The sequence below is a fragment of the Nonomuraea sp. NPDC051298 genome, assembly GCF_055586305.1.
Window position 1 is genome coordinate 634,749 of record NZ_JBVJIM010000004.1, and the last position, 115,343, is coordinate 750,091.

Annotated in this window: 97 protein-coding genes (2 of these 97 cut by a window edge); 36 read left to right on the forward strand and 61 right to left on the reverse strand. The window is 70.7% G+C overall.

Annotated elements, in window-relative coordinates; genetic code table 11:
- The 6 genes from ACZ6S0_RS16450 to ACZ6S0_RS16475 form a co-directional block, all read right to left on the reverse strand.
- Positions 1–414 carry the 5' end (the start) of an ABC transporter substrate-binding protein gene (locus tag ACZ6S0_RS16450; RefSeq protein ID WP_465917720.1) on the reverse strand. The gene continues 720 nt to the left of window position 1, outside the view, so 414 of the gene's 1,134 nt are visible here — the first part of the coding sequence; its start codon is at positions 412–414; its stop codon lies off the left edge, out of view.
- Complete coding sequence (locus ACZ6S0_RS16455; protein WP_465917721.1) at positions 414–1,640, reverse strand: MFS transporter; 1,227 nt, start codon at positions 1,638–1,640, stop codon at positions 414–416. The genes ACZ6S0_RS16450 and ACZ6S0_RS16455 overlap by 1 nt, the downstream gene beginning before the upstream one ends.
- Positions 1,637–2,833: a SagB/ThcOx family dehydrogenase gene (locus tag ACZ6S0_RS16460; protein WP_465917722.1), complete on the reverse strand. Its 1,197-nt coding sequence runs from the start codon at positions 2,831–2,833 to the stop codon at positions 1,637–1,639. The genes ACZ6S0_RS16455 and ACZ6S0_RS16460 overlap by 4 nt, the downstream gene beginning before the upstream one ends.
- Before the next feature lie 326 nt (positions 2,834–3,159).
- Positions 3,160–3,726, reverse strand: coding sequence for a sigma-70 family RNA polymerase sigma factor (locus ACZ6S0_RS16465; protein ID WP_465917723.1), 567 nt, complete (start codon positions 3,724–3,726; stop codon positions 3,160–3,162).
- Between the two features lie 179 nt (positions 3,727–3,905).
- Complete coding sequence (locus ACZ6S0_RS16470; protein ID WP_465917724.1) at positions 3,906–4,469, reverse strand: MFS transporter; 564 nt, start codon at positions 4,467–4,469, stop codon at positions 3,906–3,908.
- A gap of 57 nt (positions 4,470–4,526) precedes the next feature.
- Positions 4,527–5,768 (reverse strand): MFS transporter, encoded by a 1,242-nt coding sequence (locus ACZ6S0_RS16475; protein WP_465917725.1) that lies wholly within the window; start codon positions 5,766–5,768, stop codon positions 4,527–4,529.
- 207 nt (positions 5,769–5,975) lie between these two features.
- Here ACZ6S0_RS16475 and ACZ6S0_RS16480 point away from each other — a divergent pair, with 207 nt between their 5' ends.
- Entirely contained in the window at positions 5,976–6,578 is a 603-nt protein-coding gene (locus tag ACZ6S0_RS16480) for a superoxide dismutase (protein ID WP_465917726.1), read from the forward strand.
- Between the two features lie 195 nt (positions 6,579–6,773).
- Here the strand turns inward: ACZ6S0_RS16480 and ACZ6S0_RS16485 are convergent, their stop codons facing one another.
- The gene (locus ACZ6S0_RS16485) at positions 6,774–7,334 is read right to left on the reverse strand and encodes a CGNR zinc finger domain-containing protein (RefSeq protein ID WP_465917727.1); all 561 of its coding nucleotides are present in this window, start codon (positions 7,332–7,334) and stop codon (positions 6,774–6,776) included.
- 83 nt (positions 7,335–7,417) lie between these two features.
- Here ACZ6S0_RS16485 and ACZ6S0_RS16490 point away from each other — a divergent pair, with 83 nt between their 5' ends.
- The 6 genes from ACZ6S0_RS16490 (at position 7,418) to ACZ6S0_RS16515 (ending at position 22,276) form a co-directional block, all read left to right on the forward strand.
- The gene (locus ACZ6S0_RS16490; RefSeq protein ID WP_465917728.1) at positions 7,418–8,293 is read left to right on the forward strand and encodes an alpha/beta fold hydrolase; all 876 of its coding nucleotides are present in this window, start codon (positions 7,418–7,420) and stop codon (positions 8,291–8,293) included.
- A gap of 168 nt (positions 8,294–8,461) precedes the next feature.
- Positions 8,462–11,056: a rifamycin-inactivating phosphotransferase gene (gene rph / locus ACZ6S0_RS16495; RefSeq protein ID WP_465917729.1), complete on the forward strand. Its 2,595-nt coding sequence runs from the start codon at positions 8,462–8,464 to the stop codon at positions 11,054–11,056.
- Positions 11,057–11,458: 402 nt separating this feature from the next.
- Positions 11,459–14,365 carry a helix-turn-helix transcriptional regulator gene (locus ACZ6S0_RS16500; RefSeq protein ID WP_465917730.1) on the forward strand — a complete coding sequence of 969 codons (2,907 nt, stop codon included), beginning with the start codon at positions 11,459–11,461 and terminating at the stop codon, positions 14,363–14,365.
- Between the two features lie 331 nt (positions 14,366–14,696).
- Complete coding sequence (locus ACZ6S0_RS16505; RefSeq protein ID WP_465917731.1) at positions 14,697–18,608, forward strand: S8 family peptidase; 3,912 nt, start codon at positions 14,697–14,699, stop codon at positions 18,606–18,608.
- A gap of 324 nt (positions 18,609–18,932) precedes the next feature.
- Positions 18,933–19,814 carry an NAD(P)-dependent oxidoreductase gene (locus tag ACZ6S0_RS16510; protein ID WP_465917732.1) on the forward strand — a complete coding sequence of 294 codons (882 nt, stop codon included), beginning with the start codon at positions 18,933–18,935 and terminating at the stop codon, positions 19,812–19,814.
- Positions 19,815–19,957: 143 nt separating this feature from the next.
- Positions 19,958–22,276 carry an ATP-binding protein gene (locus ACZ6S0_RS16515; protein ID WP_465917734.1) on the forward strand — a complete coding sequence of 773 codons (2,319 nt, stop codon included), beginning with the start codon at positions 19,958–19,960 and terminating at the stop codon, positions 22,274–22,276.
- Between the two features lie 53 nt (positions 22,277–22,329).
- Here the strand turns inward: ACZ6S0_RS16515 and ACZ6S0_RS16520 are convergent, their stop codons facing one another.
- From ACZ6S0_RS16520 to ACZ6S0_RS16530, 3 genes are all read right to left on the reverse strand, one after another.
- The gene (locus ACZ6S0_RS16520) at positions 22,330–24,060 is read right to left on the reverse strand and encodes a tachylectin-related carbohydrate-binding protein (protein ID WP_465917738.1); all 1,731 of its coding nucleotides are present in this window, start codon (positions 24,058–24,060) and stop codon (positions 22,330–22,332) included.
- Between the two features lie 149 nt (positions 24,061–24,209).
- Complete coding sequence (locus ACZ6S0_RS16525) at positions 24,210–25,019, reverse strand: alpha/beta fold hydrolase (RefSeq protein WP_465917742.1); 810 nt, start codon at positions 25,017–25,019, stop codon at positions 24,210–24,212.
- Positions 25,020–25,096: 77 nt separating this feature from the next.
- Positions 25,097–25,804, reverse strand: coding sequence for an alpha/beta fold hydrolase (locus tag ACZ6S0_RS16530; protein ID WP_465917745.1), 708 nt, complete (start codon positions 25,802–25,804; stop codon positions 25,097–25,099).
- A gap of 81 nt (positions 25,805–25,885) precedes the next feature.
- Between ACZ6S0_RS16530 and ACZ6S0_RS16535 the strand changes: the two genes are divergently transcribed.
- A complete protein-coding gene (locus ACZ6S0_RS16535) occupies positions 25,886–26,833 on the forward strand; it encodes a helix-turn-helix transcriptional regulator (RefSeq protein WP_465917748.1) in 948 nt (315 codons plus the stop codon).
- A gap of 42 nt (positions 26,834–26,875) precedes the next feature.
- On the opposite strand, the gene ACZ6S0_RS16540 is transcribed toward ACZ6S0_RS16535, so the two are convergent.
- Entirely contained in the window at positions 26,876–29,314 is a 2,439-nt protein-coding gene (locus ACZ6S0_RS16540) for an ABC transporter permease (protein ID WP_465917752.1), read from the reverse strand.
- A complete protein-coding gene (locus tag ACZ6S0_RS16545) occupies positions 29,314–30,045 on the reverse strand; it encodes an ABC transporter ATP-binding protein (RefSeq protein WP_465917757.1) in 732 nt (243 codons plus the stop codon). The genes ACZ6S0_RS16540 and ACZ6S0_RS16545 overlap by 1 nt, the downstream gene beginning before the upstream one ends.
- 99 nt (positions 30,046–30,144) lie before the next feature.
- Here ACZ6S0_RS16545 and ACZ6S0_RS16550 point away from each other — a divergent pair, with 99 nt between their 5' ends.
- Positions 30,145–30,753 (forward strand): response regulator transcription factor, encoded by a 609-nt coding sequence (locus ACZ6S0_RS16550; RefSeq protein WP_465917762.1) that lies wholly within the window; start codon positions 30,145–30,147, stop codon positions 30,751–30,753.
- On the opposite strand, the gene ACZ6S0_RS16555 is transcribed toward ACZ6S0_RS16550, so the two are convergent.
- From ACZ6S0_RS16555 to ACZ6S0_RS16565, 3 genes are all read right to left on the reverse strand, one after another.
- Positions 30,750–32,729 carry a sensor histidine kinase gene (locus tag ACZ6S0_RS16555; protein WP_465917766.1) on the reverse strand — a complete coding sequence of 660 codons (1,980 nt, stop codon included), beginning with the start codon at positions 32,727–32,729 and terminating at the stop codon, positions 30,750–30,752. The genes ACZ6S0_RS16550 and ACZ6S0_RS16555 overlap by 4 nt on opposite strands.
- A gap of 9 nt (positions 32,730–32,738) precedes the next feature.
- A complete protein-coding gene (locus ACZ6S0_RS16560) occupies positions 32,739–33,650 on the reverse strand; it encodes a hypothetical protein (protein WP_465917770.1) in 912 nt (303 codons plus the stop codon).
- A 167-nt stretch (positions 33,651–33,817) separates the two neighbouring features.
- Positions 33,818–34,627 (reverse strand): NPP1 family protein, encoded by an 810-nt coding sequence (locus tag ACZ6S0_RS16565; RefSeq protein ID WP_465917773.1) that lies wholly within the window; start codon positions 34,625–34,627, stop codon positions 33,818–33,820.
- A 298-nt stretch (positions 34,628–34,925) separates the two neighbouring features.
- Here ACZ6S0_RS16565 and ACZ6S0_RS16570 point away from each other — a divergent pair, with 298 nt between their 5' ends.
- On the forward strand, positions 34,926–35,132 hold the full coding sequence (locus tag ACZ6S0_RS16570) for a hypothetical protein (protein WP_465917776.1): 207 nt from the start codon (positions 34,926–34,928) through the stop codon (positions 35,130–35,132).
- Between the two features lie 25 nt (positions 35,133–35,157).
- Here ACZ6S0_RS16570 and ACZ6S0_RS16575 read toward each other — a convergent pair whose 3' ends face one another.
- A complete protein-coding gene (locus ACZ6S0_RS16575) occupies positions 35,158–35,805 on the reverse strand; it encodes a nitroreductase family protein (protein ID WP_465917777.1) in 648 nt (215 codons plus the stop codon).
- Positions 35,802–35,939: a hypothetical protein gene (locus ACZ6S0_RS16580; protein ID WP_465917778.1), complete on the reverse strand. Its 138-nt coding sequence runs from the start codon at positions 35,937–35,939 to the stop codon at positions 35,802–35,804. Before ACZ6S0_RS16580 ends, ACZ6S0_RS16575 begins: the two co-directional genes overlap by 4 nt.
- A 134-nt stretch (positions 35,940–36,073) precedes the next feature.
- Between ACZ6S0_RS16580 and ACZ6S0_RS16585 the strand changes: the two genes are divergently transcribed.
- On the forward strand, positions 36,074–36,544 hold the full coding sequence (locus ACZ6S0_RS16585; RefSeq protein ID WP_465917779.1) for a MarR family winged helix-turn-helix transcriptional regulator: 471 nt from the start codon (positions 36,074–36,076) through the stop codon (positions 36,542–36,544).
- A gap of 142 nt (positions 36,545–36,686) precedes the next feature.
- Here ACZ6S0_RS16585 and ACZ6S0_RS16590 read toward each other — a convergent pair whose 3' ends face one another.
- A complete protein-coding gene (locus ACZ6S0_RS16590; protein ID WP_465917780.1) occupies positions 36,687–38,285 on the reverse strand; it encodes an MFS transporter in 1,599 nt (532 codons plus the stop codon).
- Positions 38,286–38,543: 258 nt separating this feature from the next.
- Between ACZ6S0_RS16590 and ACZ6S0_RS16595 the strand changes: the two genes are divergently transcribed.
- The 3 genes from ACZ6S0_RS16595 to ACZ6S0_RS16605 all read left to right on the forward strand — a co-directional run bounded on the left by ACZ6S0_RS16595 (position 38,544) and on the right by ACZ6S0_RS16605 (position 41,969).
- The gene (locus ACZ6S0_RS16595; protein ID WP_465917781.1) at positions 38,544–39,425 is read left to right on the forward strand and encodes a TetR/AcrR family transcriptional regulator C-terminal domain-containing protein; all 882 of its coding nucleotides are present in this window, start codon (positions 38,544–38,546) and stop codon (positions 39,423–39,425) included.
- A gap of 423 nt (positions 39,426–39,848) precedes the next feature.
- Complete coding sequence (locus ACZ6S0_RS16600; RefSeq protein WP_465917782.1) at positions 39,849–40,430, forward strand: AAA family ATPase; 582 nt, start codon at positions 39,849–39,851, stop codon at positions 40,428–40,430.
- 408 nt (positions 40,431–40,838) lie between these two features.
- Entirely contained in the window at positions 40,839–41,969 is a 1,131-nt protein-coding gene (locus ACZ6S0_RS16605) for a hypothetical protein (RefSeq protein ID WP_465917783.1), read from the forward strand.
- A gap of 18 nt (positions 41,970–41,987) precedes the next feature.
- Here ACZ6S0_RS16605 and ACZ6S0_RS16610 read toward each other — a convergent pair whose 3' ends face one another.
- Complete coding sequence (locus ACZ6S0_RS16610; protein ID WP_465917784.1) at positions 41,988–42,641, reverse strand: class I SAM-dependent methyltransferase; 654 nt, start codon at positions 42,639–42,641, stop codon at positions 41,988–41,990.
- Between the two features lie 37 nt (positions 42,642–42,678).
- Here ACZ6S0_RS16610 and ACZ6S0_RS16615 point away from each other — a divergent pair, with 37 nt between their 5' ends.
- Positions 42,679–43,116, forward strand: a complete 438-nt coding sequence (locus ACZ6S0_RS16615) for a MerR family transcriptional regulator (RefSeq protein ID WP_465917785.1) — start codon at positions 42,679–42,681, stop codon at positions 43,114–43,116.
- Positions 43,117–43,172: 56 nt separating this feature from the next.
- On the opposite strand, the gene ACZ6S0_RS16620 is transcribed toward ACZ6S0_RS16615, so the two are convergent.
- The 4 genes from ACZ6S0_RS16620 to ACZ6S0_RS16635 all read right to left on the reverse strand — a co-directional run bounded on the left by ACZ6S0_RS16620 (position 43,173) and on the right by ACZ6S0_RS16635 (position 48,056).
- Positions 43,173–45,710 carry an excinuclease ABC subunit UvrA gene (locus tag ACZ6S0_RS16620; RefSeq protein WP_465917786.1) on the reverse strand — a complete coding sequence of 846 codons (2,538 nt, stop codon included), beginning with the start codon at positions 45,708–45,710 and terminating at the stop codon, positions 43,173–43,175.
- A 147-nt stretch (positions 45,711–45,857) separates the two neighbouring features.
- The gene (locus ACZ6S0_RS16625; protein ID WP_465917787.1) at positions 45,858–46,781 is read right to left on the reverse strand and encodes a hypothetical protein; all 924 of its coding nucleotides are present in this window, start codon (positions 46,779–46,781) and stop codon (positions 45,858–45,860) included.
- Entirely contained in the window at positions 46,778–47,395 is a 618-nt protein-coding gene (locus ACZ6S0_RS16630) for a TetR family transcriptional regulator (RefSeq protein WP_465917788.1), read from the reverse strand. The genes ACZ6S0_RS16625 and ACZ6S0_RS16630 overlap by 4 nt, the downstream gene beginning before the upstream one ends.
- Before the next feature lie 67 nt (positions 47,396–47,462).
- Positions 47,463–48,056 (reverse strand): TetR/AcrR family transcriptional regulator, encoded by a 594-nt coding sequence (locus tag ACZ6S0_RS16635; protein WP_465917789.1) that lies wholly within the window; start codon positions 48,054–48,056, stop codon positions 47,463–47,465.
- A gap of 153 nt (positions 48,057–48,209) precedes the next feature.
- Here ACZ6S0_RS16635 and ACZ6S0_RS16640 point away from each other — a divergent pair, with 153 nt between their 5' ends.
- Both ACZ6S0_RS16640 and ACZ6S0_RS16645 read left to right on the forward strand, forming a co-directional pair.
- Positions 48,210–49,229, forward strand: coding sequence for an aldo/keto reductase (locus ACZ6S0_RS16640; RefSeq protein ID WP_465917790.1), 1,020 nt, complete (start codon positions 48,210–48,212; stop codon positions 49,227–49,229).
- A 183-nt stretch (positions 49,230–49,412) separates the two neighbouring features.
- Entirely contained in the window at positions 49,413–50,186 is a 774-nt protein-coding gene (locus ACZ6S0_RS16645; protein WP_465917791.1) for an SDR family NAD(P)-dependent oxidoreductase, read from the forward strand.
- Here ACZ6S0_RS16645 and hpnH read toward each other — a convergent pair.
- The 7 genes from hpnH to ACZ6S0_RS16680 form a co-directional block, all read right to left on the reverse strand.
- The gene (hpnH, locus tag ACZ6S0_RS16650) at positions 50,160–51,164 is read right to left on the reverse strand and encodes an adenosyl-hopene transferase HpnH (RefSeq protein WP_465917792.1); all 1,005 of its coding nucleotides are present in this window, start codon (positions 51,162–51,164) and stop codon (positions 50,160–50,162) included. The genes ACZ6S0_RS16645 and hpnH overlap by 27 nt on opposite strands.
- On the reverse strand, positions 51,161–51,790 hold the full coding sequence (locus tag ACZ6S0_RS16655; RefSeq protein WP_465917793.1) for a phosphorylase family protein: 630 nt from the start codon (positions 51,788–51,790) through the stop codon (positions 51,161–51,163). Before ACZ6S0_RS16655 ends, hpnH begins: the two co-directional genes overlap by 4 nt.
- On the reverse strand, positions 51,787–53,673 hold the full coding sequence (gene shc, locus ACZ6S0_RS16660) for a squalene--hopene cyclase (RefSeq protein WP_465917794.1): 1,887 nt from the start codon (positions 53,671–53,673) through the stop codon (positions 51,787–51,789). Before shc ends, ACZ6S0_RS16655 begins: the two co-directional genes overlap by 4 nt.
- A 1-nt stretch (position 53,674) precedes the next feature.
- Positions 53,675–54,685, reverse strand: coding sequence for a polyprenyl synthetase family protein (locus tag ACZ6S0_RS16665; protein ID WP_465917795.1), 1,011 nt, complete (start codon positions 54,683–54,685; stop codon positions 53,675–53,677).
- Positions 54,682–56,034 (reverse strand): hydroxysqualene dehydroxylase HpnE, encoded by a 1,353-nt coding sequence (gene hpnE, locus ACZ6S0_RS16670; protein ID WP_465917862.1) that lies wholly within the window; start codon positions 56,032–56,034, stop codon positions 54,682–54,684. The genes ACZ6S0_RS16665 and hpnE overlap by 4 nt, the downstream gene beginning before the upstream one ends.
- An 11-nt stretch (positions 56,035–56,045) precedes the next feature.
- Positions 56,046–56,888 carry a squalene synthase HpnC gene (hpnC, locus tag ACZ6S0_RS16675; RefSeq protein ID WP_465917863.1) on the reverse strand — a complete coding sequence of 281 codons (843 nt, stop codon included), beginning with the start codon at positions 56,886–56,888 and terminating at the stop codon, positions 56,046–56,048.
- A 149-nt stretch (positions 56,889–57,037) separates the two neighbouring features.
- Complete coding sequence (locus ACZ6S0_RS16680) at positions 57,038–57,805, reverse strand: polysaccharide deacetylase family protein (RefSeq protein WP_465917796.1); 768 nt, start codon at positions 57,803–57,805, stop codon at positions 57,038–57,040.
- Positions 57,806–57,842: 37 nt separating this feature from the next.
- On the opposite strand from ACZ6S0_RS16680, the gene ACZ6S0_RS16685 reads away from it, so the two are divergent.
- Positions 57,843–58,964, forward strand: a complete 1,122-nt coding sequence (locus ACZ6S0_RS16685) for an MGDG synthase family glycosyltransferase (protein WP_465917797.1) — start codon at positions 57,843–57,845, stop codon at positions 58,962–58,964.
- Here the strand turns inward: ACZ6S0_RS16685 and ACZ6S0_RS16690 are convergent.
- The 5 genes from ACZ6S0_RS16690 to ACZ6S0_RS16710 form a co-directional block, all read right to left on the reverse strand.
- Positions 58,924–59,802, reverse strand: coding sequence for a DMT family transporter (locus ACZ6S0_RS16690; protein WP_465917798.1), 879 nt, complete (start codon positions 59,800–59,802; stop codon positions 58,924–58,926). The genes ACZ6S0_RS16685 and ACZ6S0_RS16690 overlap by 41 nt on opposite strands.
- 86 nt (positions 59,803–59,888) lie before the next feature.
- Positions 59,889–60,848 (reverse strand): phytoene/squalene synthase family protein, encoded by a 960-nt coding sequence (locus ACZ6S0_RS16695; RefSeq protein ID WP_465917799.1) that lies wholly within the window; start codon positions 60,846–60,848, stop codon positions 59,889–59,891.
- Between the two features lie 330 nt (positions 60,849–61,178).
- Positions 61,179–61,412 (reverse strand): hypothetical protein, encoded by a 234-nt coding sequence (locus tag ACZ6S0_RS16700; protein ID WP_465917800.1) that lies wholly within the window; start codon positions 61,410–61,412, stop codon positions 61,179–61,181.
- 109 nt (positions 61,413–61,521) lie between these two features.
- The gene (locus tag ACZ6S0_RS16705; RefSeq protein WP_465917801.1) at positions 61,522–62,064 is read right to left on the reverse strand and encodes a TetR/AcrR family transcriptional regulator; all 543 of its coding nucleotides are present in this window, start codon (positions 62,062–62,064) and stop codon (positions 61,522–61,524) included.
- Between the two features lie 20 nt (positions 62,065–62,084).
- On the reverse strand, positions 62,085–63,581 hold the full coding sequence (locus ACZ6S0_RS16710) for an MFS transporter (protein WP_465917802.1): 1,497 nt from the start codon (positions 63,579–63,581) through the stop codon (positions 62,085–62,087).
- Between the two features lie 462 nt (positions 63,582–64,043).
- Here ACZ6S0_RS16710 and rsgA point away from each other — a divergent pair, with 462 nt between their 5' ends.
- Positions 64,044–65,126 carry a ribosome small subunit-dependent GTPase A gene (gene rsgA, locus ACZ6S0_RS16715; protein ID WP_465917803.1) on the forward strand — a complete coding sequence of 361 codons (1,083 nt, stop codon included), beginning with the start codon at positions 64,044–64,046 and terminating at the stop codon, positions 65,124–65,126.
- Positions 65,127–65,380: 254 nt separating this feature from the next.
- Entirely contained in the window at positions 65,381–65,893 is a 513-nt protein-coding gene (locus tag ACZ6S0_RS16720) for a GNAT family N-acetyltransferase (RefSeq protein ID WP_465917864.1), read from the forward strand.
- A 139-nt stretch (positions 65,894–66,032) separates the two neighbouring features.
- On the opposite strand, the gene ACZ6S0_RS16725 is transcribed toward ACZ6S0_RS16720, so the two are convergent.
- The gene (locus ACZ6S0_RS16725; protein WP_465917804.1) at positions 66,033–66,704 is read right to left on the reverse strand and encodes a cytidylate kinase family protein; all 672 of its coding nucleotides are present in this window, start codon (positions 66,702–66,704) and stop codon (positions 66,033–66,035) included.
- Complete coding sequence (locus ACZ6S0_RS16730) at positions 66,674–67,228, reverse strand: DoxX family protein (protein WP_465917805.1); 555 nt, start codon at positions 67,226–67,228, stop codon at positions 66,674–66,676. The genes ACZ6S0_RS16725 and ACZ6S0_RS16730 overlap by 31 nt, the downstream gene beginning before the upstream one ends.
- A gap of 262 nt (positions 67,229–67,490) precedes the next feature.
- Between ACZ6S0_RS16730 and ACZ6S0_RS16735 the strand changes: the two genes are divergently transcribed.
- Positions 67,491–68,282 (forward strand): class I SAM-dependent methyltransferase, encoded by a 792-nt coding sequence (locus ACZ6S0_RS16735; RefSeq protein WP_465917806.1) that lies wholly within the window; start codon positions 67,491–67,493, stop codon positions 68,280–68,282.
- Here the strand turns inward: ACZ6S0_RS16735 and ACZ6S0_RS16740 are convergent.
- The 7 genes from ACZ6S0_RS16740 to ACZ6S0_RS16770 all read right to left on the reverse strand — a co-directional run bounded on the left by ACZ6S0_RS16740 (position 68,267) and on the right by ACZ6S0_RS16770 (position 85,446).
- Positions 68,267–68,737 carry a GbsR/MarR family transcriptional regulator gene (locus ACZ6S0_RS16740; RefSeq protein WP_465917807.1) on the reverse strand — a complete coding sequence of 157 codons (471 nt, stop codon included), beginning with the start codon at positions 68,735–68,737 and terminating at the stop codon, positions 68,267–68,269. The genes ACZ6S0_RS16735 and ACZ6S0_RS16740 overlap by 16 nt on opposite strands.
- Positions 68,738–68,872: 135 nt before the next feature.
- Complete coding sequence (locus ACZ6S0_RS16745) at positions 68,873–69,616, reverse strand: dienelactone hydrolase family protein (RefSeq protein ID WP_465917808.1); 744 nt, start codon at positions 69,614–69,616, stop codon at positions 68,873–68,875.
- Between the two features lie 224 nt (positions 69,617–69,840).
- Positions 69,841–70,761 carry a serine protein kinase RIO gene (locus tag ACZ6S0_RS16750; protein ID WP_465917809.1) on the reverse strand — a complete coding sequence of 307 codons (921 nt, stop codon included), beginning with the start codon at positions 70,759–70,761 and terminating at the stop codon, positions 69,841–69,843.
- 180 nt (positions 70,762–70,941) lie between these two features.
- Positions 70,942–73,290: a cytochrome P450 gene (locus ACZ6S0_RS16755; RefSeq protein WP_465917810.1), complete on the reverse strand. Its 2,349-nt coding sequence runs from the start codon at positions 73,288–73,290 to the stop codon at positions 70,942–70,944.
- Between the two features lie 162 nt (positions 73,291–73,452).
- On the reverse strand, positions 73,453–79,650 hold the full coding sequence (locus ACZ6S0_RS16760) for an RHS repeat domain-containing protein (RefSeq protein WP_465917811.1): 6,198 nt from the start codon (positions 79,648–79,650) through the stop codon (positions 73,453–73,455).
- A gap of 14 nt (positions 79,651–79,664) precedes the next feature.
- Positions 79,665–82,913 carry a hypothetical protein gene (locus ACZ6S0_RS16765; protein ID WP_465917812.1) on the reverse strand — a complete coding sequence of 1,083 codons (3,249 nt, stop codon included), beginning with the start codon at positions 82,911–82,913 and terminating at the stop codon, positions 79,665–79,667.
- Positions 82,914–83,106: 193 nt separating this feature from the next.
- Positions 83,107–85,446 (reverse strand): helix-turn-helix transcriptional regulator, encoded by a 2,340-nt coding sequence (locus ACZ6S0_RS16770; protein ID WP_465917813.1) that lies wholly within the window; start codon positions 85,444–85,446, stop codon positions 83,107–83,109.
- Positions 85,447–85,549: 103 nt separating this feature from the next.
- On the opposite strand from ACZ6S0_RS16770, the gene ACZ6S0_RS16775 reads away from it, so the two are divergent.
- The 7 genes from ACZ6S0_RS16775 (at position 85,550) to ACZ6S0_RS16805 (ending at position 93,258) form a co-directional block, all read left to right on the forward strand.
- Positions 85,550–87,922 carry a helix-turn-helix transcriptional regulator gene (locus ACZ6S0_RS16775; RefSeq protein WP_465917814.1) on the forward strand — a complete coding sequence of 791 codons (2,373 nt, stop codon included), beginning with the start codon at positions 85,550–85,552 and terminating at the stop codon, positions 87,920–87,922.
- Positions 87,923–88,062: 140 nt separating this feature from the next.
- On the forward strand, positions 88,063–88,491 hold the full coding sequence (locus tag ACZ6S0_RS16780; protein WP_465917815.1) for a VOC family protein: 429 nt from the start codon (positions 88,063–88,065) through the stop codon (positions 88,489–88,491).
- A complete protein-coding gene (locus tag ACZ6S0_RS16785) occupies positions 88,488–88,844 on the forward strand; it encodes a YdeI/OmpD-associated family protein (protein ID WP_465917816.1) in 357 nt (118 codons plus the stop codon). The genes ACZ6S0_RS16780 and ACZ6S0_RS16785 overlap by 4 nt, the downstream gene beginning before the upstream one ends.
- Positions 88,845–89,008: 164 nt before the next feature.
- A complete protein-coding gene (locus ACZ6S0_RS16790; protein ID WP_465917817.1) occupies positions 89,009–89,668 on the forward strand; it encodes a TetR/AcrR family transcriptional regulator in 660 nt (219 codons plus the stop codon).
- Positions 89,661–90,584: an ABC transporter ATP-binding protein gene (locus tag ACZ6S0_RS16795; RefSeq protein ID WP_465917818.1), complete on the forward strand. Its 924-nt coding sequence runs from the start codon at positions 89,661–89,663 to the stop codon at positions 90,582–90,584. Before ACZ6S0_RS16790 ends, ACZ6S0_RS16795 begins: the two co-directional genes overlap by 8 nt.
- Positions 90,581–92,194: an ABC transporter permease gene (locus ACZ6S0_RS16800; protein WP_465917819.1), complete on the forward strand. Its 1,614-nt coding sequence runs from the start codon at positions 90,581–90,583 to the stop codon at positions 92,192–92,194. The genes ACZ6S0_RS16795 and ACZ6S0_RS16800 overlap by 4 nt, the downstream gene beginning before the upstream one ends.
- A gap of 95 nt (positions 92,195–92,289) precedes the next feature.
- Entirely contained in the window at positions 92,290–93,258 is a 969-nt protein-coding gene (locus ACZ6S0_RS16805; RefSeq protein ID WP_465917820.1) for an AraC-like ligand-binding domain-containing protein, read from the forward strand.
- A gap of 130 nt (positions 93,259–93,388) precedes the next feature.
- Here the strand turns inward: ACZ6S0_RS16805 and ACZ6S0_RS16810 are convergent, their stop codons facing one another.
- Both ACZ6S0_RS16810 and ACZ6S0_RS16815 read right to left on the reverse strand, forming a co-directional pair.
- Positions 93,389–93,802, reverse strand: a complete 414-nt coding sequence (locus ACZ6S0_RS16810; RefSeq protein ID WP_465917821.1) for a DUF5360 family protein — start codon at positions 93,800–93,802, stop codon at positions 93,389–93,391.
- A 118-nt stretch (positions 93,803–93,920) separates the two neighbouring features.
- Positions 93,921–94,451 (reverse strand): TetR/AcrR family transcriptional regulator, encoded by a 531-nt coding sequence (locus tag ACZ6S0_RS16815; RefSeq protein ID WP_465917822.1) that lies wholly within the window; start codon positions 94,449–94,451, stop codon positions 93,921–93,923.
- Between the two features lie 191 nt (positions 94,452–94,642).
- Here ACZ6S0_RS16815 and ACZ6S0_RS16820 point away from each other — a divergent pair, with 191 nt between their 5' ends.
- A complete protein-coding gene (locus tag ACZ6S0_RS16820) occupies positions 94,643–95,884 on the forward strand; it encodes an MFS transporter (RefSeq protein WP_465917823.1) in 1,242 nt (413 codons plus the stop codon).
- A gap of 141 nt (positions 95,885–96,025) precedes the next feature.
- Here ACZ6S0_RS16820 and ACZ6S0_RS16825 read toward each other — a convergent pair whose 3' ends face one another.
- The 5 genes from ACZ6S0_RS16825 to ACZ6S0_RS16845 form a co-directional block, all read right to left on the reverse strand.
- Positions 96,026–96,430, reverse strand: a complete 405-nt coding sequence (locus tag ACZ6S0_RS16825; protein ID WP_465917824.1) for a YbaB/EbfC family nucleoid-associated protein — start codon at positions 96,428–96,430, stop codon at positions 96,026–96,028.
- The gene (locus ACZ6S0_RS16830; RefSeq protein ID WP_465917825.1) at positions 96,423–96,821 is read right to left on the reverse strand and encodes a YbaB/EbfC family nucleoid-associated protein; all 399 of its coding nucleotides are present in this window, start codon (positions 96,819–96,821) and stop codon (positions 96,423–96,425) included. The genes ACZ6S0_RS16825 and ACZ6S0_RS16830 overlap by 8 nt, the downstream gene beginning before the upstream one ends.
- On the reverse strand, positions 96,818–97,630 hold the full coding sequence (locus tag ACZ6S0_RS16835) for a hypothetical protein (protein WP_465917826.1): 813 nt from the start codon (positions 97,628–97,630) through the stop codon (positions 96,818–96,820). Before ACZ6S0_RS16835 ends, ACZ6S0_RS16830 begins: the two co-directional genes overlap by 4 nt.
- 11 nt (positions 97,631–97,641) lie before the next feature.
- Positions 97,642–97,917: a hypothetical protein gene (locus tag ACZ6S0_RS16840; RefSeq protein ID WP_465917827.1), complete on the reverse strand. Its 276-nt coding sequence runs from the start codon at positions 97,915–97,917 to the stop codon at positions 97,642–97,644.
- A gap of 498 nt (positions 97,918–98,415) precedes the next feature.
- Positions 98,416–98,859 carry a hypothetical protein gene (locus tag ACZ6S0_RS16845; protein ID WP_465917828.1) on the reverse strand — a complete coding sequence of 148 codons (444 nt, stop codon included), beginning with the start codon at positions 98,857–98,859 and terminating at the stop codon, positions 98,416–98,418.
- Positions 98,860–99,306: 447 nt separating this feature from the next.
- Between ACZ6S0_RS16845 and ACZ6S0_RS16850 the strand changes: the two genes are divergently transcribed.
- Complete coding sequence (locus ACZ6S0_RS16850) at positions 99,307–99,597, forward strand: DUF7507 domain-containing protein (protein WP_465917829.1); 291 nt, start codon at positions 99,307–99,309, stop codon at positions 99,595–99,597.
- 104 nt (positions 99,598–99,701) lie between these two features.
- Here the strand turns inward: ACZ6S0_RS16850 and ACZ6S0_RS16855 are convergent, their stop codons facing one another.
- On the reverse strand, positions 99,702–101,195 hold the full coding sequence (locus ACZ6S0_RS16855) for an MFS transporter (protein ID WP_465917830.1): 1,494 nt from the start codon (positions 101,193–101,195) through the stop codon (positions 99,702–99,704).
- Positions 101,196–101,256: 61 nt separating this feature from the next.
- Here ACZ6S0_RS16855 and ACZ6S0_RS16860 point away from each other — a divergent pair, with 61 nt between their 5' ends.
- Positions 101,257–102,240: a helix-turn-helix transcriptional regulator gene (locus ACZ6S0_RS16860; protein WP_465917831.1), complete on the forward strand. Its 984-nt coding sequence runs from the start codon at positions 101,257–101,259 to the stop codon at positions 102,238–102,240.
- Between the two features lie 15 nt (positions 102,241–102,255).
- Here ACZ6S0_RS16860 and ACZ6S0_RS16865 read toward each other — a convergent pair whose 3' ends face one another.
- Positions 102,256–103,290 carry an alpha/beta hydrolase gene (locus tag ACZ6S0_RS16865; RefSeq protein ID WP_465917832.1) on the reverse strand — a complete coding sequence of 345 codons (1,035 nt, stop codon included), beginning with the start codon at positions 103,288–103,290 and terminating at the stop codon, positions 102,256–102,258.
- Between the two features lie 257 nt (positions 103,291–103,547).
- Here ACZ6S0_RS16865 and ACZ6S0_RS16870 point away from each other — a divergent pair, with 257 nt between their 5' ends.
- A complete protein-coding gene (locus tag ACZ6S0_RS16870) occupies positions 103,548–105,560 on the forward strand; it encodes an SUKH-4 family immunity protein (protein ID WP_465917833.1) in 2,013 nt (670 codons plus the stop codon).
- 4 nt (positions 105,561–105,564) lie between these two features.
- Here ACZ6S0_RS16870 and ACZ6S0_RS16875 read toward each other — a convergent pair whose 3' ends face one another.
- Genes ACZ6S0_RS16875 through ACZ6S0_RS16885 form a run of 3 tightly spaced genes read right to left on the reverse strand, consistent with a single transcriptional unit; the run spans position 105,565 to position 106,450 of the window.
- Positions 105,565–105,822, reverse strand: a complete 258-nt coding sequence (locus ACZ6S0_RS16875) for a hypothetical protein (RefSeq protein WP_465917834.1) — start codon at positions 105,820–105,822, stop codon at positions 105,565–105,567.
- Positions 105,823–105,831: 9 nt separating this feature from the next.
- A complete protein-coding gene (locus ACZ6S0_RS16880; RefSeq protein WP_465917835.1) occupies positions 105,832–106,053 on the reverse strand; it encodes a hypothetical protein in 222 nt (73 codons plus the stop codon).
- A 40-nt stretch (positions 106,054–106,093) separates the two neighbouring features.
- The gene (locus ACZ6S0_RS16885) at positions 106,094–106,450 is read right to left on the reverse strand and encodes a winged helix-turn-helix transcriptional regulator (protein WP_465917836.1); all 357 of its coding nucleotides are present in this window, start codon (positions 106,448–106,450) and stop codon (positions 106,094–106,096) included.
- A 151-nt stretch (positions 106,451–106,601) separates the two neighbouring features.
- Between ACZ6S0_RS16885 and ACZ6S0_RS16890 the strand changes: the two genes are divergently transcribed.
- Positions 106,602–107,006 (forward strand): RidA family protein, encoded by a 405-nt coding sequence (locus tag ACZ6S0_RS16890; protein ID WP_465917837.1) that lies wholly within the window; start codon positions 106,602–106,604, stop codon positions 107,004–107,006.
- A gap of 562 nt (positions 107,007–107,568) precedes the next feature.
- On the opposite strand, the gene ACZ6S0_RS16895 is transcribed toward ACZ6S0_RS16890, so the two are convergent.
- Positions 107,569–108,216 carry an NAD(P)-dependent oxidoreductase gene (locus tag ACZ6S0_RS16895; RefSeq protein WP_465917838.1) on the reverse strand — a complete coding sequence of 216 codons (648 nt, stop codon included), beginning with the start codon at positions 108,214–108,216 and terminating at the stop codon, positions 107,569–107,571.
- Positions 108,217–108,304: 88 nt separating this feature from the next.
- On the opposite strand from ACZ6S0_RS16895, the gene ACZ6S0_RS16900 reads away from it, so the two are divergent.
- Positions 108,305–108,742, forward strand: a complete 438-nt coding sequence (locus ACZ6S0_RS16900) for a winged helix-turn-helix transcriptional regulator (protein ID WP_465917839.1) — start codon at positions 108,305–108,307, stop codon at positions 108,740–108,742.
- Between the two features lie 346 nt (positions 108,743–109,088).
- Here the strand turns inward: ACZ6S0_RS16900 and ACZ6S0_RS16905 are convergent, their stop codons facing one another.
- Positions 109,089–109,898: an SAM-dependent methyltransferase gene (locus tag ACZ6S0_RS16905; RefSeq protein ID WP_465917865.1), complete on the reverse strand. Its 810-nt coding sequence runs from the start codon at positions 109,896–109,898 to the stop codon at positions 109,089–109,091.
- 348 nt (positions 109,899–110,246) lie between these two features.
- On the opposite strand from ACZ6S0_RS16905, the gene ACZ6S0_RS16910 reads away from it, so the two are divergent.
- Positions 110,247–110,954 carry a hypothetical protein gene (locus ACZ6S0_RS16910; RefSeq protein WP_465917840.1) on the forward strand — a complete coding sequence of 236 codons (708 nt, stop codon included), beginning with the start codon at positions 110,247–110,249 and terminating at the stop codon, positions 110,952–110,954.
- Positions 110,955–111,343: 389 nt separating this feature from the next.
- Here ACZ6S0_RS16910 and ACZ6S0_RS16915 read toward each other — a convergent pair whose 3' ends face one another.
- The 3 genes from ACZ6S0_RS16915 to ACZ6S0_RS16925 form a co-directional block, all read right to left on the reverse strand.
- Positions 111,344–112,594 carry an erythromycin esterase family protein gene (locus ACZ6S0_RS16915; protein WP_465917841.1) on the reverse strand — a complete coding sequence of 417 codons (1,251 nt, stop codon included), beginning with the start codon at positions 112,592–112,594 and terminating at the stop codon, positions 111,344–111,346.
- Positions 112,595–112,709: 115 nt separating this feature from the next.
- Complete coding sequence (locus tag ACZ6S0_RS16920) at positions 112,710–113,147, reverse strand: hypothetical protein (protein WP_465917842.1); 438 nt, start codon at positions 113,145–113,147, stop codon at positions 112,710–112,712.
- 330 nt (positions 113,148–113,477) lie between these two features.
- Positions 113,478–114,671, reverse strand: a complete 1,194-nt coding sequence (locus tag ACZ6S0_RS16925) for an aspartate aminotransferase family protein (protein WP_465917843.1) — start codon at positions 114,669–114,671, stop codon at positions 113,478–113,480.
- Between the two features lie 154 nt (positions 114,672–114,825).
- On the opposite strand from ACZ6S0_RS16925, the gene ACZ6S0_RS16930 reads away from it, so the two are divergent.
- Positions 114,826–115,343 carry the 5' portion of a hypothetical protein gene (locus ACZ6S0_RS16930; protein WP_465917844.1) on the forward strand. 367 nt of this gene lie beyond the right edge of the window, so 518 of the gene's 885 nt are visible here — the first part of the coding sequence; its start codon is at positions 114,826–114,828; its stop codon lies off the right edge, out of view.

Genomic DNA, 115,343 nt, shown 5'->3' on the forward strand with positions numbered 1-115,343 from the left:
GCCCGCGGTGTACCTGCCGGACAACGACGGGATGGCGGCGGCCTGCCGGGAGAAGCGTTCCGGCAGGGCGCCCGGGCGGGGCTCCTGGCCCAGCGCCGCGACCCGTTCGCCGAGGTCGAGCCAGAGCAGCAGCTCCAGCACGCTCGGCGTGAGCACCACCGCGCGCCTGGGCGGGGACTTGACGACCGACGTGACCCCGTTGCAGTCCGTGACGGTGACCGGGGTGAAGCCGGGTGTCCCGCTCGCCTGGATCCGGCTCGGAGCGGCTTGCGCACACCCGGCGGCCAGCAGCACAGCCGCCGCAGCAGCGGCGACGCGGACGGCCGGGTCGCGTACGGCCGGGTTGCGTGCGGCGCGGTGGCGGGAGCCGCCTGCGGCCCCGCGTCGCCGGTGATCGGACCGGAACACGTGCATCAGGAGCCTTTCTCGGACGGTTGATCGAGGGCCGTCGGCGCCGGCCGGACGGCGAGGAGCGGCGCGCCGAGGGCGGCCACGACGGCGGCGAGCACGGCGAAACCGGCAGCCGCGGCGAACACGGCGGCCGTCCCCGCGCCCGCGCCGACGAGCGCCGACGCGACGAGGTTGCCCAGCGCCGACCCGGTGAAGGTGGCCGTGATTCCCCAAGCGAATGCCTCGGTCAGGGTGCCCTCGGGAGCGCATCGGCCGACGAGTTCGAAGGTGCAGATGACCAGGGGGGCGAGGCAGAGACCTGCGGGCACCGCGAGCGCCGCCAGCGCCGGCACGTTCGGGGCCAGCGCGAGCGGCGCGACGCCGCAGGCGTACCCGGCGAGGATCACCCGCATCCGCACCGCCGCGTCGGAACGCCACCGCCGCGCGCCGTAGACCAGCCCGCCGACCAGGCTCCCGACGCCAAAGGCAGCCAGCGCCAGACCGCCGGCGGCCGGATCGTACGCCCTGTCGGCGAACTCCACGAAAGCGATCCGCAGGACCCCCAGCAGCGCCCCGGCGAGCACGGAGACGGCCAGCAGCACGACGATGCCCCATGACCGCAGCGGCCCGGCGAGACCGCTCGCGCGACGAGCCGGGGTCCAGGACCGCGACGGCGGCAGCGAGCTGAACCACAGCGTGCCGCCGAGCAGCACCACCGCGCAGCCGCCCACCGCCCAGCCCGGACCCGTCACCGCGCTGACGGCGGCGACCAGCAGCGGCCCGGCGATCAACGCGACGTCGAGCACCATGGCGTCCACCGCCAGCGCGGTACGCCGGATCTCGTCGTCGGCGACCACCCGCGACCACAGCGCCCGCGCCGCGGCGGCCACCGGCGGCAGCGAGAGCCCCACCGCCGCCGACCACCCGGCGAGAGCCCCGGGCGTCGGCCGCAGGTGGGCCGTCAGCAGCAGACCGGCGAAGGCGGCGGCGTTGAGGCCGGTCGCGACCGTCAGCGACCAGGTCTGCCCGAACCGGTCCACGAGCCGGCCGTGCACCGGCACCCCTGCGGCGTAGGCGACCCCGCCCGCGGCGGCCACCACACCCGCCGCCGCGTACGAGCCGGTCCGCTCCACCGCCAGCAGCAGCACGGCGAAGGTGTACGCCTGCAGCGGCACCCGGGCGCACGCCCCCACCAGCAGCAGTGACGGCACCCATCGATGCCGCCACAACCGCCGGTACGCCTCGCTCATCCCCCGGCGCCTTCCGCCCGGACGTCGGCGGGGTGGGCCGCCACGAGCCGACCAGGATCGGTGAGCCCGGCCCGGCTGATTCCCGCGGGCAGGCCGTTCTCCCCCAGCACCGGAAGACCGGCGCCGAACATGTACAGCACCCCCTCGGAGAACCCGTCCAGGCCGAGCGCCTCGTCGAGCTCCCCGTCACGGAACGCCGCGCTCTGCCAGGCGCCCAGCCCGACCGCGGTCGAGGTCAGCACGAAGGTCTGGCCCAGATGCCCGGCCGACAGCAGCGTCACCCGCAGCGCCCGCGAATGCCGGTACTTGTACATGGTCCGCTCGAACACCACGCTCACGAAGCAGACGAACGCCGACGGCGTGCACATCTCCGACTCGTACGTCAGCCGGTGCAGCCGTGCCCGGTCGAAACCCGCGTCGACCAGCTCCAGAGCGTGCGCCTCGGCGTTGTAGTGGTACAGCCCCTGCGGCACGTCCTGGACGTCGAGGACTGCGACGTAACCCTCCAGCTCGTGCCGGGCGCCTCCGCACGGGCTGGTCCGCAGCATCAGCGTGCCCAGGTCTCCCGCGTCGTAGAGCTGCATCGGCGCGAACGTGTAGTACAGCGCCGTGGACAACTGCGCCAGGCTCACCGGTTCGCCGGTGAACACGCGATGCGTCCGTCGCCGGGTGAGCACCTGCCCGAACGAGTCGACCAGCGGCAGGAACGCCCGCGGCAGGTAGACCCGGGGCGCGTCGGGATACGACTTGAAGATGGCCGGGGGCCGCCCGCCGGTCTCCCGCACCCAGCGGGCGTCGGCCCGGCGTTGTTCCAGGCTGTCGCCGGTGTAGATGGTGTCGCGGGTGCCGAAATGGAAGAAGCGCGCCTCCTCGCCCCAGTCGCCCCACGCCTCCAGGAACCGCTCCTCGCGCCTGGCCGTGGCCCGGTCGATCAGCAACCCGGCCTCGGCCAGCGCCAGTACGGCCTCGCGGACCGAGCCGGCGTCGAACTCCCCGAGGCGCGCGGCTGCCTTCTCGGCCGTCGACCAGTCCGTGAAGTGCTCCAGCAGCACCAGCGCCTGCGCGTCCACGGCGACCGCGTTGTCGGTCTCCACCTCGGTGGAACGACTCTCCAGGTAGTTCTCGGCCGTCAGCTCCCCGTCGTGCCAGTAGATCATCAACGTCCGAGCCCGTCGGAACTCCGTCTGCGTCACGCACGCTCCTTCGGCTTGCGCCGTACAACGGCAACCTGACCGGACCGGCCGCCGCCGGGCGCTCCCCGGCGGCGGCCGTCACCTGACGGGAACCTGTCAGCCGTGGTTGTTCAGCAGGCGGCTACGGGTCTTCTTGCGCCGCACCACGATCTTGAGCGACTTACTCATGAACGATCCTCCTCTCCCGGAAGCGGCTCGGCCGGCTCCCGGTTGCCGGGTTGCGGACAGTCCAGTAGTCGGACGCGGGCCCCGGACGGTTCCCGGCGATCGCCGGAAATTCGGCTCCCCGACGTCCGAGCGCGTCTTTCCGTGAACGGCACGGACGGTCAGGCGGCGGCGAGCCAGGACGCGGACAACTGGTGCCGGGCCCGCGCCACCCTGGAGCGCACCGTGCCCACCGGGCAGCCGAGCAGTTCGGCGGCCTCGGCGTACGGCAGGCCGAGGACCTGGGTGAGCACGAAGGCGTGCCGCCGTTCGCGCGGCACCTCGGCCAGGAGCGCGGCCAGTTCCACCCCGTCATGTGCGCCGGGCAGGTCGTGAGGCTGGCGGCGTTCCACGGCGGCCTGCCAGTTGGCCAGGTCCGCCACCACGGGCCGCGCCCGCGCGGCGCGTAAGCGGTCGACGACCACCCGCCGGGCGATCGACAACAACCAGGACCTGGCCGACGACCTTCCTGCGAAGCGGGGCAGGCCGCGCAGGACCCGGAGGAACGTCTCCTGGGTGAGGTCGTCGGCCGACTGCGCGTCGGTGAGGTAGGTCAGGAAGCGGCGCACGTCGGCGTACACCGCCTCGGTGAAGGCCGCCACGTCGGCGGGGTCGCCCTCGCGGGCGGCCAGGGCGAGGAAGGTCAGGCGGCGGTCGTCGGCGTCGTGTTCGTCGGTGACGGCGTTCATCACGGTCACTCCCTGCGGCTGATAGCAGGACGAAGTGCGGTCTTCCGCGCCGGCGAAGCGCTCCGGCGTACGGCGGCAGCCGGGCGGAGCGAGCCGTGCAGGCGGCAGGGGCTGGCGTGCCACGTCAGGGCACGCCTGTTACGGGAGCGCCCGACTCGGCGGACCGGCGAGTGCGGGCGTCAGCGAACGGTCAGCGGCTCCGGCGGCCCGCGCCGGAGCATCGTCCGCACGAGTTCAGGGCTGCGGTACGCCTCCGCCTCGGCCAGCAGCACGACCCGGACGGGCGTCTCCACCGGCTCGACCGACCCGACGAGCAGCCTGCGCAGCTTCGGCCGCGGAGCCATCCCCCACAGCCGCACCATCAGCCAGAACGTGCTCTCCCCGCGGTACAGCCACCACCCGCTCACCGCCGCGACCACCAGGTGCGCCACGGTCATGCCCGCGCCGGGCGGGCCGGCGTGCGGGTGCTCGGCGTACCACGCGGGAACCGGAGCGCTCCTGGCGAACAACTCGTGCAGCAGGAGCTGCGCGGCGGCCGTCACCCCGATGATCACCTCGGGCCCGCGCTCGCGTCCGCAGAGCACGAAGGCCAGGACGAACGCCGCCACGGAGCCGGCGAACAACGTGGGCACCGCGACCGGAGCACCACCGGCGAGGACATGGCCGCCCGCGGACATGAAGACGCACACAGCCGCGAAAACAGCGGCTCGTGCGTGGCGCGAGACCCGTTCCAGGGCGGACACGGCACTCATCCTTCCAGCCGGGCGTCGCGGTGAGAAGGCCGCGCCGCCCTCGCCGCCTCAGACGCGCTCGCGGCGGGAGAAACCGCGGCTGCTGGGCACCAGGGCCGCCGCGGCGGGGGCCAGGAAGCACACCACCGCGCACCCGGCCAGGACCGGCTGCCAGCCGAAGACGTCGATGGCGGGCGCGAGGAAGGCCAGGCCAACGGGGGCCAGGCCGTAGGAGACCAGGAAGTCCAGCGAGGAGACGCGGGCCAGCAGGCGCGGCTCGACCTCGCGCTGGGTGGCGGTGAACCAGGGCACGTTGAACAGCTCGATGCCCAGCCCGGTCAGCGCGTAGGCGGCGAACACCACCACCGGGTGCACCGGCAGCAGCAGACTCAGCGGCGCGAAGCCGTAGAAGGCCAGACCGGCCAGCGCCACCCATCCCTGAGCGCGCGGCTTCCACCTGGCCACGAGCACCGCTCCGGCCAGGGCGCCGACCGTGTACGCCGTCAGCGCCGCCGCCAGCACCGCCTCCGTGCCGTAGCGGTCGCGGCTGACCAGCGGAAGCGCCACCCCCGTGACGGAGTAGCCGGTGAAGACGACGGCGGCCAGCGCGCCCAGACCGGCGAAGAACCAGGGATGCCGGCGCGCCTCGCGTACGCCCTCGCCGAACTCCTTCAGCAGCCGCGGCCGCTCCCCCGTGGGCGCCGGCGCGGGCAGCCCGCGAGGCGGCAGGAACGCGGCGAGCAGCCAGAGCAGCCCGGTGCCCACGACCAGCAGCCCGGTGTCCAGGACGACCGCCAGCAGCGCGGTGCCCGCCGGCGCGACCAGGGTGGTGACGCGTACGGCCAGCGTGATGGCGGCGTTGGCCTGCTGCCGCCGCTCCGCTTCGACCACTTCGGCGGTGAGCGCCTGGAACGCGGGCCGGCACGCGCCCTGACCGGCCCCGACGACGGCCGCCGCGACCGCCATGACCAGAACGGAACCGCCCAGCCCGAGCGCGATCACCGGAGTGGCCACGGCGGCGGCCAGCCCGGCCCACAGCACCACCGCCCGGCGCGGGTACCGATCGGCCAGAACGCCGCTGACCGGCACCGCGAGGAGAAAGCCCACCGTACGGGTGGCCAGGACGATCCCGAGACCGGCCGCCGTGAGCGTTCGGTCCAGCACGGCGAGCCCGAGCACGAAGGGCAGCGCCCAGGTCGCCAGGCCCGAGGCGGTGGTGCCGCACCACAGCCGGATGAAGCGCCCGTCGCGGACGACGGACCGTGCGGGAGGCCGGAACGTGTCCGAGTCGGAGGGCGTCGGCACGGTCACAGGGGGCACTCCTCCGGAGCCGTTCAGTTGCAGATCATGCGCAGAAACACAATCTTCGCAGATATGCCGCCACGAGAGGGACCTCGACGGCCAGGTGCCGCGCGAAGGTCGCCACCGTTGTCGGCACGCCGCCCGGGACGTCGGCAAGTTGCACAGCTATTGTTGTTGCGAGTTATATGCAAGTAGGAGCTTTGGAGGATAGACGTCATGGGTCAGTACACCCTTCCTGACATGCCCTACGACTACGCCGCGCTGGAGCCCGCGATCACCGGCGAGATCCTGGAGCTGCACCACGCCAAGCACCACGCCGCCTACGTCAAGGGCGCCAACGACACCCTCGACCGGCTGGCCGAGTCCCGTGACAAGGGCGAGTTCGGCGGGCTGGTCGGGCTGGAGAAGACGTTCGCGTTCAACCTGTCCGGCCACGTCCTGCACACGATCTTCTGGCAGAACCTCTCCCCCGACGGCGGCGACCGCCCCGACGGCGAGCTGGGCGACGCCATCGACGAGCACTTCGGCTCGTTCGACGCCTTCAAGAAGCAGCTCACCACCGCCACCGCCACCGTCCAGGGCTCCGGCTGGGGCGTGCTCGCCTGGGAGCCGCTGGGCCGCCGCCTGGTCGTCGAGCAGGTCTACGACCACCACGGCAACGTCGGCATGAACACCACCCCGCTGCTCGTCTTCGACGCCTGGGAGCACGCCTACTACCTGCAGTACCGCAACGTGCGCCCCGACTACGTCGAGAAGCTGTGGGACCTGATCAACTGGAACGACGTCATCGCCCGCCACGACGCCGCCCGCGGCGCCTGAAACACCCCATGCCGGCGACGCCCGCCCGGCCCGAGCTTGGTCCGCGGGGCCGGGCGGGCGCCGCCACCTTCGAGATCCGGCTCGTCCCTGCCGACGACGTGCACCGAGTCCTGACCGCCGCCGCCCTCTGGTGGCTCGCCGCCCGCCCCGAGCCGCCGCCGCTCGGGTCGCCTGACCGGGATCGGGTGGTGTCGGTCAGCCGGTCTTGTGGCGTTGGTAGTGGCGGGCGACGCGGACCCGGTTGCCGCAGCGGGCGGCCGAGCACCAGCGGCGGCGCGGATGGGCGGGCAGGAACAGCAGGACGCAGTCGTCGGCCGCGCATTGCCGGATCCTGGTGACCGCCGGGTCGGAGAGGAGGTCGGCGGCCGCCTCGGCGAGCCAGGCGGCCAGCGGCGCGCCGATCGGGCCGGTGCGGCGACGCTCGGCGGTGATCGCCGAGCCGTTCCAGGTCAGCTCGCTGATGGCGGGCGCGGCGCGCTGGATGTCGTTGAGCGCCGCGAGGTCGGCCTCGGCAGGAGGTTCACCTCGTAGGAGGCGGTGCAGGGCGTCGGCCGTGTGCTCGCGCACGGCACGCACCGCGGCGAGGTCGTCGGGGCAGGGATCGGCCGCCGCCTGCCCGTCCGGCAGCCGTCCCACCTGGAGTTCCAGCCAGGCACGCAGGTCATCGGCGGTGGCGAGAAGATCACCGACGGCCGTACGGGTGTTGACCAGATCCAGGGCCAGGGGCTCTCCGGTCAGTGGGACGATGACACTCACATATCTAATACTACTTCCCCGGATTGACACGTTAGTCAGAGGATCGCAAGATGTAACGTATCTTCCCGACGGAAAGGCATTAGATGCTGCTCCCTCCGATTGCCCGGACCGTCCACCGGCAGGTGGACGTCGACGGTGTCCGCGTCTTCTACCGCGAATCGCTCCCCGACCGCGCCGACGCGCCCGTGCTGCTGCTCCTGCACGGATTTCCCTCCGCGTCGCACCAGTTCCGCCGTCTCATCGACGTGCTCGGCGGCCACTACCGGCTCGTCGCCCCCGACTACCCCGGCTTCGGGCACACCCAGGCCCCCGACGACTTCACCTACTCCTTCGACCGGCTCGCCGACATCACCGAAGGCTTCGTCCAGCGGCTCGGCCTGACCCACTTCGTGATGTACGTCTTCGACTTCGGCGCACCGGTCGGCTTCCGGCTCGCCGAGCGTCATCCCGAGTGGATCGCCGGCCTGGTCGTCCAGAACGGCAACGCCTACGCCGACGGCCTGTCGGACGGCGCACGCGACTTCATCGCGCTGCGCCCCGGCCGGCCAGGTGCCGAGGAGACGATCCGCGGCCTGCTCACACCCGAGGGAACGCGCGGCCAGTACGAGACCGGCGTCACCGACCCCGAGCTGATCGCCCCGGACGGCTGGACGCTCGACCAGCACTTCCTCGACCTGCCCGGACGCAAGCAGGCCCAGGTCACGCTGGCGTTCGACTACCACTCCAACGTCGAACGCTACGACGCCTGGCAAACCTGGCTGCGCGAGCACCGGCCGCCCACGCTCATCACCTGGGGCGCCGGCGACCCGTTCTTCCCGGAGCCCGGCGCGCACGCCTATCTACGCGATGTCCCCGATGCCGAACTCCACGTCTTCGACACCGGCCATTTCGCCCTCGAAGACCACCTGCCGCGGATCGCGCCACTCATCGCCGACTTCCTCGACCGCACCTGGAAATGAGCGGGACGCACGATCGGCCGGGGCACGTCGGGGAGGCTGCGCCCACCACTCCCCTCCACTTTCACCTTATATCAGACTCGCGCGCCTCATGAGGCCTCGAAAAGTGCTCCATACTGCCCGTTGCGAACCGACCCGACGAACGATGGGGCATCGGAATTGGGCTACGTGATGGGTTTCCAGCAAATCGACTCGACGAACCTCGCGGACGTCGGCGGAAAGGGAGCGCACCTGGGCGAGCTGTCGCACCTCGATGGCATCCGCGTGCCGGACGGCTTCTGCGTCACGACGGACGCCTTCCAGCGGGTCGTGGCCGCGGCGCCGTCGATCGACGCCCAGCTCGACCTGCTGGCGCGCGTGGGACCGGACGACCGCGCGGCGATCAGCACGGTGAGCGCCGAGATCCGCCGCGTCGTCGAGGGCGTGGAGATTCCCGACGATCTCGTGGCGGCGATCGGCGAAGCGCTCGCCCGGCTCGGGGAGCAGGCTTCCTACGCGGTACGTTCCAGCGCGACGGCCGAGGACCTGCCGACCGCGTCCTTCGCGGGCCAGCAGGACTCGTACCTGAACGTCGTGGGCCTGGCGGCGATCCTTCGGCACGTCCGGCGGTGCTGGGCCTCGCTGTTCACCGAGCGGGCGGTGACCTACCGGTGCCGCAACGGCTTCGACCAACGGAAGGCGCGGATGGCCGTGGTCGTCCAGCGGATGGTGTTCCCGGACGCGGCCGGGATCCTCTTCACCGCGGACCCCGTGACCTCGAACCGGAAGGTCGCCACCGTGGAAGCCGGTTGGGGGCTCGGCGAGGCGCTCGTCTCCGGCCTGGTCGCCGGGGACGTCTACACGGTGCGCGACGACCAGGTCGTCACCACAGCGGTCGCCACCAAGCCGCGGCTCGTACGGGCGTCGCCGGAAGGCGGCACCCAGGACGCGCCGGTCGAGCCGCGGCGGCAGACGCAACCGGCTCTGACGGAGACGCAGGTCGTACGCCTGGTGCGGCTGGGCCGGCGCATCGAAGCGCACTTCGGCCGGCCCCAGGACATCGAATGGTGCCTGACCGGCGACGACTTCCACATCGTCCAGAGCCGGCCGATCACCACCCTGTTCCCCGTCCCCGCGACCGACGACCAGGAGAACCACGTCTACGTCTCCGTCGGTCACCAGCAGATGATGACCGACGCGATGAAGCCTCTGGGGCTCTCCCTGTGGCAGTTGACGACCCCGCGGCCGATGCACGAGGCGGGCGGGCGGTTGTTCGTCGACGTGGCCCCCGTCCTGGCGACGCCCGCGGGCCGCGCGACCCTCATCGGGACCATGGGGAGGGCCGACCCGCTCGTCCGGGACGCGCTGCAGACCGTCCTCGACCGCGGCGACTTCGTCCGCTCGCTTCCGGGGGAAGACTCCGGCACCGCGCCCGCCGCCGACCCGCCCGCCCCGATCGAGACCGATCCGGCCGTCGTCACCCAACTGATCCGGGACGTTCAGGCGTCCGTCGCCACCCTGCGGGACAAGATCCAGAGCCTGTCCGGGCCCGCGCTGCTCGACTTCATCCTGGCCGACCTCGCGGAGCTGAAGCGCCTCCTGTTCGCTCCGCGGAGCAGCCAGGTGATCATGGCGGCGATGGAGGCGACCTGGTGGCTCAACGACCACATCGAGGCGTGGCTGGGCGAGAAGAACGCGGCCGACGCGCTCACGCAGTCCGTCCCGCACAATGTCACGTCGGAGATGGGGCTGGCGCTCCTCGACGTCGCGGACACGATCCGGCCGCACGCGGACGTCGTGACGTTCCTGCACCGGGTCGTGGACGAAGGCCGGGAGGACGACGGCTTCCTGGACGAGCTGGCCGGGCTGCCCGGCGGCCGGGAAGCGCGTGACGCCATCCGGGGCTACCTCGACGAGTACGGCATGCGCTGCGCGGGCGAGATCGACATCACCAGGACGCGCTGGAGCGAGCGTCCCGCCACGCTCGTGCCCGCCATCCTCGGCAACGTCCAGAACTTCGAGCCGGGCGCCGGCAAGCGACACTTCGAACAGGGACTCCAGGAGTCCCGGCGGAAGGAACAGGAACTGCTGACGCGACTGCGCGCCCTGCCCGACGGCGAGCAGAAGGCCGAGGAGACCAAGCGGATGATCGACCGCGTCCGCACCTTCGCCGGATACCGGGAGTACCCCAAGTACGGCATGATCAGCCGCTACTTCAGCTACAAGCAGGCGTTGCTGCGGGAGGCCGATCGCCTGGTCCGTTCGGGCACCCTGCGCGAGCGGGATGACATCTTCTTCCTCCGGTTCCAGGAACTGCAGGACGTCGTACGCACCGGCGACGCGGACGCCGAACTCGTTCGCGACAGGCGGGAGGCGTTCCGGTCGTACGAGGGGCTCACACCGCCCCGGGTCCTCACCTCGGACGGCGAGGCCATCAGCGGCCGGTACCTGCGTGACGACCTCCCGCCCGGCGCGCTGGCCGGGCTCCCGGTCTCGGCCGGGGCCGTCGAGGGCCGGGCCCGGGTCGTCATGGACATGGCGCGGGCCCAGCTCGAGGCGGGCGACATCCTGGTCACCGCCTACACCGACCCGAGCTGGACCCCTCTGTTCGTCACCGTCGCCGGACTGGTGACGGAGGTGGGCGGCCTCATGACGCACGGGGCGGTGATCGCGCGTGAGTACGGCTTGCCGGCCGTCGTGGGTGTGGCGCAGGCCACCCGGCTGATCAGGGACGGGCAGCGGATCCGCGTTCACGGCACCGACGGATACGTCGAGCTCCTCGACTGAACCACCGTACCGACCCCGCTCAGGAGCGCGGAGACGGTCGGGGCGCTCTCATCCCACGCTTGAGCATGGCCGCCCCCGACTGCCGCCCGGATCTGGTCAAGTGGGACGGCACGGAGTTCCGCAGGACGGCGGAGAGGGCGACCCGCGTCTCCTGACCGACCCGCGACGGCGGTTCGCAGCCAACCGGTGAACGACTCACGGTGAACGATGTCCTGCGGTGGAACAGTTCGGCGTCGCCGACGCCTGGCCCGGCCCCACACCGACCCCGGTTGACCTGGTATTTGTGCCGCGGACCCGTGCTCAGGGCCGGGTGTGTCCCCGGGCGTGGGGAGCGGCCGATTCTTGACGGTCCGCCGCCGCTGCGCTGATGCTTGAAGGCCGGTCCGATCATGTCGAGGACTCATGGTCAACGAGCTGGATGCTGGAGCTACTGGTGCCGCCCCGCGGCTGCTGACGTCACCGGTTCTGGTGGGGAGGGAAGCCGAGCTCGACACCGTGGTGGCGGCGATGCTGGCGCCGCCGGTGGTGGTGGCGGTGGAGGGCGAGGCGGGGGTGGGCAAGACCCGCCTGGTGACCGAGCTGCTGGGCCGTCCCGACGTCGCGGAGTCGCGTCGGCTGGTGGGCCGGTGTCACCCGATCCGTGAGCTGTTCCCGCTGGGTCCGCTGGTCGAGGCGGTGCGCGGGCTGCGGGACGAGCTTGACGGCGCGCGGCTGGGTGCGGTGGCGGGGGCGTTGCGTCCGCTGCTGCCGGAGTTGGCCGACGTACTGCCGCCGATGCCGGAGCCGCTGGACGATCGCGACGCGGAGCGGCATCGGGTGTTTCGCGGCCTGGTCGAGGTGCTCGCCTGCCTTGGCCCGACGGTGCTGGTGGTGGAGGACCTGCACTGGGCCGACGAGCAGACCTGCGACTTCGTCGCCTACCTGGTGTCGCAGTTGCCGCCGCGGTTGGCCCTGGTGGTGACGCATCGGGTCGAGGAGCCGACGGTGCCCGCGGTTCGCGCGCTGACGGCCAGGGTCCCGGCCGGCGTCCGCCGCGAGCGGGTCCGCCTGGGGCTGCTGGACAGGGAGCGCACGGGCGACATGGTGGCGGCGATCCTGGACGGCCAGACGGTGTCGGCGGACTTCGCCGGCTATCTGTGGGAGCGGACCTCGGGGCTGCCGCTGGCCGTGGAGGAGGTGCTGGCGCTCATCCGTGCCCGCGGCATGCTGGTCCGCCACGGCGGGCGGTGGGAGCGCAAGGCGCTGGACACGCTGGAGGTGCCGACCGGGATCCGTGACCCCACCCTGGAACGGGTCGCCAGGCTGCCGAACGCGGCGCAGCGGCTGGTCCAGGCGGCCGCGGTGGTCCAGGTGCCGGTCGTGCCGGACGTGCTGGCGGATGGGGCGGCGGTCGACGAGCGCGCCACCGAGGACGCCCTCGGCTCGGGGCTGCTCGTCGAGCACGACGGCCTGATCGGGTTTCGGCACCAGTTGGCCGCCCAGGCCGTCTATGACGACATGTCGGGGCCGCGCCGCCGCGAACTCCATGGGCGGGTCGCTCATGCCCTGCGTGCGCTGGTCCCGGTTCCGCTCGGCCAGGTCGCCCATCACCTGAAGCAGGCCGGCCGGTTCGACGACTGGGCACACGCCGCGGAACTGGCCGCTGATCACGCCGTCGGACTGGCGAATGAGGTGGAGGCCGTTCGCCTGCTCGAGGACGTCCTGCGTACGGCGGCGCTCGAACCCGTACGGCGCGGCCGGCTCGCGGTGAAGCTGGGCCGCGCCGTCGAGGAGACCCTCAGGGCCGGCGACGTCGTCGATCTGCTGACCGCGGCGCTCGACGAGGAACTGCCCCGTCAGCTCCGCGGCGAGCTGCGGCTGTGGCTGGCGATCGCCCTGAACCAGTGCGGTGACGACCCGCCGCGCCAGCTCCGCCTGCTCGCCGGCGCGGTCGACGACCTGGTCGACCGCTCCGACCTGCGCGCCAGGGCCATGCTCGGGCTCGGCGTGATGTCCCCGCTGACGGTCCCGCTGGCCGAGGACCTGAAGTGGTTCGGCAGGGCCGTCCGGCTGGTCACCGAGTTCGACGATCCCCAGCTCGAGACCTTCGTGCTGGGGAAGGTCGGCATGTCCCTGGTCGTGTACGGAGATCCGGCCTGGCGCGGCCTGGCGGACCGGGTCATGGAGCGCGTCGGCGGGGCCGCTCGGCAGCGCCGGGAGGTGGCCGCCCTGTGGTCCATCGGCGCCTCCGCGTGCTGGGCAGGGCACCTGGACCTCGCGGAACGACTGCTCGGCAAGGGCCTCGACGCCCCGATGGCGCAGGAGAACAGGCGGCTCGAACTCGCGCTGCAGGCCAGCTCGGTGCTGCTGGCCTACTGCCGCGGGCAGTGGGAAGGGCTGGCGGCCGAGATCGCGACGCTGGTCGGCGAGCTGTCCGACTCCCTCACCTCGGAGGTCGGGGTGGACGTGCAGTTGGTGGCCGGTTGCCTGGCTCTGGCGCACGGCGAGGTCGACGACGCGCGGCGGCGGCTGTCCGAGGTGCTCGGCGCGGCGGAGAGGCCGGTCGATTTCCTGCTGCTGCCGATCGCGGTGGCGGCGTTCAGCCGGGTCGCCCTGTTCCGCGGCGACGTCGAGGAGGCCGTGGACCAGGTGAACCGGTGTCTGGAGGTGCTCGCGGCCAAGGGGGTCTGGGCTCCCGCCGGTCGTCTGCTCCCGTCCGCCGTGGAGGTGCTGGTGGCGGCCGGCGAACCTGGCCGGGCCGCCGACCTGGTCGACCGCGTGGAGCGGCAGGTTCGCGGTCTGGACGCGCCGCTGGCGCCGGCCGCCGTTCGTCATGCGCGCGGGGTTCTCACCTCTTCCGCCGACGAGTTCCTCGCGGCCGCGACGCTGTACGAGGCCGCGCGGGCCCCGTACGAGGCCGCCCAGGCGGCGGAGCGGGCCGCCCGCTGCCTGGCCGAGGCGGGCCGCGCCGCGGAGGCCGGTGACCCGTTGCGCGTCGCGGTGACGGTCTATGAGCGGCTGGGCGCGACCTGGGACCGGGGACGGGCGGCGAACCTGGCTCGCCGGTACGGCATCTCCCTGCCGTCCCGCCAGCGCGGCGGGCGGCGTCCGGCGTACGGAACCGAGCTGTCGCCACGTGAGCGAGACGTGGCGGAGCTGGCGAGCAGGGGCCGGACCAACAAGGAGATCGCGGCGGAGCTGTTCGTGTCGCCCAACACCGTTCGCAAGCAGCTCGCGGCGGCGATGTCCAAGCTCGGGGTGCACTCCCGCATGGCCCTCGCGGTTCGCCTCGCGGCCTCGAACCGCGCGAATGGTACAGACGGACCATAGGTCTGCGATCGTCCCGCTGTGCATGGTGTCGGCATGAGCACGACCGATCCAGCTACGCCACGGACCCCCACCGGGCCCGTGTCTCCTGATCCCTGCACGCAGGACGTGACCGGCCACGCCGGCGACGCTCCTGAATCCCGGCGAACCGACGACCCGGCCGTGCCATCGCCCGGCGACCCGTCCCCGGACACGCCGGGGACGGGTGAGACGCACGACGGTGACGGATGGGTGCCGGCGTGACCTCTGTCCGAGTGCTGTGAGTGGTGGAACGCGACGCCGGTCGTCGGGTGCCGCCGCGAAGTTCTCCGTGTTCTCGACTGAAGGAATTTTCATGCGATCGATGCGAATCGGCAGGCGGGGCGGGCTGTTGCTCGCCTGCGGCCTGTCAGGCGTTCTGGCGCTGTCCGTACTGGCACCGCCTGGGGTCTCCGCTCAGGTACAGGCCGGTCCGCCGCTCGGCGGCGCCGCGCAGCCGGGTCCTGACGGCCCCACGGCGGGTGACTCGCACCTGGTCACGCTGGTGACCGGTGACGTGGTGCGGGTGAGCGGGAAAGGGAAGGACAGCACGGCCCAGGTGGTGACCGATGTGGGGCCACAGGGCGATGTGCGGATCATCACCCAGGGCGACGAGCTGTTCGCCTTACCGGGGGTGGCGGCTCCGCTGCTCGCGGCGGGGCAGCTCGACGTGCGGTTGTTCAACCTGTCGCTGCTGGTCCGCGACGGGTACACCGATGACAAGATCAAGCAGTTGCCGTTGATCGTGGACTACGAGGTCCCCGACGGCGCCCAGCCTCCCACAGACCCGGTGGACGGTGCGCAGGTCAGGCGCCGGCTGCCGATCGCGGGCGCGGTCGCGATGGGCGTGGACAGGAAGCAGGGCACGAAGTTCTGGTCCGCGGTCACCGAACCGGTGAAGGGAGCCAGGTCCGGGGCCGCCGCGCCGTTGACGATGGCCCCCCAGATCAAGAAGGTCTGGCTGGACGGCAAGGTCAAGGCGTCCGACGACGTGTCCCGGGCGGCGATCGGCGCGGACAAGGCGTGGACGGCCGGGCTCGACGGTGCCGGGGTGCCGGTGGCGGTGCTGGACACCGGGGTCGACGCCGGCCACGCGGACCTCGCGGGCAAGGTGATCGAGGCACAGAACTTCGTACCGGCCGACCAGCCGGGCGGGGACAGCCCGACCGACCGGTACGGGCACGGCACGCACGTGGCATCGATCATCGCCGGGACGGGTGCCAGGTCCGACGGGAAGAACGCGGGCACCGCGCCGAAGGCGGGCCTGTTCAACGGCAAGGTGCTCAACGACGACGGCGGCGGGTACGACTCCTGGATCATCGCCGGCATGGAGTGGGCGGCCGGCAAGGCCAAGATCGTCAACATGAGCCTCGGCGGCTGCTGCACCGACGGCACGGACCCGATGTCCCAGGCCCTGAACGAGATCAGCCGGCGCACCGGCGCCCTGTTCGTCACCTCCGCCGGCAACACCGGGCCCGTCGTCCACGCGGTCGGCACCCCGGCGGTGGCCGACGAGGCGCTGGCGGTGGCGGCCAAGTCCCGCGACGGCGCCTCGTGGGCCGCCTACTCCTCGTGGGGCCCGCGCGCCGGAGACTTCGCGATCAAGCCCGAGATCTCCGCGCCCGGCACCGACATCCTGGCGGCCAGCGCGAACAACGACGACAACGTCATCTGCTCGACCGACCCGGTCTGCGACGGCAACGGCTACATGCGGATCAGTGGTACGTCGATGGCGGCGCCGCACGTGGCGGCGGCAGCGGCCATCGTACGGCAGCGGCACCCCGACTGGACCGCGCAGCAGATCCGCGACGCGTTGACCAGCACCGCCACCCCCAACGAGGAGTTCGCCTGGGTGCAGGGCGCCGGGCTGGTCGACGTCGGCCGCGCGGTGACCCAGAACCTGCACGCCACCGGGATACTCAACCTGGGGGTCGACCAGTTCCCGTCCGAGACCCAGACCGGCACGATCACCTACACCAACAGCGGCGACGCGCCGGTGACCCTGGACCTGACCAGCCAGTTCTGGCAGCCGAACACCGGCACGACGGTCGAGTACTTCAGAGGCCAGACCGACTGGACGCCGCCGGAGGGGGCGGTCGAGGTCGAGCCCGCCCAGGTGAGCGTGCCGGCCGGCGGCACCGCCACGGCGACGGTCAAGATCGACAACACCCGCACCCCGACCGGCACCTTCTACGGCAGGCTGACCGCCGACGGACCCGGTGGCGTCAAGGTGGCGACCACGCTGAGCTTCACCCACGACCCGGAACGCCACAAGCTGGTCGTGAACGCCACCGACATGGCGGGCAACGCCCCTGACCCGCTTCGCTCCCTCGCCATCGCCAAGGGCGGCGACGTCTCGAGCCTGTGGGTGCAGTACTTCGACGAGGGCGAGTGGTGGCGCGACAAGTGGGTCAACATGCAGAGCGGGGTCGTCGCCGACCTGCCCGCGGACACCTATCGCATCTCCGGCAGCGTCGGGCAGTTCCTCGACCGGATCGCGATATTCGCCGGTTGGACGGTGCGGCACGACCAGGACCGCGAGCTGCCCATCGACACCCGGCAGGCCAGAGAATTCCAGATCCGCACCGATCGTCCCTCGATCAACGAGGCGACCACGGTCACGTACGCCGACGGGGACGTCGAGTACTCGGAATTCGTCGGTCAAGGTTACGGGCTCTACCAGGCCCTCGGGCCGCAGCCGGCCGGGGTGACCGTCAAATACGCATCGATCCGTGTCCCCCAGCCCCTGGAGCTGCGCAGCGGCGACAGCCGGCAGCGAATCCCGGCGTTTCTTCCCCGGGACGAGCAGGCCGTCTACACGGACAACTGGACCTGCATCGGCTGCCGGAAGAAGCTCCCCACCGATGGGGACATCGTGCTGGTCGACGCCGGTGACGGCAGCCCGCGGTCGCCGGCCGGGGCGGATCTGCGCGGCAAGGTCGCGCTGATCAGGGAGAAGCCTCGCACGGACGGCGAGGACGACGCGCTCCTCGCCCTGATCGATGACGAGGTCCGGGCCGCGACCGAGGCGGGGGCGGTGGGAGTGGTCCTCGCGGTCGATGCCGGCTCGCCGGTCAGATACGCCGCCTGGGACCACAAGATCTGGGTGACCGTGGTCTCGACCGCGGACGGTGCGGCCCTGGCGAAGCTGGCCGCCAAGCGGCCGGCGAAGCTGAGGGCCGACTCGAACACTCCGGCGGCATATGACTACCAGGTCCAGTCCAGCCCGGCACAGGCGGTCGCCGATCCGGTCTACACGATCGCCCAGGACAGCCTGGCCACGGTGACGACCCGCTTCCATGCCGCCTACCCGGGAGAGCCGGGAGAAGACAACGTGCGGTTCGGCGTCGGGCCCCGGATCACGGCGGGAACGCTGCCGCTCGTCCGGACGGAGTACGTGATGCCCGGCGCGGAGAAGCTGACGGACAGCCACTGCTCCGTCACCCGCGAGCTGCCGGCTCCGGCGCAGTGCAGGTGGACCGCGGCCGGGTTCAGACCGGCGGTGGCCGCGGGCCAGCAGGTCACCCGTAACCTGATGAAGGCGCCGATGGTGCCGCAACGGACACTCGACCTGCCGTTCGCCACGCACGGCTGGGCCGGACTCTACTGGCGGCACGGCGTGGGCGACTACACCGACCCCGTTCTCGGCGCCGGCGAGGGCTCCGGCGGGCTGTGGTTCTGGGGCAAGAATGTCACCAACCGAACCCGGATCTACCGCGGTGACCGGCAGCTCTGCGACACGCCGAGCTTCCCCAAGGCTTTCGGGCCCGCCGAGTGCCACATCAAGGAGCCTGGCTCGTACCGCGTCGTGGTGGACACCACGCTGGACCCGTATCCGCTGTCGACCCGTACGAGCACGGAGTGGTCGCTGAACCACAACCCCGACCCGGACACCCGGATCCCGCTGGTCATGACCGAATACCGGCTGCCGGTGGATCTGAACAACGCCGTACCGGCCAGGCGGCACCAGGCGCCGATCCAGATCGGCTACCAGCGCGGCGGCCCGGCGGCGCCGGCGAAGTGGGCGGTCAAGGTGTGGGCGACCTTCGATGACGGGGCGACCTGGCAGCCCGTCTTCGACGGCAAGGCCGGGTCCAAGGGCCTGGTCGAACCAACGATCAATCCGCCGAGGAAGCACAACGGGTTCGTCGGGCTGCGGGTCAAGGCCGACGACGGTCAGGGCAACGGCATCGATCAGACCGTGATCCGCGCCTACTACCTCCGGTAACAGGGAACGACGACCGCCGGAACCCGGAGGGCGGTCGCGAGAACGTGGTCCCACCGGCCTTGCCAAGGCCGGTGGGACCACGGCTGTGGAGCGACTTCATGGGGAACACGGGGAACACGGGGAAGTCGGGGATTTCTCCCCTGACGCCGCGACGCCAGGTCGCCCAGACTGTTCGGCGAACGCGTGAGCCGACGTCGGCCGTGGCGCGTCCCCGCGAGGCGCTCGCGGGGAGATGCCGCGTCGGCCCGGTTCGTGTGTCCGAGAGGAAGCGAGATGGACAGGCATGCCATCTCTGTCGCTTGAAGCTAGGGGGAGGGCACTGTGATGGCCCACAACGATCGCTCACCGGTCACCGTCATCGGTCTCGGCCTGATGGGCTCGGCGCTGGCTCGGGTCCTGGTGAAGAACGGGCACCCGACCACCGTATGGAACCGCACCGCCGGGAAGGCCGACGAGCTGGTGTCCTTGGGGGCGACCCGAGCCGCGACCGTTCGCGACGCCGTCGCGGCGAGCCCGACGGTGATCGTTTGCGTGACGGACTACCCGGCCGCGTACGAGGTGCTGGAGTCAGTCGGTGATGCCCTCTCGGGGAGACATCTCGTACACCTGAGCACGGGCACTCCCGAACAGGCCCGCGAGGCGGCCACGTGGGCGGCCGAGCGCGGCGTCCACTATCTCGACGGGGCTGTGATGGCCACGCCGAGCGGTGTCGGGGGGTCTGAGGCCGTTCTCTTCTACAGTGGCTCAGAGGCGGTGTTCGCGGCCGAGCGGGAGATGCTGAACCTCCTGGGCGGCGCCACGTCCTACCTCGGAGCCGATCACGGTATGGCCTCGCTGTACGACTCGAGCCTGCTCGGCGTGGAATGGGGGGTCCTGAGCGGCTATTTCCACGCCTTCTCCCTGGTCGGCACCGAGGGGAGCAAGGCGTCGACGTTCCTCCCCGTCGCCATTCAGTTCCTCAGGTCCATCGAAGCGGTCTTCCACGAGGTCGCCAGGCAGGTCGACGAGGGCAGGTATCCGAGCGACGAAGAGACCCTCGAAATCCACCTGAACGCGATGAACCGCCTGATCGAGACCAGCCGTGCCCGTGGCATAGGTGTTGACGTGCCGGAGTTCTTCAAGTCCGTCATCACCCGTGCGGTCGCCCTCGGCCACGGCGCCGACGGCCTGCCGAGCGCGTTCGAGGCGGTCAAGCGACCGGCCTGACCCGGGCGGGAAGCACCGCACGACGGGAAGCCCGACCTGCACCGGATCCGCCGCCCGCGACCCCGAACTACAATCGCCGGATTGGACAAAGGGTCCCGGACAGGAGGACACGAGCTGGTGGCGGCATCTCACGGTCGAGTCGCGTGCTCCCCGCCGAACTGACCCCCTTCATCGGCCGCCGCAAGGAGGCCACCGAGGTCCGTCGCCTGCTCGAGTCGAGCAGGCTGCTGACCCTGACAGGTCCCGGCGGCATCGGCAAGACGCGGCTCGCGCTGCACACGGCGCGTAAACGGCACCGGGCGTTCCCCGGGGGCGTCTGGTACGTCGACCTCAGCGCGCTGACGGACCCGAGTCTCCTCCCGCAGACGGTGTCCGCGGCGATGGGCCTTCCCGACGTGTCCACCACGTCGCGGACGGGAACGGCACGGACAGAACCGGCGACCGGCCATCCTGCCGGACGGCAAGGGCTGCTGGTCCTGGACAACTGCGAGCATCTGGTCGACGGCTGCGCCCAGCTCGCCCGCACGCTGCTCCGGGCGTCCGAGGGTCTTCGGATCCTCGCGACCAGCCGTCAGCCGCTCGGCCTGGAGGGTGAGCAGATCTTCCAGGTCCCGCCGCTCACGGTGCCGCTGGAGCCCTCGGCAGGAGAGCCCGCCGAGGTCCTGGCGCGCTACGAGTCCGTCAGCCTGTTCGTCAGCCGGGCACAGGCGGTCTTCCCGGAGTTCCGGCTGGAGGCCGACACGTGCCCGGCGGTGGCACGTCTGTGCCGCGATCTCGAGGGGATCCCCCTCGCCATCGAACTGGCCGCGGTTCGGATGCGCTCACTGTCCGTGGAGCAGATCGCCGCCCGGCTTGACGATCGGTTCAAGCTGCTGACGATCGGGCACCGGGCCCACGACACCCGGCAGACCTCGCTCACGGCGATGGTCGAGTGGAGCTACGACCTGCTGGAGCCGCTCGACCGTACGCTGTGGGCGAGGCTGACCGTCTTCGCCGGCGGCTTCGACCTGGCGGCGGCGGAAGCGGTGTGCTGTGACGACGACCTGCCCGCGGAGGAGTTGCTGGATCGGCTGCACAGCCTCGTCGAAAAGTCGATCGTGATCCGGGATGACGACAGCACGGGTGTGCGTTACTGCATGCTCGACACCTTGCGGCAGTTCGGCCGCGCCCGCCTGGACGAGTCGGGCGAGCTGGAAATGACCAGAGCCCGGCACCGCGACTGGTGCGGCGCGCTCGCCTCACGGGCGACCACCGGATGGGCGGAGTCGGAACAGCGTCACTGGAGCCGGCGGCTCAGGTCCGAGCGGCACAACCTCCGGGCCGCGATCGAGTACTGCCTGACGACTCCGGACGAGGCCGTCGGCGGCCTGCATCTCGCCGCGGACCTCTGGCCCTTCTGGCTGGCGCACGCGGTGGGCGAGGGCAGACGCCACGTGGAGCGCCTGCTGGCCGCCCTGCCGAGGGGCGCCGAGGCGGACGCGGCCAGGGTCCGGGGGCTGTGGCTGGCCGGTTGGCTGGGGTTCTACCAGGGTGACGTCGAAGCCGCCCGCCGCCATGGCCAGGAGAGCCGTGCCCTGGCCGAGCGGCTCGGCGACGACCGCAGCCGGGCGTACGCGACCTATGTCCTGGGGCTGAGCGCGGCCTGCGACCACGACTACCCGGGGGCCAGGAGCCTCTTGAGCGCGGCGCGTGATCATCACGAGGTGACGGGCGACCTGCCGGGACATTGGCTCGCCACCGCGGACCTGGCGAGCGTGCTGGGCGCGCTGGGCGAGATCGACGCGGGCGTGGAACTCTGCGGTTCGGTGATCGAGCAGTGCGCCCGCCGGGGCGCCCGCTGGAATCAGTCGTATCTCCTGTGGGTCCTCGCCGACCTCAGGCGCCGGCAAGGCGATCTCGACGAGGCCACGCGCCTGCTCAAGGAGATCCTCGACATCAATCGCGACTTCGAGGACCCGACCGTCATCGGTGCGTGCCTGGAGTCGCTGTCCTGGGTGGCGACCCGGCGAACGGAGGCGGCGTCGGTGGCCTGGCTCCTCGGCGCGGCGCATGCGACCTGGGGCAAAGCGGGGATCTCTCTCCTGCGGTACGCCACGTGGGGAGAGGAACACGCGAACGCCCGTGAGTACGCGCGTGAATCGCTGGGCGAGGCGGCGTTCGAGGAGGCGTACCAGCGGGGCGCGCGGATGACGCCCACGGCCACGATCGACCGCGTTCTCGCGAAACCGGCGAAGGCGTCGCCCCGCGAACCGCGCGTCACGGCGGACGTCGAGCAGCTCACACCGCGAGAGCTCGAGATCGCCGAGCTGATCACCGAGGGGCTGACGAACAAGAAGATCGCCCAACGACTGATCATCGCCCAGCGCACGGCCGAGGGCCACGTCGAGCGGATTCTGCGCAAGCTCGGATGCACCTCCAGGGCGCAGGTGGCGGCCTGGTGGACGTCGCGCACCGCGTCATAGGGCGCGAGCCGGTGGACAGGCCGCCGCCCGCGCCCTGTCACAAGGGCTTCGGGTCAGGCGCGTTTGGCCTTGCGCCACGAGCGGTCGTAGAGCGTGGCGCTGTCGAGGGTCGAGGAGCCGCCCTCGTCGCCCAGCGTCGGCCCGTCGACCGTCTTACGGCTGGAGACGAACCGGTGCTTGCCGGTGGAGTCGATTCCCAGATAGATGCCGACGTGGTCGATGGCCGGGCCGTCGTCCGTGCTGGCGTCCCAGAACAGCAGGTCGCCCGTCTGGAGATCAGCGTAGGACGTGGGTTTGGCCGTTCCGCCGTCGATCACGGTGATCCCCGGGGCGTTGTCGTCGGCCATCTGCACGGCTCGGCGGGGAATCGCGGACTTGCTCAGCGTGTCGCCGATGCCCAGGGGGTAGCCGCCGCGGTAGCCCAGGACCATTCTCACGAAACCGGAACAGTCCAGCGATTCCTTCTGCCGGGCTTCTGGGGGGTCGACCCTGTCGTCGTAGGTCCATGAGAGACCCAGGTAGTCGTTGAAGTCCGAGCCCTCTTCCCGCGTGCCGTCCGGGAGCAGGGGACCGTAGTGGGCGTCGCCCGCGTAGCGCAGGCCGTCGCGGACCTGGGCGGGGGCGTCCGCGAGATACTGCGTGGCGATCTCCAGCAGATCCTCGTCGGTCCTGGCGATGTTGGCCGCCGGCCACGCGGCCGCCCAGGGCGCGGAGGGTGTCCATGGGCCGGGTAGCAGGCGGACCCAGGCTCGGGTCGAGACGGTCGCCTCGGTCGTCGGCTCGGCGAACTTGCGCTGCTGGCCGTAGGTGACGGCGGTTCTGGCGCCTTCCGTCAGGACGGCGCCGACCCGGCCCTGGCTGTAGTAGAGGTTCTGGCCGGACTTGCCGGGGGTGTAACCGGTGAAGGACTGCCCCTGCGCGCAGGCGGTGGCGTCGGCGAACAGGGTGGTGAAGGAGGCGAATCCTTCGTTCAGGGGGCGGCGGTCGTGCCAGACCGGCGCTCCTGCCAGGGGGTCGGCATGGTGGTTCCACCACATCCGGCCGGACGCGTCGAGCGCGTAGACGACTCCCGCTCCGGCGCCGGACGGGCTGCGGTAGTCGTTCCAGCCCTCGCCGGTCACCAGCCCCGTGCCCAGGCCGAAGGTGGTGCCGCCGGCGACCGGATCGGCGTGGTCGTACCAGCGGACCTGTCCCTTGGTGTTCACGCCGTACAGGGTGCCGTCGCGGCCGGTCATCAGGGTGGTGATCGCCGTCCAGCCCGAACGGATGACCTTGCCGCTCCCCGCCGCCCACCGGGCCTCGCCGGTCGTCGGTGCGAGATGGCGGTACCAGTGCAGGTCTCCGGCCTGGTCGAGGGCGTAGATGACCCCGGAGCCGGCCGACACGACGGCCACGAAGTCGCCCCAGCCGTTGCCGATGACCGTGCGCTCGCCGGGAGCCCAGCCGCGCTCGCCGGTCGCCGGATCCAGGTGGCGGTACCACTTCAGGTTTCCGTCGGCGTCGACCGCGTAGATCACGCCGTTGCCGCCGGAGAACACCTTGGCCAGCGTGTTCCAGCCGTAGCCGATCTCCTTGCCGCTGTCGGCGACCCAGGAGCCTCCGCCGGAGGCGCCGGCGCGGTGGCCGTACCAGCGCAGTTTTCCCGCACCGTCGATCCCGTACACCGGCACGACCGCCGAGCAGGTCAGGACGGACGCGGCCACGGCCGGTCGCGGATCGGCCAGGGACAGCAGGGAGGCTCCGACGATGCCTGCGGTCAGGACGGCCAGAGGGGTACGGAGCATGTCCAGAACCTTTCGATCGCACGCCGAGACGGACTTCACACGCCTCGAAGCCGCCAGACTGATCGCGGGAAATAGTCTCACGAATGTGGCCAAGCCGGGCCACCGCCGACCAGTGTTCATGCGTTGGCCTGCTCGGTCTCGGACAGCCGTCACTCCGGGCGCGGGGCGATCGTGCCGAGGAACTCGCGGACGAGTCGCAGCCAGGTCGCGCGGTCGGACTCCGCCAGAATGTGCGCGGCGCCGGGGAGTTCGACGAGCTTGGCCTCGCGGATGCCGGCGGCCAGGCGGTAGGAGCTGTCGGGAAGGACCAGCCGGTCACCGGTCGGGGCCACGACGAGGGTGGGCACGGCCACGTGCGCGAGGTCTTCGCGCACGTCCACCCGCGACACCAGGTCGAAGTGGTCCACCGTTCCCGGCGGCATCCCCTCCTGGGCCTGCGCCACCATGGCGTCCAGGTCGGCCGGGGAGATCTCCGCCAGGCGCGCCGGTGACAGGCACGACACGCAGGCCAGGCGGGCCAGGGCGGCCCACTCACCGGCACGGGCCAGCGTCTTGATGAGCTGGGCGGCCAACGCCAGGACCGGGTCGGCGACGGGGAACCCCGCGGTGAGCACGAGTGCCGTGACCCGCTGGGGGTGCCGCCTGGCGGCCCGGACCGCCACGGCGCTGCCCAGCGACTCGCCCAGGACCGCGAACGAGTCGTGTCCCCGCGTGACGGCGGACGCCACCAACTGGTCGGCCAGCTCGTCGAGGTGCAGCGGTTCCGTGGCGACCGGGGTGGCGCCGGAGCCCGGGTAGTGCGGGCCGATGACGGTGTGGTCACGGGAGAGGTCGTCGAGGACCAGGCCGAAGTTGCCGTGGATGCTGCCGGCGGCGCCGTGGGCGAGCAGGAGCGCGGGGCCGTGGCCTCGTACCAGAACGTCGAGGCGAGGCCGAGGAAGCGCGTGTTCGTTCGTCATGCCGCCGACGCTAAACTCCGACATCGATGTCAGAGTCAAGCCCGGCCGGCGCCGTGCCGGACACGAGCTGGCGGCCGTCAGAGCAGGGCGGCCAGCTCCGCCGGTCGTGAGAACATCGGCCAGTGGCCGGTCGGCAGCTCCACAAAGGTCCATTCGGGTGTGCCGAGCGGGGCGAACGCCGGGTTCCCCGAAGCGATCAGCTCGCGGATCAGCGCCACCGGCATGGTCGAGGCGACCATGGTCTTCGGCGTCGCCGGGATCTCCTCCGGCCGCTGAACCGACTGGGTGGCCGCGCCCCACGGCTGCGGCGTCGCCTTCGCGAGGATCCGCGCCCAATCCTCCTCGGTCAGTCCCGCGAACCGCCCCTCCCCCTGCTCGAAGGAGGGCGCGTCGAGCGCGTAGCCGTCCCCGACCTGGGCGCGCCAGTCCTTCTGGGTGTCCTCGTCATTGAAGTCGATCACCGCCACCCCGGACGGCAGTGGCGCGGTGTCGACGTAGACGACCCGGCTGAGCCGCTCGGGATGCCGGTCGGCGACCGCGGTCACCGGGACGTTCGCCCCGCTGTGCCCGACCAGCACGACCTCCTCCCAGCCGTCCATCGCCGCGAGGATGTCGGCGACATGGGTCTCCACGCCGACCTTCGGCGACAGCTCCCCGGCCCGCTCCGCCAGCCCCGTCAGGGTGACCGCCCGCACCCGGTGTCCGGCGGCGCGTAGGTCCCGCGCCACCTGGTCCCAGGCCCAGGCGCCGAGCCAGAAGCCGGGAACCAGCACGTAGTTCGCCATCTCATCGTCCTTCCAGTGAGCCGATGTCGCTACGCTAATGCCGATAGCGGACAGAATCCGCCCGGATTAAGTGGGTGACCTGTGTCATATCCGGCGACCCGGATGCTGGCGATGCTCGAACTGCTCCAGGCGCACCACGGGCTGGGCGGCCGCGACCTGGCGCGGCGACTCGCTGTGGACGAGCGGACCGTACGGCGCTACGCCGCCCGGCTCGCCGAGCTGGGCATCCCGGTCGCCGCCGAACGCGGCCGCTACGGCGGCTACCGGTTGACGCCCGGCTACAAGCTGCCACCGCTGATGCTCACCGACGACGAGGCCACCGCCGTGGTCCTCGGCCTGCTCGCCGGACGCCGCCTGGGCCTCGCCGCCGAGGCCACCGAGGCCGCCCTGGCCAAGATCCGGCGGGTGCTGCCGAGCACGCTGCGCGAACAGGTCGGCGCACTGGAGGAGACCCTCGACTTCACCCTCGCCGAACGTGCGGCGCCCACGCCCGCGAGCCGGGCCGTGCTGACCCTGGCCGCCGCGATCCGCGACCGCCGCCGGGTCACACTGCGCCACCGCTCCTGGAAGGACGCCCAGACCGAACGCGAGCTGGACGGCCACGGCCTGGTCTTCCACTCCGGCCGCTGGTACGTGACCGGCCATGACCACCGGTCAGGCGAGATCCGCACCTTCCGCGTCGACCGGATCTCCGCTGTCGTCCCTGGGACGGCCTCCTATGAGATCCCCGAGGAGGCCGACCCGGTGCGGCAGGTCACCGCGTCGCTGGCCCAGGTGCCGTACGCGCACGTCGTCGAGGTCGTCCTGCACGTTCCCCTCGCCGAGGCGTCCCGCCGCATCCCGCCGTCGGTGGCCACACTCACCGAGACACCGGACGGGGTCCTCCTGCGTACGCGCGCCGAGTCCCTGGACGGCATGGCCGCCATGCTCGCCGGGCTCGGCTTCCGGTTCACGATCTCGTCGCCGCGGGAACTGCGCGCCGCCGTCCGACGCCTGGCCGAGCGCCTGCTGGAACAGACGTCGGACTGAGCACCCCGCGACCGGTCGACGCCCGACCAGCGCGCCACCCGCCTACTCGCGGGCCCCGAGAGCTTGGGCCGGGTGCGGGCGGAGGGTGAGGCGGGCCGGGATGGCCGTCGCGGCCACGGCCAGCGCGGCGATGACGGCGATGATCGCGACGTAGGTGAGGGGCGGGACGTGGGGAAGGGGCGTACGGGTCATGCCGTTGCTGAAGGCGGTCAGGACGGCCAGGGAGATCAGCGTGCCGAGGGCCACGGCCACCGCGGTGGCGGTGAGGGTTTCGGCGCGGAGCATGCGCAGGAGCTGCCGGCGCGTGGTGCCGACCAGGCGGAGCAGGGCGAGTTCGCGGGAACGGGCCGAGATGGACATGGCCAGCGTGTTGACCACGGCGATGGCGCAGAAGGCGATGATCAGCCCCATCGCGACGTAGTTGACCTCGGCGCCGCCGGTGCCCGCCGCTCCGGCCTCGGCGTGGTCGAGCACGGCCACGCCGGGGAAGGCCCGCTCCAGCGCGGCGCGGTCGCCGCCGGCGACGAGCACGGTGGGCCGGGGGTCGTCGACGTGGCCGGCGACCAGGGCGCGGGGGAGCGTCAGGTCGCCGAAGCCGAGGCCGCGCTCGTAGATGGCGGCCACGGTCACGGTAGCGGGCGAGCCGTCGCCGAGCACCAGGTCGATCCGGTCGCCGACGGTGACGTCGAGCCGCCCGGCGGCGGTGCTGCTGACCGCGGCCGAGGTGGCGGCGCCGCTGGTTGCGGCCGAGGCGTCGGCGCCGCTGGTTGCGGCCGAGGCGTCGGCGCCGCTGGTTGCGGCCGAGGCGTCGGCGCCGCTGGTTGCGGCCGAGGCGTCGGCGAAGCCCTTCAAGGTCCCGGACACCACGCCCAGATCGGCAAGGCCGTCCAGCGTGGTGACGGCCTGCGCGCCGTACTTGGTCAGGTCGATGCGGACCGAGGTGCGCACGATCTCGGCGGCGGCCGTCACGCCGGGCACCCGGCGCGCGGCGGCGGCGGACGCGCCGGGCGCGAGCACGTGATCGGCCGTGATCCCGGCGTCCAGCTCGCGTTGGGCGGCGTGCCCGGTCGTGGTCTGGGAGAACAGGATCGTGCACGTCAGCGCCGTCAGCAGGGTGAGCGGCGTGATCACCGACGCCATCCGGCCGGCGGAGGCGCGCAGGTTCCTGCTCGCCAGGTAGCCGGCGGCGCCGGGCAGCCGTACAGGGAGCGCGGTCACCGCCCGTGCGATCAGCGGGCCGAGCAGGGCCACGGACGTCGTCCAGAGCAGGGCCGTGAGCATGGTCACCGGGCTCGCGGCCGCCTCGGTGGTCAGGCCGGACAGCACGACCGTCAGCACCACGCCGCCCGCCGCGGCGAGCACCCCCGCACCGAGGCGCGCCCACGGCAGCCGCGTGCCGGGCAGCGCGGCCTCGCCCAGCGCCTCGACGGGCCTGACCCGCGCGGCACGGCGAGCCGACAGCCGCGCCGCGGCCCAGGCGGCCGCCACCGTGGCCGGCAGCGCCGCCAGCGCGGGGAACGGGCTGACGACCAGCCCCAGGTTCGGCGGCATGGCGCCCAGGGCGACGAACCTGGACCGCAGCCAGAGACCCAGCAGGATGCCCGCTCCGGAACCGATCACTCCCGCGAGCACGCTGACCAGGAGCGCCTCGCCGCCGACGAGCTTCCTGATCTGCCGGGGGGTCGCGGCGACGGCGCGCAGCAGGGCCAGCTCACGCCGGCGCTGCTGGATGGACAGCGCGAACGTGCCCACCACGACCAGGATCGCCACCAGGAGTGACGTGCCCGCCAGCGCGCCGCCGAGGCTGATCAGCCGGATCCTGGCGCTCTCCGCGTCCTGGAACTCGACCGCGCCGCGGGCGTCACCGGTGTACGCCATGGCGCCCTCGACCTGGACGTCCACCGCGGGAAAGACGCCGATCGCCGAGACCATCCCTGGACGGCCCGCCAGCCGCCGGGCCTCGCCGGTGCTGAAGAAGACCGTGCGCTGGCTGGGCAGGGCCTGGGCGGTGACGCCGACGACGCGGTAGCCGGGGATCTTCGCGGTGGCGTTCGCGGCGTCGACGACCACCTCGCCGTCGGAGCGCGGCGCGCGCCCGCGGGCGAGCGTGAACGGGGTCAGCGCGGCCGACTCCCAGCCGTGCGCGGTGAATCCGGCGAAGGGGAAGGTGACCTCGGTGACGACGTCGGTGACGCCCGGCCGGCGTCCCAGCTCGGCGGCGAGGGAGGCGGGGATCCAGCGGCGTTCCGCGAGTTCCTTGGCCTTGATCTTGCCGTTCTCCTTGGGCTGCCGGACGAACCGGTCACCGGCGACGATCATCGGGGCGCCGGCATAGCGCTCGGGGGCGACGGTGCCGCGCAGGCCCGTCTCCAGGAGCATCCCGCAGGCCGTGACCAGCGTGGCCGCGCACAGCAGGGCCACGAACGAGCCCGCGAAGGCGGCCCGGCGGTGGCGCAGGGTCTTCCATGCGAAGGAGAACATCACTTCCACGCCCCCAGCCGGGTCATGCGCTCGGCGATCTTGTCGGCGGTCGGCGCGGCCATGGAGTCCACGATCTGGCCGTCGGCGAGGTAGAGAACGGTGTCGGCGTAGGAGGCGGCGACGGGGTCGTGGGTGACCATCACCACCGTCTGGCCGAGCCCGGAGACGATCTCGCGGAGCAGGACGAGCACGTCGCGGGCGGTCATCGTGTCGAGCGCGCCGGTGGGCTCGTCGCCGAACACCACCTGCGGCCGGGTCACCAGCGCCCGGGCGAGCGCCACGCGCTGCTGCTGGCCGCCGGACAGTTGGGCGGGACGGTGGCCGGTACGACCCTCCAGACCCACCCGGCGCACGATCTCGGCCAGCCAGTCTCGGTCCACCCGAGCGCCGGCCAGGAGGAGCGGCAGCGTGATGTTCTCCAGCACGGTCAGCGAGGAGACCAGGTTGAAGGCCTGGAACACGAAGCCGACCTGCCGCCTGCGCAGCTCCGTCAGCGCGGTCTCGTCCATGCCCGACAGCTCGGTGCCGCCCAGCCGCACCGAGCCCGACGTCGGCACGTCCAGACCGGCCGCGCAGTGCAGGAACGTGCTCTTGCCCGAGCCCGAGGGCCCCATCACCGCGGCGAACGTCCCCTGGGGGATGCCCACCGACACCTCGCGCAGGGCGGCCACCGCGCCGCCGCCCTTGCCGTACACCTTGCTCACGGCGTCCATCCGCACCACTTCCGTCATGGCGTCAAGCCTGGTCAGCGGCGCCTCCCGGGACCAGAGAGCCGATCACGGCCCGCGCATGACGTCATCATGATTCGGACAAACTGGTAGACATATCCCGTGATCCGCATACTCCTGGCCGAGGACCAGCACATCATCCGGAGCGCGCTGGTGGCCCTGCTGAACCTCGAACCCGATCTGGAGGTCGTCGCGGCGGTCCGGTCCGGGGACGAGGCCGTGGCCGCCGCGCCGGCCCACCGGCCGGACGTCGCCGTGCTGGACATCGACATGCCGGGCGCGATCGACGGCCTCGACGCCGCCGCCGAGATCCACGCCAGGCTGCCGGGGTGCCGCACGCTCATGCTCACCGGGTACGGCAGGCCCGGGGACCTGCGCCGGGCGCTGGCCGCCCAGGTGGACGGGTTCGTGCTGAAGACGGCGCCGCCGGAGGAGGTCACCGCCGCGATCAGGAAGGTCGTCCAGGGCGAGCGCGTCCTGGACCCCTCGCTCGCGGTCACCGCGTGGAACCTGGCCGACAACCCGCTCACCCCGCGCGAGGCCGACATCCTGCGCCTGGCCGCCGCCGGGGCCGAGGCGACCGAGATCGCCGCCCAACTGTTCCTGAGCGCGGGCACCGTACGCAACTACCTGACCGCGATCGTCGCCAAGCTCAACGCGCGCAACCGCACCGACGCCGCCCGCATCGCCACCGAGGCGGGCTGGATCTAGGCCGGCACCCAGGAGCGCGTCGGGACCGTCGCGGCCAGCTCGAACCACTCGCCCTCCCGCGCCAGGTCCAGCCGCCCGTCCAGCTCGGCCAGCCGGGTGGTCAGGTTGCCCATGCCCGCGGATCCGCGCCGGATCGGCTTGGCCTGCGCGCCGTCGTTGCGTACGGCCAGTCGTACCTCGCCGTCCCGCTCGGTGGTGCCGATCGCGCAGTGGCGTGCGGAGCTGTGCCGCAGCACGTTGGTGACCGCCTCGCGCAGCACGGCGCCGAGCGCGGTCTCCACGTCGGCGCCGAGCGTGCCGTGGCCGAGCACCACCGAGACCTCGATGCCCGCCGCGGCCAGCACCGAGCGCGCCGAGTCCGCCTCGCCCGTCAGCGACAGCCTGCCCCGTTCGCCGGAGATGGTCCGCAGGTCGCTCATGGCCTGTCCGGTCATGGCCAGCACGTCGTCCAGCTCCGCCCGCGCCGCCTCCGGTTCGAGCCGCCGGGCCAGTTCGCTCTTGAGCAGGATCGCCGCCAGCGTGTGCCCGAGCAGGTCGTGCAGGTCACGCGCGGCGCGCAACCGCTCCTCCACCACCACCGACCGGGCCAGCCCGTCCCTGGCCGCGCTCAGCTCCCGGTCCAGCCGCGCGAGCGTGAACAGGCCGTAGAGGACCAGCCCCGTCACGAGCGTGCTGAGGGTGTGGTTCACCACCAGCGGGTACGGCAGGCCGATGAGGACTCCGGCGACCGCCACCACCGCCATGATCGCGGCCACCAGCGGCACCGCCACCCTGAGTCGGAAGGCGAGCAGGACCGGCCCGGCGAGGAACCCGGTCGTCCCCAGCCATGCCTGCCCGAACAGCGGGATCGGCGCGAGCGTCAGCACGGCCATGACCGCCAGCGCGGTCATGTGACGGCCCTCGACCGAGCGCAGGTGCATGACGATGATGACGAGCAGCAGGGGCGCCGGCCACCACGATCCGGCCAGCAGCAGGCCCTTGGCCGAGAACCCGACCAGGACCACCGCCAGCAGCGCCGTCGACAGCCGGGTGGAGGGGGCGGGGGTGTCCGGCAGCCTGGTGGCGGGCAGCGTGACCTCGACGACGACCTGGGCGGCGGCGTCGATGCCCGTGGTGAGCGTGCCGCCGGCCGCCGCCACCTGGGCGGGGAGGTCGGCCAGGGACTCGTCGGCGGCGCTGCGGGTGCCGTCGTGGGCGATGCTCAGCCGTACCGTGTCGTCGTCCGTGACGGTCTCGATCACGCAGCGGGTGGCGGCGCGACGCCGGACGATCTCGGTCACGACCTCGCGGAGCACAACGGCCAGCAGCGCGCCGGCCGGGCCGAGCGGCTCCGCGTGCCGCATCCGCACCTCTGTGGAGACCCCGGCGGAGACCAGCATGGCCTTGGCGGTGGTGAGTTCGGGACCCAGCGACATCGCGCGGTAGCCGACCGCCGCGGACCTGGCCGCGCTCAGCGACCGCCGGGCCGTCTCCACGTCGGGCGAACCCGCGCGGGCGCCGGCCGCGATCGTGTCGAGCGCGCTGCCCAGGCTCTGGTTGAGTTCGGCGGCGATGCGCAGCCGCTCCTCGGCCGCCGCGGTCATGGCCAGCGACAGCCGGGCCGCGGTCACCTCGTCGATCCTGTCCACCATCGTGGCCAGGCCGTAGACGACCAGGCCGACCAGGACCATGGTGATCGCCGGGTCGGGCGGCCCCAGCAGCGCCGCGCTGCCCGCCACCACCAGCGCGAGCGGCCACAGCCGGGTCAGCAGCAGCGACCCGGCGACGAAGCCGAGGATGCCGACCGAGGAGCCGAACGCGAACACCGAACCGTAGGCCGCGACGCCCTGCACCGCGATGAGCCACCAGGAGCGGCGTCGCGCGAACAGCACCTGTGTGGCGAGCACCACGAGGGCCAGGGGCGACCCGGCGATCACGTAGACACTGGCGAACGAGGCCAGCACCAAAAAGAAGATCCCCTTTGCCCACGTTTGCACCCATGCAGCCTACGATCGCCGCCGAGCCACCACTGCTCCTACCCCCGCCACCGCCACCGCCGCGACGAGCACCGCCGCGACGAGCCCACCGGCAAGAAGCAGGGTCGTCCCGTCGGGATGGACGAGCGCCTGGCCGCGCTGCGCCTGCCACAGCAGCAGCCCGGTGAGACCGGCGTAGCCGAACGCCGCCACGATCACCAGCGGGACGCGGCGGACCCAGAGCGCGACCAGCGGCAGCACCTGCAACGCGTGCAGCCCGACGAAGTGCGCCACCCGCAGGTCACCCGCGCCGGTCGACCAGCCGGTCAGCGGCATCCCGGCGCCGCCGTCGAGGGCGCCGACGGTGTGCGCGCCGATCGTGGCCAACTCCAGGCCGCCGGCCAGCGCGTGCGCCTGCTCCGGGGTCGGCGCGGTCATCAGGTAGCCGACCGACATCCCGGCCAGCGAGATGGCCACTCCCAGCGGGATCGCCCAGGCCATCGCCCGGTCCACCCGCCGCTGGACCACCAGGAAGATCCCCAGCGCGAGCGTCAGCGCCCAGCCCAGATAGGCGGCCCCGCCCATCACCATGAACACGGACTCGTCCAGCGTGGTGGCGACGTTGAAGTGGCTGCGCACGCCGCGCACCGCCTGGAAGGTGATGGCCGAGATCTCCGGCAGGACGAACCCGGCCACCGCGACCGTGCCCAGCCACCACAGCGTCCGCCGCCACCGGTCCACCATGCTGATCATCCAGGCGAACGTGATCGCGTAAAGGCCGAAGGAGGCGGCGAACTTGAACGGCTTGAGCCACACCCCTTCACCCAGCACCATCCGCTCGTCGACCACCAGGCCGATCCCGCTCACCACGGCGAGGGCCGCCATGGCGATCGCGCATGCGGTGAGCGGGCCGTGCCATGTCCTCTGACGCGGGGCGACCATGATGTCTCCTTCAACTCGACTGGAGACAACCCTGCTGGCCTGGCCTGTCACGAACCAGAGACGTGATCACCGGCTCGGCGTGACCTCGTCACGAATCGGGCAGGTCGGCCCGCTCGGCGTCCCGGCGGCCGGGCCGGATCGCCGTCGGCAGAGGACGCCGTGCCCGGTCAGGCGTAGGGGTCGAACGGGATTCCGGCCGGCTTGGCCTTCGCCAGCTCCCCGCCGAACGAGGAGTCCTTGAGCCCGAAGCTGGCCGAGCCGAAATCGTGCGCCACCAGGCGGTCGCGGAACCCGGCGGGGTAGTTGTCCCAGCCGACCAGCGGCGGGAACTGCCAGGTGCCCTTGTGGTTCTCCGGCTGCTCGTCGAAGTTCGCGAAGCGGAACGCGTGGGTGGACAGCCCGTCCTTGTGGTAGATGATCTTCGGGTGCGTCCCGTCCCACGGGAGCTGCGAGCGCGCGCGTACGTTGTAGGCGCCGTGCTCCGACGCCGCCACGTACTCCGCCGTGCCGTTCTGGACCCAGACCACGACGTGCTCCCAGTCGTGCCGGTGCCCGCAGCAGCCGGGCAGCGTCTGGTCCTTCTCGAAGTAGAGCCCGTAGATGTAGGCGCACCAGCCGTTGTTGCACTTCGAGCGCGAGTAGGAGTTGGTGTTGTCGAGGTCGGACAGGTCGCGGCACTGCCCGTTCACCGCCCCGCCGAGCGCGAGGCCCGGGGCGATGGCGCCGTCACGGCCGATGGCGGGCGTCGGGTAGCAGCCGTCGCCGTCGTAGTCGAACGCCGGCTGGTAGGTACGGTCGTCCGACGGCGCGGCCCCGTCGAGTGCCGTCGGCGGGGCCGCGTACGCGATGCCCGGGACGGCCAGGACGATCACGATGGCGCCCACCAGCGCCCGCAGGGCGAAGGATAAGCGCCGCGATTTCCGGCGACGGGAGTGCGGAATGTGGTTCGTCGGCGTTGGGAGGTGCGTGACGGGCATGACCTGGACTCCTGACAGAGTGAGTGAATACCGGTTATGTCCGTTGTCTTCGTCTCACGAAACCGCCGCACTGACCAGAAACCGCGGAGGGCGTTACCGGAAATGTGGCGAGAACGACCGGTGAAACCCGTCCAGGATTGTCATGGCGAGTCCATGTCGTACGCGACCCCGCCTGGCGATGTTTCCCGGCCGGGCGTCGCCGAAGGACTGTCAAGCGACTCTCAAGATCCATGCAACTCGCCGGATCTATCTTGAGCAGGTCACCCCCGCCCACCACCAGCATCGGAGGCCCAGGGGCATGGCCTACTTCTGGGGCGCTGTGGCCGCCCTCATCATCGGAGCCATCGGCTACGGCATCGCCCGGGTCGTCGGGCAGGAGCCAGGGCCGGCGGCGTTTCTTGGTGGCAGCGCGGCGGTTGCCATGTTCCTCGTCGTGGGATGCGGGATGTCCGAGACGGAGGCCCTGTGCAACACGCTCCTCCCCAGCAATTCGTCGTCGTGCTGACAGCAGGCCGTGCCCGGGACGAGGCTCACCAGCGATCCCAGTGCAGCACCTCCTCCCGCGGGACACGGGGAGCGGGCTTGAAGTCGGTGCCGAGAGTGAAGGCCAGCGGAATGAAGGCCGCCAGCATGACCTCCTCGTAAGGCACGCCGAGCACCTTGGCCAACTCGCGTTCGAGCGGAGCCTGCGCGGTGGTCCACACGGTGCCGAGGCCGCGCGCCCTGGCGGCCAGCATGAAGCTCCACACGGCGGGCAGGATCGACCCCCACGTGCCCGCCTGCTCGGCCACCGGCGCCCGGTCGGTGCGGCCCTCCACGCCGGGGATGACGAACGCGGGCACCCGGTGGATGTTGGCGGCCAGGTACCGCAGGCTGTCGAAAACCCGCTCGGTGGAGCCGGAATGGTAGCTCATGCGCCACAGGTCACGCTCGGTCAGCGGCTGCCCCGTGGCCTGCGTCAGCGCGCGCAGGAAGATGTCGGCCACGGCCCGGCGCTGCTCGGCCTCGGTCACGACCATGAAGTGCCAGCGCTGCCGGTTGCGCCCGGTGGGCGCCTGCACGGCCAGGTCCACGCACTGCTCGATCAGCTCGCGGGGCACCGGCCGGGTGAGGTCCAGGCGTTTGCGCACGGCGCGGGTGGTGCTCAGCAGTTCGTCGGGGGTGAGGTCCAGCGTCACGACGGGTCTCCTGTCAGGTCCCTTGCGATGGCGGGCAAGGCCACGCCCATCAGCGACAGGTCCATCGAGTCCAGGAACACCGCCGCGCACGGCAACACCAGGGCCGCCTGTTCGCGGCCGTCGGCACGTGGCACGATCACTCTCCATCTGAGCACAAACAATTTTCCTACAGACGATTAAAGACCGTACGCCCGCAAATCATCTGCTGTCAAACGATCGGTGACAAGACGAATCCGGTGTAGGCTGAGGCGGAGCGAAGAGGAGACCGATGGCCACCACGACCAAGACAGCCGACCGGGCACGACCGACGTACTTCCCGCGACTGGCGGCCGAGCGGCTGGACATCGCGCTCTGCCGGGCCTCGGCCGCCGTGGCCCGCGCCGCGGACACCCACGCCGGCGAGGAAGGGCTCGGAGTCGGCCAGCACCTCGTGCTCCAGATGCTCGACGCCGTCGGCCCCTGCTCCCAGCAGACGCTCAGCGAAGAACTGCGCATCGACCGCAGCGTCATGGTCAGCGTCTGCGACGACCTCGAACGGGAGGGCCTCGCACGCAGGGAGCGCAACCCCCGCGACCGCCGCTCCTACGCCGTCACCATCACCGACGCGGGCCGACGGCGACTGGACGAGGCGCAGACGTCGATCCCGGCCTTCATCGAGGACACCTTCCAACCCCTGACACCCGACGAGCGCGACCAACTGAGCACGCTTCTCGGCAAGCTCCTGGGAATCGCCACCTGACGCGACGGCGTCGCCTCGGGTGTTTCGGGTGCGCCGCCTCGGCTCCCACAACGCTCCAGAGGAGGCCGACGTCGAGCGGTAGTCGTCCAGGGCCCGCTCCCGCAGCTCCCGGATGTGCCGCCAGGGGGCGTCGGCAGCAGGTTCAGGCGGTAAGGTCCCCCCTCCCGGCGCGGTCGCTCGACAAGAGATCGCCGGAGGGCTCGCGCCCGGGGTCCGCCGCGGGGCCGTCCGGGTCGATCCGCGCCGTACGGAGGTAGCCGAAGGCCAGGACCGCCATGATCAGCATGATGCCGGCGCCCGCGTACGCCGCGATCCGCATCCCGTCGACGTACGCACCGGACGCCGCGGCCGCCAGCGCCCGGCCGACGGCGTCAGGAAGCTCGCCCGCGGCCGCCAGGGCGCCGCCCAGGGTCTCGTCAGCCACCTCCGCGACCTCCCTGGGCACGCCGATGGGCATCTCGCCGGCGAGCGTGGCCCGGTAGACGGCCACCCCGATGCTGCCGAGGATGGCCGCCCCGAACGCCTGCCCGAACTCGGTGGCGGACTCGAACAGCCCCGAGGCCGACCCGGCCTTCGCGGGCGGCGCCGTCGCGACCACCATGGCGGACGCCAGCGCCTGCACCGAGCCGATGCCCCAGCCGAGCAGGAACAGCCCGCCGAACAGCAACGGCAGGTTGACGTCCGTGCCGAGCTGCGAGATCAGCAGAAAGCCCGCCGTGCCGGAGAGCATGCCGTAACCCATGACGTGCCCCGGCCTGACCCATCGCGTGAGCGCCGCCCCGAGCAGCGAGCCCGCCGTCGCGCTGACGGCCGTCGGCAGGGTCATCAACCCGGCCACGATCGGGCTCATCCCGAGCACCGACATCAGATATTGAGTGATGAAATAGAACGTTCCGACCAGAGCGAACACCGCCATCGTGGCGACGACCAGCGAGACGCCGAAGGCGCTGCTGCGGAACAGGGCCAGGTCCAGCATGGGGTCGGGCAGCCTCCGCTGTCTGCGCAGGAACAGCACGACGAACACCAACCCGGCCGCCGCCGCGATCCACACGGGCACGGAGTAGTCCTGCTCCGCGACCTGCTTCACGGCGTAGACGAGGGGCAGGGCGGCGAGGAGGACGAGGGCAGCGCTGAGGAGGTCGAACCGCCCGGGGTCGGGGTCGCGGTATTCAGGCAGGAGCGGGGCGAGCACCAGCAGCAACACCATGATGGGCACGCTGATCAGGAAGACCGCGCCCCACCAGAAGCTCTCCAGCAGCCAGCCGCCGACGATCGGCCCGGCCACGCTGCCGAGCGTGAAGACCGCGGCCCACAGGGCGATCGCCATCTGGAGCTGGCGGGAGTCGGCGAACATGGCCCTGATGAGGGCCAGCGTGGACGGCATCAGCGTCGCCGCCGCGGCCCCCTGCAGGCCGCGGGCGGCGATGAGCAGCTCGGCGCTGGGCGCGTACGCCGCGATCGCCGACGTCACGGCGAACGCCGCCGCTCCCAGCAGGAGCAGCCTGCGCCGGCCGATCCGGTCGCCCAGCGAGCCCATCGGGATGAGCAGGCCGGCCAGCAGGAAGGCGTAGATGTCCACGATCCACAACTGCTGTGCCCCGGTCGGCTCCAACTGGGCGCTGAGCGAGGGCAGCGCGAAGAACAGCACCGTCACCGTGATGGAGATGAGCAGCACGGGCAGCATGAGGACCGCCAGGCCGGTCCCCTCCCTCCAGCCCGCCCTGTCCGCATCGGCGTCCATCGAACACACTCCTCTCGTACTATGTACGCGCGATTGATGTACAGCATACGTGAATAGCGGCAATCAACCAGTGGCGCAAACCAGATTTCCTCTATCCACTCCCAATCTCCTAGATAACCTCTATCGATGCGAACAACCTCGCCCCAGAAACGGTCCAATGAGGTCATTTCGTCACACCTGACCACCGGCTTTTCATCACATAATGGCGGTGATAACATTTCCTCACAGCCCAAGGTGATGTGACGAAATGAGGTCGGCATGCTGACGTGCGCGCAGTGCGGGACAGAGCTCACGGCGGCTCCCCGCGGGCGCAGGCCCCGCTACTGCTCGCGGTCCTGCCAGGCACGCGCCTACCGGGCCCGCCTCGGCGCACGGCCCGACCAGGACACTGACCGGGCGATCGGCGAACGGGGCGCGCCCCCGCCCGCCCCTCCCGCCGAACCCCGCTCCGCCTCCGACGCCGGGCTCTCCCGGGAACGCATCGTCCGCACCGCCATCGGCATCGCCAACGCCGACGGCCTGGAGAGCATGTCCATGCGGCACGTGGCGCACGAGCTCGGCGTCAAGGTGATGTCGCTCTACAACTACATCGACGGGAAAGACGAGCTGATCGACCTCATGGTCGAGGTCGTGTTCAGCGAGGACGACGAGCGCCGGCCCGGCGGCGGATGGCGGGCCGAGCTCGAAGCCGCGGCCCGATGGGAGTGGGCGCTGTACTCGACCTACCCCTGGGTCCTCGAAGTGATCGCCACGGTCCAGCCGCCCCTCGTTCCCAGCCTGCTGGCAGGGTTCGAGCGGGGTCTCAGCGCACTGGACGGCCTGGGCCTCGACCCGGTGACGACCCACCACATCTACCTCGGCGTGAGCGGCATCGTGCAGGGCCTGGCCCTGCTCAGAGTGAGCGAGATCGCGTCCGAACGGCGGGGCGGCCACATCTCGCTCAGCCAGTGGCGAGCCGTGAAGGTGCCCGCGGTGCTGGAGGAGCTGGGCACCGACAGATACCCGAGGCAGGCCGCCCTGCACGACAACCCCGGGGTCCTCACCGACCTGGAGGAGATCTTCGAGTTCAGCCTCCGCCGGCTCCTGGACGGCATCTCCCTCTTCCTGGAGGGGCAACCCAGGCCCTCCTCGGAGGGGTAGGCCGGGCCGCATCCGGCTTTCCTCCGCGCTCTCGTGCTTTTCTGTGCTTTTCTGTGCTTTTCGTGCGACCGCTCAGCCGTCCGCAACGCTTGGGCCTGCCGAGCCCGGCCTTTGCGCACTGAGCACACCGATCCGCACTGGGCCAATCCGACCAGCCCACGGCTATGGATCTTGGACTGGGAATACCGGGTATGGTGCGGCTTTGCTCTACTGTCACAGTCTCCCTGCGTGGGCTCACGCTCACCGGCTTCTGGATGACGCGGAAAGGAGGTAGCGGTGCTCTTGACGCGGCTTGCGGCTCCGCACTTGCCGAGCGGCTGGTCTGGCGGCCTGCCCCCGGTACGCCACCTTGTCGAGCATGGGCTGACCTTCACCCGTCCGGTCACCTTCCTGGTGGGCGAGAACGGGTAAGGGAAGTCGACGTTGGTCGAAGCCATTGCTGATGTGTGCGGCATCAACTCCGAAGGCGGCAAGGCGGGGACCAAATACTCTTCGACCGGCGACCCCACCCCGTTGGGGTCGGTCCTTGACGCCGAACTCACCGCCATGGGGGTGCGACTGCTGCATGGTCCTCGTCTGAAGCGGCGAGGATTCTTCTTCCGCGCCGAGACGCTGTTCAACCTCGGGCAGAACGTGTCAGGCATGCATGGATTCTGGGAAGGCGACCTTGCGGAGCAGTCCCATGGCGAGGGGTTCTTCACTGTGCTCGAACGCATGGTGTCGGGGCCGGGGCTGTATCTGATGGACGAACCCGAAGCGGCCCTGTCGTTTCAGTCATGCCTGCGCCTGGTCGCCCTCATGAACCGCGTCGCAGGCGAGGGCGGGCAGATCGTCTGCGCCACTCACTCGCCGATCCTCGCCAGCCTGCCGGGTGCGCAGATCATCGAACTGGGCGAGGACGGCATTCACCCGGCGGAGTGGGAAAACCTCCAACTGGTTGACCACTGGCGGCGTTTCCTCGCCAAGCCGGATTTCTACCTGCGGTACGCCCTGGACGTGGACTGAGACAGAAGCGGACGGCCTTCAGGCGGTGGTGAGCGGAATGGCCGGAGGCCACCTGTAGGGCGAGCGTGCGCGAGTTCCGCCGGGGTCTTCGCGCAGCGTGCGGCAAGCAGGGGATGTCAGCGACGGCGTGGCGGTTGTCGGTGTGCTGCGGGTCGTGGAAGTGGATCCTTGTAGCGCTGGATCGGGCGGCGTCACAGGCTTGTCAAGACGCAGAGAGTGTTACCGGTTCGCCCCTTCATCGCCCCCTGTGAGATGTTGTCGCGCTCCAATGAGGGCGATTGGATCAAGGGAGTGATCTTCTGCGGTGCTTCGCCAACGGGGGATTCGGGCCGCACCGCCACGCTTCACGGTCACGCACCTCCCCTTTGGACGTCTGGGTAAGACTCGCGCTCAAGGAGGCCACGTCCCATGTCCGATGCCCCTCTGCTGCACTACAGCACCAGCACCGCGCCTCTTCAGGCGGGCAGCCCCGACAAGCCCGCCGCCAACACCATCGACATCACCGTCTCCAGCCCGGCCGGTCAGAAGATCTACTGCAGGAAGATCGACATCGCCGTCCCGATCAACGCACCCGACGACGGAGGCGCGTACTTCACCGAGGACCCGCAGTCCTCGATCAGCGGCAAGTGGAGCACCGCGTCCGCCCGGGTGGAGAGCGGGCGGAAACTCGGCCTCGCCCCGGCCACGAACTATTACCACGTCATTTTCCAGGCCCCGCCCGTGCCGGGGCTCGACCTCATCGACAAACCGCTGAAGATCAGCATCACCGGCAACCTCGCCGCTGCCCCTGGCAGTGAACTCACCTGCCAGATCACCGAAACCTCCGGCACCACCAGCGGCAAATACGCACCCAAGACACCCCAGGCCCTGACCTGGGACACCGCGAAACCCGCCTTCTACCTGCGTAACTTCCTGGCCGGCGGCTCGGACAGGCCGACCGTTCCCAGAACGAAGTTCAACGCCGGTGACGAGGTCTACCTCTCCTGGGAGAGCAACGGCAGCTTCTTCCAGGTGTACGACGGGGACGGTACGACCCTCTACGAGGGAATCGCCAGTTCCTGGACCGTCCCGCAGGGCAAGGTCCTCAGTGACACCACCTTCACCCTGCAGGCATCCGAAACGCAGGAATCCACCGCAGGTTTCCGGCCGGGCTCCCTGTACGCCACCATCACAGTCACCGTCAACAACCCGACTCTCAGCGGATTGACCAGCACCGGAGATATCGCGGCCAAGGCCGGGCTCGAAGTGAGCGGGCTGCTGGACGTCGATAGTCAAATGACCATCGGCGACTTCCCGGTCAGGTCACTCGGCAACTACCTGGGCCTCGAATGCGACGTGATAATCGGCGGGAATCTCCTGGTCAGGGACAGGGAAGATGGCAGAACATTCCTGACTCTCGGCAAGGATCATATGGAATTCAACGGGTTTCTTCGCTTGTACGACCTGTTGGTTCGAGGCGAAAACGGTGTCGGCAAACTGACAACCAAAGACAGCGCCGGACTGAAAGTCGTAAAGCTGGAGTACGAACAGGACATCTGACCACGATCCCGTATACGGTCATGTCGGGTTGCCGGTCGGATTGGCGGCAAGCACACAGGCGGCGGGCGGGTGGAGTTCGAGGGTCTCGACCCGGAGCTGGGTGAAGCCGGCCTGGGTGAGCAGGTCCTGGAGCTCTTGGGCGGCTCGGACCGTGGTGTCCCGGGTGGCTCCCGGGCAGCGGGGCTGGCTGACGAGCGCGATGCGTCCTGCGGGGCGGAGCAGGCGGCGTAGCTCCAGAAGCCGCGCCACCGGGTCGGGCCAGAAGCCTGCGGAGTTGACGGCGAGGATGGCGTCGAGCGGATCGCCGACGCTCGGCAACTGCTCCACGGAGGCGTGCGTGAGGTGCACGCGGCGGGCGCGGACGGCGGCGGCGTTGCGACGGGCGGCCTGCCGGACCATGGCCCGCGAGTGGTCGATGCCGAAGACGTGGCCCCGGGTGGCGCGGCGGGCGAACTCGGCGATGGCGAGGCCGGGGCCGAAACCGACCTCGAGCACCCGGTCGGTGGGCTGCACGTCCAGCAACGACACCGCCCAGATGTTGCGCTGCCGGTTGGAGGGGCGAAGAGCGAACATCCAGCCGTTCGCCCACCCGACGGCCCCCCGGGGGTGATGGGCCTGGCCCACCAGGTATCTGATCACGCGTCGCTTGAGAGAGGTGCCTGTTGTCTGCATGATCGCCAGTCAACGGCTTCAAGTATGCTTGAAGTCAATGGGTGAGCAGTTGACGATCGGCGAGCTGGCGAGCCGCACGGGTGTCGCCACCTCCGCCCTGCGCTACTGGGAGCAACTCGGCCTCCTGCCGGCGCCCGCCCGGGTCTCGGGGCAACGGCGTTATCCGCCGTCGGCGGTCGGGCTGGTCGGTATGGTCGTGATGCTGCGCGCTGTCGGCTTCACGTTGCGGGAGATCAAAGCCTTCGTCGCGGCCCGTTCGCCGGCCGGCGACGGGTGGCGCGAGCTGTACCAGCGCAAGCTCGCCGAGCTGGACCAACGGATCGCCCAGGCGCAGGTGGCACGCACCGCCATCGCCCACGGCCTGGCCTGCCCGCATGACGACGTCCTCGAGTGCGCCAACTTCACCGGCGGGGTCGCGGCGTTCCTGGCGGGATCTTCTCTCGAAGAGGCTCACGAGGAGATCCATTCACGCTGACCTGCATCGCCTCTGACCTCTGCTCGCGGGCGGCCGACCCCGTTCCCGGACCCGTCTCAGCGGCGTGCGCTCCCCCGCGCCTCCAGGAGCGGCAGACCCGCCGCATACCGCCGGAAGAAGCCGGCGGTGGGGGTGTCCGCCGCCGCGACGGCGGCCGGGGTGCCCTCCGCGACCACCGCGCCCCCGTCCGGACCGGCTCCCGGCCCCAGGTCGATCACCCAGTCCGCGGACGCGGCGACGGGAATGTCATGTTCGGCCACGACGACGGTGTTGCCCGAGTCGAGCAGCACATCGAGCGCGTCCACCACCCGCTGGACGTCGGACGGGTGCAGGCCCGAGACCGGCTCGTCGAGCACGACGAGGCCGGCCTTGCGGCTCCCGGCGCCGCGCCGGATCGCGGCCGCCAGCTTCAGCCGCTGTGCCTCGCCGCCGGACAACTCCGTGGCGCTCTGGCCGAGTTGGAGGTAGCCGAGCCCGACCTGGTCCAGGGCTCCCAGAGTCTCCGCGAGCTGCGGGTCGTCGGAGAATCGTTCGACGGCCTCGGCGACGGTCAGCCCCAGCACCTGATCGATGGCCAACCCCTGATACCTGATCTCCAGAGCCTCCGGCCGGTAACGCCGGCCCTCGCACGCGTCGCAGACCACCCACACATCCGGCAGGAAGTGCATGTCCACCAGCTTGCGGCCATAACCGGTACAGGTCTCGCAACGGCCGCCGTCCGCGGTGTTGAAGCTGAACCAGGAGGCAGTGAGCCCGCGCCCGCGCGCCGCCTCGGTCTCGGCGAACAGCTTGCGGACGATGTCGAACGCTTTGCTGTACGTAGCCGGGTTGGATCGCGGCGTCCGCCCGAGCGGTTCCTGATCGACGACGGCGACCCAACTGAACCCTTCGAGACCGGTCACCTTACGCACGGTGTCGGTCGCCGTCCCGTTCAGGGTGGCCTCCGCGCTCGCCCCGAGCGCGCCCAGCAGGCTGCTCTTGCCGCTGCCGCTCACCCCGGTCAGGCAGGTGAGGCGGCCGACGGGGAAACGTACCAGGTCCGCGGTCACGTTGTGCGCGCGCAGGCCGTGCAGTTCCACCCAGCCGGTGTCGTCCCCGGCCGGGCGGCGGGTTCTGCGGAGCCGCGGCCCTCCACCGGTCAAATAGCGCCCGGTCAGCGACTTCGGGTGGGCGGCCGCGTCGGCGGGGAGCCCCGACACGAGGACCTCACCGCCGAGGCGGCCCGCGCCCGGCCCCATGTCGATCACCCAGTCGGCCCGCGCGATCAGCTCGGGGTCGTGCTCGACGAGGAGCACCGTGTTGCCGGCCTCGCGCAGTTCCAGGGCGATGTCGAGCAGTTGCGCCTTGTCCGCCGGATGCAGCCCGGTCCCGGGCTCGTCCAGGACGAAGATGATCCCGCTCAGCTCGGTGCTGAGCTGAGCGGCGAGCCGGGTCCGCTGCAGCTCGCCCCCGGACAGCGTCACCGCGCTCCTGGAGAGCTGGAGATGGGCCAGGCCCAGCCGGTCGAGGATGCCGAACCTGCGGCCCAGGTCCTGCAGCAGCGGCTCGCCCACCTCGCGCTGCCGGGCGCCCAGGTCGTCCAGCACGCGCCTCGCCCAGCCGCGCACCTCGCGTACTTCCACCTCGATCAGTTCCGGGTACGTCAGCCCGCCGAGCCGCACGGACCTGGCCGCCTGGGAGTACCCGCTGCCGCCGCAGGTGCCGCAGGGCCGCTTGCGCATGTACGGCAGGTAGCGCTGCTTGGCGCTGGACGTCCGGGCGTTCACGAACACCCGCTCCACCTCGGCGAGCGCGCCCCGCAGCGGCTGGCTCGAGGTGTAGCTCACCAGGGCCGTCTCGTTCTTGTTCGTCATGTCGACGGTCGCCTCGATCTTCTCGTCACCCGTGCCGTACAGCACGCAGTGACGGAACTCCTCAGGCAGCGACTGCCACGGCCGGCCGAGGTCGACCCCCCGCTTCTCGGCGAGCGCCGGTACGAACGCGTGCTCCCCCGACCGCCACTTGGCGTACCAGGGCGAGGCCCCCGCGAAGAGCGGCAGCTCCGGGTGGGTGATGACCAGGTCCTCCTGCGCCTGCCAGCGCCCGCCCACCCCGTGGCAGTCCGCGCAGCTCCCTTCCGGCGTGTCGCGGTCGAAGTGAGCGGTCGTCAGATGCCCCTCCCCGCTGTCCGCCGCCGGCTCCGCGTCGATCCCGGGAAGGCGCGAGTACAGCAGCCCCAGGTGCCCGTCGATGCCGGTGATCGTCGCGACCGTGGAGCGGGGGTTGCGGTTGAGGCGGCGCTGGTCGACCGCGAGCGTCGGGCCGAGCCCCAGGATGCGGTCCACCTTCGGCCGGTTGCGCTGGGTGATGTACTGCCGGACGAACGGCGAGAGCCCCTCCAGATACCGTAGCTGGGCCTCGCTGTGCAGGGTGTCGATGGCCAGCGAGGTCTTGCCGCTGCCGCTCACTCCGGTGAAGGCGACGACCTGCCCCTTGGGGATGCGCACGGACACGTCCCGCAAGTTGTTGGTACGCGCTCCCACCACGTCAATGGTCTCGCGACCCGGGTCGGCGGCGGCCCAGGGCTCTCGGAGCCGTCCTGGTGTTTCGTGCATCGAGGTCCTTGTCGGTTCGCAGGGGTCCACGTCGGCCGTCGGGGCCGACCGGTGGAGCCATGCTCGCCGCAAAACCCGACACCGTTTGTCATATTTCTACGCCGTCTTGCCCAGCCCGCCGCGCGGCGTCCCTGGCATCCGGGATCTTCACCTGTAGCGTCCGGCCATGGCGTGGAAGACCGCCTTGGGCTCCCAGCGGGTCTCGTCGAGCATCCTGACCACACCGTACGAGCCCAGGTCGGCGGCGCCGAGCCGGGTGTATCCGGCGAAGGTGAACCACAACGCGGTGTCGACGCCCTCCGCCTCGAAGACGTCCACCAGCTCGGTGAGGTAGCGCACCTGCTCCCGCTCGTCGGGCACGGCGCCTTCCGGCGGCTGCCACGCCATGCCGCCCAGCAGGCCGGCGCCCTGGTAGGCGCAGGTGCCGAACTCGGTGACCACGACGGGCTTGCCGTGCTCGTGGTGCGCGCGGATCTCCTCGCGGAAGGTCTCCGCGTTGTACGCGGCGCGGTAGGCGTCCACGCCGACCAGGTCGAACGGGCTCCAGTCGATGGACTCCCACGGGGCCGAGGCATAGGTGACCCGGCCGCGGAACCTGGACCTGACGGTGTCGGCCGCTTGCGCGAGGAAGCCGTTGAGCCGCTGCAGGATCGGGCCGAGCGACTGCCACCAGGTCAGGTCCGCGGTGGCCATGGCCTGCAGGCGGTCGCCGTAGGTGAGGCCCGGTATGAAGCCCTGGCAGAAGGCGCTGGTCTCGCAGCCGGTGACCAGCACGACCTCGCCGTCGACGGCCTGGGCCCGGTCGGCGCAGTCCGCGTAGAGGTCAAGGGCGGCCTCGGGCGTCAGGTCCACGGGGAAGGGCGCGAAGTACACCTCCATCCCGGCCGCCGCGGCCTGCTCGGCGGCGACGCTCAGCCGTCCGGGGTCGCCGCCGGAGACGCGCACCGCCGCGCAGTGCAGTTCGTCGGCGATGACCCGCATCTCCCGCCGGACGGTCTCGGGGTCGAACGCCCTGCGCGAGGTTCCGGGCTCCGGCAGGAATCCGGTGTCATAGTTGATGCCCTTCTTCACGATCCATGTCCCCTTTCCAGGAGGTCGAAGGCGCGCTCGACGTCGGGCCTCAGCCGCTCCCCCGCCTCGCGCAGGCTCATGCCCGCCGCCAGCCGCTCGAAGAACGTCTCCTGCAGGAGCTGGATCGTGGCGATGATCTGCGCCGCCATGAGGTCCGCCATGAGGTCGTAGGTGAGGTCGTCGGGCGCGGGGCAGGACTCGCGGCCGTCCAGTGCCCTGGCCAGGGCCGCGCGCTGGCCGTACTGCAGCCGCTGGACGCCCGCGACCAGCGTGGGGCTCTCGACGATCACCCGCATCCTGACCATGAGCTGCTCGACGTCCACCTCCGCCGCCCGCTCGCCGAGGGCCAGGTAGTGGGCGCGCAGCGCCGCGAGCGGCGTCTGACCGGGGGCGCGGGCCGCCACGACGGCGGCGGTGTCCTCTTCGACGACGTCGAGGACCAGCGCCTCCTTGCTCGGGAAATAGTTGAACAGGGTGACCTTGGCGACCCCCGCCACCTCGGCGATCTCGTTGACGGTCACCGCGTCGAAACCGCGCTCGGCGAACAGCCGCAGCGCCGTCTCGGCGATGTGCCTGCGCCGCTGCGCCTTCTTCTCCTTGCTGACGCCGACCATGGTCAGGACGATAATGCATACCGGGTTCAAAAGTAAACCCGGTTCGCATTATTGTTGCGGGCCGAGGTCAGCGGTGCGGCCCGCGCAGCCCCGCGATGAGGAGTTCGACCAGGTGGCGTGCGTCGTAGCGGGGGTCGCTGTCCGCGCCGATGCAGAGGTTGCCGACGCCGCGCATGAGCGCGTACGCATCGACGCCAGGCCGGATCTCACCGGCGGCGCGTGCGGCTTCGAGCAACTCGGCACAGACGGGCACGAGACGGTCGAGGAAGTAGGCGTGCAGCACCTCGAAGTCGGAGTTGTCGGACCGCAGTACGGCGGCGAGCCCGTGCTTGGTGACCAGGAAGTCGACGAAGAGGTCGATCCACCGCCCCAGTGCGGCGTAAGGCGAAAGGCCGGTGGCCAGCAGGGCCGGTCCGGCCTCGGCGCAGGCGTCGACCTGGTGCCGGTAGACGGCGATGACGAGGTCCGCGCGGGTCGGGAAATGGCGGTAGATCGTGCCGACCCCGACGCCCGCCTCGGCCGCGATGTCACGTACGGGGGCGTTCACGCCTGACGTGACGAAGACCCTGGCGGCCGCGCCGAGGAGGGCTTCCTGGTTGCGCCGGGCGTCCTTCCGCCTGGGCGCGGCCGCCTGCCCCACGGCCTCGCCTCTGTCGTTCATCGCGTCACTCCCCACGCCGCCACTTGCGAAAGCGGAACCGTGTTCCGTATCGTTTCGGAACGAGGTTCCGCTTTGGTGATGATGCCAGAGCACGGGCCTGGTGGCCAAGCCACCCGACACACCGCGCTTCCCCCGCAATGAGGAGACACAGTCATGCAGTACCGCACCTTGGGCCGCACAGGTGTGCAGGTCAGCACCCTCGCGCTCGGCGCGATGAACTTCGGGAAGATCGGGCGCACCACCCAGGACGAGGCCACCGCGCTCGTCGACGCCGCCCTCGAGGCCGGGATCAACCTCATCGACACCGCCGACGTCTACAGCGGCGGCCAGTCGGAAGAGATGGTCGGCAAAGCCATCGCGGGCCGCCGCGACGACATCGTGCTGGCCACGAAGGCGGCCCTGCCGATGAGCGGCGAGCGCAACCATCAGGGCGGCTCGCGCCGCTGGCTGGTCACCGCGCTGGAGGACAGCCTGCGCCGCCTCGGCGTCGACCACGTCGACCTCTACCAGATCCACCGATGGGACCCGAACACCGGCGACGAGGAGACGCTGTCGGCCCTGACCGACCTGCGGCGCGCGGGAAAGATCCGCTACTTCGGCTCCTCGACCTTCCCCGCCCACCGCATCGTGCAGGCCCAGTGGGCCGCCCGCGAGCACCACCTGAGCCGCTACGTCACCGAACAGCCCAGCTACTCGATCCTGCAGCGCGGCGTCGAGGCCCACGTCCTGCCCGTGACCGAGCAGTACGGGCTCGGCGTGCTGGCATGGAGCCCGCTGGCCTCGGGCTGGCTGTCGGGCGCGATCCGCGCGGGCCGGGCCATCACCACCAACCGCTCGACGTTCATGCCGCAACGCTTCGACACCGCCGTCCCCGCCAACCAGGCCAGGCTCGCCGCCGTCGAGCGACTGGCCGAGGTCGCCGACGCCGCCGGCCTGACGATGATCCAGCTCGCGCTCGGCTTCGTGACCGCACACCCCGCCGTGACCGGCGCGCTCATCGGCCCCCGTACGCTGGACCACCTGCACGCGCAGCTCGCCGCCGCGGACACCGTGCTCTCCGCCGACGTGCTCGACGCGATCGACGCCGTCGTCGCCCCCGGCACCGACCTCGCCGCGCACGAGAAGAACGACACCCCGCCCGCGCTGCTCGACCCGTCACTGCGCCGCCGCTGATCGCCCCCGCGACAGCCTGATGGGGAATCAGTCGCGCTCGAGTACTTGCGTCCAGCGGTCAAGACAGCACGTCAGCCGGTGTGACCCGGCACGGGAGTGGAAAGCACACCTGTACGGGAGTGACACGCGCGGAAACAGGTGACCGATGCTCGCGGACCGACCGACGCCTCGGGGCGGGCAGCCGTGAGGCTCGCCGACGCCCACGTCCTCGTCACCGGGGCCTCCTCCGGCATCGGGGCGGCCACCGCGCGGGCGCTGGCCGGCGCCGGCGCCCGGCTGACGCTGGCCGGACGCGATCACGAGCGGCTGGCGGCCGTCGCCGCGGCCACCGGCGGGCGCGCGCTGGCGTACGACGTCGCCACCCAGACCGACGAACTGGTCGCACGGGCCGGGCACGTCGACGTCCTGGTGAACAACGCGGGCGTGGGGTGGGCGGGGCCGTTCGTACGGATGCCGGCCGACACCGCCGAGCGGCTGCTGGCGGTCAACCTCGGCGCGCCGATCGCGCTCACCCGGCTGCTGCTGCCGGGGATGGTGGCGGCGGGCCGCGGGCACCTCGTGTTCGTGGCCTCCATCGCCGGGGCGGTGGGCGTGCCGCAGGAGTCCGTCTATTCGGCCACGAAGGCGGGGCTGATGACCTTCGCGGAGGGCCTGCGGCACGAGCTGCACCACGTGCCGGGCGTCGGCGTGTCCGTGCTGCTGCCGGGGGTGGTGGACACGCCCTTCTTCGTACGGCGCGGCGCCCCGTACACGCGGGCCTGGCCTGTGCCGATCGCGCCGGAGCGGGTGGCGCGGGCCATCGTGGCGGCGATCACGGACGGCCGGCCGGAGTCGTTCGTGCCGGGATGGCTGCGGGCGCCGGCCAGGCTGCGCGGGGCGGCACCGGGCGCGTTCCGGCTGCTCGCGCGGCGCTTCGGGCGCATCCAGGGGTCAGCCGGACCTGATGGCGCGCAGTGACTCCTTCAGCGACCCGATCGTGGCCAGGACGGCGGTGGGCTCGTACCCGCAGTGCGCCATGCAGTTCGCGCACCGGGGGTCACGGCCCCGGCCGTAGGCCGACCAGTCGGTGTCCTCGATCAGCTCGCGGTAGGTCTGGGCGTACCCGTCCGCCATCAGGTAGCACGGCCGCTGCCAGCCGAACAGCGAGTACGACGGGATGGCCCAGGCGGTGCAGGACAGCTCGATCCGGCCCTCCAGGAAGTCCAGGAACAGCGGCGAGTGGTTGAACCGCCAGCGCCGCCGCCTCCCCTCGGCGAACGCCTCGCGGAACAGCGCGCGCGTTTCCCGCACGCCCATGAACTGGTCCTGGACGGGCGCCTTCTCGTAGGCGTACGCGGGGGAGATCATCATCTGGTCCACCCCGAGTTCGTCGTTGAGGTAGTCGAGCACCTCGATGACGGTCTGCGGGCTGTCCGTGGAGAAGAACGTCGTGTTGGTGGTGACCCGGAAGCCGCGCCGCCGGCACTCGCGTACGGCGGCGACCGCCTCGTCGAAGACGCCCTCCTTGCACACCGAGGCGTCGTGGCGCTCGCGCACGCCGTCGATGTGCACGGTCCAGGTGAAGTACCGCGAGGGCTCGAACTCGTCGATCTTCTTGGGGATCAGCAGCGCGTTCGTGCACAGGAACACGTACTTCTTCATGCCGACGAGACGGCGGACCAGCTCGCCGATCTGCGGGTGCATGAGCGGCTCCCCGCCGGCGATGGACACCATGGGCGCGCCGCACTCCTGGATGGCGGCGACGGCCTGTTCCACCGGCATGCGCCGCTTCAGCACGTCGGCGGGGTGCTGAATCTTGCCGCAGCCGGCGCACTTGAGATTGCACGCGAACAGCGGCTCCAACTCCACCAGCAGCGGGTACTTGGTCCGTCCCCGTATCCGCTGGCCGAGGATGTAGGAGCCGACGCGCAGGCTTTGCCGCAGCGGGATCGTCATGGGAAGGCTCCCTTGGGTAGCGAGAACTGGACAGTTCGGTGCCCGGTGGCCGCCGCCCACCGCGCCAGGACGGGGCCGAGGTCGCGGAGCGTGCGGCGGGCGGCGATGCCACGAGGGAGTGTCGCCGGGCTCAGCAGCGGCGCGCCGGGCGTGTCGACGATGACCCGTACGGCGGCCGGCGGCCGTCCCGCGACGGCAGCGGCGTGGGCGGCCAGCGGGCCCGTCTCCATGTCCACGGCGTACGCGCCTTCCGCGGCCAGCCGGCGCCGCTCCGCGCCGCCGACCACGTGATCGGTGGTGACCAGCGGCCCGACCCTGGCCCGCAGGCCCGCGCGGGCCACCTCCTCGGCGAGGAGGCGGGCGGACGGGCAGGGATGGACCCGTCCCGCGAACCGGACCTCGCTCGCCACCAGGACGTCGCCGGGCCGCAGGCTCCTGTCGACCGCGCCGCCGAAACCGGCCACGGCCACCGCCTCCGTGCCCTCCAGTCCGGCGGCCACCCGGGCCGCGCGCCGCGGGCCGACGCCGGTGACGATCACCCGGACGCCGGCGAGGTGCGGCGGCAGGCCGCGCCTGATGGCGCGGGCCTCGATCCCGAGCGCGGCGCAGATCAGCAGCTCCGTCATGAGGGGCCCTGATCTGCCGGTTCGCGGCGCAGGTAACGTCCGAGCGCGCTGATCGGGAAGACGAGCCGGTAGAGGTGGTAGTTGATGTAGAAGTCACCGGGGAAGCCGGTGCCGGTGAAGTACGGTTCGTCCCAGGTGCCGTCCTGCCGCTGCCGCTCGACCAGCCAGCGCACTCCCCTGTCCACCGACGGCGAGCGCTCACCGGCGGCCAGCAGGGCCAGCAGCGCCCAGGCGGTCTGCGAGGCGGTCGAGGCGCCGCGGCCGACCCAGACCGGTTCGCGATAGGAGCGCAGGTCCTCGCCCCAGCCGCCGTCGTCGTTCTGGTGCCGTTCCAGCCAGCCGACGGCGCGGCGCAGCGAAGGATGTCCTGGACGGACTCCCGCGGCGACGAGGGCGGGCACGACTGCCCCGGTGCCGTAGACATGGTTCGCGCCCCAGCGCCCGAACCACGATCCGTCCGCCTCCTGCGCCTTGAGCAGCCAGACCACGGCCCTGCGCAGGGCGGGTGCGTGGGGCGACTCCTTGGCCAGGGCCTCGACGACGTGCGCGGTGACGTCGGCGGACGGGGGGTCGATCACCGCGCCGAAGTCGCAGAAGGGCAGTCTGGTGCAGAGCGTACGGTCGTTGTCGGCGTCGAACGCCGCGAAGCCCCCGTCGGCGCTCGCCATCCCGGTCAGCCAGCGGACCCCGCGCTCGATCGCCGGCCGCGCGTCGGGGCGGGCCAGCCGGCGCAGCGCGAGCACGACCTCCGCGGTGTCGTCGGTGTCGGGGTAACCGTCGTTGTCGAACTCGAACGCCCAGCCGCCCGGCGCCAGGCCGGGTCTCCGCACGGCCCAGTCACCCGCCGTCGTGACCTCCTCGCGCAGCAGCCAGTCGGCGGCTCCGGCGACGGCCGGGTGGTCGGCGGGGGTGCCCGCGTCGAGCAGCGCGTTGACCGCCAGCGCCGTGTCCCAGACGGGTGACTGGCACGCCTCCACCCGGCGTCCCCGCTCGTCGCGGATGGTGAACCGGTCGAGCCCGCCGATCGCCCCGCGCATCACCGGGTGGTCGAGGCGGTAGCCGGACAGGTGGAGGGCGATGATCGAGTACACCCATGGAGGCTGGATGCCGCCCCAGGAGCCGTCTGCCTCCTGGCGTGCGACGATCCAGTCGACGGCCCGCCGCAGCGCGGCCCGGCGCAGGCTCGGCGACGGGCGCCGCTCGTACCGGTGCAGCCCCTTGTCCAGCGCGCCGAACACCGCGGCCCAGCCCCCGCGTGCGGCCCGGCGCGGCGTCCTGCCGCTACGCAGCTCGGGCAGCCCGAACGGCAGCTCGCGCACCGGCCGGTACGCGGTCACGACGGTCAGGGGCACGATCGTCTGCCTGGCCCAGCAGGCCCAGTCGTAGATGTTGAGCGGGAACCACGAGGGCAGGAACATGATCTCGGGAGGCATGACGGGCAGGTCCCGCCACGACCATTCCCCGAACAGGGCCAGCCAGATGCGGGTGAACACCCGGCTCGCCTCGATCCCGCCCATGGTCAGCACCTGCTTGGCCGCGGCACGCATGTGCTCCGCGTCGGGTGGGTCGCCCGCGAGCCGCAGCGCGGTGTACGCCTCGATCGTGGTGGACAGATCCGCCGGCCCGCCGTGGAAGTTGGCCCACGTGCCGTCGGCCCGCTGCTCGGAGCGGATCCACCGGGCCGCCTCCGCCGTCTCCTGCTCGGTGCGGATGCCGAGGAACTCCCGCAGCAGCAGATCCTCCGCGTCCATGGTCACGTTGGTCTGCAGCTCGCCTTTCCACCAGCCCTCCGGCGAGCGCAGGCCGATCAGGTGGTCGCGGGCGGCTTGGAGGGCGTGCTCGGCGTCGGTGAGCGGGCTCTGGGGCGTGTCGAGGGTGGTCATGTCAGTGGTCCCTGGAGGTGATGAATCGGGCGATGCGCAGGAATTCATCGCGCACGTCCGCGGGCATGTCCGCGTCCGAGAGGCACCGGGCCGCGGCGTCGAGGCGCCGCCCGGCCTCCTGCTCCGCCCACGTCCGGCCACCTGCCTCCTCGACCAGGCGGGCGGCGTCGCGCAGGTCGTCCTCCGTGAGCTGTCCCGGCCTGGCCAGCAGTTCGGCGAGGCGGTGTCCGGCCTCCGTGCCGCCGGTGAGCGCGGCCACCACGGGGAGGCTCTTCTTGCGGGCCCGCAGGTCCGACAGCACCGGCTTGCCGGTCACCTCCGTGCTCCCCCAGATGCCGAGCAGGTCGTCGGCCAGTTGGAAGGCCAGACCGGCCTCCGCGCCGAACGCGGCCAGAGCGCCGGCCAGCGGGGCGGGGCCCGCCACCGCCGTCACCCCGATCGAGCAGGCGCAGGCCAGCAGCGAGGCGGTCTTGTGACGCGACATCCGCAGGCACTCTTCCCTCGTCACGTCGTCGCGGTCCTGGAACTCCAGATCGAGGGCCTGGCCGGCGAGGAGCGAGAGCGTGGCGTGATTGACCGCGCGGGCGGCCGCCACGGAGCCGGGGGTGTCCTGCTCCAGCAGCAGCTCCCCGGCCAGGACGAGCAGCGCGTTGCCGCCGAGGATCGCCTCGGAGCGGCCGAAGACCGTCCAGGCGGACGGGCGGTGGCGGCGCACCGGGTCGTCGTCCATGACGTCGTCGTGCAGGAGGGAGAACGCGTGCACCAACTCCACCGCCGCGGCGGCGGGCAGGCACCGTTCGACGTCGGCCTCCGCCGCCCGGCCCGACAGCACGACGAGCGCGGGCCGCAGCGCCTTGCCGCCCGCGACGTGCGGCCGCCCCGAGGCGTCGGTCCAGCCGAAGTGGTAGCGGGCGACGCGAGCGGTGTGCGGGTCGAGGCGGTCGACGGCCTCGCGCAGCACCGGGTCGACGAGTTCGCGGGCGGCCTGCGCCGGTGGCAGGGTGAGGGTCATGAGGCGCTCTCCTGAGGTCGCACATGGTGTCTGACCAGGCGAGCCGCGTGGAGTCCGCTGCGCACGGCGCCCTCCATCGTGTCGGGCCAGCCGGTGTCGGTCCAGGCGCCGGCGAGATAGAGGCCGGGCCAGCGGGTGGCGCCGTGCGGGCGGAGCGCTCCGCTGCCCGGGGCCTGACGGAACGTCGCGCGCCGTTCCCTGGTGACGAAGAAGTCGGTCAACCTGGCCTCGCGCGCGGCCGGGAACACCGAACGCAGCTCGGGGACGAAGGCCGCGCGGATGTCCGCGGTCGGGCGGTCGATCCACGTGTCCGCGACCGACACCGAGACGGCCAGGTACTGGCCCTGGCCGAGCCCGGCCACGCTGGTCTTGTCGAACACCCACTGCACGGGCGAGCCGGCGACCGCGACGAACGGCATCCGCATGACGGGCCGGTCGTAGAGCGCGTGGACGTTGATGATGGGACTGGCGTCCAGGGCGCTCCACGCGTCCCTGCCGGGCGCCGCTCCCGCGGGGACCAGCTTCGCGGCCTGCTCGTGACGTGTGGCCACGACGACCGCCGACGCCTTCGTCCTGACGCCGTCCACGACGACGGCGTCCGGCTCGACGGCCGTGACCTTCGCCGACAGGCGCACCGCCCCGCCGCGCCGCGCGATGGCCTCCTGGGCCGCGGTGTCGTGCAGCCGCCCGAGCGGGACCAGGGGGATGCCGAGGTCGGCGGCGTCGGGCCGGCCGAGCAGTGCGGTCTTGAACACCTTCACCGCCGGGCCGAGCGCGACCTCCTCGACGCCCGTGTTCAGGGCCGCGACCGCGAGCAGGTCCCAGAGCGCCTGCCGGACCGGCGCGCCCTGGCCGTGCGCCGCCAGCCAGCTCCCGAACGTCATCGTGTCGAGCACCGGATCCGCGGGGTCGAGCCTGCTCAGCGCGAGCGAGCCGCGCAGGGCCTGGATCCGGTCGCCCGGCCCGAGCAGGCGGTATCCGGCGAGCGCGGGCACGAAGTGGAGCGGGCCGGGCAGCCAGGCGCGGCGCAGCCGCCCCGACCGGCCGGCCCCGCCGAGCACCCGCACGTCGAACCGGCTCTGCAGGCCGACCAGGGCGGTGCCGCCGAGCCGGTCGAGCAGCCCCCGGTACGCCGTGCAGCAGCGAAGGAAGACGTGCTGGCCGTTGTCCACCGTCAGCCCGCCGCGCTGGAAGGAGTGCGCCGCCCCGCCCAGCCTCGGACGGGCCTCGTACAGCGTCACGGGGCAGCCGGCCTCCGCGAGCGCGAGGGCGGCGGTGATGCCGGCCAGTCCGCCGCCGACCACGGCCACCGGCGCGATCGTCGTCGCGGAGCTGCCGGAGAGCGTCATCGGCACGCCTCTCACGGTGACGACAGCCGTCGCGCCGGCGCCGGCCGCCTCATGGTCACGAGGAGACGGGCCCACCCACCGAGCAGGCGTACGCGGCGCGGCCGGACGGCCCGGCCCAGAACGTCGTAACGGGCGTCTCTCAGCGCGGCCAGGGTCGCATGGCCGCCCGCGACATAGCCCGCGACCGCCGTACGGGCGAAGCCGGACAGCGTCCCGACGATCGCCTCCCCCTCGGCCAGCATCGCCCCGGCCCGTTCGGCCTGTGCGGCCACCACCTCGCGCAATCGCGGTGACGTGGCCGTCGCCGCGAGATGCCCGATCGGGCACCCCGCCCTGCGCAGATCCTCCCCCGGCAGGTAGACGCGACCGCGCCGGTAGTCCTCCCCCACGTCCTGGCAGTGCTCGATGATCTGCAACGCCGAACACACCTTGTCGGACAGGGCCAGCCGGGCGTCGCTGACCTCGCCGAACACCCACAGCACGAGATGGCCGACCGGATTGGCCGACAGCTCGCAGTAGCCGAGGAGCCCGTCGAACGTCTCGTAGCGGACGACCTGCTGGTCGCGCCGGTTGGCCTCCACGAGGCGGTGGAACGGGTCGGCGGGCACCGAGCACTCCCTGACGGTGCGGGCCAGCCCGCGGACCGGCCCGAGCAGGGGCGGGCGGCCGTCGTACAGGCGGGCCAGGTCGGCCTCCACCTCGTCCAGCAGTCGCAGGCGGTCGTCGGGGTGCGCGTCGTCGCCGAGGTCGTCCACCGAGCGGGCGAAGCCGTACACGGCCATGAGATGGTCGCGCTGCCGGCGGGGAAGCAGTCGGGAGGCCACCGGGAAGTTCTCCCGGCGCGCCTTTTCCATCGGCACCCGCCAATGGTTTCTCCCTGACCGCACGACAGGGAACTATCCGCTGCCGGGCGGCGCAAAACATGGGTAATCGGGACTATATTCGGTTGCCCGCTGATTGGCGCTGAATTTACTCGTCGGTGGTTCGGAAAAGGGTGTGGGAATTACCGGGAAAGGGGAGTGGTCCCGTTATACGAACGCGCCCTCGGACGAACAGGGGTGGGTGCGCCTACGCCGTGGTCGCGCAGCGGGCCCACGTTCAGGCCCATGAGCCTGCAGCGGTCCACGAGCGCGGGGAGGGCGCTGAGCGCCGATCGCCAGGAACCAGGGACGGAGGCGTGGTCGGAGTCATGCAGCACGACGGTCGCCCCGCCGCGCAACCCGGCCGACACGGTGGCCAGCACCGAACCGGGCGTGGCCGCCGCCTCCCAGTCCCGCCCCCAGGCGGTCCACAGCACAGGGCGCAGTCCCCTCATGCGGGCGGAGACGAGCGCCTCCAGGCTGAGCGCCCCGTACGGCGGGCGATACCACGCCGCGCACCCGCCCACCGCCCTCACCAGCTCGACGGTTCTGCCGATGTCGGCCGCCGACCGGCCCGGCCGGGCGAGCAGGGGGTTGCCGTGCCGCCAGCCGTGCACGGCCAGCTCGTGACCCTCGGCCACGATGCGGCGGCCCAGCCACTGGTGGCGTTCGAGCAGCTCGCCGAGGACGAAGAAGGTCGCGTGACAGTTGAGCCGCTCCAGCTCGTCCAGGAAGCGCGGGGTCGAGCCGGGGTGGGGTCCGTCGTCGAACGTGAGCGCCACATGACCGGGGTCGCCGACGCCGGCGATGGCGGGCAGCCGTCGCCGTACCGAGGGCAGCCAGGTGGCGGCGGGACCGGCGTGCAGCAGCGCCAGGCCGGCGAGCCCGAGCGGCAGCGCGACACGGCGCATCCTCGCGGACCCGTCGCGGGAGGAGGCGTGGCCGGTCGTGAAAAGTGAGCCGCCCGAGCGGGCGCGGACCGGGCGCGGGAGGCGTCGCCGGGTGCTCATCCTCAGCGCGTCGATGGGCAACGGCCATGACGGGGTCGCCGCCGAACTGGCGGCCCGGCTCGCCGCCGAGAATGCCGATGCCGAGATCATCGATGTCCTCCACCTGTTCCCGTTCCGGCTGGGATCGGCGCTACGTCGCGGGTACCGCTGGATGATCCTGCGCGCCCCCTGGCTCTACGAGGTCATCTACCAGGTCTTCTTCGTCGGCAAACGGTCCGGCGGCACGTCGCCGCTCACGGTGCTCGCCGCCCCGCGCCTGCGCCGTCTCGTCGCCGCGGGGGCGCCCGACGAGATCGTCTCGACCTTTCACCTGGCGGCCCAGATCACCGGACGGCTGCGTGAGCGCGGCCGGCTGCGCTGCCCGAGCACCGTGCTGGTCACGGACTTCGCGGTGCATCACCTGTGGCTGCACCGCGGCAACGACCGCTGCCTGAGCCCGAACGGAGACGTCGTCGGGGAGATCGCCGCCCGCACCCGCCGGTCGGCGCTGCGCTGTGCGCCGGTCGTGCGCCCGGAGTTCGCGCGGACGTTGGCCGGCCGGTCGGGCGTGGACTCCGGCGTACGGTTCGTGCTGGTGTCGGGAGGGGCGTGGGGGGTCGGGGACATCGTCGCGACCGCGCGCACCCTGGTCGGTTCCGGGCGGTACACGCCGCTCGTCCTGTGCGGGAACAACGCGGGGCTGCGCCGCCGCCTGGAAGACGACGGTCTGGGCCGGGCGCTCGGGTGGCGTGACGACGTGCCGGAGCTGATGGCGGACGCCTACGCGCTGGTCGACAACGGCTCAGGAGTGACCTGCTGGGAGGCTTTCTCGGCCGGGCTGCCGGTCGTCATCCACCGGCCCATCCCCGGCCACGGCGTGGCCAGCGCGCGGGCGATGGCCGAGGCCGGCGTGGTCAGCCACACCGGCACCGCGTCCGGGCTGCTGGACGCGCTGGACCTGCTGGAGGACGAGGCAGCGCGCAAGAGCCGGACGGACCGGGCTTTCGCGCTGTTCTCCGCGCCGCCGGTCCAGGCGGGTCTCATCTCCGCGCCGGGGCAGTCGCGCCACGGGTCTGGATGAGCTGTGACCTGGCCAGCACGACGACGCCGTACGCCAGCAGCCCGGCACCTGCCGCCTCGAACACCACCCACGACCCGGTACGGATCGGCTCCCCGAACATCAGCGCGCCGTACAGGATGCCCGCCAGCGGGTCACTGATGGTCAACGCCGGCTGGGCGACCACCAAGGGGCCGCTGTGCAGGGTGTTCTGCAGGAGGAACAGGCTGCACAGGCCCGCGGCCACCATCGCGTACGGCGGCCAGGACACCGGCAGCGCACCCGGATCCTCCTCCAGCATGGTCATGCACTTCTTGATGAGCGTGGCCGTGAAGGCGAAGCCGATGCCCGCGGCCACGCCCAGCAGGGCGGGGCGGACGGGCCCGCCGGCCCTGGCCCCCGCCGCCACCAGCGCGGCGGCCACCGCCGTGGTCACGAGGGCGGCGGCGATCCACGCGGCGGTGTCCGGCACCCACTGCCCCGGGCCCGGATCCGCCGCGGCGAGGAACAGCGCGAGACCGGCCGACAACGCGCCGATCGCCAGCCACTCCCGCCGGTCGGGAACCGTGCCGAACGCCCAGGCCAGAATGATCACGGTGAACGCGAGTTCGACCACCAGAACCGGCTGGACCAGGGAGATGCCCCCCACCGCCAGCGCGGCCGCCTGGAAGACGAAGCCCCCGATCATCGCCACGATCGCCCATCGCCACAGCGTGTTCCCGAGGAGCGCCCAGATCAGGCCGAGCCGCAGTCCCAACTCCGCCGGCACCGTCTGCGCCGCCTGTCGCTGGAGCACCGTCGAAGTGGCGTTGCACAACGCGGCGACCACCGCCAGCAGCGCGGCCGTCACTGACTGGGTCACGCCGGCCACCTCGACCACACACGGCACCGGGGCCCGCCGGAACACCCGGCACTCCGTCGGCGGCGCCGGGTCGCCCTGACCATGCCCTATCCGCCTCTCCCGCGCCTGGCGCGGGCGAGGGCACGCACCGCGACCAGCGACTTCTCCCCCGTCGTCAGCGACATCCTGGCGGCCAGCGCCCGGCCGGGGTCGGCGGCGATGCGGTCGAGCAGGCACCGGTAGATGCCGGCCATGGTGGCCGTGCAGGCGGCGCTGCGGGCGTCCAGCATGGGCAGCAGGCGCATCCCGGCCGCGAACCAGTCGCGCGCCCGGTCCGCCTCGAACCTGATGAGTTCGGCCAGGTGCTCCGGTGGATCGCTGAACCGGCCGTGCGCGTCGACGCCCAGCGTGCAGCCGAACCGTTCCAGGTCGTGGGCGGGCAGGTAGATCCGCTGGGACATCCGGTCCTCGAGCAGGTCGCGGAGGATGTTGGTGATCTGCAGGGCCACGCCGAGCGCGTCGGCGAGCGGTCTGGCCGCCTCGGCGTCGTCCGTGCCGAACACCCCCAGCGAGAGCCGCCCGATCGAGCCGGCGACGCATCGGCAGTAACCGACCAGGTCGTCGAACGTCTCGTACGTCGTCCCGCGTACGTCGGCCGCGCACCCGTCGACGAGATCCTCGAACGCCGCGAGCGGTATCGGATAGCGTCCGGCCGCCTCCAGCAGCGCCACCAGCACGAGGTCGTGTTGCCCGGGAGCGGTCCCGTCGAGCATCCCGCGCACCGCGGACAGGTGCGCCAGCCGCGTCTCGGCGGGACCGTCGCCGTCGGCGATGTCGTCGATCCTGCGGGCCAGCGCGTAGACGGCGCTCAGCGCGCGGCGTTTGCGCGCGGGCAGCAGTCGCAGACCGTACGAGAAGTTGCGGGCCTGACTGCGCATGATCTGCTCGCAGTGGCGGTAGGCGTCATCGACGCTGTGGTACGCGTCGCCGCCCGTCGCACCGGCCGGGTCCCGCGAAGATGCGGAACCCTGCCGTCGCCAGAGATTTGTGGTTCTGGCGAACTTCATGGTTGCGACGGCCGTATGTGTAGATTCCTCCCGGACATGGGTGATGGCTGTCCGAGATCTCACGGCGATAAACTCGAACATCGGCCAGGCGGCGGCTTGCCGGACAATTACCAGGTGAACAATTTAGCTGCGGATGAATGATTCCGCCGGGGCCATAAACACGACAGAGAATCACCCGGTGCCACCGTCACCGTCGGCCGCCTGTGCCGCAGACTCGGCCCGCCAGTGCGGCCGCCGGGTGACGACCTTCCCCCGGAGCGCAACGAGCACCGACATTTCCGGCGTCACCTCGTTGCGGGCGACCGCACCGACGATCAGGGCATCACCGGCCTAGAGCGTGAGGCAGCCCACGAGCGGGACCTCGGGCGGAACGGCGACGGCGCCGACGGGATCGGCGGCGCCACCGGTCGCGCAATTGGCCATCATGATGGGGTCGACCTTCTGGAGCGACTCCAGCGCCTGGTTCTTACTGGGATCGACGACGGCGTGAGCGGCTGAGACCGGGCCCAGAACGAGCGTGGCGGCGGCCAGGGAGACGAAGAGAGCGGGCGGGATGCGACGCATATCGCGGTACCTCCGGTGTCGGGACAGATCAACGAGGGTGATTGCCAGCCACCGCTTTAGCGGAACGTGACTGACGGCTACACACTGTTGTCGCTCGCGATACGTAGCGTCACCGGCGGATGAGTGCCTGCTCCAGGACGGCGTGCACGTAGTCGACCTCGGCGGGCGCGTTGTCGATGAGCAGCGCGGTGCACAGCCCGTCGGACACCGCGACGAGCGCGGCGACGGCCGTGGGATCGTCCGTGCACTGCGAGCCGAGCTTCGCGACGTTCTCGCGCCAGCGCCGCGCGACCGTCCGCAGGGCGGGCCGCCGACCGGCGAGGGTGGACAACTCCCGCTCGGCAAGTGCGCGCTCCCGCCCCGGCCCGGCCGACTCCACGATCAGCTCGGCGAGCCCGCGCAACTTGTCGTCGCGGTGGTCGATGATGTCGCGGATGCGCGCGGTGTACGTGTCCGCGACGCTGGTCAGCGCGGCGATGAGCAGGTCGTCGAGGGTGTCGAAGTAGTACGTGCTCAGGCTGACCGGGATGCCCGCTTCCTTGGCCACCGTACGGTGGGTCACCCCGGCGGCCCCGTCTCGCTGGACGACCGCCAGAGTCGCGTCGATGATCTCGGCCCGGCGCTTCTGGCCTCTGGCCCTGCGTCCGTCCATGATCCCAGGTTAGACGACCTTCACCGCTGAGCTTCCCCGATGGGACGGATGTGCCTGAGCATGAACAGTCCCAGCACGGTCACGGCCAGGATCGCCGCTCCGACGGCGAGGGAGGCGACGTTCAGCCCGGCGACGAACGCTTCCCGCGCCTGCTGGACGGTGTCCGCCCGGCCGGCCGCGAGCGCGCCTTCCAGGCTGGCGGTGATCCGCTCGGCGACCTCGGGCGTGACCTCGGGCGGGGCCTGCGCGAGCGATCGGTAGACGGCCGCGGAGAGGCTGCCGAGCAGCGCGACCCCGGCGGCGATGCCGAACTCCTGTACGGTCTCCGACAACGCCGCCGCCGATCCGGACTTCTCCGCCGGGGCCGCCCCGACGACGATGTCGGTGCCCAGTGCCGCGATGGCCCCGAGTCCCAGGTAGACGAACCCGAACCCGAGCACGACGTTCGTCGCGTCGCCGACCTCGGCCGTGGCGAGCAGGCCGTACCCGATCAGTGAGACTCCGAGCGTCGCCCCCATGACCGTCCCCGGCCGGATGCGCCTGGCCACGATCGGGGCGCCGATGGCGGCGGCGAACATCGCCAGCGCGGGCAGCCCCATCCACAGCCCGGCGACGGCGGGCGACAGCCCCTCCACGAGTTGGAGAAACTGGGTGACCAGGTACATCGTGCCGCCCACGCCGACCAGACCGACCAGCAGCACGGTCAGGGCGGCGGAGAAGGCCCGGTCCCTGAACAACGTCATGTCCAGCAGCGGTGCGGCCAGCCTGAGCTGCCTGCGCACGAACACCGTCCCCGCGGCCGCGCTCACCACCACGAGCACGGGCGTCAGCGCGTCGGCCCCGTGCGTGGCGCCGCTCTTGATCGCATAGACCAGCGGCAGTACGGCGACCAGCGACAACACGACGCTGACCGGATCCAGCCGTCCTTGCCCGGGGGCGGCGTACTCGGGCAGCAGGACCGGCGCCAGGGCCAGCACGACCACCGCCACCGGCGCCGCGATCAGGAAGGCCGCCCCCCACCAGAACCGGTCGACGAGCGCACCGCCCACCACCGGACCGGCCGCCATGCCCAGGGCGAACATGGTCGCCCACACGCCGATGGCGACCGCCCGCTGGCGTACGTCCGCGAACATGTTGCTGATCAGCGACAACGTGGACGGCATGAGCGTCGCGCCCGCGATGCCGAGCAGGGCGCGGGCGGCGATGAGGAGCCCCGCGTCAGCGGCGAACGCCGCGACCACCGACGCGGCGGCGAACGCCGCGACCCCGATCATGAGCAGGCGCCGCCTGCCGATCCGGTCGCCCAGAGTCCCCATGGTGATGAGGAACCCGGCGATGAAGAAGCCGTAAGCGTCCATGATCCACAGCGTTTGCGTGGCCGTGGGTTCGAGTTCGGCGGCCATGCTCGGCATGACCAGGTACAACACGGTGACGTCGAGGCCCAGCAGCACGGTCGGCAGCGCCAGCAACCCCAGCCCCAGCCACTCCCGGACACCGGCCCGCTTGTGCGATTCCATATTTGAACGATAGTACAAGTTGTACCATCGTTCAAATATCTGCCTATGGTCGACCCCCCGCCCTCCCGCCCGGCGGCGATCAGAGCGGCCGTCCACCGCCGGGTGGCCCCCGGCCTGCTCGCCGACGCCCACCAGATCGGCCTCCGCTCCCGATAGAACTTCACCGTGTGCGACAAGCCCTCCGCCCGCGACACGTGGTTCGTGGCCCTCCGGTGCGGGAACCCCGTGACAGAGCACGCTGCTGGAGTGTTAGGCTGCAGGTCGTTGGTGTTGGGTACCGGATGAGAGGGAGGTGAGGTTTGATGACCGCGGTGAAGACCGCTGCCGTGTGCAGCGCCCGGACATTCCTCACGTCCCGGGCTCCGGTCTGACCCACTTCTTGCCTTGCCGTGAGCCATCCGGCTTACGAGGCGGGGTGATTTCTGCGTCTCGTCGGGGCCCCTTCCCGCAAGGTGTCTCACGTTGCCAAACCTCTTCACAGATCCATCCGACGTCGGCCTGTCCCGGTACGGATGGACGGAAACACTCGACAACTCCTTCACAGAACACCGCGAGGCCGGCCTGGTTCCGGCCCGGATCGCACGGGTGGACCGCGGCCTGTGTGACGCGGTCACCGAGTCCGGCCCGGTGCGGGCCGACCTCACGGCGCTGTACTCTCCCGATCCGATCCTGGCGCCGTGCACCGGCGACTGGGCCGCGCTGCGCACAGGCCGCGCACCGGCGCTGGTGGCCCTGCTACCGCGTCACAGCGCGATCGTGCGCTCGTCGGCGTCACGCACCTCCCACGGGCAGGTGCTGGCCGCCAACGTCGACACCGTTGTCGTCGCCGTCTCACTGACCGTTCCGCTGGACGCGGCCCGGCTGGAGCGACTGCTGGCCCTGGCGTGGGACAGCGGCGCCAGGCCGCTGATCGTCCTGACCAAGGCGGATCTGGCCGCCGACGCCGCCGCCGTGCACGCGGAGACGAGCACGCTGGCACCGGACGTGGACATCCTGATCACCAGCGCCGCCACCGGTCAGAACATCGATGTGCTGACCGCGCTGCTGAGCGGCACAACGGTCCTGCTCGGAGCCTCCGGCGCGGGCAAGTCCAGACTCGGCAACGCGCTGCTCGGCGACGAGCTGCTGGCCACCGGCCAGGTACGGGCGCAGGACGGCAAGGGCCGCCACACCACCGTCCGCCGCGAGTTGGTCCCCCTTCCCGGCGGCGGTGTCCTCATCGACACGCCCGGCCTGCGCGGGATCAGCCTCCATGACGCCGCCGCCGGCCTGGAACAGGTCTTCGCCGAGATCGAACACCTCGCCCAGGACTGCCGGTTCGGAGACTGCTCCCACGACACCGAACCGGGTTGCGCCGTCCAGGCCGCCATCGAGGCGGGCGAGCTGACCGAGCGCCGCCTGGCCAGCTACCGCAAGCTACAACGCGAGAACGCGTGGGCGGCCTCACGCACCGATGCCCGGCTGCGCGGCGAGCGTACCAACCGGCAGAAGGCCATCACCAGCCATCTGCGCGCCACCTACAAGTTCAGGGACCAGCAGTCATGACCGACCGCACCCCACCGACGCCGCAGGCGTTCTTCGCCCCGCACCAGCCGTCCCCCGACGAGTTGACGCGAGCCATCCACACGACCCGGACCTCGATGGCGAATCCGCCCTTCCCCAGTGAAGGCTTCGACCTGACCTGCGGCGAAGGATCCGCCCACCACATCACCCTGCGCCACGAGCACGGCACTGACCACCAGCACACCGGCTATGTCCTGCGCCCGCAGGCGAGCACAGAAACGGACTCGAACACTCCCATGAGCACTTCCTGGATCACCCGCACCGAGACCGCCGCCGACCTCGCCCAGATCCGCGAGGTCAACCTCGCGGCCTTCCCCACCTCCGTGGAGGCCGACCTGGTCGAGGCGCTGCGCGCCGACCGACAGGCGTGGATCCCCGGCCTGTCCTGGGTCGCGGAGGCGCCCGACGGCTCCATCGCCGGGTTCGCGCTGCTCACCCGCTGCCACGTGGACGGCTCTCCGGCCCTCGCTCTGGGCCCGTGTGCCGTGCGGCCCGAACACCAGCGGACCGGCGCCGGTTCGGCCGCCATCCGCGCAGCCCTCGACGCCGCCCGTGAGCAGGGCGAGAACCTCGTGCTCGTGCTCGGCCACGCCGAGTACTATCCCCGCTTCGGCTTCGTCCCGGCCTCCGGTCTCTCCATCCGGCCGCCCTTCGACGTCGAGGACAAGTACATGATGGCGCTCGTCTTCGACCCCACCCGGCCTGCGCCGACCGGCACCATCCGCTATCCGGCGGCGTTCGGAGTCTGACCCGGCCATCCAGAGGTTCGGCGCTCTCGGCCTCGGTCCTTGTGACGTGCGTACCCGGATGGCCCTATGAGTCGGGCGGCCTGCCGTCGATGGAACGGCAGGCCGCCCGCCACCCTGCCTCGAGGGTGGCGGGCGATTGTCAGATCCCGTGTATCGATGAGTGTGGTCGGACTTCCCAGGTCGGCCGTTGGAGCTGATCGTTGTACACGATGACGTCGGCGTGGTCGGTTGGGCGGGCTGTGGCGAAGTAGAGCTGTTGGGAGGGGATGTAACGGTTGCGCCAGGACCGTTCGATTTCGACGGTGTCTGCGGTGGATCCGGCCAGCGCTGTGCCTCGGTCCCGGGCGCGATCTACTGTCCGCTCGAACGGGACGGACACGAAGATGCGCAGGTCCCACCGGTCGAGGAGTTCTGGGCGCAGGAGGAAGACGCCGTCGAAGAGCAGTACGGCGTCCGCAGGAGCGGTCGTCGCCGGCGGGGACGATGGGGTGTCGGTGTCTCTGTCGTAGACCCCGTGCTGGAACCTTCGGTCTCCGGCCGGGCCCAGCGGATCGAGCAGGACCCGGCACAGCGCGGCATGGTCGTGGGCGTCGAAGTAGCAGCCTTCGGCCGAGTACTGGCCGCGTCGGTAGCGCTGTGCGCGGGGGACGAGGAAGTCGTCGATGGTCGCGCGGATGACGTCGCGGTCCTGCGCGCGCAGGACGGCGGCGAGTTCATCGGCCAGCGTGGTCTTGCCGGCGGCACTCGCCCGTCTGCGGCTCCGGCGGCTGACCGCGCGGATCAGAATTGAGCGTGGGTCATCGTGTACCACGTCGGGGCGAACACCAGCAGGGCCATCAGGGCGAGGACCGCAAGCGACTTGAGGAGGTGCGGGGTGGTCAGGGTCGACGCCGAGGTGGGCCTGAGGTTCCATCGTCCGACCGCGATGAACGCCGAGACGCCGCCCAGGGCGAGATTCGCGGGTATCAGGGCGTACTCGCCGCGCATGAGATGGAACCCCGTCGCGAGGACCATCGTCAGGGTCAGACCGGCCGCGGCGAGCGGCGTGAGCTTCGGCTTGACGCCCGTCATCGCAGGCAGGACGAGGCCGATACCGCCGAGCACCTCAACGACTCCGATGAAGACGATCAAGGGCTGCGGCGTTGCCGCATACCAGGCCACGGCCCGAGGCGCGGCCTCGTAGAGGGCACCGTCGTACAGGAGAACCTTGCCGAAGCCGTTGCCGGCGAAGAAGAAGCCCCACAGGATTTGAAGGAACCACAGTACGCCGTTCAGCGTCGGTATCGCGGTCCTGGCCTTGCTGGGCAGGCTGTAGAAGGTCTTGGAGGCGGTCATCGCTGTGCTCCTTCGGAGTGCCGCTGTGCTGACAGTCCCAAGGGTCCCCGGCGGGGTTGATACCTCCGCGATGCGCGGACCATGCGTCGCCGATCCATAGGCAGGCCGGTCCTGATCGGCGTACGCACCGACGGCAGCAAGAAGCTCTCCAGGCTTGCTAAGCCTAGCTATTTCAGTCAATATTGAAATGTCTGGCACCAACCAGCAGAGAGGACGGGCGTGCCCCCCGAACACGTGACCTTCGCCGACCCGAGATGACCCGATGACCCCGATCCAGGAAACGCTCTTCCTCACCCTCTACGCCCGGGCGCTGGACAGCCGGGAGCCGAAGTCGATCCTGCACGACGCCTACTCCGACGACGTGGTCCGGCAGGTCGACTACGACTTCGGCAAGATGAGGGCCTCCCCGAGCGTCGTGTTCGGCACGGCACTACGCGGCAGGAAGCTCGACGACGCGGTCCGTGCCTTCTGCCTCAGGCATCCGGACGCGGTGGTGCTCGACCTGGGCTGCGGCCTGGACACCAGGATGCTCCGCTGCGCCCCGCCCACCGGGGTGGACTGGTACGACGTCGACTACCCCGAGGTCATCCAGCTCCGCAAGGGACTGCTGCCCGGCGGGCACCCCGTCGCCGCCGATCTCACCACCACGAGCTGGCTCGACGCGTTCCCGGGTGATCGCCCAGCCATGATCGTGGCGGACGGCGTGCTGCCCTTCATGCCGGGGCAGACCTTCCAGACGCTGGCCCGAAGCCTCACCACGCACTTTCCCGCGGGGGAATTGGCGCTGAACGGCTACACCCGGTTCGCCGCCTGGTCCCTGCGCTACCACCCCGCCATGAAGGCCCTCGGTGTCCGCGGCGCGGCCGGCTTCGACGACGCCCGCGAGCCCGAGCGCTGGGGCGCCGGACTCACCCTCGCCGAGGAGCAACTGCTCACCAGGGCTCCCGAGGTGGCGTCCTTTCCCCAGCCGCTGCGCGCGCTCACACGCCTGATGGCGCGCAGTGACGGCATGTCCCGGCAGGGCGTGCGGATCCTGCGCTACCACTTCGGCTGATCGTCGCCGGTGGCCTGGTCGAGGACCTTGGCCAGGGCGGCGATGGACGTGCGAGCCGAGCGGATGCGGGCGGTCTGCTCCTCGCCGGTCCACCCGAGCTTCAGACCGTCCTCGGCCAGCCGCTCGAAGGCCGTGAACGCGGCCAGCTTCTGCCGGATGACCTTGGACCAGGCGTCGTCCTCGATCCGGTAGTAGACGTTGCGCTCACCGGGCTTGCGGAACCGGCGTACCAGCCGGATGGACGTCAGCAACTGCATGTTCGACGTCAGCGACGCGCGGCTCGCGCCGATGGCCTCCGCGATCGCACCGGCGGTCTGCTCCGGAGGGTCGCAGGCCATGAGCCAGCCCAGGATGCGGCCGGTGATCGGAGCCAGACCCCACTCCTCGGAGACGAAGGTGGCCACCCGCTCGACCCATTCGAGCACCTCCTCGCGCTCAGGGCCTGCCTCCGTCATACGATCCCTCCTCTGTGCCAGTCATTTCAGACCAGACTAAACGGAGCTTGGTACCCGAGGGCCGAGACCGGGCTGGGCACCTCACGGCGACAACCCCTGCCGTCGGGCTGCCGACCTGACGGCAGGGGTCGGCAGCTAGCTCAGATGCCGGGTGAAGAACCGGGCCGCGGCGTCACCCGCGAACTGCGGGACACCGGTGTGCCCGCCCATATTGGCGTGCAGCGTCTTCTCCTTGGAACCGAAGGCGTCGAACAGGTCCAGGGCAGCCTGCCGGTCGTTCCATTCGTCGTCCCACTGCAGCAGGACGTGCAGCGGAATGGTGACCTGCCGGGCCTCCTCGAACATGGTGCGGGGCACGAAACTCCCGGCGAACAGAACGGCGGCCGAGACGCGCGGCTCGACCACCGCCAGCCGGATCCCGACGGAGATCACTCCTCCCGAGTATCCGACCGGGCCGCCGATCTCGGGCAGCGAGAGGAGGGCGTCCAGGGTGGCCTGCCATTCCGGGACCGCCTTTTCCACCACCGGGAGGACGAGCCGGTCGACGATCTCGTCGGAGACCGGCTCGCCGGCCTCCAGTGCCCGCCGCAGGTCGGCGCGGGCCTGCTCGGCGGTGGCCTCGGCGGTGGCGGAACGCGGCCGGTCACCGCCCCCGGGCAGCTCGATGGTGGCCGCGGCGAAGCCGTCCGCCGCGGAGTGCCGGGCCCGGGCCACCAGCCGGGGGTACATCTGGCGCATTCCGCCGGGGTGGCCGAGCAGGATCAGCGGCGCCGGTGCGGACGCGGATCCGGGGGTCCACAGGATGCCGGGGATCTCGCCGAGGGTGAATTCGCGTTCGAGGACGCCGTCGTCGAGGCGCTGCTCGGAGGTGAATCGCATGGTCGTGCCTTTCGGGAGTGCTCTTGAACGGCGCTCCCGGACGACCTATCGCCCGACCGTGACCCCTGAGGGAAGCACCCATGTCGATACTGCGTTCACGGGTACCACCTCCTCGGTCTCTCGCACGGCCACCGAAAAAGTAGCAGTGGTCGCCGTGGCCCGCCAACGGGTTTTTGCGCAGGCTCCGTGGCCGGATGCCACGGAGCCGCTCGCGCGGCAGGCGATCAGAACACCATCGTGAGCAGGTCGGCGAACAGCTCCTGTTCGTCGACCTCGAGCCCGTGGTTCGTGAACCACGTGGCCATGTTGTGGCAGTCGCGCATCAGGAAGTCCATGCCCTTCGGGTTGCCGACGATGTCGACGACCTGAGGCAGGTCGATCATCACGATCCGCTCGGCCTGCGCGAGGACGTTGTACGCCGAAAGGTCGCCGTGCGCGAGCCCCGCGCGGGCCAGTTCGCGCATGCCGTCGCGTAGCTGCTCGAAGTACACACCGAGCAGCTCCTTCGACGGCCGGACCTGGGCGAGCCGGGGCGCGGCGCCGCCCTCGCCGTCGTCGATGAACTCCATCAGCAGCTCGGTGCCGTCCACCTGCACGGGATACGGCACCGGGACGCCGGCCTTCCACAGCCGGTTGAGTGCGTCCCATTCGGCGTAGGCCCACTGACCGGCCGCGACACTGCGGCCGTGCGAGGTCTTCTTCGCCATCGCCCGGCCGTCGCGGCTGTTGCGGGTACGGCGGCCCTCGACGTACGACGCATTGCGGTGGAAGGAGCGGTGCTCCTCGGTGCGGTACCGTTTCGCGGCCAGCAGCGAGGACTTCGCCGGGTTGTCGCCGATGGCTTCGACGGCCCGTTCGAGCAGGAAGACGTCGGCTTCCTTGCCGGTTTTGAGTACGCCGAGCTCGGTGTCGATCGCAGCCTGTTCCGTCACGACCCACGAGGGGCGTGGTTCCGGGCCGCGAGAACCGCGCTCGACCTCCAGCCAGGTGGACCACCGCTGATCCGGGCCCAGCTCCTCGTCGACCGAATGGAACTGGAAGGCGAAGGCCGCGGCTGGATCCGGCCGGGACTCGTCACCGGCGACTTCGGACCTGCGGGAGTGTGGGTCGGAGTGGGTATCAGAGAGTTCGTACTCGGAAGACAACGGGTGTGCTCCTGAACAAAGTGGTGGGACTGATGCGGACATGCCGCAGCACAGTGATGGCCATCCGTCAGCCCTCCTTAGTCCAGGCAGCGCTCTCCGCCGCTCGATCGACCCAGCATGCCCCAGCCGTTTCGGACCCCGCAACGTATTTACCTCGGACATCGGAACCGGCTCGCGGCGCTAGCGTTCCTGCACGCGCATCAGGAGTTCGCCGGGGCTGTTGGTCGAGGTCATGACGCCGCGTACCTGGGCTCCTGGCAGGGGTTCCAGCCGCCATCGGTTCGCGATGGCCGCGACCACCGTCGTCATCTCCGTGCGCGCGTAGGAGTCCCCGATGCACATGTGGCTGCCCGCGCCGAAGGGGATGAACGCTCCGCGGGGAACCGGCGGCCGGTCGGGAAGCCAGCGGTCAGGGTCGAACCGGACAGGGTCGGGGAAGTACCGCGGATTGCGGTGCAGCACCCAGGCGCTGAAGATGAACTCGGTTCCGCCGGGGAAGTGGTGACCGCCGAGTTCGACCTCGGCCATCGCCCGCCTGGTCGTCATGCCTCCGGGGTTGCGCATCCGCAGTGCCTCGTCGACCACCCGTCGGGTGTACGTGAGCCCGCGCAGCGCGTCGGGGGTGAGGGCATCGGTGAGCGTGTCCCGCAGTTCGCGCTGGAGTGCCCGGTCAACGGCCGGGTTCTGCCCCAGTTCGTGGAAGAGCCAGGCCAGGCCACCGGCGGCGGTCTCCGTTCCGGCCACCAGCAGGGTGATCAGCTCGTCGTGGACCTGCTGGTCGGTCATGGTCCCGCCGTCGCCGTCCTGGGCCTGTAGCAGCATTGACAGGAGGTCCTGCTGCTCTGCGTGCGGTTCCTCGCGCCGGGTGCGGATGAGGCGGTCGATGGCGGTGTGCAGCCGCCGGTTCGCCTCCGCCAGGCGTCGGTTGCCGGGAGTGGGGATCTTGTGCCACAGGTTGGTGGGGTCGAGCACCCGGGTGTACGCCCCGCGCAGGACGACAGGCATGGCGCGGCGGATGTCGGCGACGAGGCCCTCGTCGAGGGCATCGGTGATGCCGTTCTGGTTGATGTCGCCGGGCGTCATCAACGTGCTCTCGAACGGTTCCCAGCCCGGCCCGATTTCCTGGCCGGGGGTGAAGTTGTCGGCGCCCTTGCCGTTCCAGACGAAGAGAGTGTGATCGGCCTTCCTGACCGCCGCCAGGTCACCGATCCCGTCGCCGTTGAAGTCGCCGCCGATCGGCCGGGTGTAGGCGCCCCAGTTCGGGCCGATGGCGGTCTTCGGTCCGAACGCGTTCCCGCCCTTGCCGTTCCAGACGTACAGCGTGCCGTTGTGGACGGCCGCGAGGTCGTCGTTGCCGTCCCGGTTGATGTCGCCGAGCGAGGTCAACGTGTCCTCGTACGGCGCCCAGCCCGCCCCGAGCCGCTGGGCGGAGGTGAAGTTGTTGGCGCCCTTGCCGTGCCAGATGTGCAGAGTGTGGTCCTCCTTCCTCGACGCGGCCAGATCGGTGAGGCCGTCTCCGTTGAAGTCGCCCGCGACCGGTCGGCTGTAGGCGTTCCAGCCGGGCCCGACGGGCGTGGCGGAGGTGAAACCGTTGGCGCCCGTACCGTTCCAGATGGTCAGCGTCCCGGTGGCGGCCGAGAAGAGGTCGCCGGTCCCGTCGCGGTTGAAGTCCTGGTTCGCCCCGGTCATCACCGCGTGGTGCGAGCGGAGTTCGGCCGCCGTGAGCGCGCGGTTGTACATCGCGAACTTCCCGATCGCCCCCTTGAAGTAGGAGGCGAAGTTGCGGGTGCCCACCCGAACGGGCGCCGAGCCGGGCCTGGGCTTGACGATGACCTCGTCCTCCTGGCCCGGACGGTAGACCAGGTTGTCGGAGCCGGAGAGCACGCCGTTCTTGTAGATGCGCACCTTCCCGTACGTGCCCTCAGAGGTGTCGAACGTGATCGCGACGTGGATCCACTGGTTGACCGTCAGCGGGTGCTGGAAGGCGGCGCCGGCCCCGAATCCGCCCTCGGGGTTCCACGCGTAGCCGGAGACGCGGTTGGGGCGTTCCGGGTGAGACTTGTTGTACATGCGGCCGGCCCACTCCTGGTCGCCGCCCGCGTTCGACTTCGTGCCCTTCCCCATGAAGTAGACGTAGCCGTCCTGTTCCCCGTCGGGGAAGTTCAGGGCGTGCGGCCTGATCCACGCCTCCACGGTGAACTTCCCGGTGGTGGATATGTGGAAGGCGTTGGCGTCGGGCACCTCGAAGTAGCCCGACGTGCCGTTGAAGACGGCGGCGCCGTCCCTGTTGGGGAGCTGTACGGAGCTCGTGACGCCGCGGAAGGTGCCCTTGTACCCGTTGCCGGCCCGGTCGAGTTCCGTGCCGGCCGACGGGTGGGACAGCCGCCAGTACGCCGCGGGTTTGTGCGAGAGGACCAGTTGGTCATACGGGCTCAGCCCGCTTGCCTGAGCCGCGGCGGGCTCGGAGACGGCCACCACCGTCGACATCGCTATCAGACCGGCGCACACGCCGGATCTCACCCATCTCATGGGCGGCACGGTAGGGAACGCCGGTATACGGATGGTATGTCCACAGGGCGGGACGCCTCGATCCCGCGCCGCGGCCGCCGGGGCGGCCGTGCTCGGTGTGCGTGGACGGGCGGGTGACGACCAGGACGGCGGCCCCGAGAGTTCGGGGCCGCCGACCCGTCGTCACCGGTACGGCGGTTTGAGCATCTCGGGGCTGTACCTGGTCGGCTTCAGCTTCCACTGCAACTGGTACTTGTTCATGAACTTCGCGCCCCAGACGGCCTCGCTCTTGGACGTCACGGCGGGGAGGGTGGCGGCGCCCCGCTTCAGTCGGACCGCGGCGACCCCTCTGGCCGCCTTGTAGGCGTCCCGCCCGCCCTGGTAGACGCGGCCGACACCGCCGCTGGCGGCGCCCAGGGCGCCCGCCAGGGCGAAGTCGCGCCAACTCCAGGTGTCCTCACCCGCGTGCATCAAGGTGTATCCGGTCATGCTCACGGCGGCACCGAGCGCGATCCCGCACACGATGGAGACCCCGCAGGCGACGGTGGCGGCCACCGCGCCCATCACCCAAAGGCCGTTCCCGATGGTCCGCACCGCCTTCCGCCACCAGGGCTTCTTCTTCTTGGCCTTCTGCTTCTGCTCGTCCACCTGCTGCTTGAGCTTTTCGAGCTGACGCTCCAGCCTGAGCTTGTCCATGTTCGCCTTGTTGACCGCCTCCAGGGTCTTGCGCATCTGCTCGCCGTAGTCGGCGTCGGTGACCGAGCGGTAGCACTGGTAGGTCGGGCAGTTCTGCGGCCGGATCTGCGGGCTGCTCAGCGACGGGCGGACGGCGTACTTCCGGGAGATCTTCGCCTTGGGCTTCTTCGGCTTCTTCTTGATCGGCTGGCCGTCCGGGCGGGTGCCCTCCGCCTGGCACTGCGCCCCGTCGCACACCCGCTCACCGGAGGCGTCCTCCCAGGTGACCGGGTTGTTGCTGGCGTAGGCGTAGCCGTTGATCTGCTGGGGATCGGTGAGATCCATGATCGGGTCGACCGAGATGAACCGGCCCGTGTCGACGTCGTACTCGCGGGCGCCGAGCTGGGTCAGGCCCGTCGACTCGTCGATCGTGCCACCGACGAATCCCCGTTCCGTCGGCCAGGAGGCGGGGGCCGTGCCGCGCACGGCGCCGTACGGCGTGGTCGAGCGGCGGGTGTAGGCGAGGCTGGTGGCGTCGACCGACAGCGAACCGGTGTCGTGGTGGTCGGACAGCACGTAGCTGAGCCCGCCGTCGGAGGTGCGGACGACGGTCGACTCCGGGCCGTCGTAGAAACGGGTGCCGCTGACCTTGCCCGTCGCCCGGGTGAGCTTGAGCTCCTGGTCGTCGGCCAGGTACAGGGTGACGGCGTCGGGTTCACGGCGCAGCAGTCGTTCCCCGTCGGCGTCGTAGACGAACGAGGTCTCCTTGCCCCCGACCGTGGAGGTGTCCAGGCGGCCCTCGGGGTCCCAGGTCAGCCTCTGGTCGCCCATGGCGGTGACCCGCCGGGTGGTGTTGCCGGTCGCGTCGTACTCGTAGTCGTCGGTCCGCGCGCCCGGCCCCGTGGCGGTGACCTGCTTCAGCGTGTGCGGCTGGGGCTGGCGCGCGGGCGGGTAGGCGTAGGTCCTGACGGTGTCGCCGGTGTCGCCGGTCGTCGCGTGGCGGGTCTCGGAGACCCGGTTGCCCACCGCGTCGAACGCGAACGACTGCCAGTACGGCTCGGGACCCCCGACCGTGGCGGCGGACGGCTGCTCGTCCGCGGCGCAGTCGCCGAGATCCGTCCACGCCTCGGTCAGCCGCCGCAGGTGGTCGTAGCGGTAGCACTGGGTGTCGGTCAGGGTGTTGCCGTCACGGGCGTTGCGCATCTTCAGCACGTTGCCCGCGGCGTCGTAGCTGTAGACCAGGTCGTCCATGGTCTGCGGCCCGGTACGCTCCCGGTCGTTCACCACCTGGGCCAGGCGGCGGGTGGTGTCCTCGTACACCAGCGTGTGCACGACCCGGGAGCCCACGTCGCCCAGCACGGTCTGCAGCACCTCGCCGAAGGGCGAGTACTGCGTGCCGTTCACGTAGAGCTTGCTGCCGTTGTCGAGCGAGGCGGGCGCGCCGAAGGCGGTGTAGCCGCGGTTGACGGTCTCCGCCGGCAGACCACCCCCTGCCGGGTACGACGTGGTCGCGACCAGCCCCGTGACCGGCTGGTACGTGGTGCTCGTGGTGTACGTGCCCGCCAACGCGCCCTCGGCCGCCGGGATCGTCACCGTGGTGCCGGTCCCCCGGCCCGCGACGTCGTACCCCCTGACCGAGGTCGTGTAGGCGTTGCCGTTGTGCCACCGGGTGTCGGTGACCGGCAGGCCCTTGCCGCCGGGCAGGGTGTCGTAGCTCCACTCGGCGCGCTTCACCGAACCCTCGGTGAGGGTGGTCTTGCGGTCGAGTTCGTCGTAGGTGTAGGTGAGCGTGACCTTGCGCGCGTCGGTGGTGGAGGTGACGTTCCCCTTCGCGTCGTAGGTCGTTCTGGTCTCGCCCTTGTCCGGGTCGGTCGCGCGGACCTGGTTGCCGCGCAGGTCGTAGTCGTAGGTCCAGGTGTTGCCCACGGGATCGACGACGGTGTCGAGCCGGCCCGCCGCGTCATAGGTGTAGCTGGTGGCGTCGTAGGCGGAGGCAGGGGCGTCGAAGTCCGGATCGCGCCCCTTGTACTGGCGCAGTTCGGTGGTCCGGCCCTCGGCGTCGCTGATGGTGAGGGTGGCCGTGTCGCCGTCGGGCGGAACCATGGCGGTGTAGTTGCCGCCCTGGACGGTGGTGGTCCGCCACTTCTCGACGTTCAGCGACTTGTAGACCTCCGCGACCGTGCGGCCCTGGCCGTCGAAGAGCGTCTCGGTCTGGGTGGGCACGAGGTTGTCGGCCACGCCGAGCAGCGTCGTGGAGGGGGCCGCGGAGTTCCAGTAGAGGTCGTTGGTCTTCCACACCCGGCCGTGGGAGTCGTAGAAGCTGTCCTCGACCACCCGGCCGCCGGTGGGCGCCGCACTCTGCGCCTGCCGGCGGCGCAGCAGGCCGTCGTACAGGGTGACCGAGGTCTTGTACGTCCCGTTCTCCAGCAGGTCCTTCCTGGTCACGGTGGTCGGGACGGTGGTGGAGACCGCGTAGGCGAAGGTCATGGTGGCCGAGGCCGTCTTGGCCCGCCCCGGCAGCCAGACCGCGGTGAGCCGGCCGAGCGCGTCGTAGTCGGAGTAGGACATGCGGCCGTTGGCGTCCTTCTCCGACAGGGTCAGGCCGCGCCTGCCGTCCAGCGTGACGGTGGTGACGTGCTCCTTGGCGTTGGTCACGGTCTTCACGGTGGGCAACGCGCCGGTGGCCGGGACGTAGGCCGTGGTGGTGGGGTTGTTCCGCGCGTCGATCGAGGTGGTGACCCGGCCGTACAGGTCGTAGCCCGCGGTGCCGGCCACGTAGACCGGCCTGCCGTCGGCGTACTCCGACAGCGTCTCGGTCCTGGTGACGTTCGCCTTGCCCGCGACCGGCGCGGCGCCGAACGACTGCCCGTCGTAGTGCAGTCGCTCCTCACCGACCGTGTTGGCGGCCGAGGCCGGGGTGGCGCAGGTCGCCGACGTGGTGAGCACGGAGGCGGCGTAGCCGACGAGCCAGTTCCCGGTGTCGCGCGCGGTGTAGGTGGTGCGCTTGCACTCCTCGTCGCCGGTGACGGCCAGGTCTCCCTGGTCGCTCACCTGCGTGATCAGGCCGTCGCCGTTGTAGGACGAGTCGACCTGGGTACGCCGCCACGCGGTCCCGCCCGCCGTCGTGACGAGCGTGCGCGAGCGGACCCTGGCGACGTCCTCCATGCGGGCGGTCAGGGCGGGCAGCCCGGTACGCGCCCGCGAGGCGGTGACGGCCGACAGCCACGGGTCGGAGACCGAGGCCGTGGCGACCTGCCCGTTCTCACCGGTGTAGGTGACGACCTCGCGTACGGCTCCGGCCAGGACGTCGGCGTCGTCCACCTTGCCGCCCTCGGAGTCCTCGACCGTGGCGCTCCTGGTGGAGCCGTCAGCCAGCCGGTCGCCGTCCATCCCCCGGTAGTAGATCGTGTCGCTCTGCGTGCGGTTCCTCGTGCCCTCCTTGACCCGGACCCGCCCGTAGCCGCGGAACATGTTCCACGTCCGGTGCTTGTCCAGGGTGAACTCGGAGTCGTCACGCCGCCAGGCCGCGCCGCCGAGGTACTCGTAGGAGGTGACCTTGGACTCCGAGCCGGTGCCCGCCACCTTGTCGTCCTCGATCACCTGGGTCACGACGTACTTGTGGAACCAGTCCTTGATCGGGTCGATGTACCCCTCGGGCGACCAGAAGGCGGGGAAGCAGCGCTTGGTGTTGGTGTCGGGCTGCGGGGTCGCCCCGTACGTGCAGTCCTTGGCGGAGTAGGTGATCAGGGTGTCGGCGCCGGACTCGGTGCTGATCCTGGTCAGGCGGTACTTGTTCAGCGGCGGCCGGCCCTCGGCCGCGTCCACCCTGTTCTCCATCAGCGTGCCGCCGAACGTGACGGCCGGCAGCGCGATCGCGGTCCCGGACGCCTTGCCCGTGCGGGTGATGGACGACAGCCAGAGCGCGGCGGTCGAGGCGTCACCCGTGCCGGGGAACTGCTGGCCCAGGGCCCAGGAGTCCACGTCCGCGTACGCGGTGCCGCTGAGCACCTGGGTGGTGATGGAGGTGAGCCGCTTGCGGGACCAGAAGGTGGGGGCGATCGACTTGCACGCCTTGCTCAGCGTGCAGTTCTGGTCCACGGGGGTGTCCGGCCAGTTGGCCGCGTGGGCGACGTCGAACGTGCCGCAGTCGGTCAGACAGCGCTCGGACACCCCGAAGACGACCCTGGCCAGGGCGTTGGCCGCGTAGACCTGGCCGGCGCGCAGGCCGTACTCGATCCTGGTCGGGTAGCCGCCGCGCACGTAGGAGGCGGTGGCGGTGGTCGCCTTGTTGGCGGCGTAGGCGCCGCTCTCCTTGGCGTAGTAGTACGCCATCGCGTTGCCGTGCGGGTCGACCACGTAGTCGAGCTGCCAGCGCCACATCTGGTCGCAGGAGGAACCGGCGTACGCGGTGGCGTGGCAGGGCTCGCCCGCGTGGTTGCCGTAGACCGGGACCGAGCGGCCCGAGCCGGTCTCCGGCTTGCCGGTGGTCCAGCCGGGCAGCCGGTTCTTACCGAACCAGTACTGGGTGCCGTCGGCCTTGGTGATCCGCCAGTACTCGTTGTCGTTGTCGCCGTTGGCGGTGTCGGCGGCGGTGCCCTTCAGGCGCTCGGCCTTGGAGCCGTCGTCGTTCGCGAGCCGCCACGTTCCCGTGTCGTCGTCGCGTACCAGCGCGGTGGAGGCGCCGTCCAGGGTGAGGGTGGCGTTGTCGGACTTCCAGCACAGGTCGCCGACCTTGTCCGGGTTGTTGGCGCCCGCGGTCTTGTCATCCTTGCAGGCCACGTAGCTGCGCTCGATGAAGCCGGGGTCGTACTCCCAGCCCTCGCCCAGCCACGACGGCTGGTTGTTGGTCGCCGCGGTCCTGCCGTCGACCGTGGAGGACGAATACTCCAGCGACACCTCGGGGTCCAGTTCGCCGGGGCTCGGCGGCACGTCGATGTCGTAGGAGTAGCCGAAGGCGCCGGAGTTGCCGCCGCCCGTCCACGAGCCGGACGGCGCGAGGGAGGTGGCGGTGTAGGTGCCCGCGGCCCCGGCGGGCGTCGCGGCGGCGGCCAGCACGGTCGCCTCCGCCACGTCGACGTCGGCGGTGAGGGTGCCCGCGGCGGTGTCGTTCCTGGTGGGAAGCGGCTCCCCGGTCCTGCACTCCTCCTTGTCCGGCGTGGTCAGCGCGCAGGCGGGCAGCCGGACGAGGGAGAGCCTGGAGGCCCAGTCCGCGCCGAACGCGCCCTTCAGCGAACCGTAGCCGACCTCGACGGCGGACCGCTCGGAGCCGGTGCCGCCGTCGGCCCGGCGCAGCGTCATGAGCAGGCCGTCCACTCCGGCCCGCTGGGCGGCGGCCCGGTCCGCCACCTCCACTCTGACCTTGGCCGGGCCGCGCGCCAGCCGTACCGGCAGGTCACCGGCGGCGCGCCCGCGGCCTGCCTCGGCGGCGCCGCGCGGCCAGGCGACCGGCGCCTGTGCCTTCCAGGGGCGCTGGTCGGTCTGGCTCGGCGGCGTGGCGGCGTCCTTGGCCACCCGGCCACCGGCGACGGACGTCTCCCGCTGCACGGGCCTGATCGTGAACTCGGGCACCTGCGCGGTCGCGGGCGCGGGGTTGAGGTAGGTGATCATCATCGCGCCGGTGAGGGCGGTGGCGATGAGCCGGGCGGTACGGGTTCTCCCCGCCCGGAGCAGCCGGCGCGTACGGCCGGCCACGGGCGTGTGCGTCATCCGATGAGGTCCCATCAGTAGATGCCGGCCATGTTGCTGGTCCAGTAGGAGTCGCCGACCTGGGTGACAGGTCCGCGGTCCACGGGCGTGGCGGCGTAGAAGTAGAGCAGCCCCGTGTTGTCGACGCCGCCGGACGCGGTCGACCAGATGTCGGGCGTCTCCTGGCCGGCCAGCGGCTGGAAGCGCCTGACCCCGTCCACGGTGACGACGCTGCCCTGCGCGTTGCCGTTGGAGGTGAAGGCGGGACGGCTCGCGAGGGTCCAGCCGCCGGTGCCGTAGGCGCGGCGGGCGGCGAGGGTGTAGGCGCCGCTCTCGTCGCGGGTGCCAGGGTAGAGCCACACCTCGCCGGTGACGCGGTTCCTGGCGAGGAGGTCGGTGACGCCCGTTTCCTCGGGCGCGCCGTCGCCGTTCACGTCGGGGGTGATCTCGCCGGGCATGACCACGTCGTAGTCCGCCCAGCCCGGCGTTCCGAGCACCGCGGGCGCGGCGAGTTCGCCGTTGGCGGCGGTGGCCAGGGGTCCGGCCTGGGTGCCGGAGAAGAGCAGCAGCCTGCCGCCCTCGTTGACCACGAGGTCCACGCCGAGCTTGCCGTCGATGTTGCCAGGGGAGATCACCTGGGTCGCGGCCGACCAGTTGCCGCCGCCCGGGTGCTTCAGCTCGCGGCGGCCCGACGCCAGCGGCTCGCCGAGCCCGTCGCCGGGGTAGAGCCACAGCCGGTCGTCCTTGAGCACGAACACGTCCTCGTAGCCGTCCTTGCCCATGCCGTCCTCGGGGCCGATCAGGTCGCCGCGGTGGGCGAGCTTGGCGTCGTCCCAACCGCTGGGGAAGGTCCGGTTCCAGGCGATCGTGCCGTCGCCCTTTCCCGCGTAGAAGAGCAGGCGGCCGTCCTTGGCGACCGACAGGAGGTCGAGATGGCCGTCGCCGTTCAGGTCGCCGTCCCGGTCACCCTGCACGACACCGTCGGGGTCGGCGACGAACTCGGGCGCCGCGGTGACGATCAGCGTGGTGTTGGTCTCCACCGCGGAGGCCGCGCCACTGTACGGCGAGACGTTGCCGGCCGTGTCGTACGCGACGACGTGCAGGCGGTTGTTGGGCCACCGGGGCGGGGCCACGGTCACGGTCGCGGTGCCGTCGGCGCCCGCCTTCACCCACGTGCCGTTGGAGCACTTGGCGCCGCCGATGGACAGCGGGTGGTTGAGCGTGTAGCAGAAGCCGTCGAGGTGCAGGTCTCTGGAGGCGAGCTTGATCGTCCGGGTCTTGCGGGCCGCCACCTCGGCGACGTCGAGCGGATGGCCGTCGACCGCGGTCACCGTGGGCTTGACCGGGGCCAGTTTGTCGATCTGGAAGCCGCAGTCGCCCGAGCCGCCGGTCATGTCGATGCCGTCGGTGGCCTGGACGGTCCACCGGTAGCCGAACCCGTCCTTGAACGTCGCGGCGGCCACGCTCACATTCGCGATCCCGCCGCTGGCCACGGTGTCCGAGGGCGTCGCCACGGTGTTCCCGCCCACCTGCCAGACCAGGAACTTCCCGGTGACGTTGCCGCCGTTGGGGTCGCTCACCCTGGCGATCATGCTGATCGCCGAGTTGCCGACCACCGGCCAGGTCGCGGGGTTGTTGTCGCAGCGGATCCCCACGTCACTGGAGTTGTTTTGCCAGGCCCCGATGTACGCGCCCTTGGCACCGACGTCGGGCATGTGGTTGTAGGTGACCTCCAGCACCGGGTTGGTGGCGTTGACCCGGAACCGCTTCCAGCTCCGCGGGTCGTCCTCGGTGCCCGGCTCCGCGCGCAGGCCCAGGGTGATCTGGGTGCCGCGCAGGTCGGCGTTCTCCTGCAGGGCCGCGCGCAGCGCGGCGGCGGCGTAGTCCTCGCCGCCGCCGGCACAGGTGGTGGACCAGCCGTGCGCGAACGACTTGGTCTGCAGCGTCTGCTTCCAGGTCGGCTGGTTGTTCCAGGTGGTGGAGGCGCCGATGCCGCCGGTCCAGCCGAGCTGCACCGGCATCTTGGTGCAACTGTAGGAGTAGGTGTTGAAGACGTTGAACGTCGCGGAGACGATGCGGGAGCCCCGGAGGTCGTCGGTGTTCATCTGGAAGTAGGTCCTGCCCGTGCCGCCGGTCCAGTCCTCGTAGCCGACCCGCCCCTCGACCGGGCTCTCACTGCCGATCTTCTTGGCGCCGTCGTAGAACGCGGTGTCGGCCAGCGACGGCGACCCGGCCTGCTTGTACGCGATCGCCCAGTGGTTCTTGTAACCGTCGTTGAAGATCGGGTCGATGGTCACCGGGTAGACGGTGGCGGGGTCGTCGAGCATCGCCCGGTCGGGGACGATCCGGAGCGAGTCGCCGTTCACCTCCGCCGCCATGGGGGCGCTCCTGACCGAGCCGCTCCCCGCCGCGGCCGTCCCGGCCGCCTTTCGCGCGGTCGTCGCCTTGTCGGAGGAGTCCCACATCAAGGGGCGCGGCGCGAAGAGAACCTGCCTGCCCGCGTCGTCCAACGCGGTGAGGCCGCCCCGCGCGTCGGGGGTGAGGCGCAGGCCCCGCCCGCCAAGGCCGAACGTGAGGTTCCGCAGCTTGGGGTTCGCGGCGGCTCGGGCGTCCTCGACGATCAGGTGGCTGACGAAGTTGTCCGGCTCCACCAGGATCTTCAGGTCGACGCCGGGCAGCACCTCGGGATAGGTCAGCTCGCTGCCGGACACCACCGGCGCGGGCAGCCGGGCCGGCCAGGTCAGGGTCAGGCTCTTGCCGCCCTTCACCATGGTCGCCAGGGGTCCCTTGCCGCCGCCGGAGAAGGCCATCCCGAAGGTCGTGGACACCGGGGCGACGGTCCCGTCAGCCTGCTTCCGCAGAGTCGGGTCGATCCGCCGCCACTTCCCGGTAGCCCGGCTCCACACCGGGCGCAGGTGCTGACGGAGGGTGAGGCTGCCGTCGGGGTTCGCGCTCACTTCGCTGGTCTCGGTGCGCCGCTCGACGACCTCCACCTGCCGGCCCGTCTCGGCGGCCCGGATCAGCGCCTTGGCGTCCTCCGGGGTCGGCTCCGCGTCCGGGACGGCCGTCGCGCCGGGCGGCTCCTCGATCGGGGCAGGCCCCTTCTCCTGCGCCGGCGCGGTCGCCTGCGGGGCGGGCTCGGCGTCACCGGTCTGGCTCGGCGGGGCGGGCTCGGCGTCCCCAGTCTGGCTCGGTGGGGCGGACTCCGTGGTAGCCGTACCGGGCACGGGGTCCGCCGCGGCGGACGGCGCGAGGGCGACTCCCGTCATCACGGCGATCGTCATGATCACCGCTCCCGTGCTCCACCGCGGACGCGATGGCCTCATGTTCCTGCTCCGATCTCGCTCATGGCTTGGGTTGTGGCTCACAAGAGCGGCCAGCGGCACTTTAGATCGGGAAGAACGTCAGCAAATCTGTCATTTCGCCCGATATTTCAGGGTGTGTGGTGGGATGACTGAGTCATCGAACCGCAGCGTCTCAGTGGTGGTCCGCCTCACGCAGACGGCGGGCCAGCTCACCCCGGGAGGACACGCCGAGTTTCTGGTACGCGCGATAGAGGTGGGACTCCACGGTACGCAGGCTGAGATGGAGCCGCTCGGCGATCTTCCGGTTCGGCACTCCTTCGGCCGCCAGCCCTGCCACCCGGGACTCCTGCCCGGTCAGCCCCGCGATCGGGCCGGACCCCGTGCCGCCCGTGGCGTCCCGCTCCGCACGGGCCCGGCACGCCCAGGGAGCCGCCGCCAGCCTCTCGAAGATCTCCAGCGCCGTGTCGAGCCGGGCCCGCGCCTCCACCCTGCGTCCCGCCCTGCGCAGCCACTCCCCGTAGACCAGAGCGGTCCTGGCCAGCTCGTATGGCCGCCCCAGCAGCTCGTGCCCCCGCAACGCCACCGTGTACGCCGCGTCCGCGTCCGCGCCCCGCGCCAGCAGGCCACGGCACCGGGCCAGCTCCGCCTCCCCGGCCCGCCCAGTGGCCTCCATCCGCCGCAACGCCTGCCCCGCCGCCTCCGTCCGCCCGCACCGCACGGCCGCCTCGACGAGATCGGCCCCACTCCCCTCGTCCGCCCCCAGGAACCAGTCACCCCATCCGTCCAGTTCGTCCCATTTGCAGAACCAGGGCACGATGTGCGCTTCGGCGGCGGGTTCGAGGTGGTCGGCGGCGTCGCCGTATCGGCCTTGGCCGAGGTCGAGCAGGCCGAGGGCGTGGCCGGCGAGGGCGTCGATCTCCGGGGTGCGGGTCCCGGAGCACTCCGCGGCGAACGTACGACAGCCCGCCTCGTCGCCCCGCGCCGCGGCCAGCCAGGCGAGCCGGGCGCCGAACCGGGCGGCCTGGTGCGACCATCCGATCTCCAGGGCGAGGTCCCGCCCCTCGGCCAGCGCCTGCCCGGCCTCGTCCCACCGTCCCCGGCGGGTCAGGTCGACCCCGGCCATCTCCAGGGCCCCGGCCAGCCGGCCGTACTCCTGCCTGGCGCGCAGCCGTACCAGCATCGCCGTCACGGCCCGCGAGGCCGTCACGTCGTCCCCTGCGACGGGGGTCCGCCGTGCCGGCCGCCCGTCAGCGGCCCCCGGCGCCCACGCGAGCGGGGGCGCCGCCTCCTGCCGTACGTCGGAGGAGCCGCCCCAGGCAGCGGGCGGAGCCAGGTGCGGCGCGAGGGCGTCGGCGCGGGCGATCTGGCCCGCCGCGCAGGCGGAGTCGGCGGCGGCGGTGAGCCTGGCGGTACGTGTCACCGGGGCAGGGGTGAGGTCGGCGGCGGCGACGAGGGCGTCGGCGCGGGCGTCGGCGGTGGGGGCCCGGTCGGCCAGCTCGTGGAGGGCGGCGGCGACGGCCTCGTCCGGGCCGAGCGCGGCGCCGGCGCGGTGCCAGGCGGCGTCCTCGCGGCCGAGCGCGGCCAGCGCGCGGTGGATGTCGGCACGCAGCGAGTACGACGCCCGGCTGTACGCCAGGGCGGGCACGAGGGACTGTTCGACGATCACGTGGCCGTCCGCCACCTGCAGGGTTCCGGCCCGTTCCGCGGGGGCGAGGTCGGCGAGCGAGACGCCCAACGACTCGGCGGCGGGCACGACGGAACGCAGCCCGCCGGTGCTCTCGACGGCGATCAGGGCGAGCAGCGCGACCGTACGCTCCGGGAGGCCGGCGAGGATCGAGGCGGGCCCGTTCGGACCGCCGTGGGAGGCGGCGCGGAGTCCCTCCAGGTGCGCCCACGGGGAGGTCAGGTGGCCCTGGCGCTGCTCGGAGGTGAGGGCGTCGGCGCAGGCCAGGAGCGTTCCAGGGTTGCCGCGGGCGAAGGCGGTGAGGCGGTCGCGAACCTGCCGGACCATGTCGGGGTGCCGCCCGGCCAGGAACGCGGCGGACGTCTCCGCGTCGAGCCCGCCCAGCGTGTGCCCGGGCAGCGGGGCGAGCCGCGACTCGGTCCCCTCACGCTCGGCGGCGACGACCGCGAGGCCGTCGCCGTCCCGCCACCGGCGCAGGGCGAGGACCAGCGCGTCCGCCGACGCCCCGTCGATCCACTGGGCGTCGTCGATGAGGAGCACCAGCCCGCGTCCTCCCCCCTCCGCCACGAGCCGATCACGTACGGCGCGCGCGACCGCCTCCCGGTCCGTACCCGGGGGCATCAGATGGGACAGCGCGGCGGACTCCCCCGGGCGGCAGGCGGCGCGCGACACCGGCGTGCCGTCGGCGACCTCGGCGGCGTATTCCAGCAGGGCCGTCTTGCCGATGCCCGGTCCGCCCCGCAGGACGACGGCGCCGCTCCCGCCGTGCCGCGCCGCCGTCACGAGTCCATCGATCAGATCGCGTTCGAACGCTCGTCCGTACAGCACGGTGACCAGGGAATCAGCAGGCGAGTCTGGCCGTCATCGAGATCGGCCGACTATTCACACATCGTTCATTCCGCCGATCTGACCGCGGAGTACAGTCCCGAGCGTGCTCTACGGGCGGTCTGCTGAACTGGATCACATCGACCGGCTGCTGACGGGGGTCAGAGAGGGCAGGCCGGCGTCACTGGTCCTCCGCGGCGAACGCGGGGCGGGCCGTACCGCGCTGCTCGACCAGGTGGCCGCCACCGCACGTGGCCTGCGGGTGTTCCGCACCCGGGGCATCGCCGCCGAGTCCGACCTCCCGTACGCGGGCGCCGCCCACCTCCTCCACCTGAACGAACGCCGCCACGACCTCCTGGACCCGGACCGTGCGGCGGTCGCGGACCGGCTGGCCGAGCTGGCGGCGGCGGGACCGGTGCTCTGCCTGGTGGACGACGCGCACCTGCTGGACGGGGAGTCCGCCGAGGCGCTGGTCCTCGCGGTACGGCGACTCACCGGGCCGTGCGCGCTGCTCCTGGCGCTGCCCGGCGAGGCGAGCCTCCCCTTCGAACTGCCGGAGCTGCCGCTGTCCCGGCTGGACCTCGCGGACTCCCTCGCGCTGCTCTCTGCGCTGCCCGACCGGCTCGCGCCGTTCACCCGGCGCAAGGTCGCCGCCGCGGCGGAGGGCAACCCGCTGGCGCTGACGGAGTTCGCCGCCGGGCTGGCCGCGGCGCCGGAACGCTCTCCCCTGCGGCTCAGGCCCGAGACGATGCCATTACGCCCACCCCTGCGGCAGACGATCGCCGCCGGGGTCGCCGAACTGCCGCCCGCCACCCGTTCGGCAATGCTCGTCTGCGCCGCGTCGGGACCGTCCGATCTGGCGCCGATCGCGGCCGCCGTGGAACGGCTCGGCGGAGACCTGCGCGACCTCGAACCGGCCGAGCGGTCCGGCCTGATCTCCATCTCCGGCCGCCGCCTCCTCTTCACCCATCCCCTGTTACGCCCCGCCGTCTACCAGGACGCCCCCGCCTGCGAACGCGTCCGCGCACACGCCGCCCTGGCCCACGGCGACGAGCCGGACGCCGCGCACCACGCCGCCGAGGCGACCATGTCCCCCGACGACAAGCTGGCCGACCGCCTCGAACTCCGCGCGTCGCTCAACCTCGACCGCGGCCACGAGGCCGCCGCCCTCGAGAACGCGGCCCAGCTCACCACCGCCCCCGCACCCCGGGCCCGCCGCCTGGCCGCGGCCGCGGAAGCCGCCATCGACCTGGGTGAATACCCCTATGCGGCGGCCCTCATCGCCGAGGCCGCTCCCCTCGCGGACCCGCCGATGGGCCTGCGCCTGTCCCGCCTGACGACCAAGCTCCCCCCTGAACGGCGCCCGCCGAACGTCCTCCCCGCACTGTCACCGCGCGACGTGTGGAAGGAGGCATGGGGGTTGTCGCCGGGAGACGACCTGGAATCGTGCCGAAGGGCGGAGGCGCTGGTGTCCCGGTCCCGTACCCGCGGGATGCCGGGCCTGGAGACGCAGGCGCTGCTACTTCTGGCCATCGTGCAGACCACCGCGGGCCTGCACGGGCTCGCCGCCGGCACCGCGACCCGCGCTCTGGCGCTGGCCGAGGACCTCGGACGCCCCGACCTGGCCGTCCAGGTGACCGGCGTGCTGGCCTGGCTGGCCGCGGTCCGCGGCGCGGAACACGACTGCCACCGCCTCGCCACGGCCGCCGGCGACAACGGGATGGGCCCGTGGGCGCGGGCGCTGCTGGCCCTCGGGTACGGTCGGGCCGCCCCGGCCCTACGCCGGTTCGCCGAGGGGACGCCGCCCCCGATGGTCGCGATCCGGGCCACCCCCGACCTGGTCGAGGCCGCCGTGCAGGCGGGCAGGGGCAATGAGGTCGCGGACCGGATGGAACGTTTCGAGAGATGGGCCGCCGGAACCGGGCGCGCCGGGCCCACGGCGCTCGCCCTGCGCGCGCGGGCGCTGCTCAGCCCGGGGCGGGAGGCCGACACTCTGTACCTGCGGGCGCTGGACCTGCACGCCGCCGCGGGCCAGCCGTTCGAGCTGGCCAGAACCCGGCTGCTGTACGGGGAGTGGCTGCGCCGCAGGGGCCGCCGTAGTCGCGCGTTACGCGAGCTGGGGGCGGCGTTGACGGGGTTCGAGGAACTCGACGCCCGGCCGTGGGCGGAACGCGCCCGCGCCGAGATCCAGGCCGGCGAACGCCACATCCCACCCGCCCTGAACGGCGCCTCTCCGTCTCGCACCCCGTCCGGCGGCGACCTTCCGTCCCGCGCCGCGCTCGGCGGCTTGACCCCGCAGGAACTCCGCGTGGTACGCCTGGCCGCCCGCGGCGCCACCAACCGGGACATCGCCACCCAACTCATCCTGAGCCGCCGCACCGTCGGCAACCACCTCTACAAGGCGTTCCCCAAACTCGGCATCACCTCCAGAGCCCAACTGCGCCAACTGGCCCCCGCCCTCTTCCCCCAGGACACCTGACACCCCGGCCCCTGGAGCAGCAGCAGAGCAGCCCCGAGGCGATCAGCGCGCACATCGTCAAGATCGCCAGGCAAAGTGCTCAGAAGATGAGCACTTCAAGGTCGATGATGAAGGAGTAGACCAACGAGAAAGGCACCACCATGCTGCGAGGACTGACCACGACCTCCTTCTACTCGTCCGATCTGGATGCGGCCAAGCGCTGGTACACCGAACTGTTCGGGATCACGCCGTACATGGACACTCCGGCCTACCTGGAATGGCGTATCGGGGACTACCAGCACGAATTCGGCGTCATCAACGCCGCCTACGCCGACAGCGAGCTGGCCAGGACGCCGTCCCCGGACGCGGTCGGCCGGCCGGCCGGCGCGGTCGTCTTCTGGCACGTCGACAACGTGCCCGCGACCTTGGACAAGCTGGTCGCGATGGGCGCCAAGGAGCACGATGCGCCGCGCGACCGCGGCACCGGCTTCATCACCGCCACGGTGATCGACCCGTGGGGCAACATCCTGGGCCTCATGTACAACCCGCACTACCTGGAGATCCTCGCGTCCGTGAAGGGCGGGTCATGAAGGTCTTCGCGGACGCCGCCGCCTGGCGCGACTGGCTGACCACCCATCACACCTCCGACGGCGAGGTATGGGTCGTGCTGGCCAAGAAGGGCGTCACCGAACCGACCAGCCTCACCTACGAGCAGGCGCTGGAAGAAGCCCTGTGCCACGGGTGGATCGACGGGCTCACCCGCAGCCGCGACGAGTCGACCTACGCCCAGCGCTATACCCCGCGCCGCCCACGCAGCAACTGGTCGCAGCGGAACATCGCCCGCGTGGCCCGGCTGCGGCAGGAGGGCCGGATGCGGCCGAACGGGCTCGCCGAGGTCGAACGCGCCGTAGCCGACGGCCGCTGGCTGGAGCCGGGCGCCTGAGCCTGCTCGCCTCGGGTCGAGGTGGACCGTCAGATCGACCGGGGCCTGACGGTTCACCTCATCTGCGAAACCGATCGTCATTCGCCGAGGAGTTGACTATCCATGTGCATAGGGTGCTACCCTCCCGGGTAATAAACTATGCGCTTGGATAGGAATGTGCAGCAGTGACGACGCCACCACCCGACCCTGAAGACCTGACCACACGCGCACGGATCAGAGACGCGGCCCTTCAGCATTTCGGGGAGCACGGCTTCCAGGGAGCGACCACCCGGGCGATCGCCGAGACGGCCGGGGTCTCCCCGGGACTGCTGCGTCACCACTTCGGCTCCAAGCAGGCGTTGCGCGAGGCCTGCGACGACTACCTGGTCAAGCAGATCAGGTGGCTCAACGAGCAGGTCGGCACCGATCCGACCGCCGGCGCTGTGAACCATGTCGCCACCGCCGTGGCCGCACTCGGACCCAACCGGCAATACCTGGCCCGTGCCCTGGCCGAGGGATGGGCGGAACCGGTGTTCGACGCGATCGTCGAGATGAGCGAACAGTGGCTCGCCAAACTCGACGAACGCCGCACCGATCCTCCGTTCGCCGACCGCAAGGCCAGAGCGACCGTGGGCAGCGCGATGGCCCTGGCCATCACCACCCTCCACAGACACGTGTCCCGATCGCTGGGCGTGGACATCTCCGACCAGGAAGGCGCCCGCCTGCTCGCCCTGAGCCTGCTCGACATCTACTCCCACCCCTGGCTCACCCAGGAAGAGGCCGCCGCCTACCGCGAGGCCCTGGACAAGACCGGCCCACACACCAAGGAAAACTCCGATGACTGACGCGATTTCGGTGACCGGCCTGGTCAAGACGTTCGGCGCCACCCGCGCGCTGGACGGCCTCGACCTCCTCGTGGGCACAGGGGAGGTGCACGGCTTCCTCGGGCCCAACGGCGCGGGCAAAAGCACCACGATCCGCACCCTGCTCGGCCTGTTGCGCGCGGACGCGGGCACCGCCCGGCTCCTCGGCGGTGACCCGTGGACCGACGCGGCCGCGCTGCACCACAGGCTGGCCTACGTACCCGGCGACGTCACGCTGTGGCCCCACCTGACCGGCGGCGAGGTGATCGACCTGCTCGGACAACTACGCGGCGGGCTCAACGAGCAACGCCGCGCCGAACTGCTGGAGCTCTTCGACCTCGACCCCCGCAAGAAATGCCGCACCTACTCCAAGGGCAACCGGCAAAAGGTGGCCCTGATCGCCGCGCTGGCCTCCGACGTCGAACTGCTCATCTTCGACGAGCCCACCTCCGGCCTGGACCCCCTGATGGAGGCGGTCTTCACCGAGACGGTGCGCGAGGAGCGGCGCCGCGGGAACCGTACCGTGCTCCTGTCCAGCCACATCCTGGCCGAGGTCGAGGAACTGTGCGACCGGGTCACCATCGTCAAGGACGGACGCACGGTGGAGAGCGGCACCCTGGCGGGCCTGCGCCACCTCACCCGCACCTCCATCCAGGCCGAGCTGGCGACGCCGCCACGAGGGCTCGCCGACCTGCCCGGCGTCCACGACCTGCGCACAGACGGCGACCGGGTGCGGTTCGACGTCGACACCTCCGCTCTGGACACCGTGCTGCGGCACCTCACCGACGCCGGCGTACGCGGCCTCGTCAGCCGGCCCCCCACGCTGGAGGAACTGTTCCTGCGGCACTACGACCGCAGCGGCGCGGGCAACGGGCGGCACGCGGGATCGGCCCGATGAACGCCCACACCGGCACCGCCCGCCTGGTCCGCCTGGCGCTGCGCCGCGAAAGGGCCATCGCCCCCTGGTGGATCCTGCTGATCGTGACCCTGGCCCTGGCGATGGTCTCCTACATCAACACCAACATGGGCACCGACGCGCTGAAAGTCACGTACGTCAACGACATCATCCGCCCCAGCGCCTTCCTCCAGGGGGTCGGCGGCGGGATCCCGGAACCACGGCTGGAAGTGCTCGCCACCTGGCGCAGCGGCGGGTTCCTCTATCTGGCGAGCGCGTTCGCGGCCCTCCTGTCCGTCGTCCGGCACACTCGCAGGGAGGAGGACGCCGGCCGGAGCGAGCTGGTCCGCTCGTCCGTGGTGGGCCGCCACGCCCAACTGACCGCCGCCGTGCTGGTGGCAGCGGGGATCAGCCTGGTCGGCGGGCTGGTGACGGCCGTCGTGCTGATCGGGATCGGGTTCGAACCGATCGGGTCGCTCGCCTACGGAGCCGCCATCGCGCTGGCGGGCTGGGTGTTCGCGGGCATCGCCGCCGTCGCCGCCCAACTGGCCCGCAACGCCCGTACGGCCACCGCGATCAGCCTGTCGGTGCTGGGCGCCTCGTATCTGCTGCGCTGGACCAGTGACGCGACCACGCAGCCCTGGCTGAAGTACCTGTCCCCGATCGGCTGGAGCCATCTGGTGCGGGCCTACCAGGACGAGCGGTGGTGGATGCTCGGGGTGTCGATCCTGGCGGGCGCCGTTCTGCTCACTGGTGCCTATGCCCTGCTCGGCCGCCGCGACCTCGGCGCGGGGCTGCTCCCAGAACGTCTCGGACGCGCGAGAGCGCCGAAGCTGCGCGGCCCGATCAGCCTGGCCTGGCGGCTGCACCGCGCCCTGCTGGTGAAGTGGACGGTCGCGGTCGCGCTCTTCTCGGCCATGGCCGCCGCGCTGAGCCCACTGGCCAAGGACCTGCTCTCGCGGCCCAGCATCGTGGTCGACAACATCAGGAACACCCTCGGCATGCCCACCGGCACGTCCGGAGAGGAGATGATCGGCGCCTACTCCTGGTACATGATCCTGATCCTCGCGTACGTCGTCGCCCTCTACCCGGCGCTCATGACGCTGCGGCTGCGCTCGGAGGAGACCTCGGGCCGCGGCGAGGCCGTCCAGGCCACGCCGCTGACCCGGCTCCGGTGGGTGGCCGGGCACCTGGCCGTGACCGGGCTCGGCACAGCGGCGCTGATGGCCGTCGCCGGGTTGGTGTTCGGCACGTTGTACTCGGTGCTCGTGGGCGACCTCGCCACCGACCTCCCCCGTTTCCTGGCCGGAGCGCTGGGGGCCGTGCCGGCCGCATGGTGTGTCGGAGCGGTGTGCATGCTGGGTTACGGGCTGCTGCCGAGGGCGAGCGTGGCGATCTCCTGGGTCGCCTGGATGCTGACCGCCGCGCTCGGGCAGGTCGTCGGCCCCTTGTACGGGATGTGGGACGGCAGCCCGCTGGAGCCGTTCCACTACATCCCCAACCCGTTCGTCGCGGGACCTGTGGAAGTCGCACCGCCCGTGGCCCTGCTCGCCGTCACGGCGCTCCTGCTCGGCGGCGCGCTCCTCGCCCTCCGCCGCCGCGACTTCGGGTAGGGCCGCGGATCTGCCCGCGGGCTTCAGGCGAGGCCGATGCCGACGAGGTCACAAGAACTCGGTGAATCACGATGGTGGCAAGGAGGACAACAGCGGTGTGGTCCTGGACGTCGACGGACGGCATGGCGGCACATGAGCGGGTGGACTGGTATCAGGACCTCATGTCCAGGACGTTGGCCCCGTGCAGCCTGAAGGTCGCGGAGCCCACGGCGTTCTGGGCGCGGACCGGTACCCTCAATCTTGGGCAGGTGGTCCTGTCCCGCCACGTCCACTCCCGCATCCAGACCCGCCGCACCGCACAGATGATTCGCCGTAGTGACCCGGAGTGCTACCTGCTGGGGCTGGTCACCTTCGGCTCGAAGGTGGTCTCCCACGGCCGCGTCAACACACAGGCGGAGGTGAACGACGCCGTGTTGGGCGACACGTCCCACCCCTTCACCTCCACCGCCGGACCCGGCGACGGATGCATGACGTCGGTCCTGCACATCCCCCGTACGATCATCGGCATTCCACCGGACCGGCTGGATGCGGCGCTGGCCCGTTCGCTGAGCACCCGCCACGGCATCGGCGCCATCCTCCGTCAGTTCCTCACCTCACTGAACAGCCACGCCTCCACCTGCTCGCCTCGGGCGCTCGGACAGATGGAGCGGACGGTGCTCGACCTGACCGCGGGACTGCTCGCCCAGCAGCTCGACGCCTGGGACACGCTGCCCGTGGAGACCCGCAAACAGGTGCTGCTGCGGCGTATCGACGCCTTCATCGAGCACCATCTCGGCGACCCCCGACTGACCCCCGGAACCGTCGCCGCCCACCACCACATCTCCCTGCGCACCCTGCACGCTCTCTTCCGAGACCGCGAGGAGACCGTGGCCGCCACCATCCGGCGTCGCCGGCTCGAACGCAGCCGCGACGATCTCGGCCTCCTTCAGCACCCCATCCAGGACATCGCCGCCCGCTGGGGGTTCGCCAGCCCGTCTTCCTTCACCCATGCCTTTCGCCGTCACTTCGGCGCCAGCCCCCGCTCCTACCGCCACGCTCTCCGGATGAGAAGGGCGCGGTCATGACCTTGCCGCCTGTGAGGCGGCCGTCAGACTGCCACGCCCGTCCGGGACGGGGGCCAGGCGGTGGAGGGTGGGATCGGGAACAACTCCCGCACGCTCCTTCAAACGGCTCGAATCCCCAGGGCCAGTTCGGCTATCGGTCGGCGTGATCGGCTGCCGGGCGCGCGGTCGCACGAATCAGGACGACGAGAGCCGGTAGGGGGAACAACAGCAGGAACAGGTTGGGCAGCCACCAGGTGAGGGTGAAGTCGCCCCGCAGCGCCCAGAAGGCGACTGCCTGGAGACCGGCGGTGCTGGTCAGGGTGAGGGACACCGTCATGAGAGCACGCCACATGGACGTGGCGCACAGGGTCGCCAGCCCGGTCAGGCTCGCGGCCAGGTCGAGGAGGACGAACGAGGCGTTCCAGTCGGTCAGGATCGGGTTCGTGTAGTCCTGGTAGGCCAGCTCGGGCGGGATCAGGCCGGCGAACACCACCGCCCAGTACAGCAGAAGCGCGACGTCGGTGATCAGCATCGTGGTTTTCGTCGCGCTCAGGATGCGGTTCACGGGTCGATCACCCCGCCGCCGAGGCTTCCGCCGAGCCAGGTACGGCCGGTCGAGGAGCGCGGCGGTGGCGTGGAAGAGACCCGCGACACGATCGCGAGGCCGGATGACCCGTTGGGCATCAGACGCCGTCCTGGATCATCGCGACCAGCCGCGCGCGCACCTGGAGATGCTGGTCATCGCGGGGTGGAGCCAGGTCCAGCAGCCGCGCCATCCACCAGCCGTCGACGGCCAGCCGGACGAGGTAGGCCGTGCTCGGGTCGAGCCCATCGTCGGCGAGTCTGTCCTGCCAGACCTGGTAGCGACGCCGGAACGCATCGAGCACCTGTGGGCCGCCGGAGAGCGCGGCGAGCAAGGCGACCGCTACCTGGTCGGTGTGGGCCCGTGCGGGGTCGTCGGTGTCCGGGATGGTGGCCTCCAGCCAGGCGCGAGTGAAGGCGCCGGGTTGCGTCCCCGGTGGCGGCAGCTCCGCCTCGAACCGTTCCACCTGCCGGTCGAGCACCCCCTCGAGCAGCGCCTGCTTGGACCTGAAGTGGTGAAGCAGGCCGCCCTTGCTGACTCCGGCCTGCACCGCGACCGCATCCAGCCGGATCGCGTCCGCCCCTCCGGAGATCAGTATTCGCTCAACGCTGTCCAGAATCCGATCTCGCATCGCCCCTCCGCCCGCCAAAATCCCGACCGTCCAGACGGTCGGTACATTAGTGGAGCAGCTCCCCCATGTCCACGCAAAAATGGACGCTCGGCTGTGTACCGTCCGACCGGCTCATTTGCAGAAGACTTTGCCGATGACCTCCAGGATGAATTCGGTTGCGGAGGGGCTGGTGGGCTTGGTGGGGTATCTGCATGGACGGTGCGGCTGAGCGGGTGCAGTGGGCGAGAACGGGAAGAGACCGTACGATCACGCGACAACCGGCCCGATGGCAGAGGCTGGCGCTGCTCGGGGCACTGATGCTGGCCGCCCTCACGTTCAACACTGCGGAGAACCTGCCGATCGGCCTCCTGGAGCTCATCTCCGAAGACCTCAGGGTGTCCCTGTCGGCGGTCGGTCTCCTGGTCACCGGTTACGGCGTGACGGTGGCCATCGCATCCGTGCCGATCGCCCACGTCGTGCGGGCCGTACCTCGTCGCCATGTGCTCACGGGGCTGCTGGCCGCGCTCGTGGTGTCCAGCCTCGTCGCGGCGCTGGCCCCCTCCTACTGGCTGCTCCTCGTGGCGCGGCTGCTGACCGCGCTCGCCCAGGCTCTGTTCTGGGCCGTGATGGGGCCGGTCGCGGTGGGCCTGTTCGCGCCCGAGGTCCGGGGGCGGGTGGTCGGGGCGCTGTCCGTGGCCGGTTCGCTCGCTCTCGTACTCGGCGTTCCCGCTGGGACGTGGCTGGGGCAGCAGAGTACCTGGCAGGTGCCCGTCGCCGTGCTGGCGGCTCTGGGGTTCGTCTCTCTGGTGACGATCGCCGTTCTGCTGCCGACTTCGCGCCCGGAGGAGGAGCCCGCCGCCTACGCGACCAGTCCCGACGTGCGGCGGTTCGGGACGGTGCTGGCGGCCGGAGCGTTGTCCGCAGCCGGGGCGTTCACGGGATACACCTACATCATGACGTTCCTGGGAGACGTGAGCGGGTTCTCCCCGGGCACGGTCAGCGTCCTGTTCGTGGGGTTCGGTGTCGCGTGTCTGGCCGGGGTGGGCGTCACCGGGGTGTTTCTGGACCGCTTTCCGCTGTCCGCGCTGGCTGTCGCCGTGGCGACGCAGGCGGTGGGCATGCTCGGCCTGTACGCACTCGGCGCTCATCCGGTGGCGGCGGTGGTGTTCCTGATGCTGATGGGCAGTGCGCTCGGGCCGGTGTTCATGACCACGCAGAACGCCATGCTGCAGTGCGCGCCGGGCCGCACGGACATCGCCCTGGCGGCGAACTCCGGCGCCTACAACGCGGGCATCGCGGCGGGCGCCGCACTCGGGGCGCTGGTCCTGCCGCTCGCCGGGGCACGGGGCACCTTCCTCGCCGGCGGGCTCCTGACCGTCGGGGCCTGCGCGGCCCTCCTCGCCGGCCGGCTACTACGTGGACGCCGTCACGCAGACCGCTCGACACGCCGATGAGAAACGCCGACAGCTCACGACCGCCAACCACAACCGGATGTGTCCAGTCATGACCTACGCAAGTCTCCCGGTGCTTCACGCATCCGCACGAAAGTCCCGGTAGCGTCGGCCGAGCCGCCCGATGACGCACGCAGTCGAAGGTCAGCGGTTCGAGCGGTCTTTGGCGTCGGACACGGTTCTGGCAGAGTCGAGGAGGCGCCGGGCGTCACCGAACAGGTCGCCCAGGCCGAGGCCCGCGCCCAGGTCGCCCATCAGCGCGGTCTTCGCCTCGGCCGCGGCCTGCTCGGCCGCGTGGATCGCCTCGAGTATCGCGTCGCCGAGGGTCACGCCGTCGTGCCGCCGCTTGCTCAGCCGGCTGATGTCGATGGAGAGCAGGTTTCCCGCGCCGTCGACGGTGGCCACGATCCGACCCCTGTCAGCCTTACCGATGAACTCCCGTACCGCCAGATGCTCTGCCGCCGCCTCGGTCTCAGCCTGAGTCGCCGACAGGCGCTCCAACTGCTCCAGCTTCTCGGTGACCATCCGTAGCCTGTCCGCCTCATCCACGTTCGGCGTCCCGCAGCATCGCGTCGAGGTGACGCGTGAACGGATCTTCCTCTGGGTCAGGCTGCGGCCGACCGCCGTTCATCCCGTCAAGGATCGCGTTCAGTTCCCCTACCGCGGCAGCGCGGGCCGCCACGACCGCGTCCAGTACGGCGTGACTCAGCTCCACGTGGTCGAGGTCGCGCATCGCCCGGGGATCGATACACAGGCGTAGGAGCCGCGCCGAACTCGACGCCGTGGCCACCACCCGGCCGGTGCTGTCTGCACCGGTCACGGTTCGCTCCTCCGCCTCGCCCAGCTCGCCCGCGAACGCGTCAGCCAGACGTTCGACCTCGTCGAGCAGCTCTGGGAGTTGCTTCCCGTCGTCTGCGCCGAAGGCGGCAACATGCCTCACGATGTTTCCTTTGTGATGGGCTCCCAGAGGTTGGGATCAAAGCCAGGCGATTGGAGATGCAGTTTGTCGTTTCCTGTGGAGAAAAGCCCTCGAAGTTCAAAGATCCTGTGGCCGAGAGTTTCCAGCTTGAGGTCGAGTGCCTTGATCTTGCCGACGAACTCCTGCATCAGATTCGAGAGCAGAGTGAGGAACGTGACGGCAGTCGCGCCGAGGGCGAGCTTGCCTGCCGGAACCGCACTGAACGGCAGAAGGGCCGCGAAGATTCCACCAGCCGTCACCGCGAGCGAAACGAACTTCACATCGTATTCCACGATGTCCCAGGCCAGACTGGTCAGGGTGTTGCTCACTTCCGTGGCGACGCGGCCGAGTTCGTCGAACATGCCGATCAACTTGAACCGGAGATGCTGCTGGACCGTCTCGGACGCGGGCCCCGTCCAGTAGGGCGAGATCAGGCTGAAGTGGCTGACCCACACGTCCCAGGCGCTGAGCTTGAGATCGCTCAGCATCTCATTCCACCTGCTCCGGTCTTCGAAGAGCTTGCGGGGATCGGCCAGGTTCCCAAGGGCGGGAATGACGATCGCAGTGCCCGCTACGAGCAGGCCGGCCCCGGCCAGCCCGGTCCAGATCGGCCGATTCTGAGCCTTGACCTGTTGTATCACTCTCTGGAAGAAGTTCGGATCGACCTTGACCTGGTCAAGGTCGGCCCGCTGAGCCGTAAGACGCTCCAGATGCTCCATACGCGCGGCACGGCCCTGTGCGGCCCTGACGGTATGGCTGGGCTTGGGCGTTCTGCTCGGAGGGGTTGGCATCCAGGGCTCCTTCACCGGTCGATCTGGCCGACGGCCGCACCGGCGTCCGCTTCGGCGTCCGCTTCGGCATCGCGATACCTCCTTGCCATGCCGATGAGCTTTGGCGCGTCGTCCTTGAGCACCTGCTCCAGGGTTCCCGCGGCGGTGACCCATTCCCCGATATAGCCGTTGAGCCTGTCGAGAAAAGGTCTGACAATGCGGGGGGTGTCGGCGAGCACCCCCCGGTCTTCGGCCATGGGCGCACCTTCTTTGACCTTGCCGACATTCGACGCGGCCTCAAGCATCACGTTCGCGAATGCGATGATCTTGTCGGTTCGGGCCTGGTAGCCATCCTGGTCAGACGGGATGGGCTCAGCGGGCTGCGGCGCAGGAACACGGTCGCCAGTTGCAGGCCAAAGAGGGCCCCGGGGACGGTCCAGCCTGTCATCCGGCAGGCACGGGCGGATCCGGCACGGGGGATCGTGCGGGCACGGGGCCAGATTCGATGGGGAGGGGCTCGGAGGGGCAGCCGGGGTGCTCGGTGACGGGCTCGGCGAGCCGGAATCGCTCGGCGAAGGACTCGGTGTCGGGGAGTCGCTCGTCGAGGGACTTGCGGATGGGTCCGGATATGTCGGGCTTGGGGAGCTATCGTCAGGCACTCGATCTACCTTCCATGTGCTCAGCAGATGGGCCACACAGCTTCGTGCGACGGGTGGCCGACGATCCGAGGGAAGAGCAGGATCCGGCGACATCGGACGTGATTCCGAACAACCGGGCCTGCGGCATCCGTCGCGCGGAGAGCGCCCTCAGGAACGCGGTCGCACGTAGTGCTTCGGGCTCCCGCATCGCTTCCCGTAGGCGAAATTCTGGCAAACGGTGACCTTGATCCGGGATGTGCCCAGCGGTGCGAGGAAGGCATCGAAAGTCTTGGACCCGTCCCTGACGGTTCTGGACTCGGACCCAAGCTTCCTGTCCCTGCTGTCGAAACTCTCGAAAACGACCGTCGTGGAGTAATCACTGCGACGGCGGTTGATCACCTTGCCGCTGACAATGGGCTCGTTGACACCGCCGCCGAGCATTTGCCAGTCGATGGAGCCGGAGGCGTAGCCCATGTTGCAGTCGGAGTTCTTGTAGCACACTGCGAACGTGTGGGTAGGAGATTGCGTGGCGGACGCCGACGCGGACGCGCCCGCCGCGACAAAGCCGACCAGGGCGGCAGAAAAAAGAGCAGCACGAAGTGCCTTGCGCACGAACGTTCCTTTCGGGGTCGCAGGATTCTTGATGATCCAGTGCGAGACCCATGGCTACCGGTGTGCCGGGGCGACGACAAGGCTCGTGCACGAATGGCCCGGAAACCTCGCACGCTGTGTCAAGAACCGTGATCGCACAACTGGTGCGGTGACCGGCTTCAAGACCTCCACCTGGTCCGCGCACTGCCGTACGCGCTCGCCATGACTGGCGCCCGTGGCGTCCGCCGGGAGGCGGCTCACATGCGGCTCCTGCTTCAGGCGGGCGAGCGACGCCACATCTCCGTTCACATCGCCCGGCAAAACCCTCCCCACCGTTCGCTCCCCCACGCCCGATCAGCCAGGGGCCACCCGCAGCCGACGATGCAGGCGTTCGGGGCCTGGCCGCGATGTAGTGGCTGTTCCGTAGCGAGAATTTCCGCGCCAAGTACGTTCCTGACCTTTGGTCCTGTGCTCTCGGGCCACGCCTGGCACCATCTTCCGGATCCCTGCACCCGGTCCGGCGGCACCCAGGTGGAGTCGCCGCCCGACAGCGGCACACTGCGGGCCAGGGCAGAGCGAGGGCTGCGGCTGACGAAGTCGGTGGACGGCTCCCGCCGCTACCGGGTGGGCGAGCCGGTGACGTACACGTACACCGTCACCAACATCGGCGACACGGAGCTGGCGGACATCGAGCTCGCAGACGACCGCGCGCCACACCCGGAGCCGTGCCACGACGAGAAGTGCTGCCGTCTGACGTGACAGGGTTTCCACGCCGGTGACCGCACGACCGTCCGGCACCCGCCACCGAACCAGGCGGCGGGTGCCGGACAAGCTTCACGGAGAGCGAAGTTGCGTCGAGAACGCTATTCGTCCGTGTGCTCGGCGGCGCGGGCGGGCAGCAGCAGCATGAGCACTGCTGCGAGCGCGTAGAAGCCGATCTGCCAAGGGAGGATCTCGGCGAACGCCTCCGTGAATCTGTCAGCCACGGCCGCCCCTGCGGAGAGCGCCCCATCGACACCGGCGAAGAAGATTCCGCCGAGGACGGCGACACCGACGGCGCTGCCGATCTGGCTGACGGTCGTGAGCACGCCGCCGGCCGAGCCCGCGTCTCTCGCCGGTACCCCGGCCAGGATCACGTTGATGAGCGAGGGCGCGGTCAGGCCGAGGCCGAGGCCGCCGATGAGCAGCGGCAGCGCCAGGAGCCAGTAGCCGGGATGGGCGTCGTCGCGCACGACGACGAGGAACACGACCTGAGACACCGCCAGGATCAGAGCTCCGCTGATCAGGAGCGCACGCCCGGCCTTGCCGGCGAACTGGATGCCGACGCCGGAGGTCACGATCGCACCGACCGCGTAGGGGACGATCACAAGCCCGGTCTCCCACGCGCTCATCCCCAGTCCGAACTGCAGGTACAGCGAAAGCAGGAAGAAGAACGAACCGACGGCGCCGAAGAAGAACATCGAGGCGGCGAGTCCGCCGGAGAAGGCCCGCACCCTGAGCAGCGCAGGATCGAAGACCGGCTGCTCGCCGAGGGACGAGACCCGACGTCCCCGGAGAAGGAACAGCCCGCCCGTCAGCAGAGAGCTCGCCATCATCGCGTAGCCCCACCACGGCCAACCCCATTCGTTGCCCTGGACGAGAGGCAGGAGCACCAGTACGGCCGTCGCCGCGCCCAGAACGGCGCCGAGAACGTCGATTCGCCTCTTCTCGTCCGCGCTCGATTCGGGCAGGTATCTCGCGCCGAGGATCAGGCCGAGGATCACGACGGGGATGTTCACCCAGAAGATCGCGCGCCAGCCGAGGCCGAACAGGTTGGCATCGACGAGGAACCCGCCGAGCAGTGGTCCGGCGACCGACGCGAGGCTGAGGACCGCGCCGTACGCGCCGAAGGCCTTTGCGCGGGTGGCCGGCTCCAGCGACGAGCGGATGATCCCGAACACCTGCGGCACCATGAATCCACCGGCCAGGCCCTGCAGTACGCGAGTAGCGATCAGCGCCTCGGGGCTCGGTGCCAGTGCGCAGAGCACGGACGCGATGCCGAATCCAGCCAATCCGCCGAGAAAGATCCGGCGCCTGCCGAACTGATCTCCCAGCCGTCCTCCGGTGATGAGGGCGGCACCCATCGCGAGGGTGTAGCCCGCGACCGTCCATTGAATCGCTGAATCGCTCGCGCCCAGCTCACTCATGATCTCGGGAGCCGCGACGCTCACGATCGTGGCGTCGAGCAGGTCCATGAAGTCCGCGAGGAGCACCACGACGATGGCGATCAGCGCCGCGCGTCCGCCTGTGATCATCGAGGAGTCCGCAGGTGAAGCGGCATCTGGGGATGCGGCTGAGGGAGACGATTGAGTGGTCATGCGGGCACGTTTCCATCAGAGGCGGTCATTTACTGGCCGCCATTCATGCGAGTGTGGAGGGATGCGCGAAACTTCGGCTCGCCTGCTGCTCCTGCTCTCGCTGCTTCAGGCACAACGCGACTGGTCAGGTCCGGCGCTGGCTGAGCGGCTTGACATCAGTGTCCGGACAGTACGTCGGGACATCGACCGGCTCCGTGCGCTCGGCTACCCCGTGGATGTCTCGAGGGGGCCCGGTGCGACGTATCGGCTGTCGGCGGGATCAGATCTGCCTCCGCTGCTGTTCGACGACGATCAGGCCATCGCCGTGTCCCTGGCGCTCCAACTCGCGCCCAAGGCCGTCGTCGGGTTCAGCGAGGCGGCGGCGCGGGCCCTCGCCACGATCCGGCAGGTCATGCCCCCTCGCCTTCGGTCGCAGATCGACGCGATGCAGGTCACGTCCATCACCAATGCCTGGGAGTTCCCCGGCCCGTCCGTCGAGGCCACCTCGCTGACCGCGGTCGGCGCCGCGGTCAGAGAACGCGAGGTGCTGCGCTTCGACTACGCGACCACAACAGCGAAGGAGGCGGAGTGGACGCCACCCCTTCGGGTGGAACCGCACCGCCTCCTCGTCTGGAGCGGCCGTTGGTATCTGGTCGCGTGGGATCTCGATCGTGCGGAATGGCGCGTGTTCCGTGTCGACCGCATCGTTCCCCGAATGCGGACCGGGCTGCGATTCCGACCCCGCGAGCTTCCGGCGCCCGACGTGGTCGAGTACGTCAAGACGCGCGTCGATCGTGGCGACACCGTCGAGGAATGGGCGTGCCAGGGCGTCGCCATCCTCGAGGTCTCGGCCGCGTCCATCGCCGAGTGGGTCCCCGGCGGCGCCGTCGTCGAGGAGATCGGCCCGGAACGCTGCCGGCTGTCGATGGGAGCCTGGTCGTGGGTCGGGCTCGCCGCTCTCTACGGGACCTTCGCCGCCGACATGGAGGTCATCGGCCCGCCAGAGCTCATCGAGGCGTGCGGTGAACTGGCGACGCGGTACGCCGCCGTGGGAGTGGCCCGCTGACGCCCCGCCCGTGAGCTACTCGTCCAGCGTGCGGGCGAGCCATTCCGCGCGAGCGCGGCGCGCGGCGATGGAGATCTTCGCGTCCGGGAGCATCACGTCGAAGCCGTGGAAGACGCCCGGCCACACATGCAACTCCGCTTGGACTCCAGCCCTCCAGAGCGCGTGCGCGTACTCGACTGACTCGTCGCGGAAGGTCTCCGTGCTGCCGACGTCGATGAACGCCGGCGGCAGAGAGGAGAGATCATGGGCACGACTGGGCGAGGCGTACGAGGTCACCCTGTCCGTGCCACGACGGTCCCCGAGCAGCGCATTCCACGCCGTGTCGTTGCTGCCCCGATCCCACACCCCGATGCCGGCGAACTGACGGGCCGACAGGGAGTCGTTGCGCTCATCCAACATCGGAGCGATCAGTAGCTGGCCGATCAGCCGTGGCCCGGAGCGATCCCTGGCGAGCAGCGACACTCCGGCGGCCAGGCCGCCGCCGGCGCTGCTGCCCACGATGACGATCCGATCGCGATCGATGCCCAGCAGATCGGCGTTCTCGGCGGTCCAGAAGAGACCGGCGTAGCAGTCCTCGACGGGAGCGGGGTCCGGATGCTCAGGGGCCAGGCGATAGTCGATCGAGACGAGCACGACGCCGAACTCTTCGACCCAGTCCAGGGCCTCGTCAAGCTCGGTGAACCGGTCTCCGAAGATGAACCCGCCGCCGTGGATGCTGAAGATGGCCGGAGCGACCTCGGCTGCCTCGCTCGGACGAAAGATCGACACGGGGAGGTCAGGGTCGCCCTCCGGGCCCGGGATGCGCCTGTCCTCCCGTCGCACGGCGCGGCCATTGAGCATGACGTCGATCGTCGGGGCCCACGCGTTGCCACCCGCACGAAGGGGTTCGATCATCTCGGGAGTGATGGTCGGCGGGAACTGCCCGGCGAAGGAAGACAAGAGGGATTCGAACTCGCCACCGTACGGCGGCCGCGACATCCGCACGTCATTTCCGGCTCGGCGTACCTGGTCATTGACCTCACCCAATGGGGTGGTCGGAGGATTGGTCATGGACGGATGCTGGCATCAGTGGCGGCCATCTACCGTCCTCCTCCATCCGGGTATTCGACCGCGCCCGCCCATCCCCTTGAAGTCGCGCCGACGATCTCACTCCCCGTCACGCGCGGGACTTCTGGAATCCCGCCCAGTCGGTCATGAGATGGCTCCCGCGCCGTTCGATCCTGTGTCCGCCGGTCTGCTTCCCCTTCTCTCCCCAGGTGGCGCTTCCACGACCCGAATCCCCTCGGCGCGCCGTTAGGGTCGCGGTCATGCGCTACCCAAGTGATCTTCCCTCTCGACTGCGGTCCGCCTACGACAGCCTGGCCCTCGACTGGCCGGACCTGCGGCTCTACCGCTTCGACAGCCTGCTGGCCAGATTGGGCAACCTGGCAGAAGAGCAGCCGAAGGCCGGGCGGCTGCGTGAGCTGCTGGCCGAGGTGGTGCCGACGCTGGGCAGGGTCCAGCAGACCTTCTTCGAGCACCTGGAGGAACTGCGAAAGGACCACGGGCGCGACAACAGCCGCCTCCTGTCGCACACCGACCAGCCGTGCGTGGCGGGCGTGCGGGAGAGGTTGCTGGACACCCACCGGCGCGTCCTGGAGCTGAGCACAGTCGTCGAAGGGTTCCACCTCGCGCGCGCGACCCGGCTCATGCGGAACTCCCCCGACGTCGACTACCTGGACCTCGGCCCTTTCGACTGGATCGACTACAAGATCGAGCACAGCGCCGGCCGGACTCCCGCGGGCATGGCGCTCGAACGCTGGTGGAAGGATCACTACGGGCCCCGGGTGCTCGTACTCACCGGGTCGCCGGGCGTGGGCAAGACCCGGCTCGTGTACACCAACACCGAATCGACCCAGTTGGAATCGTGCCGGGGCCTGTTCTCGCTGCGCGCGACCTCGCTCGACGGGCTCGTCTCCCGAGCCACCGACCACCGCTTCGACGACCCCCGGTACAGCGTCATGTTCCTCGACGCGCACGCAAGCCCCCACCTCGGCCGCCTGACGCCGGACCTGATCCTCCCGGTCCTGGAGGATCCCCGGGCCCACGTGCTGATCGAGGTCCGCGACCCGGCCGTGCTCGGCCTCGACGTCCCCCACTACGTGCTCGACCTGGACGATCCGCGCTGCACCGACCGCGACGCCTTCGACGCCTGGTACGGCGAGCAGACCGAGGGCCTGCCCGGCCCGTTCACCGCCGGCCAGGTCTACCCCAACCTGGGGATGGCGGCCGTCGCCGCCCGCGCCCGAGGCGCCGACCCCGGCACCGGACCGCTCGCCGAACGGGTCGCCCGCGCGTGGACGGACGGCCTCACGCCGGAGGCCAGGGACGCCGCGTCCATGCTGTCGCTGGCACTCGACCCCATGGGCCTGGCCGCCTGGCGGCTCCTGCACACCCGCCGGGCGGACCAGGACGACTACGAGGCGGCGTCACAGGCTGTGGACGAGGTCGCCGCCGCCCTGCCCACCGCGGAGCCAGGGCTTCCCGCGTACATCATCCCGCTGCCCGAGTTGGCCGAGAGGCTGGCCCCGCCCGCCGCCGAGCGTCCGGCCGCGCACCGCGAACTGGCCGCCGTCATCCGGAGCCGGCAAGAGGCGCTGGACTATCAGGAGCTCGGCTGGGACTACCTGCCGCTGCGCCGGCACCTGTACCTGGCGGGGGTCGAGGAGGTGGAGCCCGCCGCGCCGTACCGGCCGCCGGTGCGGGTGGCCCGCGCGCTGCTGGAAGAGACGTTCGGCGCCGACGGGCTGGTGCGGTTGCGCCCCGAGCAGGTGCACCCCCTCATCACCCATGCCCCCACCCGGGACTTCCTCACCGAGGTGGGCCTGCCCGCCAAGGGCCTGCACACGGCGCGGGCGGGCCTGCGCGGCGTGGCACCCGTCACGGAGCAGTGGGAGGAGAAGAAGGTACGGCAGCTCAGCGCCTGCCCGGGGCTGCCGGAACCGGCCTCGATGTTCGTGGTGGACTCGATGGACGACGCGGACTACCTGCTGCTGGACGGCGCCACCGGGCTGGTCCACGACGTTCGGTTGCGGCGCGGCGAAGCCTACTCGGCCCATCGCGGCATCGAGTCGTACGCCTACTTCATCCACGCCGTGTACCGCGACGTGGGTCGCTGGGTGACCGAAGCGGGCCATGACGAGGCCGAGCCCTGGGTCGCCCTCAATCTGAGGCTGGAACTGTTCATGTACGAGCCGCTCGCCGCGCTGCCGACCGATCGCTTCTGGCCAGAGGATCTGGGCGCCTTGTACAACGGCTACTCGGACATCGGAGCCTACTGAGCCGTCAGTCCTTGGCGCGGGTGGGGCGCAGCGCCTCAGGACGCGTCGCGATGCCGTTGCCGTCCACGCTGAGCGTGGACGCCGTGCACGGCACACCTGGAAGGCATCGACATCGACCGCGTCCTGGGCCACCGACCTGCTCGATCCGCCGTTTGCCGATCACGTTGCCAGAGCGCGCCGTGAGCGCCGCGTGGGCGGCGTCGAACGAGCCGCGCGCCGCCTCGACGACCGCAAGCTTCGCCGGCCCGGCCGAGCGCCGCACCGCCAGCAGCTACGGGGTCCGAAGCCGATCTTCTTGAGGGTCGAAGTAGTGCAGGCCGAGTTGGGCTGCGACCTGGATCGCGTAGGCTGCGGTGTCCTCCGCGCGACTCCACGCCATCGCAACGTAGACGTAGGGACCTGCCGCCCCCATGATCAGCGGAGATGCCGCCCACGGGACATCATCCTCATCCACCTCGCCCCCTTCTGGCCAGCGCTGCAGCAGCCGCTCCACGAATTCCACGATCAGAGGAGCGTCCTCTTGAACTGAGCCGTCAGGCGTCGAAGCGCCGGCGGGCGGTCTCGATGTGGCCGAAGTACTGGTGGGTCCAGCCGCAGATGAGATCGACCGTCGCGCGCAGGGCCTGGCCCGGCTCGGTGAGGGTGTACTCGACTCGCGGCGGCACAGTGGGATACACCTTCCGCTCGGCCAGACCGTTGCGCTCCAGCATGCGCAGATTCTGGGTGAGCATCTTGTGGCTGATGCCCTCGACCTCGTCGCGCAGCTCGCTGAAGCGGAGGGTGCGCTCACCGAGAGCCTCGATGATGAGCAACGCCCACTTGTTGGCGACATCCGAGAAGATCTCCCGCGCCAGGGAGTCCGCACGCCTCAGGTCCGCTTCGTCAGCCATGCCTGCGTACTGCTTGGTCACCATAAGGTTCCCCAGTCTCCAAAAAGTGCGTTCTTCCACGTCGACGCATACTCTCCTATGGTTTCTGAGTAACCGCAAGAGAGCACGGGCGCCCTCCGGCGCCTCGATCACATAACCATCGGGAGATCTCGTGGCTGTTTCGCTCATCAACCCTGACGGACATGTCCAAGTCCCGCTCTACCACCACGTCGCGGTGGCGACGGGGAGCAGGCAGGTCCACATCGCCGGACAGGTCGCCTGGGACGAGAACGGCGATCTCGTGGCACCGGGCGACCTCGCCGGGCAGGTCACCCAGGTCTACCGCAACGTCGCCAAGGCGCTGGACGCGGCCGGAGCGACGTTCCACGACGTCGTCCGCTTCACGTGGTACGCCGCAGGCTGGAAGAGAGAGATGTACGACGCCTTCAACGCCGGAGTCGAACAGGCGGCCCGCGAGTTCGACATCGCCACGCCCCCGGCCGCACTGATCGGGGTGGACGTGCTTTTCGAGCCCGGCATCCTCATCGAGGCCGAAGTCACCGCGATCATCGATTGAAACGGACAGCCGTCGCCGCGTCCGTCCGCAAGGACACGTGCAAGCTGAAGACCGTGCCGGGCCCGGCCGAACTGGGCTTCAACCGCCAGTTCAAGATCGCTCCTGACGCCCTGGCAAGCCATGTGGAGAACTTGGGCCAGGCGGAGGTGGAGCAGTGCAAAACCTGCATGAGAGCACCTACGCGCCCGCCGCTCGTTGGACCCAGGCCGACCTGCGGCTCAACCCGACTGCCGAAGGCCAGCCCTTGAGGTGCTCCTGGAGGAGATCCAGATCTCGCAGATCAGTCCGGGCGGCGATCTGGCAGTGAAGGCCCCCGATGGTATGACGTGGGTGACCTCCTATCGCGGAGTGCAGTTCGGCGTTGGCCGCGACCCGTACGAGGCGGTCTGGCGCGTGCCGGGCCGGTGCGCCCAGCCGACACCCACAGGTAACGTCCATCAGCCAAAGGGCGGTCAGACTCCGCGTCCAGCGCTGGACCTGGGGCATGGGGGGCCGGGGTGACACGGCGCATCGCCTGGACACGAGAGGTGATCTTCGGCCTCGCCTGCCGCTCCTGCCCGCTCTAGTGGCAGAGGTTGACCTGTGCCCGGTGGCGGTCGCCCTTCTCGATCAGGTCGACGAATCCGAGGGCGTAGTCCTCGGCGGAGATCGCGCCGCCGTCCTGTGGCTGGACCGCGACGTCGTCGCCGAGCCGGTAGCGGCCGAGTCGTTCGCCGGGCATGTGTGCGCCGAACCTGAGTGCCGGGCTGACGAAGACCCAGTTGAGGGTCGGGGGTGTGGCCGGAAGGTCCTCGATGATGAGCGCGGCCCCGGCGCGGATCTCGTCGTGGAGCTCCGCGGGGGTGTGGCTGAGGTCGGTGACGAAGCGGGCCGCGCCGGGTACGGGGCGCAGGGAGGAGTAGCCGCCGACGACGTACAGGGGCAGGCCCGCGGCGTCGGCCAGGCGTGCGATGGTGCTGTAGACGTCGCGGAAGGTGGCGGCCAGCGGGCCGCGTGGCGCGAGTGCGGCCACGACGGCGTCCGTGTCCTTCATGGCTGCTGAGAGGGTTGCCTCGTCGGTGGCGTCGCCCTGGACGTGGTCCACGCCCGGGATCGGCGTGGCGGGGAGCGAGCGGCTCAGCGCGGTGACCTGGTGTCCGCGAGCGGCGGCCTCGGCGGCGATGGCCGAGCCGGCGTAGCCGGTGCCGCCGATGACGGTGATACGGGACATGAGATGCCTTTCTCCGAGACGGATGGCGTCAGGCGACGCCCATTGGTTACCGTAGGAGAGCAGCTCTCTGATCGGAAGAAGGCACTTTGTGGTAACCACTCAGTCGGAGTCGGTGCTCCGCGGCAGCCCTTATCGTGCGGACTGCCCCACCCGCCGCATCCTGGATCGCATCGGCGACCGCTGGACGGTGCTCATCGTGGGCGCCCTGTGGGACGGCAGCGTCCGGTTCTCGGAACTGCGTCGGCGCATCGAGGGCATCTCGCAGAAGATGCTCACCCAGACTCTCCGCGGACTGGAACGGGACGGGCTCGTACGCCGTACCGTCCACCCCGAGGTTCCGGTCCGCGTCGAGTACGCGCTGACCGAAGCGGGCCGCACCCTGCGCGAACCGCTGCGCGCGCTGGAGGAATGGGCGATCGCGCACCTCGGCGAGGTGTCGGCGTCCCAGCAAGCCTACGACCACGCCGGCCAACCTCCCCCTGACTCCACGGACACCTCGGCGCGCAAGGTCTTCGTCACCCGGTGACCTGAACCTGGTACCCGCTCGCAGCCGGCCAGTGCGGCCTCGTACAGGGGGAAGGCCCGCCCAGGTCCCCCGCCAACCGCTCCCATACCCCGGACCGGGGCGCCTCTCTCGAACACCCACGTGCTATCGGCGAGCTTCGTGAGCGGAGCGGGAACGCCGTACTCGTTCAGCAGCGACTCGACGGCGACTCATTCGCGCGCGTACCTTCCCCTCCGGCTCTCACACGCCGGGACCGCTGAAGTGGACGACGCGGATCGCGATCGTGTGTGGCCATCGGCCACGTGACCCCATTTTCAACCGCGACGGCCTCGGCGCCTGTTGCGTACAACGCTCCGGCCTGTGGCCCCTATGGCTTGCGCGCGACCCCGCACCACTGGTCGACCTCGACCGGCAGGCTGCCGTCGTAGTCTGGCTCGGTACGCCACCGTGAGCACGAGACCCAGCCTGGTTCCACCACCTCAAGGCCGTCGAAGAACTCGGCGATCCGCTCCGGGGTCCGCAGCTTCAGTTTCGGCTGAGCGTCGAGATTCCATACGCGGACCGCTTCGGCGGTGGCCTCGCCGTTGACCGCTGTGGTGGTGTTGGCCACTGCCACGTAGCTTCCGGACGGCACGGCGGTCAGTAGCCGGTCGATGATGCGCTGCAGTTCGTCGTCGTCGCTGATGAAATGCATGATGCCCAGCAGCATGATCGCCACCGGCTGGGAGAAGTCCAGCGTCTTGGCCGCCTCCCGCAGGATGGTGTCCGGGTCGTGCAAGTCGGCTTCGAGATAGTCGGTGGCACCTTCCGCGGAGCTGGTCAGGAGGGCTCGTGCGTGCACCAATACCAGTGGATCGTTGTCGACGTACACGATCCGCGACTCGGGGGCCACCCGCTGCGCGACCTCGTGCGTGTTGTCCTGGGACGGCAGCCCTGTGCCGATGTCAAGAAACTGCCGGATCCCCGCCTCGGCCGCCAGGTACTGCACAGCCCGCCCCAGGAACAGCCGGTCGGCCCGCGCCAACTCGATCACCACGGGAAAGATCTCCCGAACCCGGTCCCCGACCTCCCGATCCGCCGGAAAATGATCTTTACCGCCCAGCCAGTAATTCCAGATCCGTGCCGTGTGCGGCACGTGCGACCGGAGTTTGTCCTCGACGACGGGTTCGTCGGCCATCATCAGCCCTTCCAGAAACGGTGCCGAAGCTACTAGATCACCGGACCCCAAGCGTATCCGGCCACGGACCGTCGGCCGGTGATTCTGGGATCACGGGGTCGCGCTTGGAGCACTGGAACAGCCAAGAGCGGTGGAGGGTCAGAAGCCTTGCGCGAATGACGTTCGACCCCAACAAGCCTCGTTGCCGCGGGTCAAGACGATAAGTCCACCCGCCCCGCGCCCACTCGGCTGCTCATGCACGGGGCTGAAGGTTTCCGATTGTCGCCCGCCCCCGCTGGCGAGGCCGTATCGACTGGCCTGCCAGTCCGCCGAATCCGTGCTCGGCGCATCCCGGAGTTCATCCAGGCCATGGCCGACTACGGTTTCAGGGTCACGGTGTTCAACGGCCGGAGCACCAACTCGCTGCCGGTCCACATCGAATGCTGGGAAGCCGACGACAGCCCCAGCTCCTGGTACAACAAGCTGAGCGACGCGCTCCCGGGCTGGTGGTGGCCGGACGGCGGGGGCAGTAGCTACAACGATTACATCTCCTGGATCTCGGTCTTGATCGACAATCTCATCCAATGGTTCCGCAGCGACGACGACCTGGTGCAGGAACGACCGATCGTCTGGAACCGTCCCGGGCTGGCCGAGATCGCGGGCCGTACCGACTCAAAAGCCATCTTGAGCTTCTCCAGCAGCGAGGGCCACTTCCGGCTGTTCGTGGCGCGCTGGGGTACCAGCCCGCGCAACGGCTGTGGCACACGGTCTTCGACTGCACGACCTGGAGCGGCAGCCGCCGCCTCGGCGATCACAAGTCCTCGGCGGGCCCGGCCCTGGTCAATGCGTGACGTCGGCGAACAGCACCTCCGGCCTGCCCAGCAGGGCGCTAGCGATCGCCACACGCTGCTGCTGGCCACCGGACAACTGTGCCGGGCGATGCCCCTCCCGCCCGGCCAGCCCGACCCGATGCAGCAACCCGCACGCGGAACGGGTCGGGCCGCCGCCTGGCCAGTCTGGAGGGCAGGATCACGTTCTGCCAGACGGTCAACTACCGGCACCAAATCGAACGCTTGAAAGATGACACCGATCCGATCGCGGCGCAGCACCGCCAGCTCCTTCTCCCCCAAGCCGGTGATGTCCTGCCCGGCGATGCGAACCGCGCCCGAATCCGGCCGGTCCGACCCCGACAGGTCCATCACGGCAGTGAAACTGCCGCGCGGGAACCCGACGCTGACCTGGCCGAGCGCCGCCACCTCGGCAGCACCTTCCCATACGTCCTGGTCGCTCCCTCAAGGACGACCGCATGTTCACTCACGGTCAGCAGCGTGCCAGAAGCGGTCCGTCATCGGCGCAGGCATGGATGATCAGGCGTCGGCTTACTGCAGGGGCATCCTTGCCGAACCGAGGGCGGGCCGGTCCGCGTCCTTCTTCAGGGCTGTGATGAGCCGGAGGGGCCGTGTCCATCAGGACAGCGGGCGTGCCGCCGTGGTCTCGTGCAGATAGATCATGGCGTCGTAGGACTTCCCGAGGGAGACCATGCGCTCGGGTTCTGGCCAGAGCCTGCCGGCGTCACGCGTTGGCCGTGGCCTGTCGAGCCAGGCGCGGGCCGAGGCGGACGTGGTGCGCATGTCCAGGAAGTAGTCGGAGGAGCTGACCCGGCTCAGTGCATGGTTGTTGCCTCCCTTCTGGGGAGGCCCGACCGTGACGGTTCGCCACCGGCCGTTCGGGTCCTGCGCCCTGAAAGACCCCTGGCCGAAGGCGAGACCGATGGCGACGTAGCGGGCGCCCAGCCGGTCGCGCAGGAAGGCGCCCTGCACCTTGGGGTAGAGCTTCGCGTCGTACGGCACGTACGCCACATGTGCGTTGTGGGCCGACAAAAGGATCTTCGCCCCCGTGTTCTCCTGCCACCACGCGACGTTATCGGCCATGATCTTGTCCCGGTATCGGAGGGCCTTGCTCACCTGCTCCGGATCGTCGGTGTCGAAGGACAACGCGGTGGCACTCTGGACGATGGAGCGCGCGTTCTGCACGGCCCATACGTACCTGTCCCGGTCCGGCCCCGGATTCCGGCGCAGCAGGTCCAGGGCCTGGTTGGCCTGGGACACCAGCGCTTCGCGCTCGTTCAGCGGCAGGCTCAAGAAGGCGTCGGCATCCCGTACGGCCCGCAGCTTCCGGTAGTGGGCATCGATCTCCGGCAGGAGCGCGGGCTGGTAACGGCGCACGTAGTCGGTGACCAGCGTGATGAGCTGCGCACCCACGGCGGGATAGTTGGCGTCATCGCCCATGAACTGAATCTTCTTCACCTGGTGCGTGTTGTAGTCGCGCATCCACATGATGAGATCCAAGTATTCCTGGACGGCCCACATGTCCAGCTTCCCGAACTCCTCCTTCATGATCTCTCTCGGGTCGCCCTTTCCGTGCAGGACGTAGTCGTTCAGCCGCAGCCCGGCGCTCCACCCTGCTTCCAGCGAGAACGTCGTGAACCCCTTCTCCTCGACGAGGTAGCGGAACACCCTGTGCTTCATCGTGAAGAACTCGCGTGCTCCATGCGTGGCCTCGCCCAGCCCCACCACCACGGCCCCGCTCACAGCCCGGCCGAACGGGCGAAGGTCACCCAGATCACCCGACGGCGCGGTGTCGCGCAGGACATGGGCCTCGCGGCGCAACTCGGCCACGGGATCGGGACCGCCTGCCGCCGCAGCAGGCGGTGCCAAGGCGACCACCCCTACGACCACCACCAACGCGGCCGCGAGGGACGAAGAGAACCGGCGCTGACGGGATGCGCTCCCCATACGTACTTCTCCTGATAGATCGGGATACTCCGTCCCGTCAGCATGCCCGCAGGGCTTGGGCGTGCGCGATCCGGACAGCAGGAAGGTCGGCGGTGCGGCTGACACCACCGATCCGGCCGATACGGCCCTCCGCTTCATCCTTGATCTCGGCAGGCGCGAGCGCGCTCCCGATCCAGGGACCCGCCGCATGATCCGCCTCCTGCTCGCCGACGACCAGGCCCTCGTCCGTACCGGATTTCGCATCATCCTGGACAACGCCCACGACATGCAGGTCGTCGGCGAGGCGGTTGCCGGCCTCCGCCCCCTCGCGGCGCCTCGGGTGTTCAAGCCGCCGGTCGGCAGCGGCACACGCATCACGTTCACTCTCAATCCGCGCAACCTCCCGCCTGGGTCCGCCTTCCCCACCGACCTTGAGAGCCTCGACCCGCACGGCCAGGACTGCGTTGCGACGATCGAACCCGGCCTTCCTCACCATTCGAGACCACCGTCACGACACTGCCCGGCGGCGCTCTCGCACCTGATATCCCGCTAACGATGGGCGGAAAACGGGATCACCAGCCTGTTCGCCGCCTTCAAACGTCGCCGACGGGACCGTGATCGGCGAACTGCACCGCCGGCACCGCGCCGCCGGGTTCAAGAAGTTCCTGGTCACCATCGACAGGACCATGCCCGCCGAGCTGGACCTTGGTGGCACGTCGCCTACCAGATCGAGTCAAGGTCGTCACCTGATGGGCGCGATGGAGGGCGTGGGAGGCCAGGGCGCGTCAGAGCAGCCAGGTGGGCTCGGTCTCCTCGCCCGCCCCGATCAGATGATGCGCTCCGCGCGCATCTCCTTGAGCACGTCCCGGGCAGCTTCCAGGGTCAGGTCGATGTCGGCGTCGGTGTGGGCGCCAGAGACGTGGTTGCGCTTGAGCGACATCGGCAGCATCAGGAAGCCTTTCCCGGTCATCCTGCGGTGGAAGGCCGCGTACGCGGCGTGGTCGTTGCGCAGCAGGTCGCGGTAGCCGGAGACGGGACCGGTGCCGAAGTACAGCACGAACACGCCGCCGAACCCGCTGACCTCGGCGTCCACGTCGAGTTCCGCGACGATCTCGCCGAGCCCCGCGCGCATGCGCTCGCCCAGCCGGTGTGTTCTGGGGTAGAAGTCGGGATTGTCACGCAGGTGGCGCCTGGTGGCGACGGCGGCGTGCGCGGCGACCGGGTGACCGTTGAAGGTCCCGGCCAGCAGCACGTCGGCGGCGAAGCGCTCCATCAGTTCCCTCGGCCCTGCGAGGCCCGCCGTCGGGAAGCCGTTGGCCATCGCCTTGCCGAAGGCCGTCAGATCGGGCAGCACCCCGCAGACCTGTTGGTAGCCGCCCACGGCGTGGCGGAAGCCGGTGATCACTTCATCGAAGACCAGGAGCGCGCCCTCCTGGCGGGTGAGCGCGCGCAGCCCTTCGACGAACTCCCGCGTAGGCACCAGCGCGCCGACGTTGTGCGGGATCGGCTCCAGGAAGACCGTGGCGATCTGCTCGGGATGCGCCTCGAACAGGGCTCGTACCGAGTCCAGGTCGTTGAACTCGGCGATGAGGGTGGCGTCCACTGCCGAGTCGAGCAGGCCGGCCGAGAGCGGATCCCTGCCGTAGGCGGCCGCGGGCGAGGAGATCACGTTCCTGGCCAGCGCGTCGCCCCAGCCGTGGTAGCAGCCCTGGAACTTCACGATCAACGACCGGCCGGTGGCCGCGCGAGCCAGGCGCACGGCCTGGACCGTGGCCTCTGAGCCACTCATCGTGGTGATCATCATCTCGGCCGAGGGGATCAGTTCGCAGACCAGTTCTGCGAGTTCGACCTCGATCGGTGTGACGCCCAGGCCCATCAGGTCCATGCCGTCGAGGGCGGCCAGCACGGCCTGCCGTACCACCGGATGGTTGTGGCCGAGCAGGACGGCGCCGAAGGCGGCGTGGTAGTCGAGGTAGCGGTGGCCGTCGGCGTCGCTCACGTAGGGGTGGCGGTATGCCATGCCATGGTGCGCCTGGTCTGGGACGTAACCACGGGCAGTCCAGCCGACCCACCTCCACGCAGGACCGTGTGCCAAACCAACGACCTTTCATTCCGCAAGCAGGGGAATTGCCCGGATTGACCATACTACGTTGAACGGTATATGGTCACTGGCCATGCTCACTGGATTTCGTGCGGCCGCTGCCGCACTCCTGGCCTCAGCAGCGCTTTCAGGCTGCGGGAACACCGTCGAGAGCACTGCAGCACCCTCGCCCACCGCAGCCAAGGACAAAAGGCATCAGTTCGAAGCGGTCAAGGCCGACTGCATGAAGCAGAAGGGCTTCAAGTACGTCCCGTTCGTGCCGGAACGCGTGGACATCGAAGCGGACGAAAAACGCTTTCAAGGCGACTACCAGGCAATGCTGAAATATCGCCAACAATACGGGTTCGGAGTATTCGCCGAGCACGTCTACCCGGAACACTTCAACGCCAAGAGCGGCGGCCCGGACAGCAACCCGAACGGGAAGATCCAGTCCACCCTCTCCAAGGCGCAGATGCAGGCCTACTCGAATGCGCTGAACGCCTGCCTGGTCAAGGGCTACAAACAACTGCTCGGCATGGACGTGAAGTCGGAGACTGACTACCACACTCAGCTCTACAAGGCCAGCCGACGGGCGGAGAAGGCCGAGCTCAA

Bases quoted from the DNA above. Each gene is read 5' to 3' on its own strand.
- ACZ6S0_RS16455 (WP_465917721.1), bottom strand. From the start codon at position 1,640: ATGAGCGAGGCGTACCGGCGGTTGTGGCGGCATCGATGGGTGCCGTCA.
- ACZ6S0_RS16465 (WP_465917723.1), bottom strand. From the start codon at position 3,726: ATGAACGCCGTCACCGACGAACACGACGCCGACGACCGCCGCCTGACC.
- ACZ6S0_RS16480 (WP_465917726.1), top strand. From the start codon at position 5,976: ATGGGTCAGTACACCCTTCCTGACATGCCCTACGACTACGCCGCGCTG.
- ACZ6S0_RS16490 (WP_465917728.1), top strand. From the start codon at position 7,418: ATGCTGCTCCCTCCGATTGCCCGGACCGTCCACCGGCAGGTGGACGTC.
- rph (WP_465917729.1), top strand. From the start codon at position 8,462: ATGGGTTTCCAGCAAATCGACTCGACGAACCTCGCGGACGTCGGCGGA.
- ACZ6S0_RS16500 (WP_465917730.1), top strand. From the start codon at position 11,459: ATGGTCAACGAGCTGGATGCTGGAGCTACTGGTGCCGCCCCGCGGCTG.
- ACZ6S0_RS16505 (WP_465917731.1), top strand. From the start codon at position 14,697: ATGCGATCGATGCGAATCGGCAGGCGGGGCGGGCTGTTGCTCGCCTGC.
- ACZ6S0_RS16510 (WP_465917732.1), top strand. From the start codon at position 18,933: ATGGCCCACAACGATCGCTCACCGGTCACCGTCATCGGTCTCGGCCTG.
- ACZ6S0_RS16520 (WP_465917738.1), bottom strand. From the start codon at position 24,060: ATGCTCCGTACCCCTCTGGCCGTCCTGACCGCAGGCATCGTCGGAGCC.
- ACZ6S0_RS16525 (WP_465917742.1), bottom strand. From the start codon at position 25,019: ATGACGAACGAACACGCGCTTCCTCGGCCTCGCCTCGACGTTCTGGTA.
- ACZ6S0_RS16530 (WP_465917745.1), bottom strand. From the start codon at position 25,804: ATGGCGAACTACGTGCTGGTTCCCGGCTTCTGGCTCGGCGCCTGGGCC.
- ACZ6S0_RS16540 (WP_465917752.1), bottom strand. From the start codon at position 29,314: ATGTTCTCCTTCGCATGGAAGACCCTGCGCCACCGCCGGGCCGCCTTC.
- ACZ6S0_RS16545 (WP_465917757.1), bottom strand. From the start codon at position 30,045: ATGACGGAAGTGGTGCGGATGGACGCCGTGAGCAAGGTGTACGGCAAG.
- ACZ6S0_RS16560 (WP_465917770.1), bottom strand. From the start codon at position 33,650: ATGGTCGCCCCGCGTCAGAGGACATGGCACGGCCCGCTCACCGCATGC.
- ACZ6S0_RS16565 (WP_465917773.1), bottom strand. From the start codon at position 34,627: ATGCCCGTCACGCACCTCCCAACGCCGACGAACCACATTCCGCACTCC.
- ACZ6S0_RS16570 (WP_465917776.1), top strand. From the start codon at position 34,926: ATGGCCTACTTCTGGGGCGCTGTGGCCGCCCTCATCATCGGAGCCATC.
- ACZ6S0_RS16585 (WP_465917779.1), top strand. From the start codon at position 36,074: ATGGCCACCACGACCAAGACAGCCGACCGGGCACGACCGACGTACTTC.
- ACZ6S0_RS16590 (WP_465917780.1), bottom strand. From the start codon at position 38,285: ATGGACGCCGATGCGGACAGGGCGGGCTGGAGGGAGGGGACCGGCCTG.
- ACZ6S0_RS16595 (WP_465917781.1), top strand. From the start codon at position 38,544: ATGCTGACGTGCGCGCAGTGCGGGACAGAGCTCACGGCGGCTCCCCGC.
- ACZ6S0_RS16605 (WP_465917783.1), top strand. From the start codon at position 40,839: ATGTCCGATGCCCCTCTGCTGCACTACAGCACCAGCACCGCGCCTCTT.
- ACZ6S0_RS16610 (WP_465917784.1), bottom strand. From the start codon at position 42,641: ATGCAGACAACAGGCACCTCTCTCAAGCGACGCGTGATCAGATACCTG.
- ACZ6S0_RS16615 (WP_465917785.1), top strand. From the start codon at position 42,679: ATGGGTGAGCAGTTGACGATCGGCGAGCTGGCGAGCCGCACGGGTGTC.
- ACZ6S0_RS16620 (WP_465917786.1), bottom strand. From the start codon at position 45,710: ATGCACGAAACACCAGGACGGCTCCGAGAGCCCTGGGCCGCCGCCGAC.
- ACZ6S0_RS16630 (WP_465917788.1), bottom strand. From the start codon at position 47,395: ATGGTCGGCGTCAGCAAGGAGAAGAAGGCGCAGCGGCGCAGGCACATC.
- ACZ6S0_RS16635 (WP_465917789.1), bottom strand. From the start codon at position 48,056: ATGAACGACAGAGGCGAGGCCGTGGGGCAGGCGGCCGCGCCCAGGCGG.
- ACZ6S0_RS16640 (WP_465917790.1), top strand. From the start codon at position 48,210: ATGCAGTACCGCACCTTGGGCCGCACAGGTGTGCAGGTCAGCACCCTC.
- hpnH (WP_465917792.1), bottom strand. From the start codon at position 51,164: ATGACGATCCCGCTGCGGCAAAGCCTGCGCGTCGGCTCCTACATCCTC.
- ACZ6S0_RS16655 (WP_465917793.1), bottom strand. From the start codon at position 51,790: ATGACGGAGCTGCTGATCTGCGCCGCGCTCGGGATCGAGGCCCGCGCC.
- shc (WP_465917794.1), bottom strand. From the start codon at position 53,673: ATGACCACCCTCGACACGCCCCAGAGCCCGCTCACCGACGCCGAGCAC.
- ACZ6S0_RS16665 (WP_465917795.1), bottom strand. From the start codon at position 54,685: ATGACCCTCACCCTGCCACCGGCGCAGGCCGCCCGCGAACTCGTCGAC.
- hpnE (WP_465917862.1), bottom strand. From the start codon at position 56,034: ATGACGCTCTCCGGCAGCTCCGCGACGACGATCGCGCCGGTGGCCGTG.
- hpnC (WP_465917863.1), bottom strand. From the start codon at position 56,888: ATGGAAAAGGCGCGCCGGGAGAACTTCCCGGTGGCCTCCCGACTGCTT.
- ACZ6S0_RS16680 (WP_465917796.1), bottom strand. From the start codon at position 57,805: ATGCGCCGTGTCGCGCTGCCGCTCGGGCTCGCCGGCCTGGCGCTGCTG.
- ACZ6S0_RS16695 (WP_465917799.1), bottom strand. From the start codon at position 60,848: ATGAAGTTCGCCAGAACCACAAATCTCTGGCGACGGCAGGGTTCCGCA.
- ACZ6S0_RS16700 (WP_465917800.1), bottom strand. From the start codon at position 61,412: ATGCGTCGCATCCCGCCCGCTCTCTTCGTCTCCCTGGCCGCCGCCACG.
- ACZ6S0_RS16705 (WP_465917801.1), bottom strand. From the start codon at position 62,064: ATGGACGGACGCAGGGCCAGAGGCCAGAAGCGCCGGGCCGAGATCATC.
- ACZ6S0_RS16710 (WP_465917802.1), bottom strand. From the start codon at position 63,581: ATGGAATCGCACAAGCGGGCCGGTGTCCGGGAGTGGCTGGGGCTGGGG.
- ACZ6S0_RS16720 (WP_465917864.1), top strand. From the start codon at position 65,381: ATGAGCACTTCCTGGATCACCCGCACCGAGACCGCCGCCGACCTCGCC.
- ACZ6S0_RS16730 (WP_465917805.1), bottom strand. From the start codon at position 67,228: ATGACCGCCTCCAAGACCTTCTACAGCCTGCCCAGCAAGGCCAGGACC.
- ACZ6S0_RS16735 (WP_465917806.1), top strand. From the start codon at position 67,491: ATGACCCCGATCCAGGAAACGCTCTTCCTCACCCTCTACGCCCGGGCG.
- ACZ6S0_RS16740 (WP_465917807.1), bottom strand. From the start codon at position 68,737: ATGACGGAGGCAGGCCCTGAGCGCGAGGAGGTGCTCGAATGGGTCGAG.
- ACZ6S0_RS16745 (WP_465917808.1), bottom strand. From the start codon at position 69,616: ATGCGATTCACCTCCGAGCAGCGCCTCGACGACGGCGTCCTCGAACGC.
- ACZ6S0_RS16755 (WP_465917810.1), bottom strand. From the start codon at position 73,290: ATGAGATGGGTGAGATCCGGCGTGTGCGCCGGTCTGATAGCGATGTCG.
- ACZ6S0_RS16760 (WP_465917811.1), bottom strand. From the start codon at position 79,650: ATGACGCACACGCCCGTGGCCGGCCGTACGCGCCGGCTGCTCCGGGCG.
- ACZ6S0_RS16765 (WP_465917812.1), bottom strand. From the start codon at position 82,913: ATGACGATCGCCGTGATGACGGGAGTCGCCCTCGCGCCGTCCGCCGCG.
- ACZ6S0_RS16780 (WP_465917815.1), top strand. From the start codon at position 88,063: ATGCTGCGAGGACTGACCACGACCTCCTTCTACTCGTCCGATCTGGAT.
- ACZ6S0_RS16785 (WP_465917816.1), top strand. From the start codon at position 88,488: ATGAAGGTCTTCGCGGACGCCGCCGCCTGGCGCGACTGGCTGACCACC.
- ACZ6S0_RS16795 (WP_465917818.1), top strand. From the start codon at position 89,661: ATGACTGACGCGATTTCGGTGACCGGCCTGGTCAAGACGTTCGGCGCC.
- ACZ6S0_RS16800 (WP_465917819.1), top strand. From the start codon at position 90,581: ATGAACGCCCACACCGGCACCGCCCGCCTGGTCCGCCTGGCGCTGCGC.
- ACZ6S0_RS16815 (WP_465917822.1), bottom strand. From the start codon at position 94,451: ATGCGAGATCGGATTCTGGACAGCGTTGAGCGAATACTGATCTCCGGA.
- ACZ6S0_RS16820 (WP_465917823.1), top strand. From the start codon at position 94,643: ATGGACGGTGCGGCTGAGCGGGTGCAGTGGGCGAGAACGGGAAGAGAC.
- ACZ6S0_RS16835 (WP_465917826.1), bottom strand. From the start codon at position 97,630: ATGCCAACCCCTCCGAGCAGAACGCCCAAGCCCAGCCATACCGTCAGG.
- ACZ6S0_RS16855 (WP_465917830.1), bottom strand. From the start codon at position 101,195: ATGACCACTCAATCGTCTCCCTCAGCCGCATCCCCAGATGCCGCTTCA.
- ACZ6S0_RS16860 (WP_465917831.1), top strand. From the start codon at position 101,257: ATGCGCGAAACTTCGGCTCGCCTGCTGCTCCTGCTCTCGCTGCTTCAG.
- ACZ6S0_RS16865 (WP_465917832.1), bottom strand. From the start codon at position 103,290: ATGACCAATCCTCCGACCACCCCATTGGGTGAGGTCAATGACCAGGTA.
- ACZ6S0_RS16870 (WP_465917833.1), top strand. From the start codon at position 103,548: ATGCGCTACCCAAGTGATCTTCCCTCTCGACTGCGGTCCGCCTACGAC.
- ACZ6S0_RS16885 (WP_465917836.1), bottom strand. From the start codon at position 106,450: ATGGCTGACGAAGCGGACCTGAGGCGTGCGGACTCCCTGGCGCGGGAG.
- ACZ6S0_RS16895 (WP_465917838.1), bottom strand. From the start codon at position 108,216: ATGTCCCGTATCACCGTCATCGGCGGCACCGGCTACGCCGGCTCGGCC.
- ACZ6S0_RS16905 (WP_465917865.1), bottom strand. From the start codon at position 109,898: ATGGCCGACGAACCCGTCGTCGAGGACAAACTCCGGTCGCACGTGCCG.
- ACZ6S0_RS16910 (WP_465917840.1), top strand. From the start codon at position 110,247: ATGGCCGACTACGGTTTCAGGGTCACGGTGTTCAACGGCCGGAGCACC.
- ACZ6S0_RS16920 (WP_465917842.1), bottom strand. From the start codon at position 113,147: ATGGTGAGGAAGGCCGGGTTCGATCGTCGCAACGCAGTCCTGGCCGTG.
- ACZ6S0_RS16925 (WP_465917843.1), bottom strand. From the start codon at position 114,671: ATGGCATACCGCCACCCCTACGTGAGCGACGCCGACGGCCACCGCTAC.